Source organism: Bacillus sp. OV166 (assembly GCF_900177675.1).
Taxonomy (GTDB): domain Bacteria; phylum Bacillota; class Bacilli; order Bacillales; family Cytobacillaceae; genus Neobacillus.
This window is the reverse complement of sequence record NZ_FXWM01000001.1, coordinates 1,081,714-1,197,056: the sequence shown is the minus strand read 5'-3', so window position 1 is coordinate 1,197,056 and position 115,343 is coordinate 1,081,714. Positions and strand designations below refer to the sequence as shown.

The following is a 115,343-nucleotide window of genomic DNA, read 5'->3' as shown; positions in this document are numbered from 1 at the left end:
TGTCAATATACGCTGGCTGAATGTCATTTAATGCGCTGTCTTTCGAAACATCTTTCAAAGCTCCTGCCTTTGAAATCTCTGCATAGGATACATCCCCGCCCATCCCAATAACATCAGGAAGATCACGTTTGGCTACCCGCGTTTTTAATACGGTTACAGAATCCGGTGGATTGGTAACAATAACATCAATATTGGGGTTTTCTTTTTCAAATTTTTTGGCTAATTCACTAAATGTACCTTTTGCTTCAGATTTGTACTCTAAAAATTCAATTTTCACCTTTCCATTTGAACCACCTGAAGCTTCCTTACTGCCACACCCTGCAAGAACAGAAAGCGCGATCATACCAGTTGCAACTAACGAGATTGATTTTTTCATCGAGAATCCCCCATATTTTGATAGATTTTCATTTTATGAAAACTTTATTTAATGAAAGGATCGGCAGCGATTACAGAATTTGCTGATAATCACTCCCATCTCCCTCCTTGAACCCGTTTTATTGTTTTTTTGCGCTGACACTATCACGTAAAACTAATTCTGTTGGTAGCGTAACCTTCAGTGGTAGGGTTCTCCCCTTTAAACGATCATATAGAAGCTTCACAGCGGTTTTCCCCATTTCATCGCCATGTACTTTCACAGTAGAAAGGCGCGGATTCATATAGGCGGCAGCTTCGATATCATCAAAGCTAAAAACCGAAACTTCTTCGGGAACCTTGACCCCTTCTTCATGCAAGGCACGAAGGACACCCAATGCCATTGGATCACTTCCAACAACAATTGCACTTGGCATCTGCCCACTTTCTACTAATTGCTTCGTTAATAAGTGACCACTGGATGGGCCCCAATCTGCTTCAAATACTTTAGCCGGGTTATAGTAGCCCTTCTCTTTCATTATTTTTTCGAATGCACTTTTCCTTGTATCCTCTTTTTCAAGTGTTATATTACTATTCACACCATAGACCATTCCTCTTCCGCCTAAATAGGCAATATCAGTATGACCAAGACCAATTAAATGCTCCAAAACTTGATGGGTAGCGCCTTCAAAATCTGAAATTACAACATCCACATTCAAATCTTGCGGAAGATAGTCTACTGCAACGATATTATTATTTTCATAGTAAATTTCTTTTAAATCTTTAATATCAACGTCCCCCATAACAATAAGACCATCCAAACCACTTAAGCTCTCTGCTGTTATGTTGCTTTTACCAACCATAAATGTCGAGGCGATATTAAAGGAATATTGATTACAGGTGTTTTCCACTCCCAGCCGTATTGACTGAAAGTACGGGTCAATAGTTTCATCGTTCAACATGATCAGGCCAATATTAAATGTTTCTATTGGTTTATCCGCTTTTCCACTTTTTTTTCTTAATGGTTTATAATTTAGCTCATTGACGATTTCGATGACCCTTTTCCTCGTATCCTCGGATACAGAAAGAGTAGGGTCATTGTTTAGTATTCTAGATACGGTTGCCGTTGAAACACTGGCATGCTCCGCAATATCTCTAATCGTTGCCATATACTCACCTACAACTTTATTTTGTTTAGTTAAGTTAACTAAATTTATATTAATAATATACCATGTTATGCGCTTTCAATCAATTTATATTTTAAAAAAATCAATTTTTTCTAAAAATAATCAATTTTTCTTTAGTTAACGTAACTTAATAATAACCTTATGTTTACTAAAATAGAAAAAAGGTAAAATGACTAGTTCATTTTACCTTTAAAAAATACATAATATTAATTTGTTCTTTGTTTAATTATTTATTCATCATTCATTAAATCCCAATATTTATAGGTCTCTCAAAAATGAGAAAAGGGGCAAATGCCCCCAAGTTTTACTTCAGTATATATACCCTTGTTTCATAAGGTTTTAATGTGAAATTTTTCGGTAATTTCTTACCCACAACTTCATAATTGTTAAGGATAAGGTCAGAAGTGGAATAAGATAAACTACCTGGGACACGAAACCTGGTTGTTTTTTCACTAAAATTATTAATAACAAGTACCTTTTGCTTACCTAAGCTGCGAATATATACAAACAGTTTCGGATGATTCGCAGCTATTAAGCTGTAAGTACCATAAACAAACACGGGATTCTCTTTTCTTAAGCGAATCAATTTTTTATAAAAAGATAAAATCGAGTCAGGATCGTTTAATTGTGACTCTACATTAATCTCCGTAAAATTTGGATTTACACCCAGCCATGTTTGATCGCCATTAGTGAATCCTCCCATGTTAGATGAGTCCCATTGCATCGGCGTCCGAGCATTATCCCGGCCCTTTTCCCAAATAACTTTCATAATTTCTTCATGGGAACGGCCTTTGGCGGTTTCAACATGATAATAGTTAATCATGCCAACATCGTTGTAATCATGAATAGACGGGAATTGGACGTTCGTCATCCCAATTTCCTGACCCTGGTAAATAAATGGAGTCCCTTTCATTAGGAAATATAGCGCTCCTAGCATCTTGGCGCTTTCTTTCCAATACACCCTATCGTTTCCCCAGCTAGAAACCCGTCGTGGCTGGTCATGGTTTTCGATAAATAAGGCATTCCATCCTCTGCCTTCCAATCCTGTCTGCCATTTGGTTAAAACCTTTTTCAACTTACGAACGTCAATAGATCCTTCTACATCCTTATCCCACAGATCTAAAAATTCGAATTGAAATATCATATTAAAATAGCCGTTTTCTTCGCCTACCCATTTATCAGCTTCATTTAGACCGACACCATTAGCTTCCCCAACTGTCATGATGTCATAGTTCTTAATGGTTTTTTGAGAAAATTCTGTGAGAAACTCATCAATTCCATCCACATTCATCATTTTAGGAAAGCAAGGAACGAAATCTAATTCATCTGAATTAGGCATATCAGGGAATCCTGGTTCCTTTTTGATATGGGAAATGGCATCCACACGGAAACCATCTATCCCTTTTTCCAGCCACCAGTTCACCATATCGTATAAAGCATCCCTTACCTCAGGGTTTTCCCAATTCAAATCGGGCTGGCGTGCAGAGAAAATGTGCATGAAATACTGTTCTGTTTCTTTATCATATCTCCAAGCAGGCCCACTGAAAATCGACTCCCAATTGTTCGGCGCTTTTCCATCTTGGCCATCTCCCCAAATGTACCAGTCACGCTTCGGGTTGTCCTTAGAGGAGCGTGACTCAATAAACCAAGGGTGTTCATCGCTCGTATGATTGATGACCAAATCCAGGATTATTTTCATTCCACGCTGATGAACTCCGTCAAGCAACTCATCAAAGTCTGCCATCGTTCCGAATTCTTCCATAATATCCTGGTAATCTGAAATATCATAACCATTGTCGTCATTAGGTGATTTATACATCGGCGACAGCCAAATCACATCAATTCCTAGCTCTTTTAGGTAATCTAATTTAGCTGTTACACCTTTTAAATCACCAATCCCGTCCCCATTGCTGTCCATGAAACTTCGAGGATAGACTTGATAGGCAACACTTTCTTTCCACCACTTTTTGTTCACTTGTGCACCTCAGTTCGATCAACTTTCTATACCACATTTCATTTATTTGTTCACAAGATGGGGCAGCTTCGATTTCAAGTAATTGATGCTGATTTCAATACTTTCAAACGGCGTACGGCGGCTCATATCCTGTTCGACCACCCACCACTCTACACCAGCTTCTTCTCCGGTATTAAGTACTGCTTCAAGATCAACGCCACCTGTTCCAAGTTCGGCAAAAAATTGTTCTTCATCCGTGGTCATGTCTTTTAAATGAATGAGCGGTGTTCTATTTTTATAACGATTGATCCATTCAACCGGTTTTTCACCGGCTTTAGTCAACCAATAGATATCAAGTTCAGCTTTTACCTGGTCTATGCTTGTATCATCAAAAATGGCTTCTAATGCCATTCTTCCATCCGACAAGCGCTCTAGTTCAAAATCATGATTGTGATAACAAAGGATAATACCTTCTTTTCGGCATATTTCACCCGCCTGATTTAATAAAGAAATAAGCGCTTGATAATCCTGTTCGCTTCGACGATCTGGCATCAAGTAAGGGCAGACAATATACTTACTTCCTAATATTTTCATATCCTCAATGACTTGAGACAAATTGGTTTCCAATTGTTCAAGCGGGACGTGGCTTGCTGCAGCGCGAAGGCCAAGCTCATCTAATAACGTTTTAACTTCTTTCGCTGTTAATCCACCATAACCAGCGAATTCCACTCCATCAAAACCAAGCTCTGCTACTTTTTTCAATGTTCCCGCAAAATCTTTTTCACTCTCTTCCCGTAAGGTATACATTTGGACGGCAACTGGTATCTTCTTCATCATTACACCCACCACATTTGGGAAACTGGTTCCTCAATTAAGATCGATTTTAAATTGGTTACTGCCCGATTGAACCCTTCGTTAATAGACATAATTGGATCTTCATGTTCGATGCTTACCACATAATCATAGCCATAGGTTCTTAGTGCGCTCATCATGTCGGACCATTCTTTGAGGCTATGTCCACAGCCAACCGAACGGAAGGACCAAGCCCTCGTTTTCACTTCTCCATATGGCTGCATATCCATTAATCCATACATATTCACGTTTTCCTGATCAATGTATGTGTCTTTCGCATGAAAATGATGAATCGCATTTTCTTTTGCTAAAATTTTAATCGCTGCAACTGGATCAATTCCCTGCCACCATAGGTGACTTGGGTCTAAGTTAGCGCCAATGGCATCACAAGTTTCCTCACGCAGCTTTAAGAGTGTATATGGTGTGTGGACTAAAAAACCTCCATGTAGTTCCAGTCCTATTTTCACGTTGTGCTCCTTAGCAAATTGGCCAACTTCCTTCCAATAAGGAATCAGTTTTTCTTCCCATTGCCACTTTAACACGTCGCCATATTCATTAGGCCAAGGTGTTACAGGCCAATTTGGATATTTCGCTCCTTCATGATCTCCTGCTGTTCCTGAAAAACAGTTAACAACTGGCACTTCGAGAAGCGAAGCAAGTTTAATCGTTTTTAAGAGTGTTTCATGTGAGTTGTTAGCAAATTCTTTTTCAGGAGAAATCGGGTTTCCATGACAGCTGAATGCACTGATTACCAGTCCGCGTTCCTCTACCTTTTGGATATACTCACGTCTAGCCTCTTCACTTTCCAATAACCCATCTAAATCACAGTGGTTGTTTCCAGGATAGCATCCCGTTCCGATTTCAACTGCATGTAGTCCGGCTTCTTTAACTGTATCAAGCATTTCCTCGAATGATTTTTCAGCAAATAATACGGTAAAAACTCCAAGTCTCATAATGAATTCCCCTCTCTATAACTGCTCGCACTTTATACGATTGATCCGTGATAGGTAACTAGTAGACATCAATAGAGAGATGGCGGCCCAGTATGGTCCACCACCCTTTTTATCTACCGCAAAATTATGATAGCTCGCTCACTTTAACAATTTGTTTTGTTTCACTTGATTGAAGGGCTGCTAAAATCACCTCTAGAGATTTTTTTCCTTCTTCACCAGGAACAGGTGTCTCTTGATTATGAATAACTGCATCTACAAAATGGTTAATTACATGTGTAGTACGTTGGCCGCCCGAATCATTCGACTGAATTTTTCCAAGCTGATAATTTACGACTTCACCGTTGGCATATTGAACGACAAGTGAATTAGTTGGATCATCCTCTAACCGTAGAATGGCTTTTTCACCATAAATAATGGTTGAATTATCTTCCTTACTGACATAAGCCCAACTTGCCGCAAGTGTTCCGATAATCCCGCTTTCTGTTTTTAATACACAAACAGCATTGTCATCGACATCAGCAAATTCTTTGGCACTTGTTTCAACGAAAGAACCAACCTCGGTAATTTCTTCACCCAGTACATATCTCAGTAAATCAGTCTTATGGACACCTAAATCGCCCATTGCACCAACGAAGGCTTTTTCTTTTTCAAAAAACCAGCTTTCTTTCCCATCTACACTCCATCCCTCTGGACCGCCATGACCGAAGGCTGTGCGGAAACTATAAATTTTGCCGATTTCCCCGCTTGCAATCAGCTGACGTGCTCTTTGATGGGAAGGGACAAAACGCTGATTATGAGCAATCATTAACTTCTTGCCACTTTCTTTGGCCGCGGCAATCATTGCTTCTGCTTCCTGTTTTGAGGTTGCCATTGGTTTTTCACAAAGAACATGAAGACCTGCATTTAAGGCAGCAATCGAAATTGGGGCATGAAGATAGTTTGGTGTACAAACGCTGACTGCATCAACCGTTCCGCTGCTTAATAACTCTTCATAGTTTGTGTAAGCAGTGACTTCATATTTCTCTGCTATTTCTTTAACTCGGCTTTCATTGATATCACAAACTGCCACTAGCTCCACATTTTGATTCACTTTATATTCAGGTAAATGGCGATGCTGGGCAATACTGCCACATCCGATTACTCCAATTTTTAACTTTTTCATTATTTTTGTCCCCCTTTGATTTGTTCTAGTGGTTTCGCATTTCCATAAATGGGACGTTCCCTTTTGACAGGTGCCGCCCATTTTACCGCATTAATAATTACACGTTGAATTTGTTCGTTATGGTAGGTTGGATATGTTTCGTGGCCCGGTCTGAAATAAAATACTTTCCCATTTCCACGTTTGTATGTACAGCCGCTGCGGAATACCTCGCCGCCTTCAAACCAGCTCGTAAAAATAAGCTCATCCGGCTGAGGGATATCAAAATGCTCCCCATACATTTCTTCTTTTTCTAATTCAATATATTCAGAGATTCCTTCTGTTATCGGATGACTTGGACTCACAACCCAAAGTCGTTCTTTTTCATCTGCTTCCCGCCATTTTAAATCACAACTGGTGCCCATTAATGTTTTAAAGATTTTTGAAAAGTGGCCGGAGTGGAGAACAATCAGCCCCATACCATCTAGTACACGCTGTTGAACTTTTTGAACGACTTCATCTTTCACATCTCCATGTGCTAGATGTCCCCACCAAACTAATACATCAGTAGCAGCTAGCACCTCATCGGTTAAGCCATGTTCCGGCTCATCAAGAGTAGCTGTTCCTGCTGTGATTCCTTCTGCCTGAAGGAATTGGGTGATCGTGCCATGGATCCCAGTTGGATAGATATCTCTAACGACCGGATTTTTTTGTTCATGACGATTTTCATTCCATACCGTTACTTTCAACATGATGAACAACTCCTTATAGTTGAATACTTTACAGTTAATTTTAGAGATTAATAGAATTTATGAAACGGCTTACATTGACAGATAGGGTGGAAAATATTGAACCTAATAATTCTTTGACGTTAAATTAAAAACAATTTAGGTGAGAAAAACCCAGAATAATTAATAGTCCATTTATAATTGGTTTGTGATAGATTCCAAAAGAGCTCAAACTCTATCACAAATATTAACAACAATCTCGCTTATATATCTTTATATCAGCCATTGCAACAACATCAGGCCAACTTAGTTTCAATCGTCGGCAAATTGTCGTACTTAAAACTTGCATCCCCCACTTTCTTGGAACATTACTTATTTGATTACATCTTATATTGTATATCTACAAATAAACATAGATGATATAATTAAAACATCTACTATTTTGCTATTTTTCTATTTTGTTAGAATAGAGGGAGCTTATGACGACGAACATATTTTTTTGCGGCTATTCCTTTCACACAAATGGATATCATTCTCAACATAAATCCGGATACCCTTCGTATCTTTTCAGACTGCAAACAGAAGGTCTCTGCGAAGTAGTCGTGAAGGGGAGAAAAATGGAACTCGCGCAAGGAGACCTACTGCTCATTAAACCTGGGGATCACTATGAACTGCTTGTCAAAGAGGGGCAAAACAGCGGGGATTATCACTTAGTTTGTGAAGGCGCGTGGATGGACGAATGGTGGAGCCGTTCTGAAAAGCCGGATGTTTCCCGAATCGAATTGGATGAAAAGTTGTTGACCTTATGGCGCCAAATCATGATTGAAAAACGCCGTCCATCATCCAGCCAAAACGAAGAGCTCTCCGGCTATTTGCTGCGAGCGCTCTGTTTATCTCTGGAACGGGCTATCAGCGAAACCGGCCGATCCTTCAGTCACCCGTATACGGTGACACGGATGATGCGTTACATTGAGGAGCATGCCACGATCGCCTTTAAAGTGGAGGATGTGGCGAAGCATGCTGGGCTCAGCGTCTCAAGGTCCGTTCATCTATTCAAAAGCAGCGTTGGGAAAACGATGATGGAATACGCGCAGGCAATCCGCTTATCCTCGGCCATTGAGCGGATGAAATACACTACACTGACACTTGAACAGATTGCTGAAGACTGCGGCTTCGGAACCTATCCTTACTTTCATAAGGTATTTAAAAAGAAATACGGCGTTGCTCCTGGTGCGTACAGGCGGATAGAATACTAGATTAAATGTTTTCCTATACATGTAATGTTTTAATAAAATTAGAAAAGCTAGAAATCACTGAGTTTCCCACTTCACATCAGTATTTCTAGCTTTTCTATTATTTGATACAATCCTATTTTATATATCTAAAATAGGATTTTCCCGTCCATTACCCTATCAAAGTCTTTGACGACTTCGTTTGTCTCTGCTGATTTAAAAATCGTTTCCATCAATTGTAAAACACGCAAAACTTCCTCATTTTTGATGATTGGTTCTGCTTTTCCTTCAACTACAGAAATCACATTGTCATAAAAGCTTTCCATCGTCTTATCTACTTTCGGTAAATCCGATGTACAGACAGCTTTTTCAGACGGAGGTGCCATCGTTTTCGTCAACCCTTGCCCGGCTTTAATCGGTTTCGGGGCTTCTACCTCCACTCCCCGATTTTGCGTCACGATTTTACCGTTAATATCCCAATCATGGATGACTGCCGTTCCTGTTGTTCCTTTTGCGTACCACCGCGGCAGTTGAATGAAGTTTGTTGTTCCCACTTCCACTAAAGAGGTGATGCCGTTCTCAAACGTGATAAACACTTGAAAACCATCGTCTACTTCGTTCCCTAAAATATAACTTAAATTGGCATAAACACTCGTAATCTTACTGTCGATCATAAATAGCAGTTGATCTAGTAAATGGACACCCCAGTCCAGCAGCATCCCCCCGCCATAAGCCTTCTGATGGCGCCAGTCTCCCGGAATCCCGTTTGCTCCTTGTACCCGTGATTCAATATGAAAGACATCTCCGATAATCAGTTCATCGTATACTTTTTTTATCGTTAGAAAGTCTTCATCCCATCTGCGGTTTTGGTGCACAATAAACGCTCTGTCATTCATTTTTGCAGCCTGCATAATTTCGATTAACTCTTCACTGTATATAGTGACCGGCTTTTCACAAATTACATGCTTTTTGGCGTTTAAGGCTGCGACTGCGATTTCTTTATGCACATCGTTAGGAGTGGCGATAAGAACAAAATCAACAGAATCGTCGGTTAAAACAGCAGTTAAACTTTCATATACCTTGTATCCATCAGCCAAGGAAGCGGCTCTTCTTTCCTCCAGAATATCATAGGTTCCAACGACATTTATGTTTTGGTTTTCTTTGAGCAGCTTTCCATGATAGCTTCCCATACCACCGTAACCAACTATAACTAAATGATAGTTTCTATTCGTCATTTTTATATCTCCTTTTTTTGCCATCATTTTCTCTATAGGTTTTCTTTAATTCTCTCTTCTGCTTGTTCAAAACATTACTTATTTGATTACATCTTATATCTTGGATATGCAAATAAACATAGATAATATAATTGAAATATCTATTATTTTGCTATTTTTCATTCTTCCTTCAAAGTTCAATTAACGTGTTATATGACCTTTCGCCCATTTTTCGCAAGAATAAAGAAAAGCACTCGGTGCAAATCACATCGAATGCTTCGAATCGCTTATAGGAATTTGGTGACTGCATGATTGACGTTCAACCAAATGATGAGGAATGATAATCCGCTTGGTTGGTTCTGTCCGATCTTCGATTAGTTGAATCAAACTCCTCGATGCTTGATATCCAAGCTCAAAAATATGAATATCCACTGAAGTTAAGGGTGGTTTGGACATTTCTGCTAAGAGGACGTTATTAAAACTAACCACTGAGATTTCTTTCGGAACCCTGATTCCCAGCTCATCTAATGTACTAAGTACACCTAGTGCCATTAAGTCATCAACTACTACGAGTGAAGTTGGGCGTTGCTCAAGTGCCATTAACTCACTCACCGCCTCTTGACCGCCTTCCCTTAGGAATTCCTCATGAAGGATATATTCATTTTTTATAGGAATGTTTGCCTTTTTTAAAGCCTGCCTATACCCATTCAAACGGTCAACCGTAACCATTAGTTCTGGGTTCCCTCCAATAAAAGCAATTTTCCGATGGCCATGGTCTATTAAGTATTCAGTAGCTTCGCTCATGGCACGAACATTATCATTATCAACATGTGTGATTTCTTCTGCATCTTTAGAAGGTTTTCCAATAACAACAAAAGGAAAATCCCTTTTTCTTAAGTACGAAATGACTTTATCCTCCACCTTGGAGTTAAGAAGAATCATGCCATCTACTCTTTTCCCTTGTACCATATTAATAACTGCTTCAAGTGTTTCCTTTTCTAATTTCCCTGTTGTCATTTGCAAAGCATATTTTTTTTCACGGGCCCCCTCACTTATTCCCTGTAAAATAGAAGGGAAAAACGGATTCTGAAAAACGACATCTCCAGAACTCGGCATGACAAGCCCTATTGTTTGGGTTGATTGACTGGCAAGACTTCTGGCATTTTGGTTAGGATGATACCCTAGCTGTTCCATTGCTTTTTTAACTTTTCGTTTCGTTGCTTCACTAATTCGTGAATTATTGGCAATTACTCTTGAAACAGTTGATGGCGCGACATCTGCAAGCTTTGCCACATCCTTGATGGTAACAGCCATTTCTTCTCCCCTCTCATTCGAAGTTAATTGATTCTACTACTAATTTTAATATAATAGAAACGGTCATTTTTGCATATTCCATCGTCTTTACAGCACTTACATTAACGAAATCGGTTGCACAATCCACCCTTTATTATAAAGTGTTTACAACTAGTTATACAGCTAAAAAATAATGACTTCCCGATTTTGGTAATGATGTATCAGAAAATTTAGATTTTTTTCTGGTTTTCTATTGAATTGTGCTGAGAAAAAGATATAATAAATTTTGAAAGTGATTGCGCAAACGTTTGCACACTAATACAGTCCTCTAAGTATCTTACATACGGCATTTTTGTGCAACTACATGCAAACGCTTTCCTAGATTAATAGAGTTAGGGAAAGGAGATTTTTCATGAAGAGAAATCAGAGATCACTTCTGTCGCTTGTTACCGTAGTTGGACTAATTCTTCAGTTATTTTCTGGACTTGTGACAAGTCAAACAGCCAAAGCGGCAGAAACAACACCAAAGCAGGTTGTACTTGTTGGCAGTCTGCAGGCAGTATTAGGAAATTCAGGAGATTGGGATCCATCTTCTGTTAAAACGCAAATGGATTACCAAGGAAATGGTTTGTATAGCCTTACTGGCACACTGCCGTCAGGGACATATGAATACAAAATCGCCATTGGAGGAGGCTGGTCCGAAAATTACGGAGACGGCGGCGCGCCTGGTGGAAACAACATTAAACTAACTCTGACCGAACAAAAAGAAGTCACCTTCTATTACAATGACAATACCCATGCCATTGCTGATAGTACCCATTACACACTTTTAAATGAGGACAAAAAGCCCCGCTTAGTAGGAACCATTCAACCTGCCATTCACGCAGGGACTGCATGGAGTCCGGCAGACTCAACAGCATTAATGGAGGACACCCATTTTGATAACGTCTATTCCTTTACTGCAAAGGTACCTAGAGGCAGCTACGAATACAAGATTGTATTGGGCAAGGACTGGACGGAATCCTATCCTGGTTCAAATGAGAAGCTGAATGTACTCTCTGATACGACAATCACATTTTTCTATAACAACCAAACAAAAGAAGTTTATTCAGATTATAAACCTATTGGATCTGATGGCATGATAGATAAGAATGCTCTTTATCATGATTCATGGGACCAAGTATACCGAACGCCGTTTGGGGCAGTTCCAGCAGGGAAACCTGTCACCTTCCGAGTATCGGCTAAAAAGGGGGACCTGACCAGAGCCAGTCTGTATGTGAAAAACTATAATACAGGCACAACAAAGGTTCTTTCAATGAAGAATACAGGCTGGTCAGACACAAAAGACAAAGGTGCCATTGAGTTCTGGGAAACCACCTTTACACCGTCTGACAAAGGAGTTCACGGCTATAAATTCATTGCCGGGGATCAGGATACAACAGTGGAATACGGAGAAGACACACAGGAAGGGCATACCGGTAAAGCGGAGGATAAAAATGCAGGACTCTTCCAATTGACCGTTTTCGACCCGGGCTATCAAACACCGGATTGGATGAAGGAAGCTGTTGTTTATCAAATATATCCGGACCGTTTTTATAACGGCAACAAAGCAAATGACCATGTAAAGGATCAGATTGGAGCCCGAGGCAGCCAGCCAATAGAACATCCCGACTCCTGGTCATCCTTGCCGGATAATCCATATGAACAAGGCACTGGCTCCTACACAGGGGACGGAGAATTTACAAACGACTTCTTTGGCGGCGACATTGCTGGTATTAAGGCGAAGCTTGATTACCTTCAATCACTTGGCGTCAATACCCTATATTTAAACCCAATTGCACTTGCACCGTCCAACCATAAATATGATGCAGCAGACTATAAACAGGTGGATCCGATGTTTGGCTCGGAAAAAGAATTCGAGGATTTCGCCAAGGAATTGTCTAAACGGAACATGCACCTGATTTTGGACGGGGTATTTAATCATGTGGCTGATGATTCCATCTATTTTGACCGCTATCACAAATATAAAACAGTGGGTGCTTATGAATACTGGTCTCGTATTTACGATTTAATGAATAACGAAAAATTGTCTGAAACTGCTGCTAAGGATAAGGCCAAACAGCAACTCCTGGCTGAAGGACAAACCTTTAGCCCATACGGCTTTGAAAACTGGTTCCATATTGAAAATGTTAAAGTTCCAAATGAAAAAGTCAACGGTGTTTCGACGGGTGAGCATTATAAGTATGAAGGCTGGTGGGGATACGACAGTCTTCCTGTATTCGAATCCGTTAACGGCACAAAGGTTGACCATCCAAGTGAACTTAACAACACAGCATTGGCAAATTATATTTTTTATGACAAGGACTCAGTAGGAAAAACTTGGATTAATCGAGGTTCATCTGGCTGGCGCCTGGATGTAGCTAATGAAGTGGACAGTTCCTTCTGGCAGGAATTCCGCAAGCAAATGAAGTCCAAGACTATGATAGGAGCCGGAAAAACACTTCAAAAAGAAGAAGAGCCACTTATTCTAGGTGAAATTTGGGATGATGCATCCAAGTACTTCTTAGGGGATCAATATGACTCAGTCATGAACTATCGTTTCCGCGGAGCCATTTTGGATTACTTAAAGAACGGTAATGCCGCTAATGCACAAAACACCCTTCTCGCTATACAGGAGGACTATCCAAAGGAAGCTTTTTATGCCCTCATGAACCTGATGGGATCCCATGATACAGCTCGGGCAATCTTCCTGTTAGGCAATGGAACGGATACGTATTTCAGAGCGGAACAAGATCCGAACTACAAATACGATGAAGGTGTGAAGCGATTGAAGCTGGCTTCTATCCTGCAAATGGGTTACCCTGGCGCACCAACCATTTATTACGGAGATGAAGCGGGTCAAACAGGATCCAAAGACCCAGATGACCGACGCACATATCCGTGGGGGAACGAAAACAAAGACCTCATTGCACACTATCAAAAGATTGGTCAAATCCGCAAGGAAAATGCTGACCTATTCGCTCATGGCGATCTGCACCATTTATACGCAAAGGGTGATGTGTTAGCCTATGTCCGGACAACAGAAACAAAATCTGGCCTTGTCATTATTAACAGAGGGAAAACCACACAAACGGTTGATATCGATACAAAAGTGCTGCTCGCGAATGGTCTTCGTTTTGTGGACCAATTGGACCCTAAATATCTGACTACAACGAAGGATGGCAAGCTGTCATTAACAGTTCCAGCAGAGTCCGGAAGAATGTTAATAACGGTTAATGATGTTAAACAACCACAGCCTGTTAAAGAAGTTACCGGCACAGCTGGTTCTAAGGGGGTTACTTTACGCTGGACAGGAACAGGTACAGGTACAAAATACAATGTCTATCAATCTACAGTTTCAGGTGGATTATGGACAAAAGTGAAGGAAACTACAGGTACATCTGTGAACATTTCCGATTCAAATAATGGTCGTACCTACTATTTTACTGTGACGGCCTTGAATGAAAGTGGTAATGAATCTGTACCTGCTGCCTCATCCGGCCTTGTGCCTCATTACGATGCTGAAAAGGCTAGTATTAAGGACCTGACTACTTTAGACAACGGGGAACTGAATCTGGCACAGACCTCCAATGTTAAAGCAGCTTTTTACCTGCCAGGTGCGACAGAAACTGGTGCAGCAGAAGGAATCACGGCCGATCTCCAAGTAAGAATGAAAGGCCAAACCGCTTGGACATCTTACCAAGCCTTGTATAATGGCCAGGCTCAGGGAGACCAGGCAAATGAGTTTCAGGGAAGCTTTACAGCGTATGAGGCGGGCAAATATGAATACCGAATGGCCTTTACGCCGGATTTAGGGAATACATGGGTTTACTCAATTACTGGTGAAGTGACCTTTTCAAACAGCACGTCTGATACTACCCCGCCTGCTAATGATGTTACTTTGGACACTCCGATTAAGGAATCCGGTCAGGTCAACTTGAACTGGAAACTCACGCAGCCGGATCAGCCATTTAAAACGGTCATTTACCGTGACGGCCAAATTCTTTCAACATTGGACGGCAGCGCCGCCACCTTCCGTGATTATCAGGTGGCAAATGGAACTGCCTACCAATATCAAGTGCGTGTCTATGACCGGGCTGGAAACCATGTAGAATCCAACAAGGTAAGTGTAACCCCTGAAATTGTTATGGTACAAGTAACCTTTAAGGTTCATGCACCGGATTATACACCTTTAGCAGCGCAGGTCAATATACCAGGCAGCTTGAATGGTTGGAATACTAGTGCCTGGACTATGAGCCGTAATGGAGCTGTGACGCCTGATTGGGAATACACAGTGGAGCTTGAAGAAGGAACTGAGCTTACGTATAAATATACGAGGGACAATACTTGGGATCATGAAGGGTTAGCAGATCATACGCCATCCGATCATTCGGATGACGATATCAGTAACTACGGCTATGGTGCCGCAGGAACCGATATGAAAATTGTGGTCACCAACCAAGGGAACAACAAAATGGTTGTACAGGATACCATTCTGCGCTGGATTGATATGCCGCTGGCAGTCAGCCCAATCGATGTCAATGGATCAACTATGACTATAAAGGGGAATGCAATTAAGGGAGCTGACCTCACTATCAATGGGGAAAAAGTGACAGTCGGAAATGATATGAATTTTACTCAATCCTTTACCCTTCAAGCAGGTCAGACACAAGTACCTGTTCACATTGAACCAAATGATACAACCAAGTCCAACATCTTTAAAGGGGACGGCGGTTCCATCAACAAGAATACAAAGAATTATGTAATCGATGTCATTACAAAAACGATTAGCGAGACCAAATAAGTTGAAATTGAAAAGGTTTGCCGGGATCATGGCAGACCTTTTTTCCAATTATATTTTTCTAAATACATTTCAAACAAAACCGAAAATATTGAAGTATTTTGGCTGCAGTCTTTTTGAAAATACCGAGTGTAAGTATACACTTCACATACTAGAGGTTTGAATTGACGGCTCATTTTGGTAAAAATATAATCAATCATCTTTTGAAATTATGGGTCTATTCCTAAATTTAGACTTTGAAAGGACGCATTCTTCTATAGAACGCTCCGGTGTTAAGATTGGTTCAAAACTAATGCAGTGATTCCATCTCTTCAAGAACAGTATCTTCATAAGCATGTTTTTTTCCATTAAGTATGTCTTGAACTTTAACCGGCTGGCCGATATCAGCAGATTCAAGTGCAGCAAATACAACTCCTAATGCTTCCAGGCCTCTTTCCGCACTCGAAATAGGTGTCTTCTTTTCAGCAATTGCTTCCCATAATTCCACATAGGAATGGGCAAATGGATTTTTAACAATATTCGGGGCAAAACGTTCAATCAGTTCCGGCATCAGAATTTTTTGCCCATCTTGAAGAGTGACATGCTGCCCAGGGCGAAGGCATCCTTTACTTCCATAAATCCACACACCACCGGTCCCTTCACCATGTGCCGATGTTGCACACATCCAATGCCCGAGTCCGCCATTTGTAAACTTGAAGACCGTAACGGCCGTATCTTCTCCGGTAGGTTTGATCGTCACATTCCCATTACTTAATTCTTTTTCAAAAATTTCCGTATAGGCAAAAACCTCATCAATCGAACCATTGATTTCAGTAAAAGAGTGAGTTCTATGAACACCATGATCATTGATCCAGCCCGCTCCAGCTTGACCTTTCATATGCCGCCAAGGTGTACCGGCGAAAAATCCGCGATGCAATGTAACAGTTGCATAATCGATAATGAAAGATACACGACCGATCAGACCTTCTTTTACTGCCTTCGCAATCGCAACATTTTCTGCCCCTAGTACACTTGGTTCAGATAGTGTTAATACTCGATTATACTTCTTAGCATCAGCGATCATTTTTCGGCCAAAGGAAGGAGAAATCGAAAGCGGCTTTTGCATTTGCACATGAACCCCAGCTGCAAAGCAATCTTCCGCTACTGTATGATGCAAATCATGATTAATTAAGACAGATACTGCATCTAATTGTCTTTTCTCTAACAACAAACGATAATCCGTAAATACTGCAGGACGTTTACCTAATCGTTTTTCCACCTCTGAAGCAAGATTTTCTGCTCTTTCCTGTTCGATATCACAAACCGCTGTCAATTCAAATGTTTCTAGCCCTTTTCTCTTTAACTCTTCTAGGCCTACAACATGTGCAATGGCAATAACACCACACCCGATAAAACCTAGTTTCATAGAATTCACTCCCCTTTTAATGATTTATAAATTTTTCATAGACATCGGACGAATTTAATAACTATTTATCAACTTATCCTTAAAACCGATTACTTCCTCATGGGTCGGTATGGCAGAAATGGCGCCTACTTTCGTACAAACCATTGCTCCCACTTTATTACTAAAGAAAATGATTTGTTTCAGTTGTTCGAAGTCTTTTAAAACTCTCTTTGGTTCTGTTGCTCTAGCCAACTGGTAAAGTGTTGCGCCTACGAATGCATCACCCGCACCGGTAGAATCGATAGAATCTACTTTTATACTTGGAACCATCTCCATATTTTGCCCATTAGAAATCATCGTTCCTTCTTTTCCTAAAGTAACCGCAACGACCGATGCTCCAAGTTGATGTAGAACTTCGATTCCATCACTTAAATCGCTCATGCCAGAGATAATTTTTAATTCCTCATCGCTTACTTTTACAAAATCAGCGATAGCGATTCCCTTTTGCGCTAACTCTACAAATTGGTCGCTTCTCCCTTTCCAAAGGTCAATTCGATAGTTAGGGTCAAATGAGATAAATTTACCTTCGTCCTTTGCTTCCTGCATGACATGTAAATAAGTCGATTGAAAGGGATCATTTAATAAAGCGGTCGCTGAACCAAAGTGTAGAATACTCGATTCTATTATTTTTTCTTTATCAAGCTCGTCTTCAGTTAAAAAAGCATCTGCCCCGCGATTAAATACGAAGTCTCTTTCTCCATTTGCTTTCAATGAAACAAAAGCTAGAGTTGTAGGATGCTCATTATCTAGTACAAGCATAGAGGTATCGACATTCACTTCTTCTAATATATTTTTTAAAAAATGACCAAACGGATCATTTCCCACTTTTCCACTGAATAGAGCACTTCCCCCTAATTTCACAATCGCAGCACAAACATTAGCAGGAGCTCCCCCTGCCTGTTTTTCAAATTTTTGACCTTCGACTAAATCAATATCCACATCTGTACAGAAAAAATCGATTAATAATTCTCCAATACAAATGACTGTTGAATTGTTTTTCATTTTAGCTCAACCGTCCTTTCAAATTGTTTCGTTTAAAAATCATATTCCTGCAAAAGCAAAGCTCTAACCTTTGATTAGAGCTCTGCCGAAAAATAAAATTACTTATCACTGGAAGTTAACGATAATTTGCGTTTTTTTTACTTCTTTATTTTATATCAGACGAAAGTGTCCACTGCTGACGCTCTAGATTCAGATTCAAATCATTAAGTGTCAAAATTCCCTCTCCCGATATTTCGAGTGCCTTGCCATTATGAACAGAAGTGATTCTTGCAGTTCCATTATCATTTTTGGTAATTATCCAGCGCTGATTATTATAGCCAAGATAGTTGTACAGCTGAATTTTATTTTGCCCTGTATCCAGATCTATAGCTTTGCCGGCCTCTGTACGTATGGAATAAGAACCATAATCATCACCTGTCGGAATCAAAGTCCAGTTTATAGCGTTGTCTGCATCAGCTACGGTCACAGGCTCACCGTTTTGAGAATTAGCAGTATAAATCGCTTTGCCTGTTGCCATATTCGTAAAACTTGTTACGGTTAAGTTTGATTCTGACATATTGCTGACATTGACATTCTGATAGTAAGCTTGACCTCCAAAGACATTTAAACCAAAATGGCCTTCAGCAAAGGTTCCATCCTGTAAATCCATGATTTTTTGACCATCCACATAAATCTGAATGTGAGGACCCTTTGCTTCGATTTCCACCTTATATGTCTTTCCTGGTTGAATAAAGGCAGGCACTTTCGCAATGACCATACGGTCCACGAATAGACCGTCAATCTTGTAAAAAAGGCGAAAAGCCTTCATGGTCGGATCAAGATTGAAGTAATAGCCGCTTCTACCGTCTTCACTTGCCCGGAACAGAATGGAACCTGCTCCTCCCGATTGTCCCAGTATCATATCTGCTTCATAAGTAAAGTCTCCTGCCGTTTCCTTGGCCATATAGTTTGCATCACTTGTATACGTACCACGGATTCCATTTTCTGTGATGGTCCATTGGGAGGCAGAAAGATCTGCTTTCCATCCAGTGAGATTAGTATAGATTTCACCATCATACACTCTAACAACTACACTTGCTGAAGCCTTTCCATTTGCTGCAGAAGCTGTAATAATTGCTTCTCCTTTGCTTCCTGCTTTAAGTACTGCATTGGAGTTAGTGAAGGTGTCAACCCTCACTACATTCGAATCACTAGATGTCCATTTAATTGGCTGAGTTCCCTTTCCCTTTCGGTTCTCCGCGGAAGCAAGCAACGTTAGAGCATCGCCAATATTCATCTCTCTTTGATTTGTATCCATTACAATTCTTGTATCCTCATCTGCATTTTGATTCCAAGTATTTGCTAGCGAATGTACCTTTAATGATACAACATTTACATCTCCCCCCTTGGTGTAGAAGTTCATACTGCGACTTGAAGGATCCGGGAAAATAACATCAGAAAAAACAACTTTCCCATCATTAGCAAATACTTCAATGGACGAATCGTCTACAAATATATTCATTTTGATACGTTTATTATCCGGTTTTAAAGAAGCTTCATGTAAAGTGGAAAAAAGGCTGGAGAAATCCTTCTCTCCTGACTCAGCACGATCTACAAATATTTGATTATCTGCTGTTTTGTAGCCCACGACTGTTTTTTGGTCAGCCCCTTCACGAACATGAAAACCAAATTCGGTTAATTTGCTGGTAGAAGGAATTTCAATCTCCGCTTCTATTTCAAATGCTCCTGAAGAGATTCCCTTCAACAAGTTGGAAGCATTAGTCGGATTGACTACCTTGTTCTGTGTCTGGAAAATGGTACTGCGAATCGACTGTAGTTCCTTAATAGGAGCTTGTGCAAGTCTTATCCCTTCATCTGTTTTCACCAATCTTAATTCTCTCGGAATAGTCAGTTCTCCCTTCCAGCCCATAGTTGGAAAAGCGAATGCATAATCCCAGTTGGTCATCCATGCCATTATCACACGGCGGTTATCCGGCATATTGGCGAAGGACATAGATGCGTAGAACTCCTTCCCGTAATCCGTTTTCAGTACTTTACCTGCTGTATTGTCATTGACGAATTTACCATCAGCTGTCAAATACCCTACAAAATACTCCGCATCGGATCCCTGCGTCTTTGGATTTGCACCTGTACTAATCATCAAAACCCATTTTTTCTCTTCCGTACCGTCTACCTGAAGTTCGAAGAGATCGGGGCATTCCCATACACCGCCACGAACATAATTTCCATAACCAAAATTATCAGTAAGCTTCCAATCAATTAGGTTAGTAGAAGTAAAGAAGCGAATGTGATCTCCTCCAGATACAACCATGACCCATCGATTGTTTGCCTCATCTCGGACAACTTTAGGATCACGGAAGTCCCAGCCGCCTGGATCTTCTCCATTCTTGCCCGGATTCTCAATGACAATTGGGTGCTCCGTTGAATATTCCCAAGTACGTCCCTGATCAGTACTGTAGGCAAGTCCAATCCGCTGATTACCATTTGTTCCATCCGGATTAAAGGAAGTGTAGTAGGCAATAAGCCCTTTACCACCAGAATTGGTGAATAAACCGGAAGCATTTTTTAGATCTGCTACAGCTGAACCAGACCAAACATGCCCGTAATCATTCCATGGCAAAGCAATAGGGAGACGGTTCCAATTCACCATATCCTTACTTACTGCATGAGCCCAAGTCCCCCCATCTTGGTGAAATAAATGATACTCGCCTTCAAAGTAGACGAGCCCATTCGGATCACTTACAGAGCCTCGAGCTGGAGTATAATGATAATCTGGTCGATATTTTTCTTTGTAATAGCTGGATGTTGGAACAAGATAAATATCCTGGAAATAAGCAGAACCTGATGTTACAGAAAATCCGGAAAATCCAGTACTGTAATTCATATCCGCCACTTTTACAGCTGCCTCAGAATATCCATCAACATAAAGTTCGATTTGATTGCCGTTTGTTATAATTTCAAGATGGTGTTTGGCACCTTTTTCGGTTAAATAGGTGCGGTCAGATGTTTTGAGCACAGTACCGTCCGCCTTCTCCAAATGTGCTTTGACAGTACTTCCTTCTTTGATAAGCACGGCCTGGTAACCAGTTGTTCCTTGTTCATTGGTACGAAATGAAAGTGCTGCTTCCGATGGATCTTGATCAAAAGAAATATTTCCTTCAAGCACAAAGTTGCTTGCACTCTTATTGTAGATTTCCTTGGCTTTCACACCATCAACAGCAATTCCCTTCAGACCTTTGATTGCTGGTTCCCAGCTTCCTTCCTTATATAGGGATCGGCCTAGATTTGTAGAAAGTTCGCTAACTTTTACATTTTGAAACAACGCTGCTCCATCCCATACATTAAGGCCAAGAAAACCCTTATGATATGTAGCATTATGGACATCAATAATAGGAGCATACTGATTCCCCCAATAAACTTTGATATGATCTCCAACCACCTTCACCTTCAGATGATAGATTCCTCCCTCTTGCAGGTTAACTTGGAATTCCTCTTTTAATTTCTTCTCGTCACGAGCATCACGAAGACGAATGATTCCCGCATTTGGAACGATTTGCAGCATGTAAGAGTCCCAGCCATCTTCATTAGAACGGAATACTAGGGTGGCGTCCGCATTCATGTCTATTATTTTTACATCCGCTTCATAAATAAAATCTTCAGAATTAACACTTGATATAGCCATTACATTCTCTTTAGGTTCTGAAGTAAGCAAAAGTCCCTGTTCAGTGTCTTCTAACGTGCCTTTCCCTTTAATTTGCCAGTCTGTCAGATTAGTAATTGCTTTGGATACACTTTCAATAATTGTCGCACCCTCCCGCGTTTCTTTACTTCCCGTTTCATTCGATTCGGTTGCCCAGCCTGTTGTAGGATCAACAAGAATCGTTCCCATGGAGGCAGCGATAAGTACGATGGACAAAAATACTGAAGTCCATTTTATCAAAGTTGGTTTCATCCTTTGCCCTCTCTTCCAAAAACAAGGCTCTAACCCAATTTATTCGATTAGAGCTTTGCCTAATAAAGTTACTTCCCCCAAATGGAATCTAGTTCTGTTAGTTTTAATGAAGACACTCGGATATTTCCTTCGTTTGAAAATAAAACAATTTTCTCATATGGTTGGTTTGGAAAGATTAAGCTAGTAAATACTACCTTGCCATCATTTGCAAATACTTCTATGGAAGAAGCATCAATAAAGATTTGAAGTTTGATTCTGTCATTTTTCGTCTTCAGCGAAGCATTTTGTACCGCTGGGAAAGATTCTGAAAAACTATTATCTCCAGCATTAGTTCTGTCAACTGATATTAGTTCCTTTTCCACATCATAACGAATCACTGTCTTTTCATCTTCAGAACTTTGTAAAACGATACCAAAGGAATTAGAAGTTTGTTTTTCAAACTCCATATTCACTTCCATTAATGGACTGAACATGTTAAAAGATGTGGGTTGGTTTGATTCAATCGTTAGATTTTGATAACCTTGTGAACCTTTTCGAATCGAATTAATTTCTGGTACTACTTTCTGGACCAAGCGAACTCCATCCTCACTAGAAGTTAACGATAATTCTCTTGGCAAGGTCATCGCACTCCGCCAATCTTCAGATGGTACTTGATTTGCATAACGCCAATTACTCATCCAGCCAATATAAATTCTTCTTCCATCTTCAGCTGGGATATCAGACCAACTTACGCCTGCATAATTATCCCTGCCATGATCAATCCAAAGAATTGTTTCATCAGTATTTTCATTTACAAAGGTTGTTCCGTCAAAATCACCTATAAAATATTGTGTTCTTGAACCTTCTTTGAAATCATGATTATCACCAATGCTGACAAACAGGACCCATTTTTGGATGTTTTCATCACCATCTACTGGCAATTGAAACAGGTCAGGGCATTCCCAAACGCCGTCATGTGACCCAGCATTATTTCCAAATTCACTTGCAAACTCCCAATCTTTTAGGTTTGGAGAGGTGTAAATGGTGATGGATTGTCCAGTCGCTAGCACCATTACCCATTTATTTGTTTCTTCATGCCAAAAAACCTTTGGATCACGATAATCGGTAATGTTTACATCAGAAAGTACGGGATTTCCTTCGTATTTGGTCCATGTTCTTCCATTGTCGGTACTATAAGCAAGACTTTGACGCTGACGCGGCCGCTCGGAATCTGGATAGTTATCCGCACTCGTATAAATGGCTACCAACCCAGGTCCATTCTGGAAAAATCCTGATGTGTTATTCCAATCCACTACTGCACTTCCAGAGAAAATTGCACCATGCTCATCTGGATATAGCGCGATCGGCAGTTGTTCCCAGTGAATTAGATCTTTACTAACCGCATGTCCCCAGTGCATTGGTCCCCATGTGGTACCAAATGGATGGTATTGATAAAAAAGGTGATACTCATTATTAAAAAAGACCATTCCATTCGGGTCGTTCATCCATTTTTCTTCAGGTGAAAAATGAAACTGCTGACGATATTTTTCTTTATATAGTTGTGTCATTATGTGTCACTCCTTTGTTTTCTCTTAATATCTTTTATTTCGATTATGATGGACAGATCTCACTGGCTTTCAATTAGATTTGTCTTTCATCCACCCTATGATGGACAGATCTCACTAGCTTTCCGTTGGATTTGTCTTTCATCGCCATTTTTTATGAATTTCTATCATTCTAAATTGGAACAAGGCTGTACGTATGCTTGCACAGTACAACCTCAGCCCTATTACTTAAAATCGATTATTTTGTGTTCCTGTCGTATCCTGCTTGTTTAATCTTTAACCACTCTTGTAATCCTAAGCGGTCTAATTCTTTCAAATATCCATCCCATTCTTTTTCCACTTTGCCATTTTGAATCCATTCGGCCCGTTTTCTCATAACGAAAGCAAACATATCCGTTTCAATTGTTGTAAGTTTATCGCTATCTTCTAATGAGAAGAATACTCTTGGATAAATATTTTCTGCAGTCATATGAGGAGTCATAACATCCTTCATTAATCCTAATCTCCATGCAGCATCATCTGGTTTTGTGGTAACTTTTCCATAATACTCATCTAAAATCGCTAATGGTCCGCCGATATTTGTTTTTTGTCTTAATTCCACTGGTGCTGTACCTGATAAAGGTAAATGTTTTAGCATTCCTGCTGCTTCATCTAATTCAAAGATATTTTGTTTAGTTTTATCACCATACGTACCCCAGTTATCTTGAACAGATTGTTTTGGTTCATATAATTGATCAATCCATTTTGCAGTCAGTTCAATGTTCTTATCCGCACTTGTGATAACCATTCTTCCTCTATCAAATCCCATTCCATTGGTTCTTGCAACATTCACATGGCCATCAGGACCAGCTAGCGGCTTCATTAGGTCATATTTGTCATTCATACCAGTAATATTAGCTTTATCCCAAGTGAAATATAAACCATAACGATTATCTTTGCCTTTTGCTAGATACGTGTTCCAATCTTGTTCAAACGCTTCAACATCGATTAGACCTTCTTTATATAACTCATTGAGAAATTTCATTCCCTCTTTGTAACCTTTATCTGATGCAGTAAACGTAACTTTTCCATCATTGCTTACAACCGTATGATCCCAGTTTTCACCAAGGCCAAACGAGCCAAATAAGAATGCTAGGTCTTCCCCGCCTGCTTGCTTTCCAATAAACGACATCGGGATTTCATCCGCTTTTCCGTTCCCATTTGGATCTTTTGTTTTAAAGGCAATCAATACTTGCTTTAATTCATCTGTCGTTGTCGGCATTTTTAACCCTAATTTATTTAACCATTCCACATTGATCCATGGGAAATCATCAACCGAGTGAATACTTTCTTTTCCTGAACCTAACTCCTCAATCCATGGGAAAGAGTAAATATGTCCATCAGGAGCAGTCATCATTGCTTTATATTCAGGTGCTGCTTCCAAAACCTTTTGTAGGTTAGGCATGTACTTCTCTATTAAATCTTCCACCGGAACAATCGCACCATCTTTTGCAAGTTTTAATAGGTCATGGTCATTAAAACCTGCATCGAGGATGGCATCCGGCAGATCGCCGCTTGCCATTGCCAGATTTCTTTTTTCAATAAAAGCATCAGAGGTATAGTTTTTCCACTTAATATGAACACCCGACTGGTCTTCCAAACGCTTATAAATTAATTTTTTATTAGGATCAGCCGGCGCTAATGGGGAGCTTTGGGTCATAAAATTCAATGTCACTTTTTCTTTTAAAGGAAATGTTACATCCTTTAGTTTATACTCTTTTGATGATGCTGTTTCACTTTTGCTGCTGTTACTGCAGCCTGAAACTAGTAATATCGTAGCAAGTGATGCAGCCATAACTTTTTTTACATTTTTCATATCATTACCCTCCTAAATATTGTGTGTAAGCATTTACAATAAAATCTATTAAATTGGCTCATTATTTCAATGAACCCACCATGACACCTTTTTCAAAGTACTTTTGGAAAAACGGATACATGATAATAAGCGGAAGACTAGAAATAACAATCGATGAGTATTTGATCATTTCTGAGAGCTTTTTAAGTTCAGCCATTGCCTGCTGATCACTAATCATTCCTGGGCCTGTTTGATTTTGAATCAATATTGACCTCAAAACTAATTGTAATGGGTGCAATTTCGGATCCTCGAGATAAATCATCGCATCAAAATAAGAGTTCCATTGACCAACAAATGCATACATTGCTAGGACGAAAATGATAGGTTTGGAAAGTGGCATAACGATTTTAAAAAAGATTAGTAGATCGGATGCTCCATCCACTTTTGCTGCTTCATGTAATTCATAAGGAATACTTTTAAAATAAGTCCTTGCTAGGATAATATTCCAAACATTCACGGCGCCCGGAATTAAAATCGCCCATGGGGTGTTTAACATTCCGAGGTCTTTTACTACTAGGTAGGTTGGGATAAGTCCACCGCCAAAGAAGATGGTTATGATAAACAGTGTCATGAAGAAATTTTTCCCGACAAAGCCATTTACCGATAATGGATAGGCAGCAAAAATACAAACCACAACGGTTATAACGGCAAATCCTACTGAATAAAGAATAGAATTGATAAAGCCATGGACCATCGCATCATTGGATAAAATCAACTGATATCCTTTAAAACTCCAATCTGAAAAATTGAACGAAATCCCTTTATTTAATAACACTGTTGGATCCATGAATGACGCAAGAACGACATATACCAAGGGAACCAACACGATTAATACGGCTAAGCACAGAAAGATATTATTAAAGCCTAATATGATTCGGTCTATGCGGGTGTGCTTTATATTCATATCAAGACTCCTTTCTCGTTAATATAAACCTTCACCTTCGTTTAACTTCTTAACGATTTTATTAACTACGATTAACAAGATTACATTAATGACTGAATTAAACAGACCAACAGCTGTTGAATAAGCATAGTCGCCGGACTGCAAACCTACTTTATACACATAAGTTGGCAGAATTTCGGAAGAAGGCAAATTCATTGCGGTTTGCATTAAATATGCTTTTTCAAATCCAATCGACATAATCCCTCCAGCAGCCAGTATAAATGTTACTGCCATTAATGGTTTCAATGTCGGTAAATCGATGTGAATCATTCTTTGAAGAATATTTGCTCCATCAATCGTTGCTGCATTGTGTAATTCAGGGTCAACATTCGATAAAGCCGCCACGTAGATAATCGATGACCAGCCTGCCGCCTGCCAAATACCAGAGATAATATAGATTGATCGGAAATAATCTGGATTTGACATGAACATAAGCGGCTTTCCAGTGATGAAGCTAACCAATTGATTGATAGGGCCTGTTGGTGATAAGAAAATAAACACCATACCAACAATTACAACCACAGAAATAAAATTTGGTGCATAGAGCACGAGTTGAATATTTTTTTTAATGGCCGCCCTTCGTAGTTGATTAAGCATCAATGAAAGGATGATAGGGACAGGGAACCCAACGATTAAGCCAAAAAAACTGAGTTTAAGCGTATTCATAAAAATGTCAGTAAAGTTAGGTGAAGATAAGAATTTGGTGAAATTATCAAATCCGACCCAATCGCTTCCTAAAATCCCTTTGATCGTACTAAAATCTTTAAAGGCAATAATGGCTCCATACATGGGGATATATTTAAAAATGATTGTTAGAATAACAGCTGGAGCAATCAGCAAATAAAGATGATAGTTTTTCTTGATATATTCCAATTTGCCTGTCAGTTTCGAAGCTGCTTTCTTTTCCGCTTGGATCTGTACAACTGGTTCTTTTTGAACATTTACTAACTCTTGCAAGCTCTTAACCTCCTATCTAATAGCTTTTTTCTTTATCTGGTTTTACTTTAACAAATTTGTAAAAAGGGGGAGTTTAATATCTTTGGAAAAGGAGGTTTAATATTTTCGGCAGTTGGAAACGGTTCCAGTTCCCTTCGGAATAATTAACAAAGGATTCACGCATTTCTTTTGTTTTTTTATTTATGATTAAGGTGGATTGTTAAAACATATGAGAGGAAGTGGGAGATGCCTTTTAAAGCACGTACCAACAAAAAAAAACTCCCCTAGTTCCTTAACTAGAAGAGGTGCTCTCAAAGAATATTATTCTATTGCCAAACGGGTCATGAATGCATAGTTCTTTGGTTTTCCATGGAGTTTCTTCTATGCCAGGACGGGCGTACTTATAATCCTTTGAAAGAAGCTGTGAATGAAATGACTCGATGTTCCCCACTTCAATCCTCACCGCTGCACCTGGACAGCAATCACCATGATGCTCAGAAAGATGAATGATACAATTTTTATAGGATATTTGCATATACAACGGCATATTTTCCTCAAATCGATGCTCCCAATCCAGCACAAATCCCAGAAAACTCAAGTAAAACTCTCTGGCTTTAGACTCATCAAATATACGAAGGATTGGTGTGAGACTTTTCATGGTTATTTCAGGTTTATTCATTTAATCCCTGCCCCCAATTTATTGAATTTCTTTAAGCCCTGCATTGATTTTTTCTACAGCTTCCTTCGCCGAAGCATTTACATCCTTCCCGCCGATTCCAACATCCTCAAATAATTTCCTTATTGCATCACTAACAACCGGATACGCAGGAGTAACCGGGCGGTTCCTTGAATATTTTTGCGTTTGCTGTAAGAAAATGTTCTTAGGATATTCGTTCAGCTCTGGAAAATCTTTTGCTACTGAGTATCTTGCAGGAACATCACCTGTTATAGTTACATACTTTTTCATTCCTTCATAACTTGTCACATATTTAATAAACTTCCATGCTTCTTGTGGATGTTTTGATTTAGAGGTGATTCCGAGCGCCCATCCTCCATTTGGAACAAACTGATACTTATCCTTTGGCAGTGGCGTTACTCCAAAATCTTCTCCCAGCTTGAATTCAGGGTGATTTTTTTCCAGATCTGCAAGTGTCCAAGAACCAAGCACAGTCATCGCAAGTTTGCCTGACTCAAACGCAGCTGGGGGTAATTCAAATGAGGCAACAGCATTTTTATGATATAAATCTTGATAAAATTGAAGGGCATCTAACGCTTCTTTTGAATCTAAATATCCACTTGCCGTAGTTCCATCGGGACTTAAAATATTAGCACCAAACTGCCAAAGGAGCGGTGTTTTAAAATAAGCAGGAGATTCTCCATCATTAAAACTCTGTGCCGGGTCAATACCGACCACATCTTTTGCAGGATTATTTACTTTTTTAGCAATCTCTAATACCTCATCCCATGTTAATGGGTTTTTGGGATCTTCAGATGGATAAGGGATACCGGCATCTTTAAATAAATGTCTATTGTAATATAAAGCAATACTTGACTCGACAATCGGTGCAAGGTAAATTTGACCCTTATAACTTAATCCTCGCAAGGTAGATGCAGGAATATCATCAATCTGCCCCTCCTTTCTCATAAATGGATCAATTGATAATAACGATCCGGTATTTGCATACAGAGCAAGCGTAGGACTGTCAATCGTCAAAATATCCGGAGGGTTTCCTGCAGCAAGTTCTGTCCGCAGTCTTATTTCATAATCACCGTATGGAATAGACTTCATATTCACCGAGATATCGGGGTTTGCCTTTTCAAAAACAGAAACTAATTCTTCAAATGCTTTATTTTCAGCCGTATTTCCACTATTTCGCCAAAACGTCAACTCAGTTCGTTCGGAACTCTTTGGTTTTTCCGCTTTCTCTTTTTGGGTGCTACCAGAGAATGTATCAAAAAAGGACAACGCATACACTAAAATACCCAAAAGTATAATTGCAAAAATAGTGAACCATTTTTTCATCAACATTCCCTTTCTTTCTTGAAAACTTAAACATCTAAGGCATTACGGAATTCAACAGGGGTTTGTCCAAAGTGTTTTTTAAAAACAGTACTGAAATATCCAGAGTTAGAAAAGCCAACTAAGTTTGCTACATCAATGATTTTTAGTTGCTTATCTCTTAAAAACTCCCGGGCTTTGTCCATTCGTAAATTCACCAGATAATCACTAAAATTCTGCCCGACATAATTTTTAAATGTTTCCGATAAATGAGCACTATTGATATGAAATAGTTCAGATAAAAGAGTAAGTGAAATTTCACTAGCATAATGCTGATCTAGATAATGCCGAACACTATCAACGATTAATTTCCCGTTCGAAAACCGCGCCATACGTACCTTTTCAATGATTAACTGAGCTAATTGAAAGAGGTTTTCAAGCACTTTACTTTGCGAATTAAGTTCCCAGATACTTTGTTGGCAATTCCAAATCATTTTTTGAATATCTTTCGTTTCGATATCATATTTTTTTGCCAGAGACCCTAACAAAAATAACACTCGATTGGCAGCATAAGAAAAGGATAAAATCGATTGGTTTCCATTCCCTCTCAATATGGTTTGAATATTTCCTTTAAACGCCTCGAAATTAACATTTTCAATTGCATTTGTTAACTTTCTTTCAAAATCAGGTGAAAACTCAAATGCATCCTCTTTCGTTATCGCCGCATCAATCACTTGTGATTGGCAGCCTAGTTGACTTTGACTCCAAGCTAGCAAACTGGAAATATAACCTGTCTTAAAGCTAGCTAGACCCTTGACAACATTTCCGATTCCAATCACCGTTTCTAAACTCAACAACCTTTTCACATTCTGTTGTACCCTTTCAACCAAACTAGAAGGACTATTTATATCTATTCGTATTAGAAAATGAACCATATTAGCATAACTTGGGTCGTAAAACGAATAAGTTCCTGTATTCTCTTTTGAGATCTCTTTGCATAACATTTGGAAAGGAAGCCAGAGCTCCTTTAATCGATTAGGATTGCCAAAGCCCTCTCTAATTTCCACGCTGACAAATTGGACAATGGCGTCCTCATTTACAAGTTCCTCGAGTTGTAGCTGGCGCAGTCTTTCAATAACCAGATTAAGCTGTAACCATTCCTCTTTAACTAAATAGAGCAAGTATTGTTCCTGTACTTCTTGAAGCTGGGTAAGAACAAGCTGACGCATCTGAGCCGTTTCAAATTGTTTTCGCCGCTCTTCCTCAATTTCTTTACGAATTTTTCGTAATGCTTCTACTAATTCATCTGGGGCTACCGGTTTTAACAGATAGTCTCTAACCCCTTCCTTCATGGAACCACGTACCAATTCAAAATCGGAATAACCCGATAATACGATCACTTTTACTCTTGGAAATTCCTGCTGACATCGTTTAGCTAATTCAAGGCCATCCATAATGGGCATCCTCATATCTGTAATGACCAAATCAATATCCATGGTCCTAAGCAATTCAAGTGTATCTTTCCCGTTGGAAGCTTCGCCAACAATTTCAAATCCTTCTTCTTCCCAGTTCACTTTCATTCGTAAGCCTTTACGAATTTGAATTTCATCATCCGTGATTATGACCTTCATCATGTATATCACCTCTATCAAAATTTATACATAATGTAATCCTCGTGCCTACATTCTTTTCAGATTCAATCTGATAGGAAAAGCGCTCTCCGTAGTAAAGCTTTAATCGGCCAAGGACATTCTTTAGACCAATGCTGTTTCCTTTGCTCGCTAGGACACTAATGGTTTCATTCTTTGTTTCTTCACTCACTAAGTCTGATATCACTTCTTCCGACATGCCAATTCCCTTATCTTCTAAAACTATCTTTATTTGATTATTCGCTTTTTTCGTTTTAATAAAAATTTCAGCCGTGGTCTTTTCTATAAAACTATATTTGACGGCATTTTCTACGAGCGGTTGGAGGATGAATTTAATAATAGAGAGATTTCTTGTCTCCGGATCCTCCACAATATCAATCGTGAGGGCGTCCTCATATCTCACCTTTAAAATGTCGGTGTAGCTGCGAATATAGCTGATTTCTTCACCTAATCTCACGACGTCATTTTGTGTATTCAATGAATACCTCATCATCCGGCCTAAGTAGATGCTTACATTCATGACCTCTTTATTCTTGCCCTGAACAGCTAATCCCCCAATGATTTCAAGGGTATTGTTCAAAAAGTGAGGATTGATTTGTAGTAATAAGGCCTTGTATTCTGCATCTTTTCGACGTATGTTGGCTTCATATTCTGTTTCAATTAAATGCTTCAATTGATCGACGGTATGGTCGAATACTTTAATCACATAACCAACTTCATCATTAGACGATTTAATGGTTGGCATAAAGCGTTTTGCACCTAAAAAATCCCCATGCTCGATAAATTTCATCGCTTTTGCTAGTTTTCCTAAAGGGCTTACGATATTGGAAGAGAGCATGAACGACGCAAAGATTGTTATTAAAAACACAATCGCACTAGTAATAAGTAAGTTTCGCTGTAGAATATTAACTTTTGAGAATAAGTCAGACCTGGTCACTTCACTGACAAGAATCCAATCACCAACTGATAACTTTTGAAAAAAAACAAAGTATTTGTCTCCCTGATAATCAGTTTCTAATAAACCTTTTTGTTTTGTATTATTCTTTATTTTAGTTAAACTATTTTTTAATACCCTTTTTGGGGTATCGATCTTCCCCTCTAATACATTTGCTCCCTGCTGATCTAATAAATAAGCATGTCCATTTTTTCCGATCGTGATTTTTCGTAAGGCTGTTTCTAGCAAAGATGAAGGGAAATTAACCTTTATTAATCCGTATGAAACAACCGTATTCAAATCAACGAGGGGCAAAATATAACTATTACTATTTCCTTGTGCTGGCATATATGGATCAATATGTGATTTTACAAATCGTTGTTCATTGATCGTAAAGTCTTTAAACCAATCTAGGTTGTGTAAGTTGGGGTTATTGCCCCATGCCCCCTCACCATTATTCAGAACGACTGAGATAGACATACCATTTGAATTGTTCACCATCATTGATGATAGCATTATTTTCAGTTGATTTTTCTGTAACAAGCTCTGTTCTTTCGGTATATTTGCATCCCTTTTTTCTAACTTTAACCACTGCTGTGTCGTTTGATTGACAAGGACCTGTTTTCCTAAATCCTCCGCCTGCGTTGTAATTGAGTCAATATAGAGTGAGTACTGATCCATTGCTTCTATTGTTAACTCCTGGGTCTGATCTTCAATAATGGATGTAAACCAGCTCGGGATGATCATCGACAAAATGATTAATGGAATTGTTAACAAACAAGTAAAAATAATAAATAGGCGATTGCGTAAGGAAAAAAACATAGTATCCCCCCAAACAAAAAAGAAAACCCTTACATTCAAAGGCTCAATCAATAAGTTTTGACTATTAGTATCTATTCAATTTAACATATCCCCTATCAACTTACCACGGGTTATTTCATACCATAAAAATGAGCAGAAGCCGGATTCCGGCTCTGCTCATTTTTGATTCATATAGGCTTCACGATATTCATTCGGTGTAATGCCCTCAACCTTTTTAAATACTTTGCGAAAATATTTGTCGTCTTGATACCCTATCATAGTAGCAATTTCATAAATTTTTAACTGGCTGTTTTTTAATAATGTTTTGGCCTTCTTCATTCGAAACTTCACAATATAATCTGATATATTGACGTTAAATTCTTGTTTGAATTTTCTCGAGATATATTCTCGACTGATATAAAAATGCTCGGAGATCTCTTGCAGTTTTACATCCCGATCGAAGTTCGCTTGCAAATACTTTTCAATATCATAAATGATGTTACTATGTTTCTGAAGGGTTCCTTTCTTAACTTTTTTCAAAAAGATAGCAATCTCTCGTTTCTTTCTCTGTTTGTATTCTTCAAGCATAAAGTGACCATTTACATCAAAAAATAAATCAATTCGTTTTTCGATGTCTTCTGCTGCTTTCACAGGTAGATTATAATGCTTAAACCATCTATTGCTGATCACCAAATATTCATTTTCTAAATGGAATAGCTGTTTTAATGATAGAAAGTAGTTTTCTGTAAAATCAGACTCGATTTGGTTGATTACTTCAACAAAGGCCCCAATCTCCCCAGCTTGTACAGCCATTTCTATACTAGCAGAGTAGTCCATAAGGTTCCTTAATCCATGACTTGGAAGGTCCTCGATCACATGGACGCGAGTTTCTCTATCATCCAAAATATTACGATTAAAAAATAATTGCTTAGCATGACGATAGGAATCAATTAAGCTGGAACTCTCATTAACCAGTTTACCTAAAACAATCGGACAAGAGATATTCATTGTACCTCTTAGCATCTTAAAGATTTGTTTTAAAAGTTCCCCTATTTGCTCAAATTTGTTCCAAAAGATAATCACAATTTCGCCTTTATTGGATAAGTAACGAAATCCAATTCCACATTCATTTTCCATCATAATTTCGTTAATGACGTTCAAAATCGTAAAGTAGGCTAAATCTCGATCTCCTTGAAATACCTCGATTGTTTTTCCATTAATCCGAACAAGGGCTACTTGATAATTGTGAGACGGAAGAATTCCAAAATCCTTAAACAAATCTCCCTTCAGATTATCGCTATTTACTAGCTGGGTAAGCTTGCGGTCTCGATAAACCGGCTTCATTTCATTGATTAATTGAGTGCTGCTTTCTTTTCTCTCCCTGTCCAAAGCTTCTTTTTTCCATTCATCCACAGCTGTTTCCAACGTATGATTTAAGATTTCAGGATCAATCGGCTTTAAGAGATAATCTGAACTTCCGAAATGAATGGCTTTGCGCATGTAGTGGTAATCATCATAACCTGTCACAACAATAGTTTTGCTGGTGGGCTGATTTTCTTTAATCCATTCTAACAGGTTGACGCCATCCATTTTTGGCATTTTCATATCTGAAAAAATAATCTCTGGCTTATACTTTTGAATTAAATGTATCGCTTCTTCTCCATTACCGGCTTCATAAATTTCATCAATTCCGTTTTGTTCCCAATCACCCAGGATCTTAATTCCTTCGCGAACGTGCTTTTCATCATCGACGATTAATGCTTTCATGAATGCTCCACCTCTTTTTGCATAACCTTTGGAAACTGAACGGTCACAGAAAATCCAGTTTCTTCATTACTGTTAATAGTCATGTGTGCTTGATTAGCGTAATAAATCTGTAATCGGTCATATATATTTTTTAAGCCAATCGTTTCTCTATGCTTCTCTTCTTTTGACACACCATGATATAATTCCTGCCTGATATTTTTCAACTGTTCTTCATTTGCGCCTATTCCATTATCTTTTACAGTAAGGCAAACCAACCCGTCGTCCTGAACACTCGCCTCAATTTGAATAAATGCTTTTCCTACCTGCTGATCAAAGCCATGCTTAAAACAATTTTCCACAATTGGCTGTAAAATCATTTTCGGTATTAGTATTTCTTGAACTTCTTTTGGGACATTTAATTCAAATTCAAACTGCTCGTCAAAGCGTTGTTTTTGTAACAATAAATAGGATTTAACATGCATCAGCTCTGAAATAAAAGGGACAATGTCTTCCTTCATATTCATACTGTATCTCATGATTTTCGATAATGAAGTGAGTAAGGAATAGACAGGAACGGCTTTCGATTTTAACGCCAAAGTACCAATCGATTGAAGGGCGTTATATAAAAAATGCGGGTTAATTTGTGACCGCAATACGCGCAGCTGTGATTCTTTATTTTCTATATCTAATTTATATTCTCGCTCAATTAAATCATTGATTTTCGCAATCATTACTTTGAAATGCCTTCCCAACATCCCAATTTCATCATTTCCTAAGGAATCAAAATCTGCCTCAAATTCACCTTTTTCTACTTTTTTCATGTTATCAATTAATACTTTTATCGGTGCGGTTATCTTAAATGAAACAAACATGGTTGCGATTAGCACAAAAATGAGAGTCACGATACCGATCAAAATATTGATCAATGCCGTTTCTCTAGCCCCTTGATAGAGTACATTGTAAGGAATTCGTTTCACGATATACCAATTCTTGTAGGGAGCGGGGAACTTATCGTGAACAATCACACCTGAGAATTGTTTATCCTTCCATTCCGTACTTTTACTGGAGGCAGACTCCTTTTTTACTTTCCCAAACCACTTTTCTTTATTTTCTTTGCCGATCATTGATTCATTGGAGGAGTATGTTATAACTCCTTTTTCATCCATAATGTACAAGTCTTCCATGTCCTTTGTATATAAGCGGCCGGCAATCGCACCTATTTTGGAAAGATTAATATCAATAGACAAAAAGCCTAATAGCTTGTCTGACGGTACGTCACGAAGGATGTTATGAAAGCTTAGGACATTTTTCTTTTCTGAGTTTGGGATAACCGATATATTGTTATAACTATACATTTCATGGGGCGGTTCAATAACAGAAAAAAGGCTGTTATATCGATTTAAACGTGCATAATAAGGATGCGAAAAGATACTCTCATACTTTGCTCTGCCGCTAATTCTAGAATGATAATTGGTATAGGAATCCTTCCCTTTATCAATGTAAATGTGCATTTGTTCAATCTCAGGTCGTGTATTAAATAAATAAGCAAGAGCTCGTCGAACTTCTTCCTGATTAGTATTTAAATTCTGTGATAGCCCATCCCTCATCACATTCATAAAGGGCGTATATCGGTAAAGTACGGACGACATCTGGGCCACATCTTCCAAATAAACAGTTAGTTCGTCTTCACCTTTGACAATTAGGTCATGATTGGTTGATACAAAGCGATTATTAAGAGACTTTGTTGTTTGGTAATAAGTAATCGCGATCGAACTTCCAAAAGGCAGAACCGTTACTAGTATTAAAAATATAATAAGCTTTTTACGAATTCCCCACTGCATATCATCTTGGTTAGTTATATGAAAGAAATAGAACTAACCTTCCTCCAATTAATGAATTTTCTCCATTGTAACAACTATCTGTATCCATTCCTAGGGCATATATTGACTTGTCAATAGTAATGACTGTTCAATATATTCCACCCTACTGGTCAATGTAAGCCGTTTCATAATTTTTATTATTCTCTAAAATGAAATTATGGAGGTGCAGGTAATGAATAGTCAAAGTAAGGTGGAAAAAGTTGAATCCTCAGTATTAGTAAATCCAAAAAACGTAGCAGTATCGAAGTCAGTATCCTTAAATAAAAATAAGAAACTGAAAGATGCAGGATTATTTGCTCTATTTGTAGGACCCGTTTTTTTAGCTTTTATGCTCATTGTTCTGATTCCTTTCATTACAGGAATTTATTATGCCTTTACAGACTGGAACGGAATCACAGGGGAAGTCAAATGGGTTGGCTTGGACAATTTCAAGTATATCTTCACCGAGGACAAGCAATTCCTAGCTTCCTTCAAACTTACAACGAAATATACGGTCGTTGCCATTATCTTAACAAATGCAATTGGGTTTGGATTAGCGATACTTGTCACCCAAATGTTGAAAACGAGAAATATTTTACGGACAGTGTTCTTCATGCCTAACTTGATCGGTGGTCTTTTATTAGGATTTATCTGGCAGTTTATTTTTGTCAAAGGCTTTGCCTCCATCGGTGCGCTTACAGGTATCCCTCTTTTTGAGTTAGCTTGGTTAGGCGATAAAAATACCGCCTTCTGGGGAATTGTGATTGTCAGTGTATGGCAAGGTGCAGGCTACATTATGATTATCTATATCGCAGCATTACAGAACGTTCCTCAAGAATTAATTGAAGCAGCGAAAATTGACGGTGCAAATAGGTGGCAAATTCTACGTCACATTACTATGCCACTCGTGGCACCAGCCGTAACCATTTGTTTATTTTTAACAACGGCATCATCCTTTAAGGTCTTTGATGCTAACCTTTCCTTGACGAATGGTGGTCCATTCAAGTCAACAGAAATGTTAGCGCTTAACATTTATACAGAAGCATTTGTTAATAACCGCTACGGTATTGGTGGAGCAAAGGCATTAATCTTATTCCTTGTCGTTGCAGCTATTTCGGTCATTCAAGTGACGTATTCGAAGAAAAAGGAGGTTGAGTCTTAATGGGAAACAGGTACACAGGAAAGACATTTATTGTTGAAATCCTTGCCATTCTACTCGGTCTAGCCTTTTTAGTTCCTTTCTATTATGTTATTGCAAACTCCTTAAAGCCTTTTGCTGAGATTTTATCTAACACATCGGCCCTGCCGTCCGTGCTGCAGTTTGAGAACTATGTGAGCGCCTTCGAAAAACTGAACTATCTAAAGGTATTTTCAAACTCTTTAATCGTTACAATTGCGAGTAATGTTGTTCTGGTTATCTTTTGTTCGATGGCGGCGTACATGCTGGTCCGAACAAAAAAGAAGATCAGTAACGTGATTTTCATGATTTTCGTTGCAGCGATGATTATTCCGTTTCAATCCATTATGATCCCACTCATTAAAACAGCCAGTACCTTTGGACTTTTAAACAGCGTATGGGGCCTTGTCATTATGTACTTAGGCTTTGGGTCGGGGATGACTATATTCTTGTATCACGGGTTTATCAAAGGAATTCCGGTCGAACTTGAGGAGGCAGCAATTATCGATGGCTGTTCAAGGTTTGGCGTATTTTGGAGAATCGTTTTTCCACTATTAAAACCGATTACGGTTACGATCGTCATTTTAAACAGCTTATGGATTTGGAATGACTTCTTATTACCATCACTTGTTCTTCAGGATCCGGAATTAAAAACGATTCCATTAGCAACGTTCTCCTTCTTTGGACAATATACAAAGCAATGGGACTTAGCACTTGCAGCATTGGTCATGGGCATCATTCCGTTGTTAATCTTCTTCTTTGCGATGCAAAAACACATTATTAAAGGGATTACCAGCGGTTCAATAAAGTGAAATATACGTGGGGAACAACCTCTGCTATCTGTTTGACAGTTAGCAGAGACTAATATAAAAATAGATTTTACTAACAGGAGGGAATTTTAATGGGGATCAAAAAATATTCTTTACTTGCAGGTGTACTATCCGCTTCACTTCTATTAGCAACAGCTTGTTCTAGCGACAGTGCATCTAGTGATAAAAAAAGCAGCGGTGGCAAAGATGGGAAAGTAGTTGTTGATCTTTTTAATGGGAAAGTTGAAATCGCTGACCAATTAAAGGCATTAACAGACCAATATACAAAAGAACATCCAGAAGTTACCTTTAATATCGAAACAGTGGGCGGTGGCGCAGATGGTTCTGCAGCCTTAAAAGCAAAGTTTGCTTCTAACAAAGCTCCTGATATCTTTGGTAATGGCGGTTATCAAGAGGCACAAACATGGAAAGATAAATTTGAAGATTTATCCGATCAGCCTTGGGTAAAAGATGCCTATGAGAGCGCATTACTACCTATGACAATCGATGGAAAAATTTATGGTCAACCTGTTAATATGGAAGGCTATGGTTTTGCTTACAATAAAAAGTTATTTGCAAAAGCCGGTATTACCGAAATACCAAAAACATTCACAGAGTTAGAAGCTGCATCGAAAAAACTGAAAGCTGCCGGGATTACACCTTTCTCAGTTGGCTATGCTGAATGGTGGGTTTTAGCAAACCATGGTCTTAACGTTCCGTTCGCTTACCAACAAGCGGATGACGAAAACTTCATTAAAGGTCTAAACGAAGGTACAGCAAAAATTGAAGGCAACAAATACTTCAATGACTACTTTAAGCTTGTAGACCTAACGATTAAATATGGTAATAAAAATCCATTAACAACTGACTACAATACAGAAGTAACACAATTTGCCAACGGCGAAACAGCAATGATTCAGCAAGGTAACTGGATCCAGCCGATGCTGGATAAATTAAATCCTGGCATGGAAGTTGGTTTCATTCCATTGGCACTTACTGATGATGCAGCACAAGCAGATAAATTAATGGTTGACGTACCAACAAACTGGGTAGTTCATAACAAAGCTCCTGAAGCAGATAAAAAAGCGGCAAAAGATTTCTTAAACTGGATGGTTTCATCTGAAGAAGGTAAAACAGCATTAGTTAAGGAATTCAAATACATCCCTGCTTTTAAAACAATTGAAGCAAAAGCAGAAGATATTGGACCACTAGGTGCAGAACTTCAGAAATACTCTCAAGAAGGCAAAACCTACTCTTGGCAGTTCATGAAATATCCTGATGGTGCAGGTCAAGAATTCGGCGCTTCTCTTCAAGCCTATGTTGGCGGCCAAAAATCTAAAGCAGAAACAGAAAAAGCTCTAGATGCAACTTGGGCTAAGCTAAAGAAATAGTATTTAAGTCAAAGGCTCCTCTCAATATGAGAAGAGCCTTTTATCATTTAACTAGTTCTTCTTCATGGTCCGGGCTATTGACCATAATTCCAGCCACTTGCGTTAACCGGTCATAAAAGGCCTGCCCTGCTGGTTCTTTATCAAGTCCAATTTCTTCAAATGCTTCCTTCATACAGCGAAGCCAGCATGCGGCTCTTCTCGGTGTTACTTCAAATGGCAGATGACGCCCTCTCATTGCTGGCGGACCAAATTCCTGGCTATAAAGGGCTGGACCCCCTAAAAACTGTGGGAGAAACATCCTCTGCTTGCGCTTAATTTCTTCCATATCCCCTTCAAATAATGGTCTTAACTCTGGGTCAGCATATACTCGTGGATAAAAGGTATTGACCAGTTTATCAATTGTTTCCTGCCCGCCTATTTCCTCATATATTGATTTAAATTTGTATTCCAATTTCGTCACCATCCACTTTTATTTTTTTCCCTATTTTTGATTATTATAAAGTTAAAGCGGAAAGATTTTTGTGATTGATATCACAATAAATATAAAAATACATAAATTCCCACGCGTTGAAAAGGTGTTTAAAACAACTTTCTAAAAAATTGTGGTATCCTAATATAATATGCTGGTTTCATATTAGTATTTAATCGGACCATTTTGGTTTATAGTACAAGCGGTCTTTCAAGAGGTGTAATGAATGAATAAGGCCTGGATTTACGTTGGTTTAACCTGTTTGTTTGAATTAATTTGGGTATACGGATTTAATGAGGCACAAACGTGGTGGCAGTGGGCGATCGTCGTTGGAGTTATTTTTTTAGACTACCATATTCTACCTATGGCATGCGAGACTCTCCCCACAGGTACTGTTTATGCGATATTTGCCGGTATAGGGACAATTGGAACGGTGTTAATGGATATATACCTTTTTGGGGAAAGCTTTAGTCCTGGGAAAGCTTTTTTTATCTTGACCATTGTCATTGGCGTCATCGGATTAAACCTCTCGGACAAGGAAGATGAAAAAGCAGCCGTAAAGGGAGTTGCCTAGTATGGGCTGGGTTTTTGTCTTTTTAGCAGCTGCAAGTGAGGTCGCCGGTGCTGCTGGACTCAAATTATACAGCCAGCAAAAAACGCTCCGAAATGGTGTTCTATATATTGGCGGGTTCGGCGCATCACTGGCTTTTTTATATGTGTCATTTCAGTTTCTTCAACTAAGCATTGCCTATGCCGTTTGGGTCGGAATCGGAACGGCCGGTGCTGTCTTTATTAATATGTTTCTTTTTGGTGAATCAAAAAACCTTGGGCGCATCATTAGCGTCATTTTAATTATTATAGGCGTTGTCGGCTTAAAGGCACTATCATAATACTTAAAAGGGTCAGCTCTCAGGTAAGTTAACGCGTAACTTATCGGGGACTGACCTCTGCTTTTACGGTGCAACTAATTCCACTTTGATTCGATCAGGATCTTCGAAAAAAACAGCGTAATGAGATCCCCCGCCAGCAAATGGATGTTTATCTGGATATAGAATATTAACGCCTTTTTCCTTCAATTGTAATGTCATTTGATTAACCTGCTCTCTTGATACTGCCTGAAAAGCTAAATGGTTCAGGCCGACTCTAGAACGATGATACGGAATATCTAGAAAACGGTCATCCGCCTGAACAAAAACAATATAGGTCTCTCCATGTTTCCAGCTGAAACCAGACTCCCATTTTTGGAAAGGCTCATATCCTATTTCAGTTAAAAACCACCCCCAAAACTCACTTGATCTACTAAGGTTGGAAACATAGATTTCTAAATGATGCAGCATAGCTTTGATCTCCTATCGGCTTACCTAATTTTCCCAATCTCTTCTATAAACGCTGGTCGGCGTTTATATTTTTCTCTTAATTCTCCAATTAGCTTATGTGAATGGATTGTTCCACAGGCTTTTTTGTAGGTTTTTATGATGGAACAAACCGTTCGATATTTTTTTCGATCGGTAGCCTCCTCAGCTGAGTACTCAATAAACTTAATAAAAAGCTTATTTACTTCTTCTAAATAATCTTTAATAATATAGGGATACAGATCAATAATAGACCGAATATTACTCTGGCAATAGGTTAAAAGCTCTGCAGTTAAATTTTCCTCTTTTAAAATTGACAGGTACACAGGGAGCTTGTTCTTCATCTTTTTAAAATCATCTACAATCTTATTCAAAGCATCATCCCATTCGTTTGCGGGATATAATTCTTTTAGTTTTAAGAAATAGGTAAATTCATTTGTGAATAACAATTCTCTTGCTAATTGCTTTTGTTGTTCAATATCTCCAAGCAATTCATAGGCTTGATATCGGTATTCTCGCCACTTATGGACAAGGCCTCGATATTCTGCGTCTGCTTTTTCACCATCCAAACAAAGTTGAATCACTTTCTTGAATTCACCTTTTCCTAGTTCATTAGCGATTGCCTTTTCACGAAATTCGCTATGTTGGATATTTTCATATATAAATATCTCAGTAGCATCTACACCATCACAACGTTCAATGATTTCGAACTGTAGCAATTTTATTTGTGTTTTTTCAAATCTATCACTCCAAGATGATTCTGTCTTCTCAAAGAGGGATTTTAGCTGTTTTTCTAACTTTTTTCTCAAATCTTTAATAGGAGAATAATAGGTACAAATTTTTAAAAGAGCATAGCGCCAATCACTCCAGCCATTATAATGTTCTTTTAAAGCTTCTTTCACGATCGCGTCAAAAAGCCCCTTCTTCTCTTTTTCATTAAAATTGGGCAGACTGGCAATTACTGCATCGTCAATCGTTCTTATCGCCCAATTCATAACGTCACCGATTGAGCCATTTGAGTCATCAGAAAAATTGAGCATTTTTACAACAGGTGACAATACAACTAGTGATAATAAAATTGCACTCTCCCATTCACCTTTATCTACTTTTTCTTGTGCTTTTTGGAGAGTCAGATCTGCACCTTGTAATGCTGGGGCCACGTGACGCCAATCGATGAAACCTTTCCTTTTTGCACGATTAATAGATTCAGTAATAAGCTTTTTCGCTGATGAAATTTCGTCTTTATGAGGAGTGTATTTAAAAAGAAGCTGTTTTTCAATTTCGGGGAAATCATCTGACAGGTCAAGAATAATCCTCATTAATTCTTCTTTATTTTGATTGGTAAGGATAGTTTTTAAATCGATTTCACTTGATCGTGAGGTATTGTTTGGATTAGACGGATTCATGCTTTTCACCTCGTGTGGATTATATATATTAATTGTATCATGTTAAAATTAAGAGCGGCCGAAAATTGGAAGCACAGATTCGCCCATAAAAACACTAAATACGCCCATAGAAGTCCAATATTCGCTCATTGAAACCAAAGATTCGCTCATAGAACTCAAAAATTCGCCCATGGATGGGGAATGCATTTAAATAAATTATAAAGGTCCTAATATCGTAGTGTAATTTTACAAAAATATGATTTCTATTATGCTTCTCCTTGAGTTATAACAGAAACTCTTGTAATTATTAAAGGGATTTAATAATTCATAATAAAAACACCACAAGTTATCCGATAACTTGTGGTGACTCTATTTACGAAAATATTTTTTGAAGAAGGGATTTAGGTTTTTTCCTCAACTTATCCACTGAGTTCTGAATCCCATACATGATCACTGATTTACTCTTGACTTCGCCCCAGGGAAAAAGCGCTGGATTGTTCGTTTCCCTATGAACGGCATCGACAACTAAGGTATTATCATCATTACGAGCAAAATCATTTTATTCTTTCGCATCTATATGCCATTCCTTTTTTCTTTTTAGAATGCACAAATTGGAAGAATTTATTTAATATTTATACAAAAAAAGGTATTTCTTCCACCCAATTTTAATTTAAAAAATGGATAATTAAAAATGAGTGACTATTTTTTTGTATAATAAGCAAGTCCAAACAATAGCAGAGGCAGCAGACCAGCGAATCTAAACCATCCCTCCGCACCGCCAACATAGAGCGAGATGGTTGGTATCGCAAGGGCAATCCCACTCCACAAAAAGGCTTTCCATGATTTTTTCCAAAGACCCCTAACAAAAAGCAGCACGGATGCTCCGATCAATAGCCAATAGACGATTCCTACCAAGAAAAAATCCATTAAATCTCCCCCTGTAAAAATATTCTTTATCCATTTATAATATGTCTTATTCACTAAATGGTCCTTTTACTATAGGAAATGTGCTTTACTCGGCTTATTATTTAAAATGCCGGTCATGTAGTTATGAATATTATGATAGGATTATTTTATGCTAGTCCACCTTATGGGTTTTCTTTAAAAAAAACGAATAATATCTTTGCTGTCCCTCATACCATTAGGATGAGGAGAGACTGATGTCATGCGATTAGAAGGGAGAAAATGAAATGCTGCAACGTCCTTTAGCAAGTGAGTACCCAGAATACTATAAACCTTATGTGAATCTAGTTCCTGAGGGTAATCTATTAACACTTTTGAAAGAGAATTTGGTAAAAACGATTGAGCTTTTTGAGTCGCTTTCGGAAGAAGATGTCCACTTTCGCTATGCCGAAAATAAATGGAGCATCAAAGAAGTACTTGGCCATATGGCAGACACTGAAAGAATTATGAGCTACCGGCTTCTCCGTGTTGGACGGGGAGACCAGACTGCTTTGGCAGGTTTTAACGAGAATGATTATGTCCAAGGTTCGCAAATTAATAAATTACCAATAAAAAATATTCTCGAAGACTTTATTGCCATTAGAAAAGCTACCCTTTCCTTAATTCAAAACATGCCGGAAGTGGCTTGGGCAAACATTGGCTTTGCCAATAACACAGAAGTCACAGCCCGTGCCATCGGCTACATCATTGCTGGCCACGCACTCCACCATTATAAAATCATCAGTGAAAGATACCTTTCTTTATTGAAATAAACCATGTCATCGAAGTGAAAATGGTGTCAGGCACCACGATTAAAAACCCGTGAGTTTAGTTTTAGCTCATGGGTTTTTATTGTTTTTGGTAAAAATTCACTTGCGAACATTAGTTCCCTGTTTTATAATCAAAATATCGGTAATAATATGAAGTCAGCATCTCTTAGGAGATTGGCTAGCTTATTTCCTATCGAGGATAGCAAAAAAAATACTTTTAAACCGAGGAGAGATTTATTATGACATTACGTTTGATTCCCTATTTAGTGATGGATGGAAATGCGAAGGAAGCGATTCAATTTTACGAAAAGGCTCTGGATGCACAGGTTCTCTTTTCTCAATCTTTCGGTGAAATGCCAGAAAACCCAGAATTTCCATTACCTGCCGATGCCAAAGATCGTATTGGTCATGCGACAATAAAAGTAGGCGAAACGGAAGTTATGTTTTCAGATACGTGGCCAGGGCAACCCCATCAAAGCGGAAATCAAGTGACCATCTGTATTTCAACGAACGATGCTGATCAAGCGCATAGATTTTTTGAAGCCTTACAACAAGGTGGTCAAGTAGCCATGCCGCTTCAGGAAACGTTTTTCAGCCCAGCTTATGGTAGTCTAACAGATAAGTTCGGTGTGAACTTTCAAATCTTCACTGAGGGTCGACAATAGATATTTACATACGAAATGCACGCAAAGAAGCCCGGTCCATATGCGACCGGGCTTCTTTGCGTGCAACTGTACTTCCATTAAAATTATAGAGGAAGATTAAGCTGCCATGATACGCCGAATTTATCAACGACCCAACCAAACTTTTTGCTAAAACCATAATTATCTAACGGCATTAATAGGTCGCCACCACTAGACAAATTTTCATATAGTCGATTTATTTCCTCTTCAGTATCACAGGTGATATAAATAGAGAATGATGGTGTAAATGTAAATTCATGTTTTATATTACTATCAATGCACATGAATTCCTGACCTTTGAGTGTAAAGGCTGCATGCATAACACTTCCCTCTTCCCCCGGTCCGTTTGCCCCATAACGAGTAATTCTGATTATTTCTGAATCCTCAATCAAAGATATGTAGTAATTCATTGCTTCTTCTGCGTTTCCTTGAAACATTAAGAATGGTGTAACTTTTGCCATAGTAATACTCCTTCTTTTTTATAAATTATTGTTTAGGATTAATTTTTATTTCAATTGGCAACTCGTAACATTATTGACAAATTAGCAAAAAAACTAATCAAAAAGTTTGATTAGTTCTTTTAACCCATTTTAGTACGCGAAACAGCAGGCTGATATTTTCTCATGGGGGCCTTTTCTAGCACCTCTTGCAGATAGAGGTTTCCATTCGGACTTGTCTTCTTGAGCAACTCTAACAAGTATGTAATATCATCTAGTGCTCTATGTGTTTGGTAATTTGTAATGTTGTGTGCTTGTAATAGGGTTAATAGTTTCCCATTTGGAAAGCCGTAATTTTTCCAAGGGATGTTTCTCATTGTGCAATACCACTTCAGGTCGTTGACTTCCGGATACATGTGATAAAGAAAGCTTCGGTCAAAAGAAGCATTGTGGGCAAAAACCGAATCGGCACGATGAAAATAGGTTTTTATTTTTACATCATAAAAGCTTTTCCCTTGAACTAACTCATAAGGGATTCCGTGAACTCGATAGGCTGTGTCATAATTATTTCTTGCTGAACGGGAAAGCGGCTCACGCAAAAAGGAGTCTTCATCGATAATATCGATAACCTCACCTGTATCTGCTCGATAGGAAAATAACTTTAATGCGAGCTCGATTACTTCATCCTTGGTTGGACCTAAACCGGTTGTCTCCACATCTAATACTAAACCCAATTTTTCTGACCTCATCTAAATGATCATCCCTTAATACTAAACTTTATCCCATTATACCAAAGCTTGCCATAGGACTCTATCTCCAAAATGTACCTTAATGAGAATATTACAGGGGAGGAACCTTAGAGAGTGACCGTGACCAATATCTTTCGATGAGTACGGGCACTGTCGTCCACTCAGAGTGACCGTGACCGATACTTTTCGATGAGTACGGGCACTGTGGTCCACTCTTAATTACTGCCCTCGGCTTTTTTCCTCCAACATGGGCACTACAGACCCTGCCATCTATTAGTCCTCCAGCCCAATTCCCGCAAGAAATGCCTTAATAATTATCATAAGACTTTCATTCAAATCCAACGACATCTTGAACCCGCCTTTTTGCTCTAGAGCAGAAAATCCATGTAAAATGCTACGTAAACCCCGGACAGCATGCAAAGCACGCTCCCCTTCTAAATGATATGCCTGCAAAACGTGGACGGAAAGGTCAACGATTTTCGCCCCTGCTTGTTGCACATCCACGTCTTCCGGGTCCGGGGCAAGTAAGGTCGCCTCATAAATCCCTGGGTGCTTTCGGGAAAAACCCACATAGGCCTGGCTAACCGCCAGCACAGCTTCGGTGCCTGACACCCCACTTGCTGCATCTGCCATCACTTCATAAAGCTTATCGATTCCGTAAATCGCCAATTTCTTTCTTAATCCAGTGAGTCCATCAAAATGATTATATAAAGAAGGAGAACGTATCCCCAGCTTCTTTGCTAAGTTGGCCAAGGTAACTTCCTGCACACCATGTTGGTCGGCAATCTCTCCTGCTGCTTCGATAATAAAAGATATTTCGAGAGCGATTTTTGGTCTTGGTGACATAATAATTACTCCCTATCCTATTTTTCGTTCCAGATTTTTGATTGCATGCTCCATTGAGTTTACAGGATTTATCACGATCTCTCCGTGGCCGACTGCAAGCAATTCAGGCCGATAACTCACTAATTTCCGGGCACTTGACAAGGCGGTTTCCTTACTCCACGTACCAAAAGCCGGGAATGGAAACCAAGCTCTAATATCCCCTGCAACAGCCATACCACCTCGTGTTTGAAAGGAATCACCTGCAATCAACGCCTTTGTCCGCAAATCTAAAAATGACATGGAGCCTGGTGTATGCCCTGGCGTTTCGATCGCTGTTAACGAACCAATCATGTCCCCTTCCTTCAATAATAGATTGGCCCGGGTTTTTAATTTTTTCGGTACACCGCCTTTAATCGGGGTTTGTGCCTCTTGAGGATCAAGCGATCGATCGCCATTCATAAGTCTGTGGTCTCGTATCGAAATATATACAGGTACATCTGGCAGCATTTCTTTTATTGCATCCAACGCCCCGACATGGTCTTCATGCGCATGCGTCAACACAATTTTGGTAATCGGCTTTCCAATCGAATCAGCCGCCTTCATAATGCCCTTGGCACAAAAGCCAAGCGCTGCATCAATTAACGTTAACCCGTCCTCTTCCTCCACCAAATAGCAGTTGACCGGAAAAACATTCGCCATGAATGTAACTTGATACAAGTACCCATTTTTGATCATCCTCATAGTCACACATCCCCTTTAACTATTATCATTAGTTTTATATTAACTAATACCATTAGTTTTATCAAGTTCCTTTTTGGAAAAAATTACAATCCTTTTATGAATTCATATATTCATCTTTTTTGCCAAAAGATACTAATATGACTAGCACCTAATTAAGTTGACACTTAATTAAGTGTACGCTAAAATAACGATATGATTGAAAAAGTCCTTCATGCATTAGCAGAACCTAGACGTCGAGATATACTCTATCTCGTTCGTGATGGAGAAATGACCTCCAGCGCGATTGCCTCACATTTTGACATTTCAGCTCCAGCGGTTTCTCAGCATCTCAAAGCTCTCGAACAATCCGGCCTAGTTATGGTTCGGAGAGACGGAACGAAACGGTACTACGGTATTAGAAGGGACGGTTTTTCTGAATTAAAGCAGTATATTGACCGTTTTTGGGATGATAGTTTACTTCGTTTGAAAGAAGCTGCCGAAGAGGAAGAAAGGAGAAAAAATGAATCAGACCAATAATGAAATCATCACAAAAGAAATATTTATTGAAGCCCGCCCGGAAACATTATTTTCGTTTTTTACTGATGCGGACAAAATGGTTCGCTGGATGGGGAGACATATCCTGCTCGAACCAAAAATCGGTGGTAAATATCGAATTGATGTGAATGGCAGCGATATTGCCATGGGCGAATATATAGAAATTGTTCCTTATGAAAAAATCGTCATGTCTTGGGGTTGGGAAAAATCAAAGCTCGTGCCTCCTGGTTCAAGTAAGATCGAATTCAAACTGACTCCGAAAGAAAATGGCACAAATTTAGTTTTAACTCATTTTGACTTGCCAGTTGAAGAAATCCCATCTCACCAACAAGGATGGTCACATTACATGCCGCGCATTAAAGATTTTGCAGAAGGCAACGATCCTGGTATTGACCCTTGGTCCGAAATGGCCATGCATTAATTTTTTATAAAAAATAAATAACCTTTTCTACGGAATAATATTTTGGAGGAATAAAAAATGACTAAAACAATTCATCAAGAAGTAATTTTCAATGCCAGCCCTGGACTTATATATGAAGCACTCACAGATTCGAAACAATTCAGCGAAATGACGGGAGGTGCACCTACAGAAATCAGTCCCGAAGCTGGTGGTACTTTTTCGTGTTTTGGCGGTATGATTCTTGGAAGAAACATTGAACTTGTTCCAGGTGTGCGAATTGTACAAGCTTGGCGAGTAGCGAACTGGGCAGAGGGAGTTTATTCTATTGCTAAGTTTGAGCTAAAAGAACAAGACTCAAAAACCCTTTTGGTTTTCGACCACATTGGTTTTCCTGAGGCTGAAGGAGAACATCTTGCGGCAGGATGGGGAGCGAATTACTGGAACCCATTAGAAAAACATTTAGGATAAGTTTCATATACTCATATTTACAATTTACGTTAAAATGCTTGGAGCGTCTCCAAGCATTTTTTTATATCATTATTTAAAAACATTCCTTACTTTATTGCCAAGATTTTTATAATTAAATCTCGATTACGATTTTCTCTGATTTAGCCCGTGATACACAGGTTAAAATGGCGTTTAGGGCATTTTTCTGTTCCTCACTTAGGAAAGAATCATAATGTTCAATCTCGCCTTCTAACACATTAAGTTCACATGTGCCGCATCGCCCTACTCGGCAGGAATAGGGTACCTTAACACCTGCTTCAAGCAATGCCCCAACAACGTTTTTTGTTTCGGTACATTCATGGTTAAACCTTCTGATGATTGCACTTGCACTTGAAAAGATGCAGCCGCTTGGACTTTGGGTGGTGTAAACCTTTCATAATGAACGCTAGTACGTGGATAACCTATCTGATACGCAGCATTCGTAAAGCTAGTAATAAAAGATTCTGTTCCACAAAAATAAACATGAGTGCCAATTGGTTGATTTAGCAGTGAAGAATAGTCTAACTTTTTATTTTCTTTCTTGTGAAAAATAAAAATGGCTTTGTTTGGGGTATTTATTTTTCAAAAAATCATAGAAAGCGCATGAAGCTTTTGTTTTAGCAGCATAATGTAACTCGAAAAATCCTTCTCGACCTGCTAACTCTACCATCATTGATAGGAATGGAGTAATGCCGATTCCCGCTGCATAAAACACGTGATGCCTCGCTTTAAAGCTTAGTGTAAAGTGATTCTTCGGGTAACTAACTTATAATCGATCTCCACTTTTACCTGATGATGCCAGTAATGAGAGCCGCCTCTCGATGTCTTACTTAATAGAATAGTAATTTGGTAGCACTCTGTATCTTCCGGTTGATTGATTAAAGAATAGTGTCTTTCGATGGTGGTGTTTCTATCTTTTATATATGTAGTAATATGCGAACCACCACTAAACCCAGGCAGTTCACTTCAACTTGTTCCGTGTTTTCAGTATCGATTGTAGTGATTCCATGAAAACGGCCGCAAAACACATTTTTCTCCTTCTCACCATAGCCAATGTATTGCGCTTCTTCCTCGGAAAAACCAATCTCTTCAGCTAATTGTTTGATCGCCTTCAATTGATTCCAATGGGCAGCAATATAAAGGTAACTCCCCATCCTCTGTTCACTTAACCATGCAACCAAATCTGTAAATTGAACTTTGCCGATAAAAACCATTTCAAAAGAGAGATTTTTATCTACCACTTGGTCGATAATCGATTGTAAAATCGCCCCCCCCTTCTCGTCAGTACAAAATAAATATTTTCGCTTTCCAGGTACAAAAGTTGCACTATCCATTAGCTAACACCCCTGTTTGTTAACTGTTCTTTTAAGTAATCGATGACAGCATCCTTGAAAAGAGATAGCCCTTTATAATCGACAATATGGGGTGGCAACTCACGAATGATCTGATAGAATTGCTCAGCCCATTCAGATTTTAAGGTTAATTTTTCTAATGAAAGCAAGTGGGTATGGATCGTAAACAGAATTCCTCCTGACCGAGGCAATCGGAATAACTTTTGCACTTCCACTCGTAAATGAACAAACTCACCAGCATTTTCCTTTGTTACCTCTTTCCTGCCTTTCCCCCAGACATCAAAGGTTTCAAGCGATGTATCCAAGCAATTCCCAGCCATTAAGGACCAATTTTTTCTCCACCAAGGGTAACCTGCCTCCAACTGCAACAGAAATTGGAGAATTCGCCCGTCCAACCCTCCCTCCTTAAATCCAGGGATAGGCTTATGAATTTCTCTAAAACTCACCAACCATTAGATTTTATCGGGCGGCATGTACAAGAGGACATCATCTTCATGATGCAGCGGGACGGAGATTTATACTTGGATGCTGGGCAGTTATGTTTTCCAGCTAATTGGTCATTGGCTTTTGATCTAGGGCTTTATTTCCTCTTTATAATGAGGGGTAATTTCCACACTGTTAGAAAGATCTAATGGTGTCGAGTTATTTGAGTAACGATACACTACTTCTTTAAATGGGTATGGAAAGGATTCTAGTTCGGACGCCAGATGCATAATATCCTCCTTTACTGAAAATTCGTTATATTCGTTGTAATAAAAAGGAAGGTAGAATGTGAATACCTATTTTAAGTGGGATCACTTAAATGATACTTGGTCTGAAGGACAAAACTCAGTTGGAAAACTGGAGATCTGTCCTTCATAATGCCGATGATGGACAAAACTCAGTTGGAAAACTGGAGATCTGTCCTTCATAAAGCCAATAATGGACAAAACTCTCAAGGTATTATGGATAAAAGATCATTTCGTTTGAAATTTGTTCACAACTTTTTTACGAATATGTGAAATAGTGAACAATTTACCCTTATTTCAAAATAAGTTTGGTATAGTAACAATGTAGTTAACGAACAAACAAACAAATAAAAATAAATTAACAAGGAGTGTTTCACATGGTAGTAAATTGGTTAAGAGAAAACAAAGTTGCCGCTGGAATTTTAACAGTTCTTCGCTTATATATGGGGTATTCTTGGATAACAGCTGGGTTCCACAAATTATCAGGCGGTTTTGATGCTTCTGGCTTTCTAAAAGGGGCAACCGCTAATCCAGTGAAAGGTCCTGACGACGCGATGGTTTATGGCTGGTATGTTGATTTCTTAAAGCATTTCGCCTTACCAAACGTTGATATTTTTAACACCATCGTCCCACTAGGTGAATTCTTAATCGGACTTGGACTTATCCTTGGATGTTTAACAACTGCTGCTATGTTCTTTGGACTTGTAATGAACTTTTCATTTTTCTTAGCAGGAACCGTATCACATATTCCAACAGATCTTTTCCTAGGAGCGATCATCCTATTCTCTGGCTACAATGCTGGCCGCATCGGTCTTGACCGTTGGGTTATCCCATTCATTCGTAACACAGCATTTAAAGGGAATAAAACAGTGAAACATAACGTTTAATACAAGTAAGCATGGGGAATGTCTTTCATAAACTCCCTTATATACAACACTCTCCAATTGTCTGGTGAAGAATCTTGTGTGTTTGAAATTTGTTCATAACTTTTTTACAAATATGTGAAATAGTGAACAATTTACCCTAATTTCAAAATAAGTCTAGTATAGTAAAAATGTAGTTAACGAACAAACAAATAAAAATAAATTAATAAGGAGTGTTTCACATGGTAGTAAATTGGTTAAGAGAAAACAAAGTTGCCGCTGGAATTTTAACAGTTCTTCGCTTATATATGGGGTATTCTTGGATAACAGCTGGGTTCCACAAATTATCAGGCGGTTTTGACGCTTCTGGCTATCTAAAAGGGGCAATCGCTAATCCAGTGAAAGGTCCAGACGGTGCGATGGTTTATGGCTGGTATGTTGATTTCTTAAAGCATTTCGCCTTACCAAACGTTGATATTTTTAACACGATCGTCCCACTAGGAGAATTCTTGATCGGACTTGGTCTTATTCTTGGATGCTTAACAACTGCTGCTATGTTCTTTGGACTTGTAATGAACTTTTCATTTTTCTTAGCAGGAACCGTATCACATATTCCAACAGATCTTTTCCTAGGAGCGATTATCCTATTCTCTGGCTACAATGCGGGCCGCATCGGTCTTGACCGTTGGGTTATCCCATTCATTCGTAACACAGTATTTAAAGGGAATAAAGCTGTAAAACATAATGTTTAATCCAAACAAAAAGCGACGCAGTCTTGGTCATCCTACCAGATTGCGCCGCTTTTTTTTAATACTAAAAGCTATTATCTTCTTTTAAACTTTCTTTGTTCATATACCAATTGGTTACCTGTGTAAGGATGGTAAACATGAAAAAGAAATTCATAGCCCAGACATTAATGAACGGAGCCAACCCGCCAAATTCAATCGTTTCAAGACCTTTTAGCTTCATCACAATCATCGACTCGATAAAAATAAGCACAAAACCAACAACACCAGCAATAGCCGCTCTAATCATATCGTTTCCCCCAGAAATGATTTTTTTTATTTATGTAAGTTAAGGAAGTAGCATTTTTGACAATTTCGTGAACATCTTCCCTCTATTATATTGCAAAAATGGGATTTACAACACCCTGGAAAATAAAAAAAGGCCCTCCCCCACATTTCATTTCATGTGGGTGTCAGGCACCATTCTTATCTTATTTTTTTAATAAATACTACCTTCAAGTAGTCCCCTTCTGGAAATTCTTTGACGGTTTTGAAATCGACGGGAAGTGAAAATTCTTCCAATTGTTTGTAGCGGCTGCCAGATTCTTTAAAGGCAGCATCGATAAAGCTCTTGAATTTATCCATCCCAAAAGCGCTGCTGTTTGTGGATGCAACAATGGTTCCGTTGTCCGCAGTTATGGCAATCGCTTCGATTAGAAGATTCTTGTAGTCCTTTTCCGCACTAAAGACAAATTTCTTTGACCGGGCAAAGCTCGGCGGATCAAGTATGACCATATCAAACTTCAACTGTTTCTTGACTGCATATTTAAAGTACTTGAATACATCCTCAACAATAATTGCTTGTGTTTCATGGTCCACACCATTTACACTAAACTGCTCAATCGTTTTACTCTTACTCCGATTGGCCAGGTCTACACTTGTTGTTTTCGTTGCTCCCCCTAGAGCTGCAAACACGGAAAAAGCCCCCGTATAAGAGAAAGTATTTAAAACTGTCTTACCGTTTGCATACACATCTCGGATTGTGCGCCTTACATCCCGCTGGTCTAAAAACACCCCGACCATGGCGCTTTCATTTAAATATATCGCAAAGTTGACGCCATTTTCTTTGACAATAAGCGGGAACTGACCTCTTTCACCTGCGACAAAGTCATCTTCCTCGATGTATTGCCCTTTTTCATCAAAACGTTTTTTCTGATAAATCCCCTGGAATTCAACCAGTCCCTTTAAAGCTTGAATGATATAGTCTCGAAAATGATAGATACCCTTGCTGTACCAGGTTAACAAATAATAGCCAGCAAAGTAATCAATCGTCAAACCACCGATTCCATCACCTTCACCATTAAACACTCGAAACGCGGTAGTTTCTGAACTTTGATAAAATGATTCTCTTTCCTTTATAGCTTCTTTTAGCATTTTCTCAAAAAAACGTTGATCAAAAGAATCATTTTCTTTTCTGCTCAACACCCAGCCAAGGCCCTTATTTTGCTTACCATAATAGCCTTTGGCAATAAATATATTTCTTTCGTCGACCAATTTAACAATGGCCCCCTCTTCTACGAGGTCGTTCACATTTATGATGGCTTCCTTAGAAATAAGTGGATAGCCGCTTTTAAATTTATTTTCAAACTTTGGTTTCACCTTTAAACTGACTTCTTTAATCATCTTTTCATCCCATCATTTATAATAATCCTACTCGTATTGTAGACAAATTCTCACCTTACAAATCAGCAGGAAAGCAATAACGTTATCATAACATTAATTCTGCTTGTTCTAAAACAAAACCCGCCACTAATCTAGTAGCAGCTGTGATCATTATTTCTATTAATCCTTAAATGGGCATAGCCCTTTATCAAATACACTGGTCAATTGAAATCTTCACAACTTCCACACAACTTCACTATAAGTTCTACATATCTTTTTCTTATGATAAAGACAAGTTAATATGGAAATGGTTCAAAGAACTCATTTCTTAAAACTTCCCATAATTTTGATTGGTGCTGACACCAATCTATTTTTTTTGCCCATAAAAATGTAAGCCATCACATTATGTGACGGCTTACATTGGAAATAGTTAATGGTCTAGTTTACTCCTACTTGTGTCCAAGCAGATTTAACGGCATTGTACTGTGTGCTGCTTGAGCCATACAAATCAGATGCAGCTGCAAGAAGAGCCGCGCGTGCGTCACTAAAATCACTTTGTGGAGCTAAATAAACTGTGAGTGCTCGATAGTAGATTTTTTCAGCGACAGCTGTACCCAGACTTGAAATCGTTAAATAGGCTGCTTTGTTCGGAATACCACTGTTCGTGTGAACTCCTCCATTATCCGAAGTAGTATTCACGTAACCGCTCATATTCTCCGGTTGTCCATAAAGGCCAGGGTTTGAAAGACTGCGAAGAGCATCGCCAGCTTTATTTGGCGTGTACACATCCTCACCCATTAAGTAATCCCCTTTATCAAGGAATACTCCGAACGTATCAGAAATGGACTCATTTAATGCACCTGACTGATACTGATACTCTAACCCAGCTGTTCTTTCTGTTACTGCATGTGTTAATTCATGGGCAACGACATCAAGGGCACCTGACAATGAACGGAAGGTTGTTCCATCCCCATCTCCATACACCATTTGCGCCCCATTCCAGAACGCGTTGTTGTAATTTCTGCCATAGTGGACGGTTGAGCGAAGAGTCGCTCCCTTATTATCAAAACTGTTTCTATTAAACGTATTTTTATAATAATCATAGACGACACCCGCATAGTAGTGGGCATCTACATCGGCTCGTTGTGACGTTGCATTAAAATTATTATCGGGGTCAACAGAATAATTTCCGGGTAACCGGGATCTATTTACCGCTGTTAATGTTTCAATAACTCCTGTCATCGGTTTGGTAGTATCATATAAATAGTAAGTACCGCTCGAATAATAGGTGTTAAGCGTTTTCGTATCCCCTAGAACACCGACCCCTGTTCCATCAGCTACCGCATTATAAGAATTTAAGATATTACCATTTACGGCATCCACATAGACCACCCAGTTTGCAGGATATGGCTGAATAAATTGCAGATTTGTTTTGTAAGCCAGATTAAATTCATTACCATTTTTATAAACAACTAGTTCCGCCTTTTCAACGGTATCTTCTATTTTTTTGCCAGTAGGACCTGCTTCAGCATTCGTGATGGTTTCCTCTTTGGTTACTTTTATAGATTTCCAAGACTTATCAAGGGCAGTGTCCTTGGATAGTTGTGCTTTCAGGGCCCCTTTGAAATAAGATGATGCTTCTGGGAACACATCACCATTGACTGCCGTTACGATTCCATTTTTATCGGTATGGACCTTAAACTTCGCCCCATCCACCGGAATCCCCTGAATCGATTGAATAAAATTATAGTGCGTGCTGCCTAGCCCGTCCGTCTCAACATCGAGTAATGTTAAATCTTTAGCTGTATCTAACTGATAAAGTGCTTTATTTTCTTTTAAAAATTGCTTAATCCCATCTATGTCTTTATAAACTTTGTTCGATAGTTTCCCATGGACAAAAGATGGTACAGTTTGTCCTTTCTTCCAGTTAACCTTTGCATCCTTACCGAACTGCGCCGCGTCTTTCGTAATGGTAACATTGTACGGAATAGTTTTTGCTGCAGCAGTAATCGGTAGCACAGACCCCATCGTTAATCCCAAAGCTAGTACAAGTGAAGTTCTCTTTTTCATCTTCAACCGCCTCCTAATGATCATTCTGTAAGAATTTTCAAAATAATCATAACACGATGAATCTTTTAGGATAATTGGGAAAAAGTGTGGGCCATGGTGTCAGGCACCAGCGAAAATATCATCTATTCTATTAAAAATCCCAACGCTAAGTTCATTTTTGCGTTGGGAAAATTTATTTGATTTAATTTTTTGGAGGAATAAACGGTGAAATCCTGATGGTCCAAAAGTTTCAAATTTTTTATTTTAGTAACTTCGGTAGTATCAAGCTGTATCTTTATATGCGGTTTAAGTAAAATAAGAAAAAAACCGACATTTAAAAAATGACGGTTTTCGAAAAAATAGTTGAATATAGTAACTTAAACTTTGTCTCCTAGCCCTGAATGATTTCATCCCGATCATCTGCTTGAGGAGGTTCCTCCATCCACCCATGCTTGATCATAATCTTCGCTCCTGCTTCCGCATACAGAGAGATTTCCGGAATCAATGAAGCATACTTTAGCGCAATATCCCTTCTCGGACTTGCAGCGATGGCCATCCCGTAATTTCCAATCCCTGCTGCAATCATTGATGAAACATTAAACATAATTAATTTATCTGAAAACACAGGTATGATTGAGTCGGTAACAGCTGAATCCCAACTCATAGGAGCGGGAAGATCCTCTTTTATTAAAATCTCACTAAATAGCTCTGCATGTTGTTGCGCAATTTGCATTCCTCTTACCAAAAATCCTTTCACTTCTTGATCCTGTGCAATCTGTGCATACCCTGTTATTAGTGCCTTTCCAATCATATTTGTTTGGATATTTAAAAACAAATGCGTGACTTCCACTGAAGTAATCGCCCTTTTATGACCGAAAAAGCCAGCTAAAAAATGATCCCGTTTCACAAAATCAACCTTGTCAGGTATTGAAATGTAGGGAGGTCTGATATATGTACCTTGTTCCAACATGAGATCCCTTGTCAGATCCTGCAACTTAACCGCACAATTTAATATACGTTTATGAAAATCAACGATATCTGCCCGTGTCACCAATCCTAATGCTGCACTACTTGCAGCCATTGCAAGAATAGACATATTTCGAAAAAACATTAAAACAAAAGTGTCTGAAAATAGTTTTGGGGCTTTTGGATTTACATCTTGATCCGTAAAGCCAATCGGGACAGGGAAATTCTCCTTTTTAAACAGTTCCTGCATAATCGTTATGTTGCCTTTAGCTACATCCAGTGTAAATTCAATGATGGGACGTACTTCCTCGTCTTCCACCTTCTCTATAAAATAACTAGACACACAAACCGCAAGTGTGTCACTCAAATATTGGCTCCATAATGTTGACATTTCGGCAGCCGTTAATCGCATTTTTATTTTATCTTCCATAGAATCGCCTCTGTTCTTTTATATAAATTCGGATTATAAATACCATTTGGTATTAGAATCCACATAAAGAGAACATTTATGATAAATATACAGGATTTAACAGAATTTTTATCCCTTATTCCTTCATTTGCAGTTTCTTAAACTATTGGCTAGGTTAAAGCTCATTGTTGATTTGGCACATGTTGATTGGAGCGGAAGGCGCGAAGACTCCTGCGGGAGGACGGGGCAGGGGAGACCCCGCAGGCGCTTAGCGCCGAGGAGGCTCCCCGGACCGCTCGCGAACCGCACGCGCCTGGAGCGGAAATCAACAGCCAAGTATAACAGATCCAAACTATCAACGATTCAACACTTACATGAATATAATTTACTCATTTAATCACAAAATAATGGGTAGGGTATACTTCAGCGCATAAAAAAATAGTAGAATAATGATAAACAAATTTTGAGGAGTAGATTCCACTTGGTTGTCATTCGAAGTTTTACATCGATCCTGAAGAATAAATTTCTATTATATCTACTTCTCACATTGATCCCAACTGTAGCAATCAGTACGGTCTTAGCACAGCACCAAGTTAAATTTTTGGAAGATCAAAATCAATACAAAGCACAAGAATATGCCAACCTTCACACACAGAACATTGAAAATTTACTTGGAGAAACGGTTGGCAGATTAGAAATGCTCGCTACTTCTATTAAATATCAGAAAAATAACCTAAATGATGTGGAAAATTTACTTCGGGAAACAATGGGTAAAGATCTTCGCCTTTCAGGTTTTTTTTGGACAAATGCAAATGGAGACTTATTAATTAGCACGAATACAAATTCAAAAAATATCAATGTAAGCGATCAACCTTATTTTCAGCAAGCAATCAAAACAGAGAAAACAAGTTTTTCAGAAGTACATATAGGCAGGGTTACAGGAAGGCAAATCATTTCCATTGCTACTCCCATTATCAACCATGGCCAATTACAGGGAGTTCTCGTTGCCAGTTTGCGTATAGACGAAATAAAAGCAGCCATTAAAAACCATGTTAAAGATGAGATGGTCATCGTCACAGATGGTTCTGATCATATTTTACTTACAGCAGGATCCGTTCCTGAAGAGAGTTCTATAAAATCCAGTATGAAGATAGCGAAAATACCTTTAACAATATCAGTCTTAGTTAGGTCTGAAAATGACCTCGCTTTTTGGAAACCCTTTTTAAAATACCTAATCATCTTTCTTACAATTTCAAATATCATATTTTTATCGGCCCAATATTTTCTTTTAAAAAGGAAGATAAAAAAAGAAAATGAACAAACTGAACTTCATAAATTAGAATTAATCGGAAAACTCGCGGCTAGTACGGCCCATGAAATACGGAATCCATTAACCGGAATAAAAGGGTTAGTAAAACTTTTAAGTGAGGAATATCAAGATAAGAAAACTCAATCCTATTTCGAAGTGATTCAAATGGAGATCGATCGAATCAATGTGATTGTTAGTGAATTGCTTGTTCTCGGAAAACCGACTGCCCACACACTTAAAACTTATAATGCTAATTCCATAGTAGCTGAGATTGAGCCGATTATTCATTCGGAAGCCAATTATATGAATGTGGTATTAACCGTTGATTATCATTCAGAAGAACTGCTTGTTTCTTGTGTCAAGGATCAGTTAAAGCAAGTCATTCTTAATTTAACAAAAAACTCCCTACAAGCAATGCCTTATGGAGGAAAATTTTCTATTACGCTTCATAAACAATTAGATAATTGTTTGATTACAGTGACTGATAATGGAGTTGGGATGCAGAAAGATCAAATTAGCCAAGCATTTAACCCATTCTTCACATTAAAGAAAGATGGATCTGGACTAGGTTTAACAGTATGCAAACGAATTATCGACTCCTATGGCGGGAAAATTTCTATAAAGAGTAATCCAAATGAGGGAACTCAAGTAGTAATTACACTTCCATTAGTAATCGACGAAAATAGTGACTAAAAAATCGTAGGCTTCCACTACGTTTTTTTTTGTGGAAGAAAGAGCAGATGGCACTGGCGATTTTTTTGCGTAAAAAAGCTGCTCTAAAAACAGAGCAGCTGTAAAACTTATACTTCCTCACTCTTTTTCAACATACTAACCGAACGCTTGAAGAGTGGAATGAGGATAATTACACCCACTATAAAGAGTAGGGCTGACGCTTCGTACATCGCGACAAGCGAAGTTGTTTTCTTCAACCATCCGCTCGCACTCATGGTAATGACCATAGTTCCCATAAACATCGGGTTTAAAATGCCATTGACTCGACCAATAAAAGCTTCATCTGTATTTTTCAAAATCATCGTATTAATTCCAATGTGAATACAGGGCATAAACAAGCCGCTAATAAATTGCGCAGTCAATGTCAGCCATAACTGCTCTGATAGCCCCATTACAAAAAATCCAAGAGCACTGGCGCTCATTCCAATTGCAAGCAAGATTTGCGGAGGAGTCTTTTTCGCTAACCCCATCGTGAGACCTCCACCTAAAATCATCCCTGCTCCAAACGCTGCCATCAACCATTGCAGCATCTCTTTAGGTAAACCAAGTTGTTCCGTAATGAGGAAAACGGAAAGTGGCTGCGTTAGCCCCAGTCCTAAACCTGCTGCTGCAAAACAGCCACCCAGCAAAGTCAGTGCCCGGCTGTTCCAAACATAACGGAAACCTTCCTTCATTTCTTCCATAAGTGTGGTTTTTACAGCATTTTCTTCGCTTTCCCGGTCAGGTGGAAGCATAAATAGAATCGCTGCCGATAGCATAAAGGCAATCCCCATAATGGCAATCGCTGCACTAATGCCGTAATGCTGGTAAACAAACGTACCGATAATCGGCCCTAAAATCATAAACAAAGCAAACACTGTTTGGTACATCGACATACCCATTTGAATAAGTTCTTCCTGTACATGAAGCTTGAACAGTTTCATTCCAGAAGGCTGTGAAAACTGTGAAAGAATCGATGATACAAGTGTGGCGAAAAAAATAACTTTCCAGCCCCCAAATACTAGTGTTAACAATACAATAAAGATAGACAGCGCGCTAAGGAAGTCACACCATATCATTGTCCGTTTCGGACGCCATCTGTCTGCAAAGGTGCCTCCAATAAAGGAAAATAGAAAAATAGGCGCGAATTCTGCAACAGAAATAAGCGATACCGCAACCGGATCTTCATTTGTCTGCTCAATAACAAATAACAATATTGAGTAGTTACGTACCCAAATACCGATTTGTAAAAATAATGTCGAGAGCAAGATGGTACGTATCACTCGATTTCTAAATAAGTCCCCCATGGTAATGTTTGATTTTGCTTCTTCCATAAAAAAACCTCCTTATCCATTTATCTGGACAGGAGGTACTTTACAACAAAAGGGCACAGTACACCAAGTACCTTCAACTCCCTTTTGTCTATAAAAGCCCGCACTAACCCTATCCAGAAATATGTTCGTATGATGATCCGAATTTTTTTCTTTTAATAGGTTTAGTGAATCATTGGCTTTAAGGTCACCCTTTCGAATATCGTAGTTTCCATACTACTTTATTCTACTCTAAGAATCAAGAGCGAAGTTTGTCATAAAATGTATATCAATGAAATTAACCTAAAGCTTAAAAATCTTTACTAATGCTTTCATGGACTCGGGACCGCATAACTGCTCAAAATGGTTTTTCAGCTCATGTTTTGCTTCGTCCGTTTCTATTTTTCTTTGATCCACGTGGTTATTTTTTGACCAAAAGGCAAGGGTTTCGAAGGATGTACTGCTCCAGCCGTTTTTCTCTCCCGAAACATTCGTTTTCTCCTTTGTCCCTGAAACAATAATATCCATAGACCCCTGTAATTCCAACAATGCGTTATCAAACACCTTTTTCTTTTCTTTGTCTTTCATGCCTGCTTTGGCCCTTAATACTCTTGTGTCTATGCCTTCTTCCTCACTAATCAAAGTAAATAATTCTAAGGCTTCTCTAGAAACAAGACCGTCATTATAACGTTTAGCCACTGAATACTGTGACCCCAATATCGCACTTACTAATGGAAGGAACTCGCGGGAAATTAAAACTGATTTCTTCTTAACAAACTTTCCGTAGGCTGCCACACCATCAACAGGGAACTGCGCCCTCCATAACCATGGGTCAAATTCTGAACCCGAATACCAATGTTCTTTGGATGTAATGCTATCAAGTGAAGGATAGTGAGGAATGAGCGGCGACAATGGAAGTAAACCAACTTCCTTAACGACCTGGACTGCTTCCTCATATGTACTAATTTTATAATCTATCAAACACACCAATCTCCCTCTAATCCGATTTTCTCTTTACTTCCCTATTAGTTTAGGTAAATCCTCCACATTCTAAACTCATAGGGGCCATAAAAAAATGATATAATACTAACCATTAATTATATCGTGCAAATAGTATTATCGGAGGTTTGCTAGGAATGTCAACAACAAATAGTTTTTTAGGAAAAAGAGCACTTGTTATCGGCGGAAGTATTGCTGGTTTATTGGCTGCGCGCATCCTGTCCGACTTTTTTGAAGAAGTGTTAATTATAGAAAAGGACCAAAAGCGCGAAAAACATTTGACTAGAACCGGAGTGCCACAAGGGACACACGGCCACGCTCTTTTGAAAAGTGGTGAGGAGATTCTCACTGAACTTTTTCCAGGGATTGTCGATGAACTAATCGCAGATGGCTCAGTAAAATCAGATTTCACCAGTGAGCTTGCTTGGAATCATCATGGGAGCTGGAAGGTGAAATATCATGCCGGGATATCAATTATCCAGCAAAGCAGACCCTTCCTTGAATGGCATATCCAGCGCAGGCTCGAGATGATTCCAAATATAAGCTTTTTATATGGTGCCAAAGCGAAAAGGATGGTGATAAATAGTGATTCTACCAGTATCATAGGAGTAGAAATTCAAAAGGATGGAGAAGCAGCCGTTCCACTTAACGCTAATTTGGTTGTGGATGCTACAGGGGCTGGGTCAAATTCAACTAATTGGCTCAGACAATTAGGTTTCGATGCCCCCCAAAAAACCGAAGTAAAAGTAAACCTTTTCTATGCCAGTCGCATCTACAGCTCGCTTTCCTCCAAAAATAAAGACTGGGGTAATTTATTGGTTTACCCTAATCCGCCTAGACAGAATCGTGGAGGGAGTATTTCCCCAATTGAAAATCAGCGCTGGATGGTGACATTACTTGGCTATGGCGTGGAATCACCCCCTAGCACGTTAGAGGAATTTATAAACTATGCCAAAAGCCTTGAACAACCTGATGTATATGAAGCAATTAAAAATGGAACACCTGAGACGGATGTCAGTGTTTATCGGTTTCCAGCCTTACGCCGCTTTCATTATGAGAACTTACAACGCTTCCCAAATGGACTAATTGTTAGTGGGGATGCCTTTTGCCGTATTGATCCTGTTTTTGGTCAGGGGATGAGCATCGCTGCACTTGAGGCGATTGCTCTGAAAAAGGAACTTCAAAAAGCGTTAAAAAAAAATAAGCTTTCACAAATTTCGAAAAATACTCATCGAAGCTTCAGTAAAATCATAGATGTCCCATGGTTAATTGCTTTAACTGAAGACTTTCGCTTCACCCATACCGACGGTGCAAAACCGTTTGGCCTGCCATTACTGAAGTGGTATGTAAAACGAGTGATTTTAGCCTGTGAAAGCAATCAAAAGATATACGGAAAGCTTATCAATGTACTTCAACTGAAAGCCCATCCGATTAGCTTATTCTCATCTTCCACGTTAAAAGCAGTACTATTCCAAGCTAAGAGGTAAACTTAAACGACATAAATAAAAAGGTGTCAGGCACCGTTCGTGGACATTTGTCTACGAGTGGTGCCTGACACCTTTTTAGAATGGCTTGAAAATCATCAGGGCGATGATGATGAGAAAGATCACATTTTCTAGGTTTTCAAATCGAAATAGAATTTTTGATAAACTCCAATATTCTTCGGGAATTTCTTCTCCTTTGTGCGATGCTAAAAGGGCTTTAACTGGTTTTGACCTAGGTGATAAAACGAGTGGTCCAATTGCTAGTGCAGCCAAAAAGAGAAAGAGACTGGTGACATACCATCCCATCCGAAACAGGCTCGGATTGATGAATCCCATGCTCAACCCTGTGATTAATAAAAGCGTGCCGCCAACCATTACAAATATATGTAACTTATGTCTAATCCTATATGAATGTCTTAATTCGGTCATGTTTTTCCCAGATTTGACCACTGTCGTTAATATGAAACCTGGACCCATCCCCAAGATGGCTGAAAAAATATGTATACATACAAGGATTTTATAGAAAGTAATCAATTGCTGCCAACCTCCATTCGCTCCCATCCCCATTTTATCATATTCTTATTTAATATATTAAAGTGAAATATAGTAGTTTTTGTGGCTACCATTGAATAAACATATTTTTAAAGTTAACCCTATTTACATACAATAAAGATACAAAGGAGCATAACCGTGAAACCATATGAAATATTTAATATGATTATTGATGAGGAAGCTTATGACCAAGAAGAAGTGACAGCTGATTTTACATACGAAGATCAAGATTATAGTATTACCTTTAAAAAAGGAGACCTTGAACTAGTAAATGCTTGGGTTTTTAAGAATGGGACATCCTTGCCTGCGAATTTATCCGAGAATATTATCGAACGAATAAGAGAGGATGTTAAAAACAGAATTTAGTTTTTATGATTAAAGGTATAGTAACCACAAAAGGTCATCAGAAGTCTACTCTGATGACCTTAGCTTATGCGACTAGTTAAGCGGATGATGGTGGGTCATCCAGTTTCTTGATTACTTTTTAATTGAGCGAAAATTTTTTGATAGGCTGAAGCCTCTTTTACCATCCCTTTAGATTGATACATTTTGCTGATTTTTCGTACGGGAGAAGGATTTTGCGGCTGCAGCTCCATTTCCCAGAAGAAGCAATCGATCGCTTGATCGAATTGTTTAAACTCCGCATAATAATCACCCAATTCCATCATTCGATCGGGATCCTCTAATAAATTTACCATTTCACTAATTTTTCTAATTACATCTAAATCCGGGATTACCTTTTGAATAGGGATAAGTTTTTCATGAACAGTTTTAAGATCATGCTCTTTAAGAAGGATTTCAGCAAATTGAAACACCTTTTGTTCAAATTGCCTGGTCTTTTCAGCATGTGGCAGGTGCTGCAACAATTTAATAAATTCGTCTAAATGTTCTATGACAAAGCTCGGGTCAGAATTTTCCCATATTAAAAGGAGTATGGCATCGTAGGAGGCGGGCATGTCATCGATAAAATCTAATATGCATAAGGCAGCTTTCTCATAATTACCATCTTTAAGCATTTTTTTGATAATAGATTTTGAATCAGGCAGTACATGAAACGGATTGATGTTGAGTTGAGCCAATATCAGCATCCATTCTTCCATCGTCACAAAGCGTAACGCAATACTCGTATACTTTTCAATCGATTTAGCCTCTTTGGATTTCCCTGCATTTTCTAACCATAGTAATAACTCAACTAAATCGTCTTGTTTACTCACTATTTCTTCTAATAATATTCGTTCATCTGGATTGGTTCGATTTTTGAAGCAATATAATTCAACATATAGAGGGTCCTTCATTTGGATTACAGGTAAACTCGAGGAATGGTAAAAATGGTTGTATGAACTAAATTCGAGAGAGGCCAAACGTTCTTGTGCAGATTTTAATGTCGGTGCAAAATCAGCTAACATTTGAATGATTTGAAAGGATTTCATAAATTTCCCGTTTCTTCTAAAGTGGTAGAATACTTTGTCGATGATCTTAATCACCTCTTCTTTTTGAAAAAACGAGTCAAGTGTTGTCAGAATGTGGACCATTTCCTGAAGTGAATAATGGATTTGTAATTGAGAAAAAAGGTTATTTTTATTCGGAATAGTGACGTTTACGAGGGGAATTAATGCACTTAAGAGCGGATGCGGGGATTCAATAATAATACCTTCATGAAATGCTTTATCTATAAATGTTCCTTCTTCAATTCGATCAAGCTTCTCCCCATATATTAGGGAATTTTTATAATAAATAAGATAATATCTTTCCTGGTCAGCGGTCATAACCTCGATTACTTTGCTTCGTGTAAATACAGCTGCCCTTATTATATTACCCTTTACATTATGTTTTTTATCTTTTATCGACATTTCAGTTGGCATAATTAGTTTATTATCCATTCACCTTTGCCCCCTATCATAATATACACTTATTAAAGTAATTTACTTTTGTGACTTTATTATAACATAATCGAAAAAAAGAGTTCCTTTACCAAGGTCCTCTCCTTCCGATTCGAGTCTTATCGACATTATTTTTTAAAAAGCAGATTTACTTCAACTTCTAATTCCTTTAGTAATGGGAATGATGACTGGTGACGGAGACTGTCAACAATATTTGTGTAGTACCACGCTTGCTGTTCTTTGCCGGCGTTAAATATGTTCCACACAGCATCCCCCTGCTGCTCATAATCCTTTATTAGGGAGCGAATGTTATGTAATTTATCGGCACAGGCAACAACACGAATTTCCTCTGATGCTGTCTTTAAAAACTCAATTGTATGTTCCTTCCGTTCCTTCCAGGGGAGGGATTTATTGGGTTCAGAACATCCTTCCACAATCCTAGCAATTCTTGGTCCAAATTCCCGCTCAATATCTTTTAAAGTAAGTTCTGTATCTTCAACCGTATCATGCAATATTCCCGCTGCGATGATGTCATCATCGTACCCTGCTTTCATTAACATCATCCCGACGGTAACCGGGTGCGTGATATAAGGGATGTCGGTATTCTTTCTGCATTGGTTCCGATGACTTTTACTCGCTATCTGCAGCGCTTTTTCAACTATATTCATTTTTGGGACCTTCCTTTTCACGGAAATAATATTAGTCATTCGGATTAATAATCGCCAAAACTTGATGGTCTTCCCATTTTCCGTTGATCTTTACATTTTTCAAAGCGATTCCTTCTTTATGAAATCCGGACTTTTCTAACACTCGAATGGAACCAATATTATGAGGCATGACTCCGGCTTCTATACGGTGTAATTTCAATTTATTGAATGCATATTTCACCAGTAGTTTAGCCGCTTCAGTTGTGAAGCCCTTCCCAGTGTGCTTTTCATCTAAAAAATAACCGATGAACGCACTTTGAAGCGAGCCTCTTAGTACTTGAAATAGATTAATAGTACCAATTAAGAGACCATCATTTTTAAAAATTCCAAACGTATAGGTCTGATCATTTTTACTATCTTCTTCATATATATTTATCCGGTTCAATTGAGATTCGACCGTATAAAAATCGTCATTTCGTTCCATCGAAAACTGTTCGAAAAAACTACGGTTTACAGTTTGCAATGTAAGGAGTGCTTGTGCATCTTCTGTGGAAAATGGTCTAATATAGATATTTTCACCTTTAAGGCTCGAATCCCTCTTCCCTGATTTCAAATGCAGAACCATATGTTCATCATTATAATGAATTCCGTTCACTTTAAGGGCATTTTCTTCAAATCCATACACTTTAAAACCTAATTGGGTATAAAGATTTTTCGCCCTTTCATTGCTTGCCATCACGGATAAATTAATTTTTTCAATCTCTTCCATCGTTTTAGCTTTATTGATCGCCTCTACCATTAATGCCTTACCTACGCCTAGTCCTTGTTTCTTGGGCGTGACATACATCGCAAAAATATTTGCTCGATGCCGTATTTTCTCGGCACTTTCTTGAAGTAAGGTGACTACTCCGATTAGTTCTTCATCATCAAATGCACCAAACGTAAAGTTTCCTTCTGTGGTAAAGTTATGGGCAACTTGGTCAATGGGATTTTCTCTTTTTATGGCATCCTCATAACTTGTTAAAAATGCTTCAGGATTTTGTTTTAGTGCTTCTAGTCTTAACTTCCAATATCTCTCTGCATCAGATGCATCCAGTAATTTAATTTTCAAAATAATCCCCTCTCTTTAATCCATTTTGGTTTTTTTTCAATTACCTTCATTCATAACTCCTCTGAGGTTTGAATGGCATCATTTTTTGTGTTGATAGTTAACAAACACAATGATTTACAAAAACCCACATAAGTTTTTGCTCGAAATGAAATGCTATAAGCAAAAACAAAGAGGGTAATTACGTGAAAAATATCCTGATTAGTTTATATATAAGCTTACTTTTTATCTCAGAAAGTGTATATCCACTGACCTCAATTCATACAGCAAATGCACAACATAAACCGATTCCCCCCTATGCTAAGTGGGGTACATTAGCCCTACAAAAAACACATGAAAAGTATCCGCATGCAAAAATAATTGATTATCTACACGTTGGAAGAACGAGTGAACCACAAACCTCCACCGAAAGGTTCAAGCTTTGGTTAAAAGAAAACAATAGGGAATTCGGTGTTTATATCAATATAGAATTTAATAAGGAGACCGAAAAGGTCCTTAAGGTAACTTTTGAGGAGACATCAAGGTAATTCTTTTTGCAGATCTTAAAAGGTTCCCATTCTTTATCGAATAGCACCTGTTTAAATCTTGTGTCCACCTAAAAATTCCTGGATACCTTCCATTAAACCGCTAGGGGACCCTCTCCATAGTGGTTTTTTACGTAATGGTAGGAATTGCATAATTTTCATTATTAGGAACAAACTATCTAAATCCAGCTATTATCGGAGTGAATAATATGCATAATTCATATTGGTATTATGCTTTACTGGTTTTCAGCACTAGTTTATTTTGTTTTATACTATTCAAAAAAAGAAATACGCAAACTCTATTCCTATTATTAACCATGATTGGTATGGGATTTATTATTGAGACCATCATCTTTAATTTCTTAGGATGCTATAAATACAACCCTAATTTTATCCAGCATAATACTTTCTATGACAACAATTTGGGGGCATTTGTCTCAAATGCCTTTTCTTTACCCATCGTTGCCACCTTAATAGCAACGTTTCATTTAGGTTGGATTTGGATGGTTTTATTTTCTGGATTATTTGTCGGGATTGAATGGTTATTTTTAAAGCTCCATATCTATTCTCATAATTGGTGGAGGTTAGCGTATACGGGACTGGGGCTCCCTTTTTATTTTGCTACAGCTAAGATTTATTTTAAATGGATTTTACGACCCTCCAAAGGGTTCAAGCATAATTGGATGCTTTATTTAATTATTGGCACCATATCTTGCAGTGCCCATATACTTCCGATCATCTTTTTCTCGAATCGAATATACACCCCTGGGTGGTTTGAAGATTCTGGACGGGATTCGATTGCTTTAGCAGCTATTTTCTATTTATGTGATAGTCTGTTTTATTGTCTAATGAGTAAACTTAACTGGAAAATGAAGTGGAGCAAATATATCTTAGCAGGATTACTTATGTATGCGGTGAACCAAGTTCTGATCGAATTTGGAATCCTTCATAGTTTGGTATGGTGGGACCAGCCGTACTATGTAGGTTTAGCTTTATTGCTGACCATGCTTACGGGGATTGTTGATAAAAGATTGTCTAGGGTCCCCTCTAAAGATCACATATAAAAAAGCTGTAAAATTATATATTACAGCTTTTTTGAAAGGAAGGATAATTAGCAATTATTCATTTGGTCCAAACACCCTATTTCTGATATCCGGTGTTTCCCTCATTTCTATTCGTTTCTCTAGCGTGGTTCTCATCCCTGGTGCAAGCAATTCACATTGGGAAAGTTCACGCATTTCCTCCATTTTTTGTTTCTTAGCATGGATAATTTGATTGCACTTTTGAATGGTCCATTGTGGATATGGTCGGTCAACCAAAGTAAACGTCTGCCCCTCTTCAACAAAACCCTCTGTTAACACTCGAAAGTACCAGCCGGTTCTGCCCGTATTTTGTAATAACAGCGCCAAGTTTTTAACTTTAAAACGGCGGGCTGGTTTCCAGCATGGCTGCCTTGGCTGCGATACCTGTACGACTGCCCCGCCAATCTGGAAAGTATCACCAATAGAAATCTCCTCCTCATTTATTTGTTCCATGACGAGGTTCTCCCCCATTGCACCGGATGTGATCTCAGATATCCCTAGTTCCTTTTGCCAATGGGTGTAATTTTCAAATCCATAAGCAAATACAGCTTTTTCCGGCCCGCCATGATGTTCCAAATCCCATTGTCCATCACCAGCTAAACCCGTTTTTCCGACCCAGACAGGTGCTTCAATCGACTCTTTAAAAATGGCGCTTGTCCATTCTCGATCCATAGGATTCTTTGCCTCTTTATTTCCAACCGTTTTCGGTAAACCAACAAAAACTTGTTTAAGAAAAATACTCATCTTAATTTCCTCCTAAAAAAACTGCCAATATTTTCAACATATGTATTCATTTATACATCAGTAATATTGCCTCTTCTTCAAGTGTCCTATATATAATGGGCCTTTTTTAGATTATTTTTATCAAATTCGCTAAGAATAATGAATACACCTTCCTGCGTTGTCATGACTTTATTAAAAAAAGCGCTTGCATTTTTTAATATGTATCCTATAATACTTGTATACAAGTATACTCGTATAACAAGAGGGTGAATCAATGACAGAATCAAAGGAATTCTTATATCCCGCAAAATGGCTTTTAAAAGCTTCTGCTGGTGAACGTGTTACCTGTGAACTTAGAATGCGAATAATTTCTGGCCTTATTGAAAGCGGTACCACCCTTTCAGAAAATAAATTAGCTGCCGACTTTGAAGTGAGCCGTTCCCCTATTCGGGAAGCATTAAAAACTCTTTCGTCAGAAAATTTGATCCGTTTAGAAAGAATGGGTGCCGTTGTAATTGGTTTCACAATTAAAGAAATAGTAGAAATTTATGATGTCCGATTAATGATAGAAACATTTGTATATGAACGGCTTGTAAAATTAGACACTAAAGAGTTAGTTAAGGAACTGAGTAAAATACTTGAGATGATGAAAATTGCCATCAAATATCATGATGCCGATGAGTTTTCATATCAAGATGTTTTATTCCATGAAACAATTATTCGAGCGATTAATCATTCCTACATCACGATGATCTGGAATAATGCAAAACCTGTAATGGAATCTTTAATCCTTTTAGCGATGAGGTCCCGCTTCGAGGAAAAATACGATGACTTTCCACGCATTGTGGATAATCATCAACTTTATATTGATGCGATCAATGCGAAAAATAGAGACCTGATGATTCTTTCATTGCATCAAAACTTTGATGATGTTCAAGGAAAAGTAGAAGACCTTTGGAGGTCTCAACTAATGCTTAATAAAGGAGTTGTGCAAGAATAATGACAAGCTATATGTTAGGGTTAGACATCGGTACAACAAGCACAAAAGCTGTTTTATTTAGCGAAAAAGGCGAAGTCATCCAACAAGAAAATATCGGTTACCCACTCTATACTCCTGATATTTCGACAGCCGAACAAGACCCAGAAGAGATCTTTATGGCTGTGGTACAAGCCATTTCGAGGATTATGAAACAACATCCTCAAAAAGAGATTTCATTCATCTCATTTAGCAGTGCGATGCATAGCCTCATTGCCATGGATGAAAATGACCAACCGCTGACACCTTGTATTACTTGGGCAGATAACCGCAGTGAAGCCTGGGCACATAAAATAAAAAATGAATTAAACGGGCATGAAGTATACAGACGAACAGGAACGCCTATTCACCCGATGTCACCATTAAGCAAAATTACTTGGATTGTGAATGAACGCCCAGAGATAGCCGAAAAAGCAAAAAAATATATCGGAATAAAGGAATATATATTTAAAAAGTTCTTTGACCAGTATGTTGTCGATTATTCTCTTGCATCTGCCATGTGCATGATGAATCTCAAAGAATTAGATTGGGATAAGGAAGCAATAGAAATCGCTGGTATATCACGTGAGCAATTATCTAAGCTCGTGCCAACCACCGAGATTTTTACTAACTGTAATCCAGGATTAGCAAAACAAATGGGCATTGATCCTCTAACTCCTTTTGTAATTGGTGCAAGTGATGGCGTGCTTTCCAATCTTGGTGTAAATGCGATTCGAAAAGGTGAGATTGCCGTAACCATTGGGACAAGCGGGGCAATTCGTACCATCATTGACCAGCCGCAAACCGATGAAAAAGGAAGAATCTTTTGCTACGCATTAACGGAAAAACATTGGGTCATTGGCGGACCTGTAAACAATGGCGGGATGGTCTTTCGCTGGATTAAGGATGAGTTTGCAGCTTCAGAGGTAGAAACCGCGAAAAGACTAGGAATTGATCCATATGAAGTATTAACCAAAATTGCAGAAGGTGTAAAACCGGGGTCCGATGGATTGTTATTCCATCCATATCTTGCTGGTGAACGTGCTCCCTTATGGAATCCAGACGTGCGTGGATCCTTTTTCGGCTTAACGATGGCACATAAGAAGGAACATATGATTCGATCTGCGCTCGAAGGTGTTATTTACAATTTATACACCGTATTTTTAGCATTAGTTGAATGTATGGAAGGACCAGTGACTCGAATCCAAGCAACTGGTGGCTTCGCAAGGTCAGAAGTTTGGCGTCAAATGATGTCTGATATTTTTGACCTGGATGTAGTCGTTCCAGAAAGCTACGAAAGTTCTTGTCTCGGTGCTTGTATCTTAGGTCTATATGCTACTGGGAAAATCGAATCCTTTGAAGTCGTTTCTGAAATGATTGGCAGTACCTATAAACATACACCTAAAGAAGAGGCTGCAAGAGAGTATAGACAATTATTGCCGATCTTTATTAATTTATCGAGAGTATTAGAAGAAGACTATACACGAATTGCCAACTATCAACGAAGTATTATTAGAAAAACGTAAGTCTCCATTTAGCGGCTGCCACAAGCCGCTTGGCTGCTTACTTGCACTTATTTTAAAAAAATATCACGAATTTTTTGGAGGAATTATTATGCCGTTGGTCATTGTAGCCATTGGAATTATCGCATTACTTATTTTAATCATGGGCTTAAAATTAAACACTTTTGTCTCACTCATCATTGTCTCGTTCGGTGTAGCTTTAGCACTTGGAATGAAACTAGATGATGTTGTCACAACCATTGAAGCTGGATTAGGTGGAACACTTGGTCATTTAGCATTAATCTTCGGACTCGGAGCGATGCTAGGTAGGTTAATTGCAGATTCTGGGGGCGCACAACGAATTGCGATGACCCTTGTCAACAAATTTGGAGAAAAAAATATTCAGTGGGCTGTTGTCGTATCCTCATTCATCATTGGTATTGCTTTATTCTTTGAAGTAGGACTCGTGTTATTAATTCCAATCGTATTTGCCATTTCAAGACAATTAAAAGTTTCCATTTTATATCTTGGGATTCCGATGGCAACAGCATTATCCGTAACACACGGCTTCTTGCCACCACACCCGGGACCAACTGTCATCGCTGGGGAATATGGTGCCAATCTTGGTGAGGTATTACTCTATGGAATTATTATTTCTATTCCAACTGCCATTATCGCTGGACCTCTTTTTACAAAGCTTGCTAAAAAATTGGTGCCTGCTTCATTCACAAAAACTGGTAACATTGCCTCTCTAGGCGAACAAAAAACATTTAAACTTGAAGACACACCTAGTTTTGGTATCAGCGTATTTACCGCAATGCTTCCTGTTATTTTAATGTCAATCGCTACAATTATTACTTTGCTTCAAAAAACAATGGGCTTTGAAGATAATACTTTACTCGCAATTATCCGTTTTATTGGCGGTGCCTCTACTGCTATGTTGATCTCTTTATTAGTTGCCATCTATACCATGGGATTGGCAAGAAAAATTCCGATCAAAGAAGTAATGGATTCTTGTTCAACAGCGATTTTACACATTGGTATGATGCTCTTAATCATTGGAGGCGGCGGTGCCTTCAAACAAGTTTTAATTAATGGCGGTGTAGGTGACTATGTAGCCGAGTTATTCAAAGGAACTTCCCTATCACCGATTTTACTTGCATGGATTATAGCTGCCATTTTACGGATTGCCTTAGGGTCTGCAACGGTTGCCGCATTAACCACTGCTGGTTTAGTTATCCCAATGTTGGGTCAATCAGACGTTAACCTTGCACTAGTTGTTCTTGCAACAGGAGCAGGCAGCTTAATTGCATCACACGTTAATGATGCAGGTTTCTGGATGTTCAAAGAATATTTTGGTTTAAGCATGAAAGAAACATTCGCAACATGGACACTACTTGAGACAATTATTTCCGTATGCGGATTAGCATTTATTCTATTACTAAGTTTATTCGTTTAATAATCGTGACCAGCAGCAGAAACTTTATTCATCTGCTGCTGCTTAGTTATCTAAAGGGCAGAATCCCCCCTCTTATACTTAGAATCCACTAAGTATTAAAGCGGCGGATTTACTGCCTTTTATTTTTATAAAAAGTCTGTATTAAGGTCATTGTTGATTTTATATTATAGCCCAAGTTGATTGGAGCGAAGCGCCTGGAGTGGAAATCAACAGCCAAGTTTAACAAAGCCTATAAAAAAGGAGAAGGAAGTTAATGAACAATACAATTGGAGTTATTGGTTTAGGTGTAATGGGCAGCAACATCGCCTTAAACATGGCGAACAAAGGGGAAAAAGTAGCGGTCTATAATTACACCAGAGATTTAACAGATAAACTTTTACATAGAATTGAAAATCAATCGATCAATCCGTACTATGACGTGCAAAGTTTTGTTCAGTCCTTAGCAACCCCAAGAAAGATCTTTCTTATGGTCACAGCTGGTGCAGCGATAGATTCTGTGATTTCTTCGTTAGTTCCTTTTCTTGAGCAAGGTGATTTGATCATGGACGGCGGCAACTCCCATTACGAAGATACTGCCCAAAGATATGATGATTTGAAAATTAAAGGTATCGATTATTTAGGGATTGGTATTTCCGGAGGTGAAGTAGGCGCATTAAATGGCCCGTCCATCATGCCCGGCGGAGATAAAGAAGCTTATGCAAAAGTTGCTCCCATTCTTACAAAAATAGCAGCTCAAGTCGATGGGACCCCATGTTGCACATATATTGGTCCAAAAGGTGCAGGACATTATGTAAAAATGGTCCATAACGGAATTGAGTATGCAGATATGCAATTGATCGCCGAAGCCTATACCTTTTTAAGGGATAGGTTACAGTTATCTGTGAATGAAATTGCTGATATCTTTGGAACTTGGAATCAGGGTGAACTGAAAAGTTACCTAATCGAAATCACGGCGGAAATTTTAATGAAAAAAGATGAAAAAACCGGCTTACCATTGATTGATGTCATCCTTGATAAAGTAGGGCAAAAAGGAACAGGTAAATGGACCAGCATGCAAGCGATAGATAACGGCATCCCCCTTTCAATCATTACCGAGTCATTGTTCGCCCGGTATGTATCTTCATTAAAAGAGGAACGGGGCATCGCAGAAGGTATATTAGCAGGACCCGGAGTGGATCAGCAGGCTTTAGATAAGAGTTTATGGATTGAGTACGTTAGACAAGCATTATATATGGGGAAAGTTTGTGCCTATGCCCAAGGTTTTACACAATATAAAATGGCTTCTGATCTCTATGACTGGAATTTACCATTAGAAGAGATTGCACTTATTTTCCGGGGCGGCTGTATTATTCGTGCCGAGTTTTTAAACGTAATCAGTGAAGCCTATCAGAGTCAAGTAAATCTGAAAAATTTATTAATCGCACCATTTTTCGCTGAAAAAACAAAAGAGTATCAATCAGGACTGAGGAAAATGGTATGCGAGGGTATAAATTCTGGTATCGCCTTTCCATGTTTAAGTACCTCCCTTTCTTATTTCGATAGTTACCGAAACGGCCGTTCAAATGCCAGCCTTTTACAGGCACAACGTGATTATTTCGGTGCCCATACGTATGAGCGAACTGATATGGAAGGAGTCTTTCATACGGACTGGAATTAAAATTTTTTAGATGATCTGAACGAACAAAGGTCTATACTCGAAAATGAGTATAGACCTTTGGTTTTCTTTTTTAAATGGAATAATCCGCAGGAATAAAAACCTTTAATTGTTTTGGTTTTACATACACTTCTTCACCTGTTTTTAGATCAAGGCTTCGAAATTGCTCTTTTCTTAATTCCACTTCTAGGTACTCGCCATTATCTTTTCGAATTAGTTCAAGTTGGACGGTGGCTCCGACTAAATGAATATAATTAATTTTTGCAGTAACTGAATCCAGGCTAGCCTCTCTTTCGATACTTATATCATGCGGTCGAACGTAACCGACTGCCTCGGTATTCTCTGTTGCGGAGAATTCGGGTGCATCGACTTCAAAATTACCGTGTCGTAATTTCCCTTTATGGAGGCGCCCTTTAAATAAATTAACATTTCCTAAAAAGTGATAAACAAAAGGACTGTTTGGATTTTCATATACTTCCTCTGGCGTACCGATTTGCTCAATCTTCCCTTCATTCATCACGACAACTCGGTCGGCAACATCCAGCGCTTCCTCTTGGTCGTGCGTCACAAAAATGCTCGTAATCTGGTAATCATCATGGAGCTTTCTTAGCCATCTGCGAAGATCTTTCCGGACCTTGGCATCTAATGCACCAAATGGTTCATCTAACAAGAGAACCTTAGGCTCAACCGCTAATGCTCTGGCTAGTGCAACCCGCTGCCGCTGACCGCCTGACAAATGGGAAGGATACCGTTCGGCAAAGGCTTCTAATTTTACTAGCTTTAGTAATTCCATAACCTTTTCTTTTATTTCGGTTTTGGAAGGACGCGTTTTCCTTGGCCGGACTTTTAATCCATAGGCCACATTTTCAAAAACAGTCATATGACGAAACAAGGCATAATGCTGGAAGACAAATCCTACTTTCCGTTCCTTTGTACTGATATGGGTCATGTCTTCTTCCCCGAACAAAATGGCTCCCTGATTCGCACCTTCTAAGCCTGCGATGATTCTTAGCAGTGATGTTTTCCCAGAACCAGACGGACCAAGAAGAGCGACGAGCTCCCCTGTTTGAATATCAAGATTAATTTGATCAAGGGCTTGAAAGTTTCCAAATGATTTTGAGATATTTTGAATTTGAATGCTCATCTTAGTGAACTCCTTCTCCAGGTTCAAATGATTTTTTTGCTTTCCATTCAATGACATTTTTTACAACCAAGGTGATGATGGCGAAAAATGACATTAAGGAAGCAACCGCAAATGCCGCGGAAAATTGATATTCATTGTATAAAATTTCAATATGGAGCGGCATCGTATTTGTCATTCCTCGGATATGTCCTGAAACGACTGAAACAGCTCCAAACTCCCCAATTGCTCGAGCACTACAGAGAATAATCCCATATAATAATCCCCATTTAATATTCGGCAGAGTTACCAAAAGGAATGTCTTCCAGCCGCTCGCCCCCAGTGTCAAGGATGCTTCCTCATCGGCCGTTCCCTGCGTTTGCATTAATGGAATGAGTTCCCGGGCGACAAAGGGCAGCGTCACTAAAAGTGTGGCCACTGCGATTCCGGGTACTGCGAAAATAATTTTGATATTATGGTCGATTAACCATTGTCCAAATAAGCCATGCGCACTAAATAATAGAACAAACACCAATCCGGCGATGACTGGTGAGATGGCAAATGGCAGATCAATAATCGTAATCAAAAGACTTTTTCCTTTAAAATTGAACTTGGTTACGGCCCAGGCGGCAGCCACGCCAAAGATGGCATTAAGTGGCACGGTAATCAAGGTAATGATCAACGTTAACTTGATTGCAGATAACGCATCTGGATTGCTAACGGCCTCTAGGAAAACGGCTATACCCTTATCAAAGGCTTTTATAAAAATGGCAACCAACGGTAATACCAAAAACAAACCTAAAAATGCTAATGCAAGTGTGATTAGTAACCAGCGTACGAGTCGCGGTTCTGAATTGCGGGTTGTAGTTTGAAGCGGTGTACTGGAATATTGGATTGGAACATTTCCTGCCATGGGTACCTCCTTCTGGGTCAAAAAATCGATCCTTTTTTGTTTGCTAAAATTTGATTCGCTGATATATGACTTAGTTTCGCTGATAAAATCTCATTTTCGCTGATATATGACTTAGTTTCGCTGATAAAAGGTCATTTTCCGCTGATAAATTTTATAAGCTACCTGATAAGGTGTAATTTTACACTAGAAAGAACAACAATCCTGATGCAAACAGCCAATTTTTCAAATATTTCGCTTTGTTACAGATGTTTGTTTGCGGAAATACCAAGTTTGTTTGCGAAGCCAGGTGGTTTGTTTTGGAAACAGATAAAACCTCCTCTAAAACTAGTAATCTCTAAATAAATTTCCTATTCGTCCACCACTGCAATACGTTAATAATAAGTAGAATCGTGAAGGAAAAAATCAACATAACAGCTGCTATCGCCGTAGCACCGGCGTAATCATATTGTTCTAACTTGGTCATGATTAGCAGCGGAGTAATTTCTGTCTTCATCGGCATATTCCCTGCAATAAAGACGACCGAGCCATATTCCCCAAGCGCCCGGGCAAAGGCAAGCGCGAACCCCGTTAGAGCAGCTGGCAGGATTTCTGGAAAAATAACTTTAACAAATGTTTGCGAACGGTTTGCACCTAAACTAGCTGATGCTTCTTCGATTTCTTTTTCCAAGCTTTGCAGGACGGGCTGAACGGTGCGCACCACAAAGGGCAGCCCGATAAATGTTAATGCTAATGTAATACCGAGCGGAGTAAATGCCACTTTAAAACTTAAAAACTGCCCAACCCAGCCAACTTCCGTATACAAAGTCGTTAAGGCAATCCCGGCAATCGCTGTTGGTAAGGCAAACGGCAAATCAACTAGCCCATCAATGATTCTTCTACCAAGAAACTGATAACGTACCAGCACCCATGCGATTAGTACGCCAAAAATAACATTAATAAAAGCGGCGAAAAAGGCGGCACCAAAACTCAGTTTATAGGAGGCAACCACCCTCGGATCAGAAATCGTCCCCCAAATTTTCGACCACTCGACGGTCATCGAATTAATAAATATCATGGATAATGGCAGAATGACAAGGATGCTTATATAAAACATCGTAAATCCGAGTGAAAGGCCGAATCCCGGCAGTACACTATTTCTTTTCATTTTTAAACTTGCTAATCGTGCCATGAGGTTGACCCCTTCCGGATAAGATACATGTAGGGCATCCCAAATCGTAACGATTTAGGACACCCATCTAACTGAACTACTTACTATGGCTGGTAAATCTGATCAAACGTCCCGCCATCATTAAAGTGCGTCTCTTGTGCTTTTTTCCATCCACCAAAATCTTTGTCAATTGTGACTAAATTAATTTTTGGAAAGACATCTGCATACTTGTCAAGAATCTCTTGATTACGCGGGCGATAATAATTCTTAGCGATAATTTCCTGTCCTACATCACTGTATAAATAATTCAAATAGGCCTCAGCTACCTCTTTAGTTCCCTTTTTCTCGACGTTCTTATCGACCACGGCAACTGGCGGTTCGGCAAGAATACTTATGGATGGGACGATAATCTCAAACTTGTCTTTTCCTAATTCATTAAGTGTTAAGAAGGCTTCATTCTCCCATGCTATTAAAACATCACCAATGCCTCGTTCAACGAAAGTGGTGGTTGCTCCGCGTGCACCAGAATCTAAAACTTCGACATTTTTATACAGTTGGCTCATAAACTTCTTAATTTTCGTTTCATCCCCATTAAATTTATCTTTTGCGTATGCCCATGCCGCTAAGTAATTCCATCTGGCTCCGCCTGAAGTCTTCGGATTCGGGGTAATGACGGAAGTGCCCTTTTTCGTTAGATCGTCCCAATCCTTAATCCCTTTTGGGTTGCCCTTTTTAACTAGAAACACAATCGTTGACGTATACGGGGTCGAGTTATCCTTCAGGTTCTTTTGCCAATCCTTCGAAAGTAAGCCGCCTAAGTTTGCAATCTCATCAATGTCATAGGCCAATGCCAGCGTAACAACATCTGCCTCAAGTCCATCGATGACAGCACGTCCTTGCTTCCCAGAGCCACCATGTGACTGTTGAATGGTTACCTTCTGACCTTTTTCCTTTTCCCAATACTTAGCGAATTCTCCGTTAAACTCTTCATAAAGTTCTCGGGTTGGGTCATATGAAACATTTAATAATTGGACAGGTTCTTTTGGTTTCGCGGCCTCTTGTTTGGTTCCCTCATCTTTTTTCTCAGTGCTTTGATTACTAGACTGACTGCTGCACCCTGCTAGAATAAGTGCGATAAGAATAAGTACGGTTGTGAATTTGTAAGCTAGTTTCATTTTGATTTCCTCCTTTTTTTTAACAAAAAAGGCTACCTATTTTTAGGACTATCGCTTAAAGGTCGGTTGTTTTCGGAGTTAAGATAAGTCCGATGAACAACAATCATCTTTCGCATGGGTCTAGAAAATAAGTAGCCTTCAGTAGACTGATCGGCTATATTTTTTTTAAAAAATAAATCCAATAATAAGTGTGGTCACTTTTTGCAATGCATCATTGTTATTTAGATGTTTTCTTATTTTGTGCAAATCGTGTTTTCTCTGTCTTATCAATTTGAGTGATCGTACCGTCATGAACGGTTATGACCACAGAACCATACTCCATCCCCTTTAGTGTCGATAAAATATAGTTTGCTTTTGCTTGATCCACAATTGCCATATTGTCATCCTCCCTTAAACTCCTAATATCACATAAGAATACTTGGTTTTATGGTCTAAAAAAAGAACCTTTGATTCTATTCATCTACATAAACCTGAATAAATACAAAATGACTGACAACAATGTGGACTGCACTTACTAATCGGATAGATCATGATTAGTCCCCCTTCGAATAAAAAAAGACTTATACCCCTAAATAAGAGTATAAGCCTTTGGTTTTCCAATCAGCTTAATATTAAATTAATCGTTCTCTGAATCTATTTGAATTATTTACATTTTATTCTGACTTTTCCTACCTGTCAAGTGGGTTTTACAAAATAATTTCTAGTACCAGCTTTTGAAAACAATAATGTACTATTCAAAAGTAAGTCGATACGCTTTCACAATGATGCCGTCATCCGCAGGTTCAAAATCGAATTGCGGTAACCTTTCAAAACCAAGGCGCCCGTATAGTCCCATCGCACTTTTCATAAAATCTGCGGTATGCAGGCCGATTGAATGAAAGCCTTGCACTTTCGCTCGTCGAATACATTCTGAAATCAGTGCCTTTGCCACCCCATTGCCTCGAGCTTGCGGTGTCACTGCGAGCATTCGTATTTCAGGATATTCCAACTCATCTACCAATCCTTCGTAGGCATCGGTTTTTGCAGGAAACAAGGCAATACTGCCTACTATTTTTCCATCAATTTCAGCAACAATTCGTTCCACATCCTCCTGCGCATCAGCATCGGACGAGATTGCGTGTTTAAGAGCCTTCCAATGATCTTCAGGAATGTTTTGGGCATGTTCTTCATATGAGTTTACTCTTTGTTCTCGAATGAATGATAATTCTTCCGCTGCAGCATTACGAATAATCATTTAACCACCTGCTTCTAGTCAGTTTTTCTCAGTGTATTAATTGAGTATTTCTTACGGTTTTATCCATTTTAGTATGTAAAACTTTTATAAGTCAATAATATTACCTGACTTTATTTAAGATTCAGAATCATTAACCCAATGAAAAGGACATCTCCCATTTTAGAAGATGTCCTGTATTCCCTATTTTACGCTGCCTTACGTTCTTGATAATTTTTAAGCTCATGGCCTTCCCATTTTGTAATTACAATAGCAGCCAAAGAGTTTCCGACAATGTTTACACAAGTACGTGCCATGTCAAGAATCCGGTCAATTCCGGCAATAAAAGCTAGTCCTTCTACAGGAATACCTACGCTTCCCAAAGTGGCAAGAAGAACAACAAACGATACACCTGGTACCCCGGCAATTCCTTTAGAAGTTAACATCAATACAAGAACTAATGTAATTTGATGTCCAATACTCATATGAATTCCATACATTTGCGCAATAAACAGTGCGGCAATCGCTTGGTAAAGCGTGGAGCCATCTAGATTAAAGGAATATCCTGTTGGAATCACGAAAGATGTAATCGATTTAGGACAGCCTAATTTCTCCATTTTTTCCATAATTTTTGGAAGAACGGTTTCTGAACTTGCTGTCGTGTAACCTAAAATTAATTCGTCTTTTAAATATTTAATGAGGTGGATAATATTGAATCCTGCAATTTTTGCAACTAATCCAAGGATGACAAGAATGAAGAAAAACATGGATCCGTATACAACCAGGACCAGTTTTCCCAGTGGAATTAATGAGGTAATTCCAAATTTCGAAACAGTAACACCAATTAATGCAAACACACCGAAGGGTGCGAGCTTCATGATTTGGTTTGTGACATAGAACATCGCATCGGCCGTTCCTCGGAAGAAATTAATAATTGGTATCCCTTTCTCTCCAATCGCAGCCACTCCAAGTCCAAACATAACAGAGAAGAAAATAATCGGTAACATTTCTCCGTTAGCTAATGATTGAATGATGTTCGTCGGAACAATATTTACAACGGTGTCAATCATAGAATGGGACTCAGTTTTTTCGGCTGTACTTACATAGCTGTTAATGTCCGTTTTAGTAAGTTTCGATTTATCAACGCCATCTCCTGGCTGAAACACGTTCGCAGCAAGAAGTCCAACAATGATCGCAATCGTGGTAATGATTTCAAAATAAAGCAGGGTTTTCCCGCCCAGTTTTCCTAAAGACTTCATATCACCAACACCAGCAACACCAACAATAAGGCTGGAGATAACAATTGGGACAACAATCATCTTAATTAAGCGAATAAATATATCTCCAATTGGCTGAAGGTAGCTTGCCACATGTGGATTACCGTAAAAAACCGCACCGACAATAATACCAAGTGTCAGACCAATGAAAATCTGCCATGCTAAACTAATCTTCTTCATATGCATTTCCCCTTTTTTATAATATTAAAAAATTGATTACATAGAGGTATCAACTAAGAAGTACAATCTTTCAAATTTTTTTATAAAATGATAATTTCTATCTACTAAACAGTCTATCTTTATTTATTTTAATAATAATTCTTCTATTAAACAACATATATTTAAGTGGGAATTACTCTCATTTATGATATTGATATAGTAAAAACCATAGATACCAAGGCTTCGCGCCTATTAATTGATTAGTTATTACTTTCAGAAAACCCGCAATCAAATTGACATATATACCATTTTTACATTCGAATCAGTTAAAAAGTTGGTAACAAAGCTTACACAAAAAGTCATTAGAAGTTATTCTAAAAATAAAAAAGAGAGAGGTATGATCCCTCTCTCTTTTGGCATTTTATTGGAAAATTCCCTATTAAAAGATATTGATTCCAGTCAAAAAAATAGAGCAGGAATATCGAATCCCTACTCCATCTTATTGACTATCTCAAAAACTCGAGTACCTTTTTAACTGCCGTCTCCCCCTGGTCGATACAGTCTGGAATACCAACACCTTCATAGGAACCTCCAGCTAGAAATACTCCGGGTAATTCCTTAGTCAGTGATTCCTTCACACTCTTCATCCGTTCAATATGACCAACATTGTATTGCGGCATCGCCTTTTTCCATCTTGTGATGATATGGAACAATGGTTTATCGGTAATGTTCATGGTCTTATTTAAATCCCGTAATGCAATATTAATAATCTCTTCATCTGATAAATCAACTGCCGCTTGATCATTTGGTTTTCCAACATAACAGCGTAATAAGGCCATATCCTTTGGTGTCGTACCAGGCCACTTTTTATGCGTCCATGTGCAGGCAGTTATTCTAAAGTCACTGTTTCTCGACACTAAAAAGCCCGTCCCCTCGATGTCCTGTTTAATTGCCGACTTTGGAAATGCCATGGCAACGTTGGCCACAGAATAGGATGGCATATCATCAAACGTGTGCATGAACGGATAATCAGAAAGCATTTTTTGTGCATGGAAATGTTCTGTCGCAATGACCACGCTGTCCGCCTGTTCAACCGTTCCATTGGCGAAGGTAATCGAATAGTGGTTCTGATTTCTTACAATTTTTTCAACAGGGACTCCTTTGCTAACAGCCCCCTCATCCATCCGCTTGACGACTTCGTCAATTAACGATTCCAGACCGGTTGATAAGGAGATAAACATTCCTTTTTTGGAAGGTTCTTTTTTCGCTGTTTTAGGTGGGGCTGGCATTGTCTTTTTCAAGCCAAGCACAAGGCTTCGATGTTTTTGCTCCATATGATAGAACATCGGAAACAATGACATTAAGCTTAAGCGGTCGATATCGCCTGCGTAAATCCCTGACAGTAGAGGGTCGATTAAGTTATCCACTATTTCATCCCCAAACCTTCTTCTGAAAAACTCACCGAGGGATTGATCTGCCTTTTCCAATCCCTTTGGTAAAATAAAATCACCTGCTGCCCGTAGTTTTCCTAGTGGGGAAAAGAGTCCTGAAAGCGCAAATGGTGTAACCTGGGTTGGGATCCCCATGAATGCTCCCTCAGACATCGAATGGATCCTTCCTCTAGCGTATATAAAAGATTTCCCGGCTGTATTCGCGACCACTTTGTCTTCTAAGTCGACTTCTTTAATTAATTTAAGCGCACTGGCTTTTCGAGCCAGAATGGAATCGGGACCTTTTTCAATCATAAAGCCATCCCTCTTCACCGTGTGAATCACACCGCCAAAACGGTCACTAGCTTCATATAGCTTGACTTCAAGCGGCAGTGCTCTCTCCTTGATCTCCTTTTGCAAGTAGAATGCTGTTGCTAAACCTGTGATTCCTCCACCTATTATGATGACCTTCTTTTTCTCCATATCAAAAACCAGCTCCAGATAATTATTTTTAGAAAAAAATTCTATGTTGTATGAAAGTTAGTTTGCTCACATTTTCACATATATATATTTTTTTATAAAGGAGAGTGCGATCCATTCTCCTACATTTATCATTTTAAACTATTAAATAAAATAAAAAGTAGAAATTTACAACTTGTACCCAAATGTTCACGAATGTATTAGCCTAGCTATCCATGAATAGCTTATTGATAAAAGGACTTTTCCATACCTTTTTCAAAGGAGGGATAAAAAATGGGTTATTACGTTAAAGTGGCGCCTGAAGTTAATATATATGTTGAAGATGTAAATCGCAAAAGTAGTAAAACCATCCTCTTTGTCCATGGCTGGCCAGCCAATCATAAATTATTTGAGTATCAGTTTAATGTCCTTCCTGCGATGGGATATCGGTGTATTGGGATTGATCTAAGAGGATTTGGCAAGTCAGATAAACCTTGGGAAGGGTACTCGTACAATAGACTTGCTGATGATATTCGGGAAATTGTTAAAGGACTTCGTTTACAGAGTTTCACGCTTGCAGGTCATTCTGTAGGTGGAGCGATTGTTATCAGGTATATGGAACGCCATAAGGGTTTTGGGGTATCGAAATTAGCCCTTTTTGGTGCGGCTGCCCCTAGTTTTATAAAGCGGCCAGGCTTTCCTTTTGGATTAGAGGCGAAGGATGTCAATTTACTACTGGGGCAGATTTATAACGATCGGCCGAAAATGCTCTCTGATTTCACGAACATGTTCTTCCATCAGGCGCTCACTAAACCTTTCTCAGACTGGTTCTTTCAATTAGGACTTGAAGCAGCAGGGCATTCCACTGCAGGCTTACTAAACTCCTTAAGAGATGAAACCTTATTTACAGATATCAAGAGAATTCAGGTGCCTACATTGATTCTTCATGGTCAACATGATCAAATTTGTTTGCCACCGCTGGCCTCCATCCTTCGTCAAGGAATAACTAACTCTAAACTAGTCTGGTTTGAACATAGTGGTCATGGATTGTTCTGGGAAGAGCAGAAAAAGTTTACACAGGAATTGGCTAATTTTATAGGGTAAAGTGAAATTCTCTTTGCTAGAGAATGACCTCATCATAAAGACAGTGCTTCCCACTACTAATAGCTGGAAGCGCTTATTATTTCTGCTGTTAGTAATCGATTAATAGAGTTAATAATTGATATTCGGATATTTTTTTTGCAAAAATTGAACCGATTTGGTTATTAGCTCTTTTAATACATCGATATCAATATCAGCGACCTTATTGATGTATACACACCCTTTTCCAGTTGTATGTTTCCCAAAGTCCTTTAGCAATTCCTCACGCTTTGTTGTTTCTCCCGGTGCAAAATACAAACTAATTTTTGCTTTTCGAGGTGAAAAGCCAACTAATGGGGCATCCCCTTCATGACCTGATTCATATTTATAATGATAGGAACCGAAACCAATAATACTCGGCCCCCACATCTTTGCCTCAAAACCTGTTGTTTCAGTAAATATATCTATTAATTTGTACGCATCCTCACGTTTTTTTGGATTCTCAACATTTTCAATAAACTCAATCACACTGTTATCCGTTTCTTTTGTTTTTTGCTGATAGCTCATTCTATCTACTCCCATTCTTTATTTTGTTTACATTATTGGTAAAAAGAACAGATGACAGACACCTGTATTAATTTATACTCTTTATTTCTGCTTTTCCTGCTTTAACGCCAATAATAAAAAACATAAAGCCCAAATAGAAGCATTTATTAAAACAAAATTATAGAAAAAAAGAGAGTATCACTACTCTCCTTCGTTTACAACAACCTTATAACCGTTTTGCTGCAACCCATCCTCAAATACATCCCTTGTGACTATGTAATAGTTTTCTCCAGTTTGGTCTGTGATGACCATTTCACTCGGACTCTTGTCCACTGCTGCTGCTTCTAAACTAAAGTATGGTAACCCCAGTTTTGAGTTATCAAACGACATTGTTATCCCCCATTTCTATCTTTTAACATGTACATTACCCATGAAAAGTATAACAAATTTCAGACATCCATGTGACCTGATCGTTTCTTTTTTATTTAATCTTATGGTACTCTCTTTAAAGGTAAAATCAAAATGTTTCTGAAAAGAGGGATATTTATTAACATACTATGGGATTTCGACGGCACTCTTTTTGATACCTATCCAGCACTTGTCTCTGGATTCATCAAATTAAGCCAGCAAGACCTTGATCGCGATGAGGTGCTAAGGTGGCTAAAAATTGATTCCAAAACGGCCTTTAAACATTATGGAATAGATGAAAAGCAGAGACTTGAGTATCAAACCTTACATAACTATTATTCAAAAACGGAAAGTAAGCCATTTGAACACCTGGATGAAGCCTTATCTTCTGTTGATCACAATATTATTGTTACGCATCGCGATAAGGAATCGACCATCTTTCTGCTTAAAAAATATCATTTAGACAAATACTTTAAAGAGATTGTTTCTGTTGAGGAACAAGGTTTTACAAGAAAACCTCACAGCTCCTCCTACGAATATGTACTAAAAAGTCACCATATTGATTTGGTCGTCGGTGACCGTGACTTAGATTTAATTCCCGCTCGAGAATTAAATATTAAAACGTGTGCTTTTCAAAATCGGAACATTGAAGCAGATTTTCATATCGACAGCTATGCCGATTTTATCGCAGTAGTTCTTAACCCTCTTCAACAGAAATAGGTTGGAAGTTCCTTATTAATATTTTGAAACTTTATTGGACCTCAATCGTATATGTATACATAAGTAATGTTTGTACGATTAAAAAATTATTATAGAATGGAAGATCTATATTGGGCTCGAATATTTTACTGATTGGACAGTATGCTTTTGAGATTTATTATTGGTTAATCTTAATATCTATTTTCAGTTCCTGGTTTCCTCAGTTTCAAGCAACAAAGATTGGTATCTGGATTGCCAAGCTTGTCGAACCATATTTAGGATTGTTCAGAAGGTTTATCCCACCTCTTGGTCCGATTGACTTTTCACCGATCATCGCATTATTTGCCTTTAGATTTATCAGGCAATTTGCTTTAGAAGGTCTCCGTCAATCATTGAATGTCATTGGGGCATAAAAGCTATTAAAAAAGGAGTTGCGCTGCAGCTCCTTTTTTCTATATCATCAATATCTCCCTGATATCCTCTTCAGTAAGAGTTGACATGACTTTCTCATCAGAATCGATTATTTCTTCGATGAGATGTCGCTTTTTATCTTGCAGTTCATTCATTTTTTCCTCGATTGTCCCTCGGGCGACCAACTTGATGACCTGGACGATATTTTTCTGGCCCATCCGGTGGGCACGATCGGCCGCTTGTTCCTCGACAGCCGGGTTCCACCACGTGTCATATAAAATGACGGTATCCGCACTCATCAAATTAAGACCTGTTCCTCCTGCTTTCAAAGAAATGAGGAACAAATCCCGTTCACCGCGATTAAAGCGCTCGCAGATTTCAACTCGTTCTTCAGATGGAGTCTTTCCATCCAGGTAAAAATAAGGCATTCCTTTCGAAGTTAACGCTCGACCGATAAGATCAAGCATTTTCGTAAACTGTGAAAAAATTAATACTCTTCTTCCAGAAAGCTTTGATTCGTCAACAATCTGCAAGAGTTGTTCGAATTTCGCAGAGTTCCCTTGATACCCATCGACAAACAAGCCTGGATGACAGCAAATCTGCCGCAAACGAGTCAAACCCGCTAGGATTTTGATTCTATTTTTTCGAATCGTATCCTTGTCCAAATGCTTTAATGTGTCATGCCTAAGTTTTGCCAAATAGGCTGCATACAGCTTCTTTTGCTCAGGAAACAGTTCAACAGATTCCATCGATTCCATTTTTCCAGGAAGTTCGGCAAGGACATCCTCCTTCAACCTGCGCAGTAAAAAAGGACGGATTCTTCGTGCAATGTTTTTCCTAGAAAGCTTGCTATATTCCTTTAGCCCAAGGAACAGTTCAGGAAAGACGACGTGAAAAATCGACCACAACTCTTCTAATGAATTTTCTACGGGTGTCCCAGTAAGTGCAAAGCGATGATTGGCCTGCAATATCTTTGCTGCACGGGCTGTTTGCGTTAACGGATTTTTAAAGGCTTGCGCTTCATCAAAAAACACCGTATGAAAGGATTGCTTCTCAAACCAGCTGATCTCGCGGCGCAGTAAAGGGTAGGAGATGATCATTACATCGACATCCTTCCCTTTCTTCAGAAGCTTGGTTCGCTCTGCTTTTGTTCCATCAATGACAGCAGCCTTTACCTGGGGAGCAAATTTCCTGATTTCACTTAGCCAGTTATACGTCAAGGATGACGGACAAACAACGAGGGCTGGCTGGTTATTTTTACGGATATCGGACTGAACTGACATAATAAAAGCGATGCTTTGAATCGTTTTTCCAAGTCCCATATCATCGGCCAGTATCCCGCCGAAGCCGTAGTATGCCAGAGTCTTCATCCATTTAAACCCATGCTTTTGATAATCTTTAAGGATGGGCTCTAAACTCGTTGGCACCTCGAACTCCAACCGGCCTGGATTGTGAAGGTGATCCAGGAACTGCCGAAAGGATTCCTCTAACTTAAACGCATCACTAACCTCAACCGTATCAAGAAGTTGAAGACTCTGCTCAATTGGTAAATCCAAACCACTGGCGAGATCCTTATTCTTGGCAAGTGGTGAGTAAAGAAAACGCTGGATTTCATCGAATTCTCTCGTCTGAAGTGAGAGCAGCGACCCATTAGGCATACGATAATATTTCCGTTTTTCCTCTAGTGCCGACAAAACCTCACGTATTTGTCTTTCAGGAATGCCATCCATTTCAAATTTAAATTCAAGCCAATTGGTTCGTTCCTTTTTGATCCTTACCCTAACCTGCGGACGAAATTCCCCTCTGGAAATTCGATTTCTTACAGCCGTCGTTGCATAAATTCGGACGAGCTTTTGGAGCTTTGGGACGACATAGGTCAGAAAGTCATACTCTAGCTCTTCATTATGAAGAAAATATCCACCATCTGTCTTGGCAAATGAGCTATCCTCAAAGAGCTGGAGGATTTCATCTTCCTTTTCTACATCACGGATTACTAAAGAGCCAGATGGGAGATCTCTACTTTCTAATGGATTAATGATCCAATTTTCGTAATGAAATTCGAGTCCAGCTAGCAAGCGGTTTTTGACACGATCCAAGTAGAGTTTGGCCACGAGTGGTGTGTTCATCAATTGCTTCGTGATCGTTTCTGCAATCGTAACCTGCCCTAATTTTTTTAACCCTGGCGCCACTTTTTCCAGAAAAAAGCGGATTTGCTCTTGCGGAATGGGAATTTGATTGGTTCCTGAGGCATCCAACATCTTTTTCAGATCCGAAAGACGTTTATAGTCCTGATCTTCTAGTTGTTTTACTTTCCCTTCGTATAAAACGGAATGATAGGCACTTAAGAAAATCATCCGATGCAAGTTTTTGACCTTCAGTTGATAACCGTTTCCTTCCGCTTTTGTAAAATCAAACTGTAATGGCAGCGATGCGGCTGATAAGTGCAGACCTTGAAAGGTATGTCCCTCAGATTCCACCTTCACATAGGGAATTTTTATGAGCAACGGTAGCAGCCGTTCCCAAGAGGATGATGGAATGAACAGCATCTGATGTTGATTGGTGTCAGGCACCACATCCACATAAACCTTTTCATCCCGTAGTACTTGGATGAGCTGCTCAAGAATGGCATTGGTTTCTTTTTGAAAGCAATGGAGATTTGGATCGTATTTGAATGAGCTCGAAAGTGAGTAAGTCTTTCCCGTACTTACCCGCTCCAAAAACATTCGGATATTTTCCACCTCAGTTGATACGACGGTCATTTCGATAGCGAATAGGTATCTTCCTTTGCCAACCTCCATGGGTTTACAGGTAAACTCGATATCAAGTACATTTCTTTTTTCAAAATGGAGTTGATGACCGCTTGAGCGGACAGGCTGATCCGTAAAAAGTGTCAGTAACCCTTTAGTAAGATCCTGATTATTTGAACTGGAAACCATCGGGATGGTTCCTTTCTGTTGATGCTCGTAAACCGCTAATAAAACGGCCGCAATATGCTGACAATCCTTTGTAAACGAGGCAAGCTTTGGGCAGCTGCATTCCGTTAAAATATCATCGTTGACACCCGCTTCGATTGTCACATGGAAGTCTTCCTCACCTGTTACCGTAGCTTGACAACGGTCAGGTCGATATTGTTCAAATGTCACTTTATTCGTTTGATAAAAATAATCTCCTCGTTTGAAGGAGACAGTGCCACACATTTCTTTGATGAGTTTTTGATTTAATGGGATGTTCACGTGTCCTGCTCCTTCCTGAGTTTATGCCCAATTAAGATATAGACATTATAGCATACGTACTATTTTTTATAATTCACTTCAACATAGTAAAAGGAATGAATGATAAGATAGTAGGAGTAAAAAAAGCGTCTGCCATTCATTTCTGAATGGTAGACGCTTGAAATATTAAAAGCCTACGCTCATCGTATCTGGATGGGAGCCAGCACGGCTATCTTGATTCAATCCATCAATTTTGTCCATATCCTCAGTGGATAATTCAAAATCAAAAATATCCGCATTTTCAATAATGCGATGTTCTTTGATTGATTTTGGAATCGTAACCACTCCATGCTGTAAATCCCAGCGCAAGATCACTTGAGCAACAGATTTATTATATTTATGCGCAAGATCTTCAAGGACCGGTTCATTTAGAAGCTTCCCTTGTTTTAAAGGTGACCATGCTTCCAGTTGAATACCTTCATTTTTACAAAAGGCAAGAAGCTCTTTTTGGGTTAAGTGCGGATGGAACTCCACCTGATTTACCATCGGTTTAATCTCTGCAGAACTGATTAAATCTTCTAAATGGTGAACTTGGAAGTTACTAACGCCAATCGCACGCACACGCCCCTCTTTGTAAAGCTTTTCAAACGCCTTCCATGTCTCTTTATATTTATCTTTTCCTGGCCAGTGAATTAAATAAAGATCTAAGTAATCAAGTCCAAGCTTAGTAAGACTTGTTTCAAACGCCTTTAACGTTGATTCATATCCCTGTTCGGAATTCCAAAGCTTTGTTGTAATAAACAAATCCTCACGGGGAACGCCTGAATCCTTAATGGCTTGGCCTACACCTTCTTCATTACCATAAATAGCGGCTGTATCAATGCTTATGTATCCGTTTTGGATAGCAGCTTTTACAGACTGAATAACCTCTTCCCCTTCGGTTACTTTAAAAACTCCTAATCCCACCCATGGCATCTTTACTCCATTGCTTAATGTAGTCGTGTCTTTCAAATTTGTTGGCATCATTTATTCCTCCTTTATATAATTCATTGTATCAAAAAACTGGTATTATTTTCATTTTTTAAAATATGGCTCTGTTATACTTGGCTGTTGATTTCCGCTCCAATCAACATGTACCAAAATCAACAATAAGCTTTAACATAGCCTAAAATATAGAAAAACAAAGTTATAATCCTCTTGCCGCTTGAACTTTTTCGATATACTGTTTTGCATAGTCGGTGATCTTGTCAAATTCCCCTGTTTTAGCAGGTTCCACTAGATTACCGCCTACTCCAACAGCCACACAGCCATTTTTGATCCATTGGTCCACGTTATCTAAATTGACACCGCCAGTTGGCATAATGTTTACTTGTGGAAGCGGAGCTTTTACTGCTTTGACAAACTCTGGACCAAATGCACTTCCAGGGAATAGTTTCACGATATCTACGCCAGCTTCTAATGCACGTTTCATTTCAGTGATCGTCATACAGCCAGGCATATAAGGTACTTGATAGAGATTACAAAGGGTTGCTGTTTCCTGATCAAATGCAGGACTCACAACAAACTGTGCCCCCGCCAAAATCGCAATCCGTGCTGTTGCCGCATCAAGGACCGTTCCTGCACCAATCACTACATCTTTATTATGTTGATAAAGGGTTGCTAATTCTTTAATTACTTCATCTGCGCCTTGTACGGTAAAAGTAACCTCAATCCCTTGAATACCGCCTTCTACACAAGCTTCGGAAATATTAACTGCCTCTTCCTTTGAATCTGCCCTTACCACGGCTACTACGCCACATTCTGCAATTTTCGTTAAAATATTTATTTTTTTCATCATGTCAATCACTTCTCTCTTTTGTTTTTTTGAATGGTTATTTTCCAATAGTTTTAATTAAATTTACAAAAGATTCTCTATACCGTATCATATAATAGAACAGTGTTTTAAAATTGTGAAATGAATATCACTGAAAAAGAGGTAGAAAGAGATGTCTAATGTTCAATCACTTGAAAGAGCTCTAACTATATTAAACAAGCTATCTGAATATCCAGATGGTATCCAGATTACACGACTATCGGAGCAGATTGGACTAACAAAAAGCACCATTCATAGACTGTTAGCTACGTTATCGAGTATGAATTATGTCGTGAAAGATGAAGAAACAGACAAATATAAACTTGGATTACAAGTCCTCTTTCTTTCTAGAAATCTTTTAAATAACTCAGATATTGTAACTGTTTCGAAACCGTTTCTAGAAAAATTATCACAAGAAGTCAACGAAACCGTTCATTTATGCATCGAAGACCGCGGTGAAGTTGTCTATATTGATAAAATTGAAAGTACACAAACGATTCGCATGTATTCCCGGATTGGAAGCCGTGCTCCCATGTATTGTACCGGCGTTGGAAAAATATTACTTTCAGACAAGAACCAGGACGAATTTAACGAACTCATTTCAAATATAAATTTCATTCCCAAGACACCTTCTACAATAACCTCTAAGGAAGAATTTATAGAAGAAATCGAAAAGGTTAAAAGCCAAGGCTATGCATTAGATAATGCCGAGAATGAAGTAGTCTTAAGATGTATTGCTGCTCCAATCTTTGATCACAAAGGAAAGATTATTGCGAGTTTTAGTATTTCTGGTCCAAGTAATCGAGTAACAATGGATCTGATCAACGATACATTAATTGAAAAAATGAAACAGTATAGTATCGCTATCTCAAGAAATCTTGGTTATACGGGGAAGCACTAAAATACAAAAGTAAAGGAAACCATAAAATCGGTTTTCTTTACTTTTTTTAATACAATTAATAGTAACGCTTGACCAGCGAGTCTCCCATAAATGCTTCCAATTTGTCTCTATCAGGTAAACCATCGTTATCTCCTGGAGACATAACTGCAAGTGCACCGATAGCTGCCCCGCGTTTTACCGCTTCCATGATGGGCAGACCTTCCAATATCCCGCTGACCACCCCAACAGCAAACCCGTCACCAGCACCTACCGTGTCAACAACTCTCTCTACATGGAAACCATTAGTGTAGAATTGCTCACCGTCTGAGCTTGTGAATGCACCTTTTGCCCCGAGCTTAATAACAACTGTTTTTACACCGGTTGCGTGATAATAATCAGCAATTTCTTGAACGTCTTGTTTACCCGTTAACAGCTTTCCTTCTTCGATGCCGGGAAGAACAATGTCTGCATGACACGCCAGGTCGTTAATCACTTGAGCCATTTCTTGCTTGTCAGGCCAAAGACCTGGACGTAAGTTAGGATCAAATGAGATTTGGATGCCTCTTGCTCGTGCCTCTTTCATTAGTTCATATACCATCTCTCGGCAACCGGCGGACAATGCAGGGGGAATCCCTGTCAAATGAATATGGTCAAAGCCATCCCAGTTCAAATGATCGATCGTTTCTAGATTCATATGTGAAGCAGCGGAATTCTTTCTAGCGGAAAACACTTCTGGATCGCCGCTTACTACCTTTTCCTTCCACTGCATACCTGTTAAATAATTCGCATCATATGTCACATACGTGGTATCAATCGCATTCTGCTGCAAAAACTTTTCAATATTTTTGCCAAACGGGTCCATTCCCAATTGGGTAATATAGGTAACTGTATGCCCTAATCGTGACATACCAATGGAGAAGTTGACCTCAGCACCTGCAACAAAACGTTCAAAACGCTCTGTGTTCTCCAATGAACCTTCTTTCTCCGCTACAAAGAGTGCCATAGGTTCTCCTACAGTAATAATTCTACTCATACGGGTCAATCCTCCTATTAATTGAAAGAGAGACATACAATGAATATGTCTCTCTTGATTTGATTATCAAGCAGTAGCTTTGTTTCCTCCATGTACACTTGGTCCATTGTTTTTCTTTTTCATATGTTGGGACCAATAGGCCGTAAGGATAGGTACTAATATAGATGTTACAATGACCGATGCTGCACACAAAGCAGTGGCTGATTGCGCAATAGGAAGAAACTCCGGCTTCATTGTGGCAATGATCATCGGATTGGCAACCGCAGCTCCAGCTGTACTTGAAGCCGCAAGTCCTGCTGTACCGTTTCCTCCTCCAATAAATTTATCAGCTAACATTAATGGAACACCTGTAACAATGATGACGAGAATACCTAATAAAATTCCAGCAAGACCAGTCTTCGCTATTACTGTCAGGTCAATCGAGTTACCAAGGGCAAAACCAAAGAATGGAATCATTGTATGTGTAGCCTTACTGAAAAATTCACGGAAATCTTTATCCAAGTTACCAAGAAGAAACCCTACTAAGAAAGGTAAGACAGCGCCTACAAAAGCTTGCGGTTGGAATGCTGCTAACCCTGTTGAACCAAGAATCAACATTGTTACTAGTGGACCTGATTCAAGTGACATAAGGACAAACGCACCAGCCTCTTCTTTGGAACCGTACTGCTGCATAATTGAAGCATATAGACCGCCATTGGTCATATCCATACATGCAATTAAAGCAAGAACTGAGAATCCAGCAAAAAAGCCTGTTTGAATTCCACCATCCGGGATAAACATGGATGCAACGATCGCAACTACCCATGCAACCGCTATCTTTGTTACGACAAGTGTTCCTGACTTTCTTAATACCGTACCTGTCGCTTTAATATTAATACCTGCACCCATACAGAAGAACCATACTGCTAGAATTGGTACAGTACCGGTCATTAAACCATTAGTAAATGAACCAAAATACTCACCAGATTTTGGAGCTAGTGTGTGTATCATAGCTCCTAAAAATAATGGAACCAGCATTAGACCACCAGGAATCTTTTCAATCGTCTTCATAATTTTCATAATTGCATACCTTACCTTTCGGTTTATGATGGGTAATTTTTAAGCAAAAAAATTGAGACATGCTGTGGTATGTTCCTGAATCAAATAAAGCAAAGGAGGCTTTGATTTACAATATATCTTGAACCGCCTTTAGCTTATGTAATAACCCTGATTAACGGGCTAACCAACCACCATCGACTGCTAGAATATGTCCATTCATATAATCGGAGGCTCGACTAGATAAGAAGACAACTACCCCCATAAGGTCTGATGGATCTGCCCATCTTCCTGCAGGAATACGAGAAAGAATTTCCGCGTTCCGTTCTTCATCCTTACGAATCGGTGCAGTATTAGCGGTAGCAATATACCCTGGTGCAATCGCATTAATTTGGATATTGTAATGTCCTAATTCGTTTGCAAATGCTTTTGTAAGACCCGCCACCCCATGCTTACTTGCTGTGTATGGCGGAATAAATTTACCACCTTGGAAAGACAGCATCGATCCGATATTGATGATTTTTCCGCATTCTTGCTTAGCCATTACTCTTGCAACCTCTTGACTTAGAAAATAGACTGCGTTCAGGTTAATATCCATGACCGCATCCCAATCCTCTTGTTTGTATTCTAGTAATGGCGTGCGACGAATCGTTCCCGCATTATTCACGAGGATATCTATTTTTCCATAAACATTCAGACACTCAGAGACAATATTCTTAATATTTTCCCTTACCGTTAAGTCGGCCTGATGAAAGTGGACTTTGCTTCCTGTCTCTTCAATAAGAGCTCTGGTTTCTTCCCAATTGGTATCGTGGGAAACAATAAATAAATCTGCTCCGGCTTTAGCTAATGCGATCGCATATCCCTGGCCTAGACCCGTATTTCCTCCTGTAACAATGGCCACCTTATCTGTTAACTTAAAAAAATCTAGTGAAAAATCTCTTAAACTCATTTATTAAGCACCTCTTCCTTTATGTCTTCTAATCAAGCAGTCTTTAAGTTATCTCAACTGGTCCATCGTTACTTGATCCATGTCATTATAGGTTTTATTCTCTCCAGCCATGGCCCAGATAAAAGTATAATTGCTGGTTGCTCCACCACAATGAATGGACCACGGCGGTGAAATAACCGCTTGTTCGTTCTTCATCACCAGATGACGTGTTTCAGTCGGCTCACCCATCATATGGAACATTCTTGCATTTTCATCTAAATCAATGTAGAGGTAGACTTCCATTCTGCGGTCATGTGTATGAGTTGGCATTGAATTCCAGACGCTTCCAGTATTTAATTGCGTCATTCCCATAACCACTTGGCAGCTTTGGATTCCCTCGTTATGGATCATGCGGCGAATCACTCGGTCATTTGCATTCTCAAGGGATCCTAAGCGATCTCCTTCAATATCCTTAAATGCTACGTGTTGAACGGGATACTCTTTATGAGCTGGTGCAGAGAATAAATAAAACTTGGCTGGACTTACGGTTGATTCACTAGTGAAGAGTAACTCTTTTTTCCCTAAACCAACATACAAGCAATCTTTGTTGTCCATTTCATAAGTCTCACCATCAACGGTGATTTTCCCGCTTCCACCAACATTGAAAATCCCAACTTCTCTTCGCTCTAAGAAGTAATCAGCCTTAATTTCATCATAGCCCTTTAATGAAACTACCTCTCCCATAGGTGTGATGCCACCTACAATGGCACGGTCTTCCATTGTATAAACTAGCTTAATTTCACCTGGGATGAATAACTCTTCTATCAGATAGTGTTTGCGAAGTTCTTCTGTTGTAAATGTTTTTGCATGATCTGGGTGTGTTGAGTATCTTGTTTCCACAATCTACATCTCCTTAAATTTAACTTCTTTTTATCGCGTTCCACATCGTGGTACGTTGTTTCATAATTTAATTATAGCGTTTTCATTTCCAAATGGCTAGAGTTAATTTGACAAAAAGATGAATTTTAATTTATTGTTAAATTTTTTCCAAAAAATCCGAAAACGTGTTGTAATTATTTTTGAGTCATAGATTAATATGTAGCCCCCCTTCTCACATTTTGATAAAATCATCTAAAAGTGTTAGGGGAATATCGATGATTACCTTTCCGCATTTAAAAACCGAAGCAACCATCGGAATGGAACAAAGAGGATTCAAGGTAAACTGTGGGGAAACAGCTTGGACTCAAAACAAGGCAAAATCAGCCCCAGCGCTAAAACGTGCGGCTGATTTTAATGCCATGATGTGTGACAATGAAATTGACATCCTTATTCGCCGTGGGGCGGGGAATTTATGGATGAAACGACAGCCATTTGGCAGTCGGTCTTGTCGACCAACAAAGGAGAATCTGTGATTCAACATTCCTCAGAAAAGTATCAAAAGGAATGGCAGCATACAAATCCTTCTCCCTGTGTTTTTCATTTAACCGAACATACTGCCTGGAATACTGTCGGGAACCGACCAGTTAGGATACATGGTCGATTACTCGGCGGATGTATAGACATTATCAGACATCTTATTGGGACGCCCTTCGGTGATGTAGAAAAGTTTAGAAAAAAACATATCAACGGCGAGCCCGTCATTTGGTATTTAGAGAATTGTCAAATGAATACCCCTGATTTGCGAAGATCCTTGGTTCAAATGAGGTTAGCTGGGTGGATTGAAAACTGTTCAGGCCTGATGTTTGGCCGGAGTGAAGCGAATAGGTCTGTGGAAAACTATACTGTGGAGGATGTCTATCAAGACCTTGCCGATGAGCTTGATATTCCAATTATTTATGATATTGATTGCGGGCACCTCCCACCACAAATCACCTTCATCAATGGTGCTTATGCGGAGGTGGAAGTCTCAGAAGGTAAGGGAACGGTTTTTCAATTTTTTCGTTCATGATTATTTGGACGGAAACAACCAGGACTTATTAAATCAAATTTGATTAGTAATGGGTTTTATTCATATTATAAGTACAAACACAAATTAGGAGGATCATATGTTTTTATCCTATCCCATTTTAGCCGCCCTTTTAGGAATGTTTATTGCCCAATTTGTAAAAATTCCGATACACTATTTTGCTTCAGGAGAATTAAGATGGAACTTGATGTTTAGCACTGGGGGAATGCCTAGTTCTCATACAGCTACAATTATTTCATTAACTACTGCTATCGGTTTAACTTCTGGACTTCATTCTAATGAATTTGCAATTTCTGTGATCGTATCACTAATTGTCATGCATGATGCTACCGGGGTTCGAAGACATGCAGGCTATCATGCAGAGGTTTTAAATACATTGTTAGTTGATTTCAATCTTTTAATTGATACCTTAAAAAACCCGAAGTTAAAGAAAACAGAGTCTAGAGAAAAGCTGAAAGAATTATTAGGTCATCAACCGGCAGAAGTATTTTTTGGATTGGTCACAGGAATCATTGTTGGTGTGCTAACCTATCAGTTTTATCCGTTTAACTAGTCGTTTTGGATCGTGGTCTAGCCTATCCATCGGCTGCCGCAATGGCAGCCGATTTTTAATAAGCGTAGTTAGTTTCCCTCGACTTTATCCACCTAAAAGCATGGATAGTATATAATCACTGCCTGTTACGATCAGGACGCTTTGCCCAAATCCACTCATTATACCTGTGGTAACTCTCAAGATATTATTACTCATCCGATATTTCCTTTTCTGTGTCCAACCATCAATAACCATTGGGACATTTAAAAGGAGCCCGAGCCATAATGACAAATGTATACCCGCTATCAACAAAAACGGGAAAAATAAATAGCCTGCCAAGATTCCGGTACATCTTGCACATAAGGGAAGAGTATACCCCTTAATGGTTATACTCCGAGACTTCATCCGATGACATGGAACGATATTTAGCAATCTCATTAGATTAATTACAATCCGGTCCACAATCACAATCTGGCCCACAATCCCCATCAAAATCCGGAATACAATCACAGTCTGGAGTCCAATCGTATTTCTTTTTTCGATGTTTCTTTTTTCCATAATAAATCAAAATAACCAGCAACAGTATTATTCCTGCACCAATGGTAATGGCCCCGACTGTTACTGTACCTTTTACCAATAAAGTAGTACCCACGACAAAACAAATAATCATCGCAGTTAAAAATAGAAAAAACATCCCCATCACCTTTGTCATTTAGACTTAACTTTTATCATTTATGCTACAGGACCTCACTTCTTACCATTTTTATGTTAATGTCTTTTTCTAAAATATTCCCTGACACCTGACCGATCCTTACACTATAAAGAATACTATCATTCTATTTCGCCTTTGAAGAGTTTCTTTCCTTCTTCCATTTACCCTCACATTGCTCATGAGAAAAACCGCCAAAGCCATGTTTTGAGCCTGACGGTTTTTTGATGTTAAGTTTCTCTGGGGCTTAATGCCCTTGTTTCAACTTTTCTAAAAATGGTTCTTTTTTCTTTATTAATTCATAGTAAAGGGCTGTGCTTGTCTGAACCACTAAAAAAACAATCAATGAATACTTTATACTATAACCATGCTGATAATGTGTTAGTCCCATATAGCCGGAGACTTTTTCCATTATTAAGCCTACAAAGCACCAACCAAGTATATAAAATATAAATGCCTTTTTGCCGATTTTAAATCGTTCGTAAAAGTAGACGAAAAAATAGCTGAATGGGGCAAACAAAAAATAAGAGAGTAAATCAAACAGCTCATATTTGTTAGAATCATTGACCTTATAAAAATCAAGCAATCCACCGCCGATGGTGAAATCAAACAAAGTAGAGCTTGCGAATCCCCAAACTAAAAATAAAATCGTAATCGATGTAGATAATCTTTTCGGAAATAGAAAAAATGCTGTATAAGAAACAATCAGCATAATTATGATATAAATCTCATTTTTATCAAAATTTTCCCATAATATCATTAATAACTCACCACATTCCGAGAGACCCTCGCAAATAATTTATAAGAAAAAATCGCAATACCATTTAGAATGAAAAAATATATTCCATCATACCAATAATGCCAATGTTTATATTCTATAATGTCATAAAAGTTAGAGAGACTACTTACACCCGTCAATAGAAAAACACCAAAAACCATTAGTATTATTTTCATCATCATCGTTTTACTCCGTAGAAGAAGATTTACCTGAATAAGGATTAGAAATGGTGTAATTACACTACGATTGAGTAGATAGGCCATATATTCCAAACTTTCTTGAGTACGTTTTATTAGCTTTAGTTCCTCAATGACAATCCAAGAAAAGTTAATACTAACAATTAAAATAACTAAAAAAATCAATGTATTCTCGGCAAACGATAGTTTCTTCTTTATAACTGCAAAAAGGGATACAACCAGCCATGCCAGGAAGAAAAAAACTACTAAGCCCATAAATAGCCTCCCAAAGATTTTAATATTAGTTTAGCTATTTTATTAATATTCATACTAAAAAAAGACAGGCCTCATTTTTTGATATAAATTATTGAATTCAGTGATTTCTTTCTTTTAAAATATCCTGAATGATTTCCATATGAAATGCAGCCCATGCCTTTTCTCGAAAATGAAGGATGACACTTAAAGTTAAAACCATCAAATATGCAACCCCAAATATTGCCCAAAGTATGCTTCCATCCTTGAAAAGGAAGTCCATCAATGGTTTGGAAAATAGAAACAAAAGCCATGGGACAGAAGAAACAAAAATCGGTATGATCCCAGATCCATTCTTTTCCTTGATCATTCGATAATTAATTAATTGCAACATGCTGCTATCAAGTGATTGATACAGTCTTTGAACCTCTTCAATTTCTATGTATTCCCTCATATGTTTGGTGGATTCACCGTTGTTTATGGCTTTGTTAAGCCGAAGGTAAACTTTATGCGCATCGCCTCGAAATGAAAACATATCTTCTTACCTTCCCTGCTATTTTTTATATTATTTTTCGCGACTGACAGGATAGTATGTAAAATATAGAGAAATAGAAAAATGAATTATTTTTGCTTGTAACAAATTGGTTGTTAAAAAGACTTATAATTACAAATAGATGTAAGGAGGATGAATTAGATGAATTACAAAATTATTGAAAGAGACAGTTTCCAAGTTATCGGGATCAAGCGGGAGTTATCATGTGTTAATGGTGAAAACTTAATTGAGATCCCCAAAATGTGGGCTGATGTTCATGCAGATGGAACCAACGATTTATTACTCCAATTGAATAATGGGGAAATTAATGGGGTGCTTGGGGTATGTGTCGATAAAAGAGACACGCAGCAGCAATTAATGGATTACTGGATTGCAACGGAACATAACGGTGACACGCCAGAAGGTTTATTGAATCTCGAGATTCCACCTTCAATGTGGGGCGTATTTGAAGTTCACGGCCCAATGCCCGAGGCAATCCAGAAAGTATGGAAACAAATTTACTCTGAATGGTTTCCGTCAAGTCATTACAAGCATGCAGGCACACCTGATTTAGAAGTCTATTTCGCCGGTAATCCTTGGGGCACCGATTACTACTCAGAAATCTGGATTCCCTTAAAATAACAAATTTTTATTGTTAATCTTTTAATCAAACGTTTGGTTAGATCTTCCAAGCCACGTCTATCAAGAAGTTATGCGTTCTAATCAAACGTTTGAATAGTTTTTTCAGACCATATAAACCTATATAAAAATTAACTATTGATTAACATCTAGTTCATATTTTATTAATAATTTAGCGTTATATTACATATTAGAGGGGATAGCACGCGTGGCTATCATGGTATTTGGCGTAGGCGGAGCCGGTACCTTAGGAAGAGCACTAGTTAAACAGTAGCTCCCTTAAATATGTAAATCTTTAACTCACTTGTTTGATACATATGAAAACCCAACAGGAGTGCACCTCTTTAAGAAGGAGGTGTACTGTTTTTTATTGCCTGTTTCCGTAACTAACGTTGGTATAACTCATTAAAAATGATATTTTGTATAAAATTACACTTACGTATTTGTATATTTTTGATTATTTAACGACTTTTCGCGTCAATGGGCGAATTTCTGAGTTTAATGAGCGAATCTTGGGGTTTAATGAGCGAATTTTGGGCTTTTATGGGCGAATCTAATGTTTCTATGGGCGAATTCAAGAATCAACAATCTTGCATCATTGCATTTCTGAACATAGGCTGGTTTATAATGCCCGTTTTGTGCGTTATATTTGGTTTAAACCTTGTATCGATCCTTAAAAAAATTAAAAATGAAGAGAAAACAGCTACTAAGGCTCACCACTTCATTTATATTTATCATCTGAAGTATTGCTATGATAGCTGCAGATGGTGTTAACTAAACAAATGGTTAATGATGCTTCAATATAATTCATTTTGAACATAGAGGGATGTATAATGAGCAACAAATTAATTATTAGACAAGCAACAATTGAAGATCTTCCTAAAATAGTTCCTATATTTGATTCCTATCGTGAGTTTTTTAAGCACCCAAAGGACCCATCAAAAGTAGAAAGTTTTCTTTATGAAAAATTTGAACACTTAGAATCTGTCATATTTATCGCAGCGCAAGAAAATGAGGTTATTGGCTTTGCACAGCTTTATCCTATTTTTTCGTCTTTAAGTTTACAGCGTGTCTGGTTATTAAATGACTTTTATATAGCTGAAGAGTTTCGTAATAGAGGAATTGGGAAAATGCTTTTTGCCAAAGTAAAGGAGTTTACATTATTAACGAAATCTAAAGGTATTGAACTTTCAGTGGAGCATGCCAATAAAAAGGCGTGGAACTTTTGGGAAAAACAAGGATTTAAAATAGATGACGAGTTTCGATATTACTTTTATAAGTTGTGAATGACACAAAAAGCTCGGGGACATATTGTCCCCGAGCTTTCATTATTTACCGATAAATTCCTGTGTCCAGTAATTACCTTGTGATACATAACCAACACCGATATAGTTGTAGTTCGGGCTAAGGATATTCTTACGGTGACCTTCACTATTCATCCAAGCCTTGACTACTTCTTCAGGAGTTCGCTGTCCCATCGCAATGTTTTCACCTGCATATCGATAGGTGATGCCGTATTTTTTCATCATATCAAACGGTGAACCGTATGTCGGGCTTGTATGGCTGAAGTAGCCATTTGCAGACATATCACGGGATTTTTCATGGGCCATTTTGCTAAGTGTTACATCCACTTTAAGTGCGGGTAAACCATTTTTTGCCCGTTCTTGATTGGTCAGATCAACTACTTTTTGCTCATAAGCACTTAACGAACTTGTAGTTGGTGTTGAACTTGGTGGTGTCGCAGTTACCGGTTGTTGCTGCACAGGCTGTGGTGTCGCCGTTTGAGCAGGCTCCTGTGTTGGTACGGTTTGATTTGGTTGAGTCTGAACAGGCTGCTTTACAGTATTTTGTGAAAATGTAAATCCTAAACTAGCAAGATATTTTTCGACTACACTATTAATCTCATCCATATTTGTCCCTTGGTATACATATACTTTTTCTTGCACGGAAGGGCTAGTAGTGGCAGCATGGGCTTTATTTAATACCGGGTTTGACATCATTAACGCTGCCGCAGCTGCTACAGTTAGAATTGCTTTTTTCTTCATCATCGTTTCTTCCTCCTGTTTTGGCAATTTGCCGATCTTTCGCAAATTCATCGTAACATATGATTTTTGTCATATTTGAGGAAGAATTTTACAGAAATAAAATACAATTGGTTCTTTCGATAGCTTCAAATCTATTAATCTACTGATACTCCGAGTCTCTCGAGTCCATTATAAAAATTGAATTTTCTTCTCATTATTAACTAAATATCGGAAAAATTACCAATAATTATATGACGAAATTGAGTTGACAACTCTTTAAACAACCACCTTTTTTAACAAATATTTCAGACAAGTATCGTACTTTACATTTATTATTTATGGCTAATCACAGGCGTAATTGCTTCATTACCAGTTAATACACTCACCATATTATCGGCAGCTAAATGAGCCATCCTCATTCTTGTTTTCACACTGGCACTTCCAATGTGAGGCAGTGTAACCACATTCGGCAGGGATAATAATGGATGGTCAATTGGAACTGGCTCCTGTTCGAACACGTCCAGCCCAGCAGCCCAAATCTCCCCATTCTTCAATGATTGAAATAAAGCATCCTCATCGATAAGACCACCTCTAGCCGTATTGATCAAGATGGCATTTCTTTTCATTAGGGACAATTCATCTTTTCCAATTAGGTGGTGTACCTCGGCGCTATAAGGTAACAAAAGGCAGACAAAATCAGATTGCTGCAACAAATCCTTCATTTCCCTGTAATGAATCCCCAGCTTTTCTTCTGTTTCCGACTTCCGTGTCCGGTTATAATAGAGAACATTCATATCAAAGCCCTTTGCCCGCTTGACGAGTGCTTCTCCAATTCTTCCTAATCCAATAATCCCTAAGCTTGCACCATAAATATCTTGTCCAGTCATCTGCATAAGGGACCATGCTCCCCATTCACCACTGCGCAGGAAATCAGATGACTCCACGACTCTACGTGCAGCCGCCATTAATAGGGCAAAGGTTAAATCAGCTGTCGTTTCAGTTAACACGCCAGGAGTGTTGGTTACGACGATTCCCTTCTTAGCAGCAAAGTCAATATCGATATTATTATAGCCTACCGCTATGTTACTAATGACCTTTAACTGTTTGGCTTTACTTAGGACCTCTTCATCTATCTTTTCTGTTAGAAGACAAATAAGCCCATCCACATTTTCTATTTCTTTTAGTAAAACATCCCTTGGAACAGGGACATGTTCCTCGTGCCACATTCTCACCTGAAAATGATTTGAAAGTTTATCGATCATATCATCGGTGAGCTTTCTTGTAATATATACTGTTCTTTTCAAATCGTCCTCCACCTTTCCACCTGGCGAAATAGCCATACAATTTTACGATGTAAACTTTTCTAAGAAATGTTCAATAGCAATCGAGGACGTCCCTAATGCGGGAGCATTTTTTCCTAAGGAAGACAGTAATAACTCATGACTGTTATTAAGTTTGTCATTACTTCTTGATAAAATAGAATTTCGAATCGAATTCAACACCATTGGGAGAGCTTCAACAATGTCGTTTCGGATAATGACCGCTTGCGGATTAAATGTATTTAAGATACTTGTTAATCCAATCCCAAGGTAGAAACCGAAATTTTGTAATGCCATTAATATATCAGGATCATTTTGGTTAGCTAGATTAATCAATTCCTGATAGGAAGTGATGGTATCGTTATTCTGAAAAGTATGTAGTAATGCTTTTTCAGAGGCGTATAATTCCCAGCACCCTCGGTTTCCACAACTGCATTTGAGCCCATTAAAATCAATAGTCAGATGGCCCATTTCTCCAGCAAAACCATTGACGCCTCGATATAAATCATTATTAATAACAATTCCGATCCCGATTCCAGTACCCACGCTAACGTAGATTATGTTTTCATAATTTTTAGCTGCCCCAAATACTTTTTCTCCATATGCGCCTGCATTGGCTTCATTTTCAATAAAAACTGGTACCTGAAATTCCTGTTCAATGAGCGATTTTAAGTCAAGTTCATAATTCCAGACGATATTTGGAGTGAAAATAACCTTTTGCTCGGTATTGACAAGGCCTGGTACACATAAACCAATGCCGATTAACCCGTAAGGAGAATCTGGGATTTGATTAGTAAGGTCTTTAATCATCGAAAATAAAACATCCTTGTTCGTATCAAGCGAAGGTTTCTCTAGATGATGATATTGATTTAGAACAATATTTCCTTTTAAATCCGTTAATATCCCATTTATAGAATCAACACCTATATCAATTCCGATAGAATATCCGGCATTTTTATTAAAAACTAACATGACAGGCTTTCTACCGCCGCTGGACTGCCCTTGTCCTATTTCAAAAATAAGGTTCTTTTCAATTAACGTATTGACTTGAGAAGAAACAGTGGATTTATTTAATCCGGTTATTTCAGATAACCTTGCCCTTGAAACAGGGGAATTGGAAACAATTTCATTTAACAGTACCTTTTGATTCATTTTTTTCACTAACACTTGATCGGCAATAATCACAAATTTGCACCCCGTTTGTATAATGCGTAAATTAAGTCTCGATGGTTTATAGTTATATAATCCTATTATAAATCAACATTTATCGGAAATATACATAAAATATTCAAAAAAAACTATTGATTAAAGTGATTTAATTTTATAAGATGTAATCAGATTAAAGTTAGTTTATCCAAACAACAAACTAACAAGACTATACATCCACTAGAGCTACATAGTTTTAAATAACAATTTATTTCAGGAGGGAAAAAACATGGTTCAAACAAAAATGAATACCTATTTTGGAAGCGTAAACAAGGTGGCTTATGAAGGTAAGGATTCTAAAAATCCATTAGCGTTTAAATATTACAATCCTGAGGAAGTTATTGGCGGGAAAACAATGAAAGACATTTTACGTTTTTCAGTGGCATACTGGCATACCTTTACTGCAGATGGATCCGATCCATTTGGCGCCGCTACAATGGAAAGACCTTGGAACCAATTCACTGGAATGGATTTGGCTAAAGCTAGAGTAGAAGCTTCATTTGAACTTTATGAAAAGCTTGGTGTACCATTCTTTGCTTTCCATGATCGTGATGTTGCGCCTGAAGGCAGAACATTAAGCGAAACAAATAAAAATTTAGATATCATTGTCGAAATGATTAAAGATTACATGAAAACAAGTAACACGAAACTATTATGGAACACAGCTAATATGTTTACAAATCCTCGCTTCGTCCATGGTGCAGCTACTTCTTGCAATGCTGATGTATTTGCCTATGCAGCAGCACAAGTGAAAAAAGGTTTAGAAACAGCCAAACTGCTTGAAGCAGAAAACTATGTATTCTGGGGCGGCCGTGAAGGTTATGAAACATTATTAAATACGGATTTAAAACTTGAACTGGATAACTTAGCAAGATTTATGCATATGGCAGTTGATTATGCGAAGGAAATCGGCTATACAGGTCAATTCCTAATAGAGCCAAAACCAAAAGAGCCTACCACCCACCAATATGATACAGATGCAGCAACAACGATTGCCTTCTTAAGACAATACGGGTTAGAAGATTACTTTAAATTAAACCTGGAAGCAAACCACGCTACACTTGCTGGACATACATTCGAGCATGAATTGCGTGTCGCAAGAACAAGCGGCCTTCTTGGTTCCGTTGATGCAAACCAAGGAAATCCTTTACTTGGCTGGGATACGGATGAATTCCCAACCGACTTATATTCTACAACCCTGGCAATGTATGAAATTCTACAAAACGGTGGTCTTGGCCGCGGCGGCTTAAACTTTGATGCCAAGGTAAGAAGAACTTCCTTTGAAGCAGAGGATCTAGTACATGCGCATGTAGCTGGAATGGATGCCTTTGCAAGAGGCTTGAAAGTAGCACATAAATTAATCGAAGACCGCGCTTTTGAAAATGTGATTGCCGAGCGTTACAGCAGCTTTACGGAAGGAATTGGACTTGATATTGTTCAAGGAAGAGCCAACTTCCACACACTTGAGACATATGCACTCAACAATGACACAATTAAAAATGTATCTGGGAAAACCGAACGCTTGAAAGCATTGTTAAACCAATACTTATTAGAAGTTTAAACAATTTTTCTACCTAATGGACCTTCTAACTGAAGAGGCCAATTCATTGGATGAAATGGAATAACTTCGGACGAAAACAGCTTAAATGATTAAAACGCTATCCTTTGAAACAAACATGAAGGATAGCGTTTATTTATAACCGAATGAAAAAAGTTAGTTTAGAATCTGACTTGTGGTTGAAGACAGCTTTGATATCAAGTAATGAAGCTTTGTCCATCATCAGGGTTATTGGAGACACTTTTGGTGAATTTTCAGGCATTTTTGTCCTCAAGAGGATTTTTCCAATCATAAAAGTAAGTTACATAACATAACAAAAGTTCAATACAACTCTATGAAAAGTGAGGAGATCCATATGAAATATGTAATTGGTGTAGATTTAGGGACTAGCTCTGTGAAAGTCCTTCTCGTTGACCAAGAAGGCACCGTCAATTATTCGGTTTCAAAAGACTATCCGTTAATCCAGCAGCAGCCAGGATATAGTGAACAAAATCCCGAAGATTGGGTAGAACAAACAATTGCAGCATTACAGCAGTTAGTTACTGAATCAAACATTCACCCCGACGATATTGAGGGTCTTAGTTTTTCCGGACAAATGCATGGGTTAGTCTTGCTGGACGAAAAGCATCAAGTAATCAGAAACGCCATTTTATGGAACGATACTCGAACCACCCCGCAATGCAAGAAAATTGATCAGCAGCTAGGCGGTAAACTGCTTGAAATAACAAAAAACCCTGCTTTAGAGGGCTTTACCTTTCCAAAGATTCTTTGGGTAAAAGAGAATGAACCCGAAAGCCTAGAAAAAACAAACGTATTTTTACTTCCAAAAGATTACCTCCGCTATCGTTTAACAGGAAAAATACATATGGATTACTCAGATGCTGCAGGTACGCTGATGTTAGACGTTGTCAACAAATCATGGAGTGCCGATATTCTTTGTACATTTGAAATCTCTGCTGCCATTTGTCCTCCATTAGTGGAAACTGAAGACTTCGTCGGAACGATCTTGCCAGAGATTGCGGAGCTCACTGGTTTATCTTCATCGACTAAGGTGTTCGCAGGTGGAGCAGACAATGCTTGTGGAGCAATCGGAGCAGGGATTTTATCCGAGGGAACGGCCCTTTGCAGTATCGGAACATCCGGTGTGTTCCTTTCATATGAGAACGATAAAAACAAAAATTATGGCGGTAAAGTTCATCTTTTCAATCATGGACAAAAAGATTCCTACTATACCATGGGTGTCACGCTTGCAGCTGGCTATAGTTTGACATGGTTTAAGGAAACCTTTGCAAAGGATCAATCCTTTGACAGTCTATTAGATGAAGCTGCCGGTTCGACCATCGGTGCAAACGGTCTTGTCTTTACTCCATTCCTAGTAGGTGAACGCACACCCTATGCGGATGCAAAAATAAGAGGAACATTTACTGGAATTGACGGCTCCCACAACAAAGGTGACTTTACTCGAGCGGTCATCGAAGGGATTGTTTTCTCGATTAATGAGAGTGTCGAAATCTTCCGCAATTATGGCAAGACCATTGATACCGTTATTTCTATAGGCGGCGGTGCTAAGAGTGAATTATGGCTGCAAATACAAGCTGATATCTTTAACGCAAGAGTCGTGAAGCTACAAAACGAACAAGGCCCAGGTATGGGGGCCGCGATGATCGCTGCAGCTGGATTGAATTGGTTCTCCTCTCTTCAAGAATGTGCAGAGGTCTTCATTAAAGCCGATAAGGTATATGAACCAAAACCAGAAAACGTTCAGCGCTATAAGGAATTCTATCAAGTGTACAAAGATATATATCCGCATACTGTTGCGATTAACCATCAATTATTTGATCTTCGAAAAGGGAATTAAAGAGGGATTATGATGAAGCTAACTGAAACTGTTTTTGGTACATTGCATGGAAGAAAGGTAAAATCTTATACCATTACAAATGCGAATGGGATGGAATTAACCTGTATTGACTATGGATGTATTATTACGGAAATTAATGTTCCAGATAGTCAAGGAAATTTAGAGAATGTTGTGTTAGGTTTTGACACTTTGCAAGAGTATATCGATCACTCCCCTTATTTCGGTTGTGTGATTGGCAGGAATGCCGGCCGGATGAAAAATACGTCCTTCGAAATAGATGGAGAGTGCTATAACTTGTCCAAAAATGATGGAGAAAACAATCTTCATGGCGGACCGAATGGCTTTCATAACGTTATTTGGGATTCTACTGTTGAGAACAAAGAATATGAAGTGAATATCATCTTTTCCTATACAAGCCCTGATATGGAAGAAGGCTTTCCAGGCAATCTTCATGTTACCGTCATCTATACGTTCAACGAGGATAATGAGTTATTGATTACCTACAAAGCTGTTTCTGATAAGAAAACAATTGTCAATTTAACTAATCATTCTTATTTTAATTTAAGCGGTAATTTAAAAAGAACTATTCTTGATCATGAGTTAAAGTTAAAAAGTGATGCATTCTTAGAACTAGATGCATCTCTTCTTCCAACTGGCAAGGTTATCCCTGTGGATGGGACAGTATTTGATTTTAGAGAAGGTCATAAGGTAGCTCGAGGAATTGAATCTGACCATCCGCAAACGGAAATAGTTGGTGGCGGGTTTGACCACCCCTTCCTCCTTAGTGCTCAGAATCATAAGCAAATCAGTTTATATGATCGGGAAAGCGGTCGGAAACTAGAAATGGAGACAGAAGAGCCCGCTGTTGTCTTTTATACTGGAAATATGTTAGGAAATGATTTTTCGATCAGAGGAAAACAAGCGGAAAAGCATTTAGGCTTATGTCTTGAAACACAGAAACCACCTGGTGACCATAATTTCCCTTCCTTAATAGTAGAAAAAGATCAAGTTTACACATCCATGACAAAATACATTTTTCATTAGGAACACGGCGGTGCCAGCCCCAACCGCCAATTAAAATGCGAACAGTGCCTGACACTGTTCGCATTTTATAATATCGTGAAGAAAGGCAGGATGATCATACAAATGGTGAGAAAAAAAACGGCCACTGCACTCATCTTTTGTTTTCCCTTCCATAGTGATACAGCAAATCCAATAGTATATATAGAAATACTAAAAAGACTAACGTAAATAAATAGGCTCATCCTTATTCCCTACCTTTTCGTTCGTTTTGCTTGTTTCCCATAATCAATAATGTCAATACTCGGGTGCACCCTTATATCCGCATTTAGGTACGATTTTCGCCAATTGAATGTTTTAAATTCCTGAATGGTCCCAAAATACCTTCGAGCATACATGGATAAGGGAAATGGTGAACCTTTAAATTTAGTTTGGGTTTTTTTTAATAACCTTTCATTTACTTTTTTGAAATGATGTGCTATTTGTTTTTTGATTATTTGCTGGTTTTTTTTCTCGGTATAGTTGACCATTGATGGGTTTGACATAATTTCAATCTTTAATGGTATCATTATATCAATCTTTAGCCTAACGCCCTTCACGTTCATTTTTACTTTATTACTTTTTGTTTTTAAGACTCTTGCTGCGAACTGTTTATGATTATTTGAAAAAGGATCTGGTATATCCATCAATATATCTTTAATATTCGTTGTGTCATCAAGAATATTAATCGTGCGTGTTTCTTGACCGTTTAATTTCCCTATCATCACTCCATTCCTGAAGACTGCGGACCCAATAAATTGTGTATCATCAAGCTCGCCTGTTGCATTCAATTGCCCTGCGATGTATTCATCTTCGCTTTTTATTTTAGGATTCTTTGCCCTTTCAGCTGTTGTGTACATCGCCAAAAAGAGGTCAGTCTCTCTTTCCAATGAGGTAAAAAAGCGGAATAGAGTAGAATCTGGAATGAAACCATTTTCAATCCCGTGATTGACCATAAATTGAAAGTACTTATGTGGCCTTGTTTCCATTTTTGGACGATTATTTACAAAATACTCACTTGCCTTTTCTTTCGATATGGCTAAATAACTATTCATACGAATTTCTTTGTCCATTACGACGTCGGAAAAAGTCGAAATAAAATTTTTGTCTTTTGCATATTCCTCCGAAATAATAAGGATCTTTAATAATTCATAACTAATATTACGTGAGATAATCGCATTGGCCGTCCCTTTCGCTGCTATGAAATCATTAGCAACAAAGGTGATGATTTCTCTAGGCTTTTCTGTTGAACCACCGCCACCTTGCACACTCCCTACTTCAGGATTAGCAAGTAACATCGTCACTTTTATTTTCCCTTTATGATTTGAACGATCAATTCCCAGCCCAATCACATAGGCTTTATCTTCAAGTTCCTCATGATCCCAACAGCCTGTTAATGTGCTAACAATGACTAGAAGCAATAATAATTTACATACTGTTCCTGTTTTTTGCATGCTTAAATTCTCCTTTTACCAATGCGACCAACCATAAAATGATTGGAATGGTGATAAACGCAGGTCCAGAAGCATATGAAATAATCGGTTTAATACCTAGAATGACATCAATAGGTGATTCCGGAAAGGATCCAATCAATAAATAAAGCGTCGCAAGTGATGGAATCAGGAATTCAAAGTCTTTAATTTTAAATAGATGACCAAACATAAGGGCATTGATATACAAAAATGCTGTGAAACGAATAAATGCCGCCAGTAACCATATGACGAAAAAGATGATTTCGATATTCGGAATAAAAGTTCCCAGTGAAATAAAACGAATGGCTGTGTGGAATGGATAACCAATTCCTTGTAAGGATGTATCAAACAAACAGATGTAAACCATAATAGCAACACTCAATTGGAAGCTGACATAAACTAAGGCAATCCATGTTCCTTTGTGAAATTCTTTGCTTGATTTGATGTAAGGTGTAATCATGGCAAACAGGAGAAGTTCAGAAAAAAGGGATAGATTAAGTGTGCCTTGCTTCAAAATTTCCAGTTTTCCAGGACCCCAAATTGGGAGAAGGGATGGAATACTGCTTTCTTGAGTACTTAAAAATAAGGCAAGATACAAGGTAATGACTGCATAAAAAATGATAAGATAGGCAACCGAACCGATATGCTGAATTCCTTTTTTCGCCCCATAGGTACAAACGGCCATTAACAGGGCATAGATAATTACATTAGGTGTTGTTGGAAAATAAAACGTCTTAATGATATTTGTATATGTTCTTGAATCGAACGAAATCACAAATGAGTTGATGACAAATATCAGAAGGCAAACAAAAAAACCAATATATCGTCCGAGTAATTTTTGAATAACCGAAAACAGATTTTTGTCTTGAAACAATGACATAGTCTTTATTAATAAAAAGAGCGGGATAAAAGAGATTCCAGCTGATATGATTGGGATCATCCATGCTGCGTTTTGGACCTGATTATACAGTTTAGAAGGTGTGTCTTCATTTGCTTTCAAACCCATCATTAAAATAGCGATGGACACATATTCACGAATACCAAGTTTTTCAGGTTGCTGCTTCATATGATTTTTTATCCCTTTCTTTGTTTGACCATATCCTTTGGTTTTACATACCCTGGGCGAAACCTTTCTTTAAAGGGAACATGACGGATAAGTAAGTCCTTTGACGAGGAGGAATGTGGCGTCATGGGTGCAAAGTAAGGAGTGCCAAATGATTTTAATGAAACTAAATAAAAGAGTCCAAGGATAAATAAAGAAGTGGCACCATAAATACCGAGAAAGCCAGCTGCAAAGATAAACAAAAAGCGAGTGATCCGGATAGCAAAATTCATGCTCACATCACTGATAATAAAAGAGCTTAAGCCACTTAAGGCAATAACTATGATAACAATTGGACTAATAATATTGGCTTGAACAGCGGCTTGGCCTAAAATTAATGCACCGACAATCCCAATCGTTGGGCCAATTGGGGATGGCACCCGTAATCCGGCTTCTCGAATAAGCTCAAAAGCAATTTCCATCATTAAGATTTCAATAATAGATGGAAAAGGGACTCGTTCCCTAGTTCCAGCAATGGCCATTAATAAATCAGGCGGGATCATCCCTACATGATAATTTGTAATCGCAATATAAATAGGAGAGGCAAAAACGGCGACAAATAAAGCTTGAAATCGCAAAATCCTGATAAAGTTACCATATGGTGTACGTAGGTAATGATCTTCCGGTGAATGGAACAATGCCCAAAAGGTACAAGGCAGTACAAGACAGCTTGGTGAATTTGACATTAACAAAATAATGTGCCCTTCTTCAATGAATGAAGCTGCCCGGTCAGGACGTTCTGTATATAATATTGTTGGAAATAGGGACCTAGGTCGTTCTTCTAAGTATTGCTCCAAGATACTTAAATCGAGAATCCTATCGGTATCGAGCGAAGTTAACTTATCTTTTATTGTTTGAAGTAGTTCATCATTTGCT

At 38.6% G+C, this 115,343-nt stretch carries 107 protein-coding genes and 2 pseudogenes (2 of these 109 only partly in view); 35 read left to right on the top strand and 74 right to left on the bottom strand.

Going from position 1 to position 115,343, the window contains the following annotated elements; translation table 11 throughout:
• From CCK98_RS05595 to CCK98_RS05565, 7 genes are all read right to left on the bottom strand, one after another.
• Positions 1-376, bottom strand: partial view of an ABC transporter substrate-binding protein gene (locus CCK98_RS05595; RefSeq protein WP_088085670.1) — the 5' portion only. Its footprint begins 848 nt before the window's first position; 376 of the gene's 1,224 nt are visible here — the first part of the coding sequence; the start codon lies at positions 374-376; its stop codon lies beyond the left edge, outside the window.
• Positions 377-494: 118 nt separating this feature from the next.
• Positions 495-1,520, bottom strand: a complete 1,026-nt coding sequence (locus CCK98_RS05590; RefSeq protein WP_088085669.1) for a LacI family DNA-binding transcriptional regulator — start codon at positions 1,518-1,520, stop codon at positions 495-497.
• A gap of 322 nt (positions 1,521-1,842) precedes the next feature.
• Entirely contained in the window at positions 1,843-3,513 is a 1,671-nt protein-coding gene (locus tag CCK98_RS05585; RefSeq protein ID WP_088085668.1) for an alpha-glucosidase, read from the bottom strand.
• A gap of 42 nt (positions 3,514-3,555) precedes the next feature.
• Positions 3,556-4,326, bottom strand: a complete 771-nt coding sequence (locus CCK98_RS05580) for a sugar phosphate isomerase/epimerase (RefSeq protein WP_088085667.1) — start codon at positions 4,324-4,326, stop codon at positions 3,556-3,558.
• 2 nt (positions 4,327-4,328) lie between these two features.
• Positions 4,329-5,297: a sugar phosphate isomerase/epimerase gene (locus tag CCK98_RS05575; RefSeq protein ID WP_088085666.1), complete on the bottom strand. Its 969-nt coding sequence runs from the start codon at positions 5,295-5,297 to the stop codon at positions 4,329-4,331.
• Positions 5,298-5,421: 124 nt separating this feature from the next.
• Positions 5,422-6,459: a Gfo/Idh/MocA family protein gene (locus tag CCK98_RS05570; protein WP_088085665.1), complete on the bottom strand. Its 1,038-nt coding sequence runs from the start codon at positions 6,457-6,459 to the stop codon at positions 5,422-5,424.
• Complete coding sequence (locus CCK98_RS05565; RefSeq protein WP_088085664.1) at positions 6,459-7,187, bottom strand: ThuA domain-containing protein; 729 nt, start codon at positions 7,185-7,187, stop codon at positions 6,459-6,461. Before CCK98_RS05565 ends, CCK98_RS05570 begins: the two co-directional genes overlap by 1 nt.
• Positions 7,188-7,642: 455 nt before the next feature.
• Here CCK98_RS05565 and CCK98_RS05560 point away from each other — a divergent pair, with 455 nt between their 5' ends.
• A complete protein-coding gene (locus CCK98_RS05560) occupies positions 7,643-8,419 on the top strand; it encodes an AraC family transcriptional regulator (protein WP_088085663.1) in 777 nt (258 codons plus the stop codon).
• Positions 8,420-8,544: 125 nt separating this feature from the next.
• Here the strand turns inward: CCK98_RS05560 and CCK98_RS05555 are convergent, their stop codons facing one another.
• Both CCK98_RS05555 and CCK98_RS05550 read right to left on the bottom strand, forming a co-directional pair.
• Positions 8,545-9,630: a Gfo/Idh/MocA family protein gene (locus CCK98_RS05555; RefSeq protein WP_088085662.1), complete on the bottom strand. Its 1,086-nt coding sequence runs from the start codon at positions 9,628-9,630 to the stop codon at positions 8,545-8,547.
• A 243-nt stretch (positions 9,631-9,873) separates the two neighbouring features.
• Complete coding sequence (locus CCK98_RS05550) at positions 9,874-10,923, bottom strand: LacI family DNA-binding transcriptional regulator (RefSeq protein WP_088085661.1); 1,050 nt, start codon at positions 10,921-10,923, stop codon at positions 9,874-9,876.
• A 391-nt stretch (positions 10,924-11,314) separates the two neighbouring features.
• Between CCK98_RS05550 and CCK98_RS05545 the strand changes: the two genes are divergently transcribed.
• Positions 11,315-15,745: an alpha-amylase family glycosyl hydrolase gene (locus CCK98_RS05545; RefSeq protein ID WP_088085660.1), complete on the top strand. Its 4,431-nt coding sequence runs from the start codon at positions 11,315-11,317 to the stop codon at positions 15,743-15,745.
• A 286-nt stretch (positions 15,746-16,031) separates the two neighbouring features.
• Here the strand turns inward: CCK98_RS05545 and CCK98_RS05540 are convergent, their stop codons facing one another.
• The 13 genes from CCK98_RS05540 to CCK98_RS05480 form a co-directional block, all read right to left on the bottom strand.
• A complete protein-coding gene (locus tag CCK98_RS05540; RefSeq protein WP_088085659.1) occupies positions 16,032-17,147 on the bottom strand; it encodes a Gfo/Idh/MocA family protein in 1,116 nt (371 codons plus the stop codon).
• Between the two features lie 54 nt (positions 17,148-17,201).
• A complete protein-coding gene (locus CCK98_RS05535) occupies positions 17,202-18,188 on the bottom strand; it encodes a carbohydrate kinase (RefSeq protein WP_088085658.1) in 987 nt (328 codons plus the stop codon).
• A 145-nt stretch (positions 18,189-18,333) separates the two neighbouring features.
• A complete protein-coding gene (locus CCK98_RS05530; protein ID WP_179195722.1) occupies positions 18,334-22,140 on the bottom strand; it encodes a GH32 C-terminal domain-containing protein in 3,807 nt (1,268 codons plus the stop codon).
• Positions 22,141-22,208: 68 nt separating this feature from the next.
• Positions 22,209-23,687, bottom strand: a complete 1,479-nt coding sequence (locus CCK98_RS05525) for a glycoside hydrolase family 32 protein (RefSeq protein WP_088085657.1) — start codon at positions 23,685-23,687, stop codon at positions 22,209-22,211.
• Positions 23,688-23,922: 235 nt separating this feature from the next.
• The gene (locus CCK98_RS05520) at positions 23,923-25,539 is read right to left on the bottom strand and encodes an ABC transporter substrate-binding protein (RefSeq protein ID WP_088085656.1); all 1,617 of its coding nucleotides are present in this window, start codon (positions 25,537-25,539) and stop codon (positions 23,923-23,925) included.
• A gap of 61 nt (positions 25,540-25,600) precedes the next feature.
• Positions 25,601-26,482 carry a carbohydrate ABC transporter permease gene (locus tag CCK98_RS05515; RefSeq protein WP_088085655.1) on the bottom strand — a complete coding sequence of 294 codons (882 nt, stop codon included), beginning with the start codon at positions 26,480-26,482 and terminating at the stop codon, positions 25,601-25,603.
• 18 nt (positions 26,483-26,500) lie between these two features.
• Positions 26,501-27,436, bottom strand: coding sequence for a sugar ABC transporter permease (locus CCK98_RS05510; protein ID WP_246869768.1), 936 nt, complete (start codon positions 27,434-27,436; stop codon positions 26,501-26,503).
• A 313-nt stretch (positions 27,437-27,749) separates the two neighbouring features.
• Positions 27,750-28,136, bottom strand: a complete 387-nt coding sequence (locus tag CCK98_RS05505) for a glyoxalase superfamily protein (RefSeq protein ID WP_088085653.1) — start codon at positions 28,134-28,136, stop codon at positions 27,750-27,752.
• A gap of 18 nt (positions 28,137-28,154) precedes the next feature.
• The gene (locus CCK98_RS05500; protein ID WP_088085652.1) at positions 28,155-29,480 is read right to left on the bottom strand and encodes a sugar ABC transporter substrate-binding protein; all 1,326 of its coding nucleotides are present in this window, start codon (positions 29,478-29,480) and stop codon (positions 28,155-28,157) included.
• Between the two features lie 26 nt (positions 29,481-29,506).
• Entirely contained in the window at positions 29,507-31,090 is a 1,584-nt protein-coding gene (locus CCK98_RS05495) for a response regulator (RefSeq protein WP_256942265.1), read from the bottom strand.
• Positions 31,065-32,861, bottom strand: coding sequence for a sensor histidine kinase (locus tag CCK98_RS05490; RefSeq protein WP_088085650.1), 1,797 nt, complete (start codon positions 32,859-32,861; stop codon positions 31,065-31,067). Before CCK98_RS05490 ends, CCK98_RS05495 begins: the two co-directional genes overlap by 26 nt.
• Positions 32,862-33,017: 156 nt before the next feature.
• Entirely contained in the window at positions 33,018-34,607 is a 1,590-nt protein-coding gene (locus CCK98_RS05485) for a response regulator (protein WP_088085649.1), read from the bottom strand.
• Entirely contained in the window at positions 34,604-36,427 is a 1,824-nt protein-coding gene (locus CCK98_RS05480) for a sensor histidine kinase (RefSeq protein ID WP_088085648.1), read from the bottom strand. The genes CCK98_RS05485 and CCK98_RS05480 overlap by 4 nt, the downstream gene beginning before the upstream one ends.
• Before the next feature lie 211 nt (positions 36,428-36,638).
• Here CCK98_RS05480 and CCK98_RS05475 point away from each other — a divergent pair, with 211 nt between their 5' ends.
• From CCK98_RS05475 to CCK98_RS05465, 3 genes are all read left to right on the top strand, one after another.
• Positions 36,639-37,607 carry a carbohydrate ABC transporter permease gene (locus tag CCK98_RS05475; protein WP_088085647.1) on the top strand — a complete coding sequence of 323 codons (969 nt, stop codon included), beginning with the start codon at positions 36,639-36,641 and terminating at the stop codon, positions 37,605-37,607.
• A complete protein-coding gene (locus CCK98_RS05470) occupies positions 37,607-38,434 on the top strand; it encodes a carbohydrate ABC transporter permease (RefSeq protein ID WP_088085646.1) in 828 nt (275 codons plus the stop codon). Before CCK98_RS05475 ends, CCK98_RS05470 begins: the two co-directional genes overlap by 1 nt.
• A gap of 89 nt (positions 38,435-38,523) precedes the next feature.
• The gene (locus CCK98_RS05465) at positions 38,524-39,822 is read left to right on the top strand and encodes an ABC transporter substrate-binding protein (RefSeq protein WP_088085645.1); all 1,299 of its coding nucleotides are present in this window, start codon (positions 38,524-38,526) and stop codon (positions 39,820-39,822) included.
• 43 nt (positions 39,823-39,865) lie between these two features.
• Here the strand turns inward: CCK98_RS05465 and CCK98_RS05460 are convergent, their stop codons facing one another.
• Complete coding sequence (locus CCK98_RS05460) at positions 39,866-40,285, bottom strand: globin (protein ID WP_179195721.1); 420 nt, start codon at positions 40,283-40,285, stop codon at positions 39,866-39,868.
• 232 nt (positions 40,286-40,517) lie between these two features.
• Between CCK98_RS05460 and CCK98_RS05455 the strand changes: the two genes are divergently transcribed.
• Positions 40,518-40,865 carry a multidrug efflux SMR transporter gene (locus tag CCK98_RS05455; RefSeq protein WP_088085643.1) on the top strand — a complete coding sequence of 116 codons (348 nt, stop codon included), beginning with the start codon at positions 40,518-40,520 and terminating at the stop codon, positions 40,863-40,865.
• A gap of 1 nt (position 40,866) precedes the next feature.
• Positions 40,867-41,181 carry a multidrug efflux SMR transporter gene (locus CCK98_RS05450; RefSeq protein ID WP_088085642.1) on the top strand — a complete coding sequence of 105 codons (315 nt, stop codon included), beginning with the start codon at positions 40,867-40,869 and terminating at the stop codon, positions 41,179-41,181.
• A gap of 63 nt (positions 41,182-41,244) precedes the next feature.
• Here the strand turns inward: CCK98_RS05450 and CCK98_RS05445 are convergent, their stop codons facing one another.
• The 3 genes from CCK98_RS05445 to CCK98_RS05435 all read right to left on the bottom strand — a co-directional run bounded on the left by CCK98_RS05445 (position 41,245) and on the right by CCK98_RS05435 (position 43,955).
• Positions 41,245-41,628, bottom strand: a complete 384-nt coding sequence (locus tag CCK98_RS05445; RefSeq protein WP_088085641.1) for a VOC family protein — start codon at positions 41,626-41,628, stop codon at positions 41,245-41,247.
• Positions 41,629-41,648: 20 nt separating this feature from the next.
• On the bottom strand, positions 41,649-43,049 hold the full coding sequence (locus CCK98_RS05440) for a hypothetical protein (RefSeq protein WP_088085640.1): 1,401 nt from the start codon (positions 43,047-43,049) through the stop codon (positions 41,649-41,651).
• Positions 43,050-43,727: 678 nt separating this feature from the next.
• Positions 43,728-43,955, bottom strand: a complete 228-nt coding sequence (locus CCK98_RS05435; RefSeq protein WP_088085639.1) for a hypothetical protein — start codon at positions 43,953-43,955, stop codon at positions 43,728-43,730.
• A gap of 263 nt (positions 43,956-44,218) precedes the next feature.
• On the opposite strand from CCK98_RS05435, the gene CCK98_RS05430 reads away from it, so the two are divergent.
• Both CCK98_RS05430 and CCK98_RS05425 read left to right on the top strand, forming a co-directional pair.
• A complete protein-coding gene (locus CCK98_RS05430) occupies positions 44,219-44,743 on the top strand; it encodes a DinB family protein (protein ID WP_088085638.1) in 525 nt (174 codons plus the stop codon).
• A 236-nt stretch (positions 44,744-44,979) separates the two neighbouring features.
• Complete coding sequence (locus CCK98_RS05425) at positions 44,980-45,405, top strand: VOC family protein (protein ID WP_088085637.1); 426 nt, start codon at positions 44,980-44,982, stop codon at positions 45,403-45,405.
• An 83-nt stretch (positions 45,406-45,488) separates the two neighbouring features.
• On the opposite strand, the gene CCK98_RS05420 is transcribed toward CCK98_RS05425, so the two are convergent.
• The 4 genes from CCK98_RS05420 to CCK98_RS05405 form a co-directional block, all read right to left on the bottom strand.
• Complete coding sequence (locus CCK98_RS05420) at positions 45,489-45,884, bottom strand: VOC family protein (RefSeq protein WP_088085636.1); 396 nt, start codon at positions 45,882-45,884, stop codon at positions 45,489-45,491.
• A 119-nt stretch (positions 45,885-46,003) separates the two neighbouring features.
• The gene (locus tag CCK98_RS05415; protein WP_088085635.1) at positions 46,004-46,609 is read right to left on the bottom strand and encodes an exonuclease domain-containing protein; all 606 of its coding nucleotides are present in this window, start codon (positions 46,607-46,609) and stop codon (positions 46,004-46,006) included.
• A 273-nt stretch (positions 46,610-46,882) separates the two neighbouring features.
• On the bottom strand, positions 46,883-47,455 hold the full coding sequence (locus tag CCK98_RS05410) for a TetR/AcrR family transcriptional regulator (protein ID WP_088085634.1): 573 nt from the start codon (positions 47,453-47,455) through the stop codon (positions 46,883-46,885).
• A gap of 12 nt (positions 47,456-47,467) precedes the next feature.
• A complete protein-coding gene (locus tag CCK98_RS05405; RefSeq protein WP_088085633.1) occupies positions 47,468-48,175 on the bottom strand; it encodes an MBL fold metallo-hydrolase in 708 nt (235 codons plus the stop codon).
• 192 nt (positions 48,176-48,367) lie between these two features.
• Between CCK98_RS05405 and CCK98_RS05400 the strand changes: the two genes are divergently transcribed.
• Genes CCK98_RS05400 through CCK98_RS05390 form a run of 3 tightly spaced genes read left to right on the top strand, consistent with a single transcriptional unit; the run spans position 48,368 to position 49,577 of the window.
• Positions 48,368-48,691, top strand: coding sequence for a helix-turn-helix transcriptional regulator (locus CCK98_RS05400; protein ID WP_218780148.1), 324 nt, complete (start codon positions 48,368-48,370; stop codon positions 48,689-48,691).
• Positions 48,675-49,130 carry an SRPBCC domain-containing protein gene (locus tag CCK98_RS05395; protein WP_088085632.1) on the top strand — a complete coding sequence of 152 codons (456 nt, stop codon included), beginning with the start codon at positions 48,675-48,677 and terminating at the stop codon, positions 49,128-49,130. Before CCK98_RS05400 ends, CCK98_RS05395 begins: the two co-directional genes overlap by 17 nt.
• 57 nt (positions 49,131-49,187) lie before the next feature.
• Positions 49,188-49,577 (top strand): SRPBCC domain-containing protein, encoded by a 390-nt coding sequence (locus CCK98_RS05390; protein WP_088085631.1) that lies wholly within the window; start codon positions 49,188-49,190, stop codon positions 49,575-49,577.
• Positions 49,578-49,689: 112 nt separating this feature from the next.
• On the opposite strand, the gene CCK98_RS36975 is transcribed toward CCK98_RS05390, so the two are convergent.
• The 3 genes from CCK98_RS36975 to CCK98_RS05370 form a co-directional block, all read right to left on the bottom strand.
• Entirely contained in the window at positions 49,690-49,932 is a 243-nt protein-coding gene (locus CCK98_RS36975; RefSeq protein ID WP_373408523.1) for a 2Fe-2S iron-sulfur cluster-binding protein, read from the bottom strand.
• 580 nt (positions 49,933-50,512) lie between these two features.
• Entirely contained in the window at positions 50,513-50,929 is a 417-nt protein-coding gene (locus CCK98_RS05375; RefSeq protein ID WP_088085628.1) for a hypothetical protein, read from the bottom strand.
• The gene (locus CCK98_RS05370) at positions 50,929-51,342 is read right to left on the bottom strand and encodes a heme-dependent oxidative N-demethylase subunit alpha family protein (protein ID WP_373408484.1); all 414 of its coding nucleotides are present in this window, start codon (positions 51,340-51,342) and stop codon (positions 50,929-50,931) included. Before CCK98_RS05370 ends, CCK98_RS05375 begins: the two co-directional genes overlap by 1 nt.
• 30 nt (positions 51,343-51,372) lie before the next feature.
• Here CCK98_RS05370 and CCK98_RS34720 point away from each other — a divergent pair, with 30 nt between their 5' ends.
• On the top strand, positions 51,373-51,579 hold the full coding sequence (locus CCK98_RS34720) for a DUF3445 domain-containing protein (RefSeq protein WP_256942263.1): 207 nt from the start codon (positions 51,373-51,375) through the stop codon (positions 51,577-51,579).
• Here the strand turns inward: CCK98_RS34720 and CCK98_RS35140 are convergent.
• Positions 51,520-51,660 carry a hypothetical protein gene (locus tag CCK98_RS35140; RefSeq protein ID WP_179195674.1) on the bottom strand — a complete coding sequence of 47 codons (141 nt, stop codon included), beginning with the start codon at positions 51,658-51,660 and terminating at the stop codon, positions 51,520-51,522. The genes CCK98_RS34720 and CCK98_RS35140 overlap by 60 nt on opposite strands.
• A gap of 392 nt (positions 51,661-52,052) precedes the next feature.
• Between CCK98_RS35140 and CCK98_RS05360 the strand changes: the two genes are divergently transcribed.
• Together CCK98_RS05360 and CCK98_RS05355 are read left to right on the top strand one after the other, a co-directional pair.
• Complete coding sequence (locus CCK98_RS05360) at positions 52,053-52,562, top strand: DoxX family protein (protein ID WP_088085626.1); 510 nt, start codon at positions 52,053-52,055, stop codon at positions 52,560-52,562.
• Between the two features lie 218 nt (positions 52,563-52,780).
• The gene (locus tag CCK98_RS05355; RefSeq protein WP_088085625.1) at positions 52,781-53,290 is read left to right on the top strand and encodes a DoxX family membrane protein; all 510 of its coding nucleotides are present in this window, start codon (positions 52,781-52,783) and stop codon (positions 53,288-53,290) included.
• A 61-nt stretch (positions 53,291-53,351) separates the two neighbouring features.
• Here the strand turns inward: CCK98_RS05355 and CCK98_RS05350 are convergent, their stop codons facing one another.
• The 4 genes from CCK98_RS05350 to CCK98_RS05335 all read right to left on the bottom strand — a co-directional run bounded on the left by CCK98_RS05350 (position 53,352) and on the right by CCK98_RS05335 (position 58,370).
• The gene (locus CCK98_RS05350; protein ID WP_088085624.1) at positions 53,352-53,573 is read right to left on the bottom strand and encodes a hypothetical protein; all 222 of its coding nucleotides are present in this window, start codon (positions 53,571-53,573) and stop codon (positions 53,352-53,354) included.
• Between the two features lie 176 nt (positions 53,574-53,749).
• The gene (locus tag CCK98_RS05345) at positions 53,750-54,946 is read right to left on the bottom strand and encodes a class I SAM-dependent rRNA methyltransferase (RefSeq protein WP_088085623.1); all 1,197 of its coding nucleotides are present in this window, start codon (positions 54,944-54,946) and stop codon (positions 53,750-53,752) included.
• A gap of 417 nt (positions 54,947-55,363) precedes the next feature.
• Entirely contained in the window at positions 55,364-56,995 is a 1,632-nt protein-coding gene (locus tag CCK98_RS05340; RefSeq protein ID WP_088085622.1) for a M4 family metallopeptidase, read from the bottom strand.
• Positions 56,996-57,365: 370 nt separating this feature from the next.
• A complete protein-coding gene (locus tag CCK98_RS05335; RefSeq protein ID WP_088085621.1) occupies positions 57,366-58,370 on the bottom strand; it encodes a DUF3231 family protein in 1,005 nt (334 codons plus the stop codon).
• A gap of 460 nt (positions 58,371-58,830) precedes the next feature.
• Here CCK98_RS05335 and CCK98_RS05330 point away from each other — a divergent pair, with 460 nt between their 5' ends.
• Positions 58,831-60,351, top strand: coding sequence for an ATP-binding protein (locus CCK98_RS05330; RefSeq protein WP_142292134.1), 1,521 nt, complete (start codon positions 58,831-58,833; stop codon positions 60,349-60,351).
• Positions 60,352-60,458: 107 nt separating this feature from the next.
• Here the strand turns inward: CCK98_RS05330 and CCK98_RS05325 are convergent, their stop codons facing one another.
• Together CCK98_RS05325 and CCK98_RS05320 are read right to left on the bottom strand one after the other, a co-directional pair.
• On the bottom strand, positions 60,459-61,703 hold the full coding sequence (locus tag CCK98_RS05325) for an MFS transporter (protein ID WP_088085619.1): 1,245 nt from the start codon (positions 61,701-61,703) through the stop codon (positions 60,459-60,461).
• A gap of 279 nt (positions 61,704-61,982) precedes the next feature.
• A complete protein-coding gene (locus tag CCK98_RS05320; protein WP_373408483.1) occupies positions 61,983-62,666 on the bottom strand; it encodes a hypothetical protein in 684 nt (227 codons plus the stop codon).
• Between the two features lie 149 nt (positions 62,667-62,815).
• Between CCK98_RS05320 and CCK98_RS05315 the strand changes: the two genes are divergently transcribed.
• The gene (locus CCK98_RS05315) at positions 62,816-64,165 is read left to right on the top strand and encodes an NAD(P)/FAD-dependent oxidoreductase (RefSeq protein ID WP_088085617.1); all 1,350 of its coding nucleotides are present in this window, start codon (positions 62,816-62,818) and stop codon (positions 64,163-64,165) included.
• Positions 64,166-64,240: 75 nt separating this feature from the next.
• Here CCK98_RS05315 and CCK98_RS05310 read toward each other — a convergent pair whose 3' ends face one another.
• Positions 64,241-64,723 carry a DUF2269 domain-containing protein gene (locus tag CCK98_RS05310; RefSeq protein ID WP_256942262.1) on the bottom strand — a complete coding sequence of 161 codons (483 nt, stop codon included), beginning with the start codon at positions 64,721-64,723 and terminating at the stop codon, positions 64,241-64,243.
• Positions 64,724-64,852: 129 nt separating this feature from the next.
• On the opposite strand from CCK98_RS05310, the gene CCK98_RS05305 reads away from it, so the two are divergent.
• Positions 64,853-65,080 carry a hypothetical protein gene (locus CCK98_RS05305; protein WP_088085616.1) on the top strand — a complete coding sequence of 76 codons (228 nt, stop codon included), beginning with the start codon at positions 64,853-64,855 and terminating at the stop codon, positions 65,078-65,080.
• 95 nt (positions 65,081-65,175) lie between these two features.
• Here CCK98_RS05305 and CCK98_RS05300 read toward each other — a convergent pair whose 3' ends face one another.
• The 4 genes and pseudogenes from CCK98_RS05300 to CCK98_RS35135 all read right to left on the bottom strand — a co-directional run.
• A complete protein-coding gene (locus CCK98_RS05300) occupies positions 65,176-66,594 on the bottom strand; it encodes a M48 family metallopeptidase (protein WP_088085615.1) in 1,419 nt (472 codons plus the stop codon).
• Between the two features lie 128 nt (positions 66,595-66,722).
• Positions 66,723-67,262, bottom strand: a complete 540-nt coding sequence (locus CCK98_RS05295; protein WP_088085614.1) for an HD domain-containing protein — start codon at positions 67,260-67,262, stop codon at positions 66,723-66,725.
• Positions 67,263-67,293: 31 nt separating this feature from the next.
• Complete coding sequence (locus CCK98_RS05290; RefSeq protein ID WP_088090310.1) at positions 67,294-67,866, bottom strand: GNAT family N-acetyltransferase; 573 nt, start codon at positions 67,864-67,866, stop codon at positions 67,294-67,296.
• Between the two features lie 9 nt (positions 67,867-67,875).
• Positions 67,876-68,352: pseudogene (locus CCK98_RS35135) on the bottom strand (GNAT family N-acetyltransferase); the annotation flags it as partial.
• A gap of 182 nt (positions 68,353-68,534) precedes the next feature.
• Between CCK98_RS35135 and CCK98_RS05285 the strand changes: the two are divergent.
• Positions 68,535-68,876: a DUF3889 domain-containing protein gene (locus CCK98_RS05285; RefSeq protein WP_088085613.1), complete on the top strand. Its 342-nt coding sequence runs from the start codon at positions 68,535-68,537 to the stop codon at positions 68,874-68,876.
• Positions 68,877-69,082: 206 nt separating this feature from the next.
• Positions 69,083-69,937: a hypothetical protein gene (locus CCK98_RS05280; RefSeq protein ID WP_088085612.1), complete on the top strand. Its 855-nt coding sequence runs from the start codon at positions 69,083-69,085 to the stop codon at positions 69,935-69,937.
• Positions 69,938-69,991: 54 nt separating this feature from the next.
• On the opposite strand, the gene CCK98_RS05275 is transcribed toward CCK98_RS05280, so the two are convergent.
• Positions 69,992-70,699, bottom strand: a complete 708-nt coding sequence (locus tag CCK98_RS05275; RefSeq protein WP_088085611.1) for an MOSC domain-containing protein — start codon at positions 70,697-70,699, stop codon at positions 69,992-69,994.
• A 253-nt stretch (positions 70,700-70,952) separates the two neighbouring features.
• Between CCK98_RS05275 and CCK98_RS05270 the strand changes: the two genes are divergently transcribed.
• The 4 genes from CCK98_RS05270 (at position 70,953) to gnd (ending at position 76,311) form a co-directional block, all read left to right on the top strand.
• On the top strand, positions 70,953-71,678 hold the full coding sequence (locus CCK98_RS05270) for a GntR family transcriptional regulator (protein ID WP_088085610.1): 726 nt from the start codon (positions 70,953-70,955) through the stop codon (positions 71,676-71,678).
• Positions 71,678-73,219 (top strand): gluconokinase, encoded by a 1,542-nt coding sequence (gene gntK, locus CCK98_RS05265; RefSeq protein ID WP_088085609.1) that lies wholly within the window; start codon positions 71,678-71,680, stop codon positions 73,217-73,219. Before CCK98_RS05270 ends, gntK begins: the two co-directional genes overlap by 1 nt.
• 88 nt (positions 73,220-73,307) lie before the next feature.
• Positions 73,308-74,654 (top strand): GntP family permease, encoded by a 1,347-nt coding sequence (locus tag CCK98_RS05260; protein WP_088090309.1) that lies wholly within the window; start codon positions 73,308-73,310, stop codon positions 74,652-74,654.
• A gap of 253 nt (positions 74,655-74,907) precedes the next feature.
• Complete coding sequence (gnd, locus tag CCK98_RS05255; protein ID WP_088085608.1) at positions 74,908-76,311, top strand: decarboxylating NADP(+)-dependent phosphogluconate dehydrogenase; 1,404 nt, start codon at positions 74,908-74,910, stop codon at positions 76,309-76,311.
• A gap of 70 nt (positions 76,312-76,381) precedes the next feature.
• On the opposite strand, the gene CCK98_RS05250 is transcribed toward gnd, so the two are convergent.
• The 8 genes from CCK98_RS05250 to hemY all read right to left on the bottom strand — a co-directional run bounded on the left by CCK98_RS05250 (position 76,382) and on the right by hemY (position 85,222).
• Positions 76,382-77,452, bottom strand: coding sequence for a sulfate/molybdate ABC transporter ATP-binding protein (locus tag CCK98_RS05250; RefSeq protein ID WP_088085607.1), 1,071 nt, complete (start codon positions 77,450-77,452; stop codon positions 76,382-76,384).
• 1 nt (position 77,453) lies between these two features.
• Positions 77,454-78,341, bottom strand: coding sequence for a sulfate ABC transporter permease subunit CysW (gene cysW, locus CCK98_RS05245; RefSeq protein WP_088085606.1), 888 nt, complete (start codon positions 78,339-78,341; stop codon positions 77,454-77,456).
• Positions 78,342-78,675: 334 nt separating this feature from the next.
• Entirely contained in the window at positions 78,676-79,509 is an 834-nt protein-coding gene (cysT, locus tag CCK98_RS05240) for a sulfate ABC transporter permease subunit CysT (RefSeq protein WP_088085605.1), read from the bottom strand.
• Positions 79,510-79,592: 83 nt separating this feature from the next.
• On the bottom strand, positions 79,593-80,663 hold the full coding sequence (locus CCK98_RS05235) for a sulfate ABC transporter substrate-binding protein (protein ID WP_088085604.1): 1,071 nt from the start codon (positions 80,661-80,663) through the stop codon (positions 79,593-79,595).
• Between the two features lie 217 nt (positions 80,664-80,880).
• Positions 80,881-81,039, bottom strand: a complete 159-nt coding sequence (locus CCK98_RS05230; protein WP_088085603.1) for a YezD family protein — start codon at positions 81,037-81,039, stop codon at positions 80,881-80,883.
• A 354-nt stretch (positions 81,040-81,393) separates the two neighbouring features.
• A complete protein-coding gene (locus tag CCK98_RS05225; protein WP_088085602.1) occupies positions 81,394-81,897 on the bottom strand; it encodes a GNAT family N-acetyltransferase in 504 nt (167 codons plus the stop codon).
• A gap of 185 nt (positions 81,898-82,082) precedes the next feature.
• The gene (locus tag CCK98_RS05220) at positions 82,083-83,330 is read right to left on the bottom strand and encodes a cation:dicarboxylate symporter family transporter (protein WP_088085601.1); all 1,248 of its coding nucleotides are present in this window, start codon (positions 83,328-83,330) and stop codon (positions 82,083-82,085) included.
• 485 nt (positions 83,331-83,815) lie between these two features.
• On the bottom strand, positions 83,816-85,222 hold the full coding sequence (gene hemY / locus CCK98_RS05215; protein ID WP_088085600.1) for a protoporphyrinogen oxidase: 1,407 nt from the start codon (positions 85,220-85,222) through the stop codon (positions 83,816-83,818).
• A gap of 270 nt (positions 85,223-85,492) precedes the next feature.
• Here hemY and CCK98_RS05210 point away from each other — a divergent pair, with 270 nt between their 5' ends.
• Entirely contained in the window at positions 85,493-86,302 is an 810-nt protein-coding gene (locus CCK98_RS05210) for an alpha/beta fold hydrolase (RefSeq protein ID WP_088085599.1), read from the top strand.
• A 108-nt stretch (positions 86,303-86,410) separates the two neighbouring features.
• Here the strand turns inward: CCK98_RS05210 and CCK98_RS05205 are convergent, their stop codons facing one another.
• On the bottom strand, positions 86,411-86,845 hold the full coding sequence (locus tag CCK98_RS05205) for a DUF1801 domain-containing protein (protein ID WP_088085598.1): 435 nt from the start codon (positions 86,843-86,845) through the stop codon (positions 86,411-86,413).
• A gap of 180 nt (positions 86,846-87,025) precedes the next feature.
• Positions 87,026-87,214 carry a hypothetical protein gene (locus CCK98_RS05200; protein ID WP_088085597.1) on the bottom strand — a complete coding sequence of 63 codons (189 nt, stop codon included), beginning with the start codon at positions 87,212-87,214 and terminating at the stop codon, positions 87,026-87,028.
• A 132-nt stretch (positions 87,215-87,346) separates the two neighbouring features.
• Between CCK98_RS05200 and CCK98_RS05195 the strand changes: the two genes are divergently transcribed.
• Positions 87,347-87,952, top strand: a complete 606-nt coding sequence (locus CCK98_RS05195; protein ID WP_256942261.1) for an HAD hydrolase-like protein — start codon at positions 87,347-87,349, stop codon at positions 87,950-87,952.
• Between the two features lie 110 nt (positions 87,953-88,062).
• The gene (locus tag CCK98_RS05190; protein WP_088085596.1) at positions 88,063-88,344 is read left to right on the top strand and encodes a YggT family protein; all 282 of its coding nucleotides are present in this window, start codon (positions 88,063-88,065) and stop codon (positions 88,342-88,344) included.
• A gap of 39 nt (positions 88,345-88,383) precedes the next feature.
• Here CCK98_RS05190 and CCK98_RS05185 read toward each other — a convergent pair whose 3' ends face one another.
• From CCK98_RS05185 to CCK98_RS05175, 3 genes are all read right to left on the bottom strand, one after another.
• A complete protein-coding gene (locus CCK98_RS05185) occupies positions 88,384-91,575 on the bottom strand; it encodes a DEAD/DEAH box helicase (RefSeq protein WP_088085595.1) in 3,192 nt (1,063 codons plus the stop codon).
• A 165-nt stretch (positions 91,576-91,740) separates the two neighbouring features.
• Positions 91,741-92,577 (bottom strand): aldo/keto reductase, encoded by an 837-nt coding sequence (locus tag CCK98_RS05180; RefSeq protein ID WP_088085594.1) that lies wholly within the window; start codon positions 92,575-92,577, stop codon positions 91,741-91,743.
• A gap of 163 nt (positions 92,578-92,740) precedes the next feature.
• Positions 92,741-93,388: a bifunctional 4-hydroxy-2-oxoglutarate aldolase/2-dehydro-3-deoxy-phosphogluconate aldolase gene (locus CCK98_RS05175; protein WP_218780179.1), complete on the bottom strand. Its 648-nt coding sequence runs from the start codon at positions 93,386-93,388 to the stop codon at positions 92,741-92,743.
• Positions 93,389-93,539: 151 nt separating this feature from the next.
• Here CCK98_RS05175 and CCK98_RS05170 point away from each other — a divergent pair, with 151 nt between their 5' ends.
• Positions 93,540-94,307 (top strand): IclR family transcriptional regulator, encoded by a 768-nt coding sequence (locus tag CCK98_RS05170; protein WP_088085592.1) that lies wholly within the window; start codon positions 93,540-93,542, stop codon positions 94,305-94,307.
• A 55-nt stretch (positions 94,308-94,362) separates the two neighbouring features.
• Here CCK98_RS05170 and CCK98_RS05165 read toward each other — a convergent pair whose 3' ends face one another.
• From CCK98_RS05165 to kduI, 4 genes are all read right to left on the bottom strand, one after another.
• The gene (locus CCK98_RS05165) at positions 94,363-95,319 is read right to left on the bottom strand and encodes a sugar kinase (protein WP_088085591.1); all 957 of its coding nucleotides are present in this window, start codon (positions 95,317-95,319) and stop codon (positions 94,363-94,365) included.
• A 66-nt stretch (positions 95,320-95,385) separates the two neighbouring features.
• Complete coding sequence (gene kdgT / locus CCK98_RS05160; RefSeq protein ID WP_088085590.1) at positions 95,386-96,378, bottom strand: 2-keto-3-deoxygluconate transporter; 993 nt, start codon at positions 96,376-96,378, stop codon at positions 95,386-95,388.
• A gap of 151 nt (positions 96,379-96,529) precedes the next feature.
• The gene (gene kduD, locus CCK98_RS05155) at positions 96,530-97,306 is read right to left on the bottom strand and encodes a 2-dehydro-3-deoxy-D-gluconate 5-dehydrogenase KduD (RefSeq protein WP_088085589.1); all 777 of its coding nucleotides are present in this window, start codon (positions 97,304-97,306) and stop codon (positions 96,530-96,532) included.
• Positions 97,307-97,354: 48 nt separating this feature from the next.
• A complete protein-coding gene (gene kduI, locus CCK98_RS05150) occupies positions 97,355-98,185 on the bottom strand; it encodes a 5-dehydro-4-deoxy-D-glucuronate isomerase (protein WP_088085588.1) in 831 nt (276 codons plus the stop codon).
• 254 nt (positions 98,186-98,439) lie between these two features.
• Between kduI and CCK98_RS05145 the strand changes: the two are divergent.
• Both CCK98_RS05145 and CCK98_RS05140 read left to right on the top strand, forming a co-directional pair.
• Positions 98,440-99,233, top strand: a pseudogene (locus tag CCK98_RS05145) (LD-carboxypeptidase).
• Between the two features lie 97 nt (positions 99,234-99,330).
• Positions 99,331-99,804 (top strand): divergent PAP2 family protein, encoded by a 474-nt coding sequence (locus CCK98_RS05140; protein ID WP_088085587.1) that lies wholly within the window; start codon positions 99,331-99,333, stop codon positions 99,802-99,804.
• Between the two features lie 84 nt (positions 99,805-99,888).
• Here the strand turns inward: CCK98_RS05140 and CCK98_RS05135 are convergent, their stop codons facing one another.
• The 5 genes from CCK98_RS05135 to CCK98_RS05120 all read right to left on the bottom strand — a co-directional run bounded on the left by CCK98_RS05135 (position 99,889) and on the right by CCK98_RS05120 (position 102,233).
• On the bottom strand, positions 99,889-100,188 hold the full coding sequence (locus tag CCK98_RS05135) for a DUF2085 domain-containing protein (protein ID WP_256942530.1): 300 nt from the start codon (positions 100,186-100,188) through the stop codon (positions 99,889-99,891).
• Positions 100,189-100,225: 37 nt separating this feature from the next.
• Complete coding sequence (locus CCK98_RS34715) at positions 100,226-100,477, bottom strand: hypothetical protein (RefSeq protein ID WP_142292133.1); 252 nt, start codon at positions 100,475-100,477, stop codon at positions 100,226-100,228.
• A 262-nt stretch (positions 100,478-100,739) separates the two neighbouring features.
• Entirely contained in the window at positions 100,740-101,252 is a 513-nt protein-coding gene (locus CCK98_RS05130; protein WP_088085586.1) for a hypothetical protein, read from the bottom strand.
• A complete protein-coding gene (locus CCK98_RS05125; RefSeq protein WP_088085585.1) occupies positions 101,252-101,722 on the bottom strand; it encodes a hypothetical protein in 471 nt (156 codons plus the stop codon). The genes CCK98_RS05130 and CCK98_RS05125 overlap by 1 nt, the downstream gene beginning before the upstream one ends.
• A gap of 97 nt (positions 101,723-101,819) precedes the next feature.
• Complete coding sequence (locus tag CCK98_RS05120; RefSeq protein ID WP_088085584.1) at positions 101,820-102,233, bottom strand: hypothetical protein; 414 nt, start codon at positions 102,231-102,233, stop codon at positions 101,820-101,822.
• A 159-nt stretch (positions 102,234-102,392) separates the two neighbouring features.
• Here CCK98_RS05120 and CCK98_RS05115 point away from each other — a divergent pair, with 159 nt between their 5' ends.
• Complete coding sequence (locus tag CCK98_RS05115; RefSeq protein WP_088085583.1) at positions 102,393-102,872, top strand: GyrI-like domain-containing protein; 480 nt, start codon at positions 102,393-102,395, stop codon at positions 102,870-102,872.
• An 830-nt stretch (positions 102,873-103,702) separates the two neighbouring features.
• Positions 103,703-104,155: a GNAT family N-acetyltransferase gene (locus CCK98_RS05105; RefSeq protein WP_088085581.1), complete on the top strand. Its 453-nt coding sequence runs from the start codon at positions 103,703-103,705 to the stop codon at positions 104,153-104,155.
• Positions 104,156-104,197: 42 nt separating this feature from the next.
• On the opposite strand, the gene CCK98_RS05100 is transcribed toward CCK98_RS05105, so the two are convergent.
• The 3 genes from CCK98_RS05100 to CCK98_RS05090 all read right to left on the bottom strand — a co-directional run bounded on the left by CCK98_RS05100 (position 104,198) and on the right by CCK98_RS05090 (position 107,397).
• The gene (locus tag CCK98_RS05100) at positions 104,198-104,914 is read right to left on the bottom strand and encodes a CAP domain-containing protein (protein ID WP_088090306.1); all 717 of its coding nucleotides are present in this window, start codon (positions 104,912-104,914) and stop codon (positions 104,198-104,200) included.
• A gap of 311 nt (positions 104,915-105,225) precedes the next feature.
• Positions 105,226-106,197: a D-glycerate dehydrogenase gene (locus CCK98_RS05095; RefSeq protein ID WP_088090305.1), complete on the bottom strand. Its 972-nt coding sequence runs from the start codon at positions 106,195-106,197 to the stop codon at positions 105,226-105,228.
• Between the two features lie 42 nt (positions 106,198-106,239).
• A complete protein-coding gene (locus CCK98_RS05090; RefSeq protein ID WP_088085580.1) occupies positions 106,240-107,397 on the bottom strand; it encodes an ROK family transcriptional regulator in 1,158 nt (385 codons plus the stop codon).
• Between the two features lie 250 nt (positions 107,398-107,647).
• Here CCK98_RS05090 and xylA point away from each other — a divergent pair, with 250 nt between their 5' ends.
• The 3 genes from xylA to CCK98_RS05075 all read left to right on the top strand — a co-directional run bounded on the left by xylA (position 107,648) and on the right by CCK98_RS05075 (position 111,878).
• Positions 107,648-108,979 carry a xylose isomerase gene (xylA, locus tag CCK98_RS05085; protein WP_088085579.1) on the top strand — a complete coding sequence of 444 codons (1,332 nt, stop codon included), beginning with the start codon at positions 107,648-107,650 and terminating at the stop codon, positions 108,977-108,979.
• 352 nt (positions 108,980-109,331) lie between these two features.
• Positions 109,332-110,834 carry a xylulokinase gene (xylB, locus tag CCK98_RS05080; protein WP_088085578.1) on the top strand — a complete coding sequence of 501 codons (1,503 nt, stop codon included), beginning with the start codon at positions 109,332-109,334 and terminating at the stop codon, positions 110,832-110,834.
• A gap of 12 nt (positions 110,835-110,846) precedes the next feature.
• Positions 110,847-111,878, top strand: coding sequence for an aldose epimerase family protein (locus CCK98_RS05075; RefSeq protein ID WP_088085577.1), 1,032 nt, complete (start codon positions 110,847-110,849; stop codon positions 111,876-111,878).
• Positions 111,879-112,108: 230 nt separating this feature from the next.
• On the opposite strand, the gene CCK98_RS05070 is transcribed toward CCK98_RS05075, so the two are convergent.
• The 3 genes in view from CCK98_RS05070 to CCK98_RS05060 are tightly spaced (at most 8 nt apart) and all read right to left on the bottom strand, a layout consistent with a single transcriptional unit that may run on beyond the window.
• A complete protein-coding gene (locus tag CCK98_RS05070; RefSeq protein WP_088085576.1) occupies positions 112,109-113,347 on the bottom strand; it encodes a Ger(x)C family spore germination protein in 1,239 nt (412 codons plus the stop codon).
• Positions 113,322-114,431 (bottom strand): GerAB/ArcD/ProY family transporter, encoded by a 1,110-nt coding sequence (locus CCK98_RS05065; RefSeq protein WP_088085575.1) that lies wholly within the window; start codon positions 114,429-114,431, stop codon positions 113,322-113,324. The genes CCK98_RS05070 and CCK98_RS05065 overlap by 26 nt, the downstream gene beginning before the upstream one ends.
• Positions 114,432-114,439: 8 nt before the next feature.
• A protein-coding gene (locus tag CCK98_RS05060) for a spore germination protein (RefSeq protein WP_088085574.1) crosses the window boundary here: on the bottom strand, positions 114,440-115,343 show its 3' portion. It continues 638 nt past the right edge of the window; the window shows 904 of its 1,542 coding nt (coding positions 639-1,542); its start codon lies off the right edge, out of view — the gene reads right to left on this strand; it ends in the stop codon at positions 114,440-114,442.

What these genes read in the sequence shown, in the direction of transcription:
- CCK98_RS05590 (WP_088085669.1), bottom strand. Translation starts at nt 1,520, where the DNA reads ATGGCAACGATTAGAGATATTGCGGAGCATGCCAGTGTTTCAACGGCA.
- CCK98_RS05580 (WP_088085667.1), bottom strand. Translation starts at nt 4,326, where the DNA reads ATGAAGAAGATACCAGTTGCCGTCCAAATGTATACCTTACGGGAAGAG.
- CCK98_RS05575 (WP_088085666.1), bottom strand. Translation starts at nt 5,297, where the DNA reads ATGAGACTTGGAGTTTTTACCGTATTATTTGCTGAAAAATCATTCGAG.
- CCK98_RS05570 (WP_088085665.1), bottom strand. Translation starts at nt 6,459, where the DNA reads ATGAAAAAGTTAAAAATTGGAGTAATCGGATGTGGCAGTATTGCCCAG.
- CCK98_RS05565 (WP_088085664.1), bottom strand. Translation starts at nt 7,187, where the DNA reads ATGTTGAAAGTAACGGTATGGAATGAAAATCGTCATGAACAAAAAAAT.
- CCK98_RS05560 (WP_088085663.1), top strand. Translation starts at nt 7,643, where the DNA reads ATGACGACGAACATATTTTTTTGCGGCTATTCCTTTCACACAAATGGA.
- CCK98_RS05555 (WP_088085662.1), bottom strand. Translation starts at nt 9,630, where the DNA reads ATGACGAATAGAAACTATCATTTAGTTATAGTTGGTTACGGTGGTATG.
- CCK98_RS05550 (WP_088085661.1), bottom strand. Translation starts at nt 10,923, where the DNA reads ATGGCTGTTACCATCAAGGATGTGGCAAAGCTTGCAGATGTCGCGCCA.
- CCK98_RS05545 (WP_088085660.1), top strand. Translation starts at nt 11,315, where the DNA reads ATGAAGAGAAATCAGAGATCACTTCTGTCGCTTGTTACCGTAGTTGGA.
- CCK98_RS05540 (WP_088085659.1), bottom strand. Translation starts at nt 17,147, where the DNA reads ATGAAACTAGGTTTTATCGGGTGTGGTGTTATTGCCATTGCACATGTT.
- CCK98_RS05535 (WP_088085658.1), bottom strand. Translation starts at nt 18,188, where the DNA reads ATGAAAAACAATTCAACAGTCATTTGTATTGGAGAATTATTAATCGAT.
- CCK98_RS05530 (WP_179195722.1), bottom strand. Translation starts at nt 22,140, where the DNA reads ATGAAACCAACTTTGATAAAATGGACTTCAGTATTTTTGTCCATCGTA.
- CCK98_RS05525 (WP_088085657.1), bottom strand. Translation starts at nt 23,687, where the DNA reads ATGACACAACTATATAAAGAAAAATATCGTCAGCAGTTTCATTTTTCA.
- CCK98_RS05520 (WP_088085656.1), bottom strand. Translation starts at nt 25,539, where the DNA reads ATGAAAAATGTAAAAAAAGTTATGGCTGCATCACTTGCTACGATATTA.
- CCK98_RS05515 (WP_088085655.1), bottom strand. Translation starts at nt 26,482, where the DNA reads ATGAATATAAAGCACACCCGCATAGACCGAATCATATTAGGCTTTAAT.
- CCK98_RS05505 (WP_088085653.1), bottom strand. Translation starts at nt 28,136, where the DNA reads ATGAATAAACCTGAAATAACCATGAAAAGTCTCACACCAATCCTTCGT.
- CCK98_RS05500 (WP_088085652.1), bottom strand. Translation starts at nt 29,480, where the DNA reads ATGAAAAAATGGTTCACTATTTTTGCAATTATACTTTTGGGTATTTTA.
- CCK98_RS05495 (WP_256942265.1), bottom strand. Translation starts at nt 31,090, where the DNA reads ATGATGAAGGTCATAATCACGGATGATGAAATTCAAATTCGTAAAGGC.
- CCK98_RS05490 (WP_088085650.1), bottom strand. Translation starts at nt 32,861, where the DNA reads ATGTTTTTTTCCTTACGCAATCGCCTATTTATTATTTTTACTTGTTTG.
- CCK98_RS05485 (WP_088085649.1), bottom strand. Translation starts at nt 34,607, where the DNA reads ATGAAAGCATTAATCGTCGATGATGAAAAGCACGTTCGCGAAGGAATT.
- CCK98_RS05480 (WP_088085648.1), bottom strand. Translation starts at nt 36,427, where the DNA reads ATGCAGTGGGGAATTCGTAAAAAGCTTATTATATTTTTAATACTAGTA.
- CCK98_RS05475 (WP_088085647.1), top strand. Translation starts at nt 36,639, where the DNA reads ATGAATAGTCAAAGTAAGGTGGAAAAAGTTGAATCCTCAGTATTAGTA.
- CCK98_RS05470 (WP_088085646.1), top strand. Translation starts at nt 37,607, where the DNA reads ATGGGAAACAGGTACACAGGAAAGACATTTATTGTTGAAATCCTTGCC.
- CCK98_RS05465 (WP_088085645.1), top strand. Translation starts at nt 38,524, where the DNA reads ATGGGGATCAAAAAATATTCTTTACTTGCAGGTGTACTATCCGCTTCA.
- CCK98_RS05460 (WP_179195721.1), bottom strand. Translation starts at nt 40,285, where the DNA reads ATGGTGACGAAATTGGAATACAAATTTAAATCAATATATGAGGAAATA.
- CCK98_RS05455 (WP_088085643.1), top strand. Translation starts at nt 40,518, where the DNA reads ATGAATAAGGCCTGGATTTACGTTGGTTTAACCTGTTTGTTTGAATTA.
- CCK98_RS05450 (WP_088085642.1), top strand. Translation starts at nt 40,867, where the DNA reads ATGGGCTGGGTTTTTGTCTTTTTAGCAGCTGCAAGTGAGGTCGCCGGT.
- CCK98_RS05445 (WP_088085641.1), bottom strand. Translation starts at nt 41,628, where the DNA reads ATGCTGCATCATTTAGAAATCTATGTTTCCAACCTTAGTAGATCAAGT.
- CCK98_RS05440 (WP_088085640.1), bottom strand. Translation starts at nt 43,049, where the DNA reads ATGAATCCGTCTAATCCAAACAATACCTCACGATCAAGTGAAATCGAT.
- CCK98_RS05435 (WP_088085639.1), bottom strand. Translation starts at nt 43,955, where the DNA reads ATGGATTTTTTCTTGGTAGGAATCGTCTATTGGCTATTGATCGGAGCA.
- CCK98_RS05430 (WP_088085638.1), top strand. Translation starts at nt 44,219, where the DNA reads ATGCTGCAACGTCCTTTAGCAAGTGAGTACCCAGAATACTATAAACCT.
- CCK98_RS05425 (WP_088085637.1), top strand. Translation starts at nt 44,980, where the DNA reads ATGACATTACGTTTGATTCCCTATTTAGTGATGGATGGAAATGCGAAG.
- CCK98_RS05420 (WP_088085636.1), bottom strand. Translation starts at nt 45,884, where the DNA reads ATGGCAAAAGTTACACCATTCTTAATGTTTCAAGGAAACGCAGAAGAA.
- CCK98_RS05415 (WP_088085635.1), bottom strand. Translation starts at nt 46,609, where the DNA reads ATGAGGTCAGAAAAATTGGGTTTAGTATTAGATGTGGAGACAACCGGT.
- CCK98_RS05410 (WP_088085634.1), bottom strand. Translation starts at nt 47,455, where the DNA reads ATGTCACCAAGACCAAAAATCGCTCTCGAAATATCTTTTATTATCGAA.
- CCK98_RS05405 (WP_088085633.1), bottom strand. Translation starts at nt 48,175, where the DNA reads ATGAGGATGATCAAAAATGGGTACTTGTATCAAGTTACATTCATGGCG.
- CCK98_RS05400 (WP_218780148.1), top strand. Translation starts at nt 48,368, where the DNA reads ATGATTGAAAAAGTCCTTCATGCATTAGCAGAACCTAGACGTCGAGAT.
- CCK98_RS05395 (WP_088085632.1), top strand. Translation starts at nt 48,675, where the DNA reads ATGAATCAGACCAATAATGAAATCATCACAAAAGAAATATTTATTGAA.
- CCK98_RS05390 (WP_088085631.1), top strand. Translation starts at nt 49,188, where the DNA reads ATGACTAAAACAATTCATCAAGAAGTAATTTTCAATGCCAGCCCTGGA.
- CCK98_RS05375 (WP_088085628.1), bottom strand. Translation starts at nt 50,929, where the DNA reads ATGGATAGTGCAACTTTTGTACCTGGAAAGCGAAAATATTTATTTTGT.
- CCK98_RS34720 (WP_256942263.1), top strand. Translation starts at nt 51,373, where the DNA reads ATGAATTTCTCTAAAACTCACCAACCATTAGATTTTATCGGGCGGCAT.
- CCK98_RS35140 (WP_179195674.1), bottom strand. Translation starts at nt 51,660, where the DNA reads ATGCATCTGGCGTCCGAACTAGAATCCTTTCCATACCCATTTAAAGAA.
- CCK98_RS05360 (WP_088085626.1), top strand. Translation starts at nt 52,053, where the DNA reads ATGGTAGTAAATTGGTTAAGAGAAAACAAAGTTGCCGCTGGAATTTTA.
- CCK98_RS05355 (WP_088085625.1), top strand. Translation starts at nt 52,781, where the DNA reads ATGGTAGTAAATTGGTTAAGAGAAAACAAAGTTGCCGCTGGAATTTTA.
- CCK98_RS05350 (WP_088085624.1), bottom strand. Translation starts at nt 53,573, where the DNA reads ATGATTAGAGCGGCTATTGCTGGTGTTGTTGGTTTTGTGCTTATTTTT.
- CCK98_RS05345 (WP_088085623.1), bottom strand. Translation starts at nt 54,946, where the DNA reads ATGATTAAAGAAGTCAGTTTAAAGGTGAAACCAAAGTTTGAAAATAAA.
- CCK98_RS05340 (WP_088085622.1), bottom strand. Translation starts at nt 56,995, where the DNA reads ATGAAAAAGAGAACTTCACTTGTACTAGCTTTGGGATTAACGATGGGG.
- CCK98_RS05335 (WP_088085621.1), bottom strand. Translation starts at nt 58,370, where the DNA reads ATGGAAGATAAAATAAAAATGCGATTAACGGCTGCCGAAATGTCAACA.
- CCK98_RS05325 (WP_088085619.1), bottom strand. Translation starts at nt 61,703, where the DNA reads ATGGAAGAAGCAAAATCAAACATTACCATGGGGGACTTATTTAGAAAT.
- CCK98_RS05315 (WP_088085617.1), top strand. Translation starts at nt 62,816, where the DNA reads ATGTCAACAACAAATAGTTTTTTAGGAAAAAGAGCACTTGTTATCGGC.
- CCK98_RS05310 (WP_256942262.1), bottom strand. Translation starts at nt 64,723, where the DNA reads ATGGGAGCGAATGGAGGTTGGCAGCAATTGATTACTTTCTATAAAATC.
- CCK98_RS05300 (WP_088085615.1), bottom strand. Translation starts at nt 66,594, where the DNA reads ATGGATAATAAACTAATTATGCCAACTGAAATGTCGATAAAAGATAAA.
- CCK98_RS05295 (WP_088085614.1), bottom strand. Translation starts at nt 67,262, where the DNA reads ATGAATATAGTTGAAAAAGCGCTGCAGATAGCGAGTAAAAGTCATCGG.
- CCK98_RS05290 (WP_088090310.1), bottom strand. Translation starts at nt 67,866, where the DNA reads ATGGTTCTGCATTTGAAATCAGGGAAGAGGGATTCGAGCCTTAAAGGT.
- CCK98_RS05280 (WP_088085612.1), top strand. Translation starts at nt 69,083, where the DNA reads ATGCATAATTCATATTGGTATTATGCTTTACTGGTTTTCAGCACTAGT.
- CCK98_RS05275 (WP_088085611.1), bottom strand. Translation starts at nt 70,699, where the DNA reads ATGAGTATTTTTCTTAAACAAGTTTTTGTTGGTTTACCGAAAACGGTT.
- CCK98_RS05270 (WP_088085610.1), top strand. Translation starts at nt 70,953, where the DNA reads ATGACAGAATCAAAGGAATTCTTATATCCCGCAAAATGGCTTTTAAAA.
- gntK (WP_088085609.1), top strand. Translation starts at nt 71,678, where the DNA reads ATGACAAGCTATATGTTAGGGTTAGACATCGGTACAACAAGCACAAAA.
- CCK98_RS05260 (WP_088090309.1), top strand. Translation starts at nt 73,308, where the DNA reads ATGCCGTTGGTCATTGTAGCCATTGGAATTATCGCATTACTTATTTTA.
- gnd (WP_088085608.1), top strand. Translation starts at nt 74,908, where the DNA reads ATGAACAATACAATTGGAGTTATTGGTTTAGGTGTAATGGGCAGCAAC.
- CCK98_RS05250 (WP_088085607.1), bottom strand. Translation starts at nt 77,452, where the DNA reads ATGAGCATTCAAATTCAAAATATCTCAAAATCATTTGGAAACTTTCAA.
- cysW (WP_088085606.1), bottom strand. Translation starts at nt 78,341, where the DNA reads ATGGCAGGAAATGTTCCAATCCAATATTCCAGTACACCGCTTCAAACT.
- cysT (WP_088085605.1), bottom strand. Translation starts at nt 79,509, where the DNA reads ATGGCACGATTAGCAAGTTTAAAAATGAAAAGAAATAGTGTACTGCCG.
- CCK98_RS05235 (WP_088085604.1), bottom strand. Translation starts at nt 80,663, where the DNA reads ATGAAACTAGCTTACAAATTCACAACCGTACTTATTCTTATCGCACTT.
- CCK98_RS05230 (WP_088085603.1), bottom strand. Translation starts at nt 81,039, where the DNA reads ATGGCAATTGTGGATCAAGCAAAAGCAAACTATATTTTATCGACACTA.
- CCK98_RS05225 (WP_088085602.1), bottom strand. Translation starts at nt 81,897, where the DNA reads ATGATTATTCGTAATGCTGCAGCGGAAGAATTATCATTCATTCGAGAA.
- CCK98_RS05220 (WP_088085601.1), bottom strand. Translation starts at nt 83,330, where the DNA reads ATGAAGAAGATTAGTTTAGCATGGCAGATTTTCATTGGTCTGACACTT.
- hemY (WP_088085600.1), bottom strand. Translation starts at nt 85,222, where the DNA reads ATGGAGAAAAAGAAGGTCATCATAATAGGTGGAGGAATCACAGGTTTA.
- CCK98_RS05210 (WP_088085599.1), top strand. Translation starts at nt 85,493, where the DNA reads ATGGGTTATTACGTTAAAGTGGCGCCTGAAGTTAATATATATGTTGAA.
- CCK98_RS05205 (WP_088085598.1), bottom strand. Translation starts at nt 86,845, where the DNA reads ATGAGCTATCAGCAAAAAACAAAAGAAACGGATAACAGTGTGATTGAG.
- CCK98_RS05200 (WP_088085597.1), bottom strand. Translation starts at nt 87,214, where the DNA reads ATGTCGTTTGATAACTCAAAACTGGGGTTACCATACTTTAGTTTAGAA.
- CCK98_RS05195 (WP_256942261.1), top strand. Translation starts at nt 87,347, where the DNA reads ATGTTTCTGAAAAGAGGGATATTTATTAACATACTATGGGATTTCGAC.
- CCK98_RS05180 (WP_088085594.1), bottom strand. Translation starts at nt 92,577, where the DNA reads ATGCCAACAAATTTGAAAGACACGACTACATTAAGCAATGGAGTAAAG.
- CCK98_RS05175 (WP_218780179.1), bottom strand. Translation starts at nt 93,388, where the DNA reads ATGAAAAAAATAAATATTTTAACGAAAATTGCAGAATGTGGCGTAGTA.
- CCK98_RS05170 (WP_088085592.1), top strand. Translation starts at nt 93,540, where the DNA reads ATGTCTAATGTTCAATCACTTGAAAGAGCTCTAACTATATTAAACAAG.
- CCK98_RS05165 (WP_088085591.1), bottom strand. Translation starts at nt 95,319, where the DNA reads ATGAGTAGAATTATTACTGTAGGAGAACCTATGGCACTCTTTGTAGCG.
- kdgT (WP_088085590.1), bottom strand. Translation starts at nt 96,378, where the DNA reads ATGAAAATTATGAAGACGATTGAAAAGATTCCTGGTGGTCTAATGCTG.
- kduD (WP_088085589.1), bottom strand. Translation starts at nt 97,306, where the DNA reads ATGAGTTTAAGAGATTTTTCACTAGATTTTTTTAAGTTAACAGATAAG.
- CCK98_RS05140 (WP_088085587.1), top strand. Translation starts at nt 99,331, where the DNA reads ATGTTTTTATCCTATCCCATTTTAGCCGCCCTTTTAGGAATGTTTATT.
- CCK98_RS05135 (WP_256942530.1), bottom strand. Translation starts at nt 100,188, where the DNA reads ATGAAGTCTCGGAGTATAACCATTAAGGGGTATACTCTTCCCTTATGT.
- CCK98_RS34715 (WP_142292133.1), bottom strand. Translation starts at nt 100,477, where the DNA reads ATGTTTTTTCTATTTTTAACTGCGATGATTATTTGTTTTGTCGTGGGT.
- CCK98_RS05130 (WP_088085586.1), bottom strand. Translation starts at nt 101,252, where the DNA reads ATGATATTATGGGAAAATTTTGATAAAAATGAGATTTATATCATAATT.
- CCK98_RS05125 (WP_088085585.1), bottom strand. Translation starts at nt 101,722, where the DNA reads ATGGGCTTAGTAGTTTTTTTCTTCCTGGCATGGCTGGTTGTATCCCTT.
- CCK98_RS05120 (WP_088085584.1), bottom strand. Translation starts at nt 102,233, where the DNA reads ATGTTTTCATTTCGAGGCGATGCGCATAAAGTTTACCTTCGGCTTAAC.
- CCK98_RS05115 (WP_088085583.1), top strand. Translation starts at nt 102,393, where the DNA reads ATGAATTACAAAATTATTGAAAGAGACAGTTTCCAAGTTATCGGGATC.
- CCK98_RS05105 (WP_088085581.1), top strand. Translation starts at nt 103,703, where the DNA reads ATGAGCAACAAATTAATTATTAGACAAGCAACAATTGAAGATCTTCCT.
- CCK98_RS05100 (WP_088090306.1), bottom strand. Translation starts at nt 104,914, where the DNA reads ATGAAGAAAAAAGCAATTCTAACTGTAGCAGCTGCGGCAGCGTTAATG.
- xylA (WP_088085579.1), top strand. Translation starts at nt 107,648, where the DNA reads ATGGTTCAAACAAAAATGAATACCTATTTTGGAAGCGTAAACAAGGTG.
- xylB (WP_088085578.1), top strand. Translation starts at nt 109,332, where the DNA reads ATGAAATATGTAATTGGTGTAGATTTAGGGACTAGCTCTGTGAAAGTC.
- CCK98_RS05075 (WP_088085577.1), top strand. Translation starts at nt 110,847, where the DNA reads ATGAAGCTAACTGAAACTGTTTTTGGTACATTGCATGGAAGAAAGGTA.
- CCK98_RS05070 (WP_088085576.1), bottom strand. Translation starts at nt 113,347, where the DNA reads ATGCAAAAAACAGGAACAGTATGTAAATTATTATTGCTTCTAGTCATT.
- CCK98_RS05065 (WP_088085575.1), bottom strand. Translation starts at nt 114,431, where the DNA reads ATGAAGCAGCAACCTGAAAAACTTGGTATTCGTGAATATGTGTCCATC.